Source organism: Pseudomonas sp. MRSN 12121 (genome assembly GCF_000931465.1).
Classification (GTDB): Bacteria; Pseudomonadota; Gammaproteobacteria; order Pseudomonadales; family Pseudomonadaceae; genus Aquipseudomonas.
In genome coordinates, this window is record NZ_CP010892.1 from 226,877 (window position 1) to 341,009 (window position 114,133).

99 protein-coding genes and 2 pseudogenes (2 of these 101 cut by a window edge) are annotated in these 114,133 nt (G+C 63.2%); 42 read left to right on the forward strand and 59 right to left on the reverse strand.

The genetic code is table 11. The annotated features are described in order from the left end of the window. Together TO66_RS01030 and desA are read right to left on the reverse strand one after the other, a co-directional pair. Positions 1–767 carry the 5' portion of a sensor domain-containing diguanylate cyclase gene (locus TO66_RS01030; RefSeq protein ID WP_044460567.1) on the reverse strand. Its footprint begins 226 nt before the window's first position, so only the first 767 of its 993 coding nucleotides appear in the window; it begins with the start codon at positions 765–767; the stop codon falls past the left edge of the window. Positions 768–947: 180 nt separating this feature from the next. Beyond that, the gene (gene desA / locus TO66_RS01035; RefSeq protein ID WP_044460568.1) at positions 948–2,132 is read right to left on the reverse strand and encodes a delta-9 fatty acid desaturase DesA; all 1,185 of its coding nucleotides are present in this window, start codon (positions 2,130–2,132) and stop codon (positions 948–950) included. A 145-nt stretch (positions 2,133–2,277) separates the two neighbouring features. On the opposite strand from desA, the gene dibA reads away from it, so the two are divergent. From dibA to TO66_RS01065, 6 genes are all read left to right on the forward strand, one after another. After that, positions 2,278–4,197: a phosphodiesterase DibA gene (dibA, locus tag TO66_RS01040; protein WP_044460569.1), complete on the forward strand. Its 1,920-nt coding sequence runs from the start codon at positions 2,278–2,280 to the stop codon at positions 4,195–4,197. A gap of 285 nt (positions 4,198–4,482) precedes the next feature. Beyond that, positions 4,483–4,665, forward strand: coding sequence for a sulfur starvation response protein OscA (oscA, locus tag TO66_RS01045; RefSeq protein ID WP_009041629.1), 183 nt, complete (start codon positions 4,483–4,485; stop codon positions 4,663–4,665). Positions 4,666–4,830: 165 nt separating this feature from the next. After that, positions 4,831–5,841 (forward strand): sulfate ABC transporter substrate-binding protein, encoded by a 1,011-nt coding sequence (locus tag TO66_RS01050; RefSeq protein WP_044460570.1) that lies wholly within the window; start codon positions 4,831–4,833, stop codon positions 5,839–5,841. A 95-nt stretch (positions 5,842–5,936) separates the two neighbouring features. Further along, positions 5,937–6,755 carry a sulfate ABC transporter permease subunit CysT gene (gene cysT / locus TO66_RS01055; protein ID WP_007921521.1) on the forward strand — a complete coding sequence of 273 codons (819 nt, stop codon included), beginning with the start codon at positions 5,937–5,939 and terminating at the stop codon, positions 6,753–6,755. Positions 6,756–6,768: 13 nt separating this feature from the next. Beyond that, positions 6,769–7,641, forward strand: coding sequence for a sulfate ABC transporter permease subunit CysW (gene cysW, locus TO66_RS01060; protein WP_044460571.1), 873 nt, complete (start codon positions 6,769–6,771; stop codon positions 7,639–7,641). A gap of 3 nt (positions 7,642–7,644) precedes the next feature. Next, complete coding sequence (locus TO66_RS01065) at positions 7,645–8,634, forward strand: sulfate/molybdate ABC transporter ATP-binding protein (RefSeq protein ID WP_044460572.1); 990 nt, start codon at positions 7,645–7,647, stop codon at positions 8,632–8,634. Positions 8,635–8,712: 78 nt separating this feature from the next. Here the strand turns inward: TO66_RS01065 and TO66_RS01070 are convergent, their stop codons facing one another. After that, positions 8,713–9,237 carry a DUF962 domain-containing protein gene (locus TO66_RS01070; protein WP_044460573.1) on the reverse strand — a complete coding sequence of 175 codons (525 nt, stop codon included), beginning with the start codon at positions 9,235–9,237 and terminating at the stop codon, positions 8,713–8,715. Positions 9,238–9,339: 102 nt separating this feature from the next. Between TO66_RS01070 and TO66_RS01075 the strand changes: the two genes are divergently transcribed. Beyond that, positions 9,340–10,026, forward strand: coding sequence for a Crp/Fnr family transcriptional regulator (locus TO66_RS01075; RefSeq protein WP_044460574.1), 687 nt, complete (start codon positions 9,340–9,342; stop codon positions 10,024–10,026). 129 nt (positions 10,027–10,155) lie between these two features. Here TO66_RS01075 and TO66_RS01080 read toward each other — a convergent pair whose 3' ends face one another. Continuing rightward, positions 10,156–11,160: an AraC family transcriptional regulator gene (locus TO66_RS01080; protein WP_044460575.1), complete on the reverse strand. Its 1,005-nt coding sequence runs from the start codon at positions 11,158–11,160 to the stop codon at positions 10,156–10,158. Positions 11,161–11,260: 100 nt separating this feature from the next. On the opposite strand from TO66_RS01080, the gene TO66_RS01085 reads away from it, so the two are divergent. Further along, positions 11,261–12,334 carry a fatty acid desaturase gene (locus tag TO66_RS01085; protein ID WP_044460576.1) on the forward strand — a complete coding sequence of 358 codons (1,074 nt, stop codon included), beginning with the start codon at positions 11,261–11,263 and terminating at the stop codon, positions 12,332–12,334. Between the two features lie 204 nt (positions 12,335–12,538). Here TO66_RS01085 and TO66_RS01090 read toward each other — a convergent pair whose 3' ends face one another. From TO66_RS01090 to TO66_RS01100, 3 genes are read right to left on the reverse strand one after another with little or no spacing between them, the layout of a single operon-like run. Next, on the reverse strand, positions 12,539–14,149 hold the full coding sequence (locus tag TO66_RS01090) for an arylsulfatase (protein WP_044460577.1): 1,611 nt from the start codon (positions 14,147–14,149) through the stop codon (positions 12,539–12,541). Positions 14,150–14,163: 14 nt separating this feature from the next. Beyond that, complete coding sequence (locus TO66_RS01095) at positions 14,164–14,991, reverse strand: ABC transporter ATP-binding protein (RefSeq protein ID WP_044460578.1); 828 nt, start codon at positions 14,989–14,991, stop codon at positions 14,164–14,166. Continuing rightward, complete coding sequence (locus TO66_RS01100) at positions 14,988–16,583, reverse strand: ABC transporter permease (protein WP_044460579.1); 1,596 nt, start codon at positions 16,581–16,583, stop codon at positions 14,988–14,990. Before TO66_RS01100 ends, TO66_RS01095 begins: the two co-directional genes overlap by 4 nt. A 435-nt stretch (positions 16,584–17,018) precedes the next feature. Between TO66_RS01100 and TO66_RS01105 the strand changes: the two genes are divergently transcribed. Next, a complete protein-coding gene (locus TO66_RS01105) occupies positions 17,019–18,041 on the forward strand; it encodes an ABC transporter substrate-binding protein (protein WP_044460580.1) in 1,023 nt (340 codons plus the stop codon). Positions 18,042–19,031: 990 nt separating this feature from the next. Here the strand turns inward: TO66_RS01105 and TO66_RS01110 are convergent. Then, positions 19,032–19,952, reverse strand: coding sequence for a LysR family transcriptional regulator (locus TO66_RS01110; protein ID WP_044460581.1), 921 nt, complete (start codon positions 19,950–19,952; stop codon positions 19,032–19,034). A gap of 183 nt (positions 19,953–20,135) precedes the next feature. On the opposite strand from TO66_RS01110, the gene TO66_RS01115 reads away from it, so the two are divergent. Then, positions 20,136–21,041 (forward strand): TauD/TfdA family dioxygenase, encoded by a 906-nt coding sequence (locus TO66_RS01115; RefSeq protein WP_044460582.1) that lies wholly within the window; start codon positions 20,136–20,138, stop codon positions 21,039–21,041. 155 nt (positions 21,042–21,196) lie between these two features. Here the strand turns inward: TO66_RS01115 and TO66_RS01120 are convergent, their stop codons facing one another. Together TO66_RS01120 and TO66_RS01125 are read right to left on the reverse strand one after the other, a co-directional pair. Then, positions 21,197–22,813, reverse strand: a complete 1,617-nt coding sequence (locus tag TO66_RS01120; protein WP_044460583.1) for an alkaline phosphatase family protein — start codon at positions 22,811–22,813, stop codon at positions 21,197–21,199. Between the two features lie 169 nt (positions 22,814–22,982). Next, on the reverse strand, positions 22,983–23,927 hold the full coding sequence (locus TO66_RS01125) for a LysR family transcriptional regulator (RefSeq protein ID WP_044460584.1): 945 nt from the start codon (positions 23,925–23,927) through the stop codon (positions 22,983–22,985). A 155-nt stretch (positions 23,928–24,082) separates the two neighbouring features. Here TO66_RS01125 and TO66_RS01130 point away from each other — a divergent pair, with 155 nt between their 5' ends. Next, complete coding sequence (locus TO66_RS01130) at positions 24,083–26,452, forward strand: TonB-dependent receptor (protein ID WP_044460585.1); 2,370 nt, start codon at positions 24,083–24,085, stop codon at positions 26,450–26,452. Between the two features lie 310 nt (positions 26,453–26,762). On the opposite strand, the gene TO66_RS01135 is transcribed toward TO66_RS01130, so the two are convergent. The 20 genes and pseudogenes from TO66_RS01135 to TO66_RS01200 form a co-directional block, all read right to left on the reverse strand. Beyond that, positions 26,763–27,113: a hypothetical protein gene (locus TO66_RS01135; RefSeq protein WP_044460586.1), complete on the reverse strand. Its 351-nt coding sequence runs from the start codon at positions 27,111–27,113 to the stop codon at positions 26,763–26,765. Then, positions 27,094–31,833: an RHS repeat-associated core domain-containing protein gene (locus tag TO66_RS01140; RefSeq protein ID WP_148558694.1), complete on the reverse strand. Its 4,740-nt coding sequence runs from the start codon at positions 31,831–31,833 to the stop codon at positions 27,094–27,096. The genes TO66_RS01135 and TO66_RS01140 overlap by 20 nt, the downstream gene beginning before the upstream one ends. Before the next feature lie 711 nt (positions 31,834–32,544). Continuing rightward, on the reverse strand, positions 32,545–33,213 hold the full coding sequence (locus tag TO66_RS01145; protein ID WP_044460587.1) for a hypothetical protein: 669 nt from the start codon (positions 33,211–33,213) through the stop codon (positions 32,545–32,547). A gap of 323 nt (positions 33,214–33,536) precedes the next feature. Then, complete coding sequence (locus tag TO66_RS32150) at positions 33,537–33,866, reverse strand: hypothetical protein (protein WP_080926022.1); 330 nt, start codon at positions 33,864–33,866, stop codon at positions 33,537–33,539. Positions 33,867–33,939: 73 nt separating this feature from the next. Beyond that, the gene (locus tag TO66_RS32155; protein ID WP_080926021.1) at positions 33,940–34,308 is read right to left on the reverse strand and encodes a hypothetical protein; all 369 of its coding nucleotides are present in this window, start codon (positions 34,306–34,308) and stop codon (positions 33,940–33,942) included. A 55-nt stretch (positions 34,309–34,363) separates the two neighbouring features. Next, complete coding sequence (locus tag TO66_RS32160) at positions 34,364–34,894, reverse strand: CPCC family cysteine-rich protein (protein ID WP_080926020.1); 531 nt, start codon at positions 34,892–34,894, stop codon at positions 34,364–34,366. Between the two features lie 151 nt (positions 34,895–35,045). Continuing rightward, positions 35,046–35,438: a hypothetical protein gene (locus TO66_RS32165; protein ID WP_080926019.1), complete on the reverse strand. Its 393-nt coding sequence runs from the start codon at positions 35,436–35,438 to the stop codon at positions 35,046–35,048. A 203-nt stretch (positions 35,439–35,641) separates the two neighbouring features. Further along, a pseudogene (locus TO66_RS34185) lies at positions 35,642–35,962 on the reverse strand (RHS repeat domain-containing protein); the annotation flags it as partial. Positions 35,963–36,025: 63 nt separating this feature from the next. After that, positions 36,026–36,301: a hypothetical protein gene (locus tag TO66_RS01150; protein ID WP_044460588.1), complete on the reverse strand. Its 276-nt coding sequence runs from the start codon at positions 36,299–36,301 to the stop codon at positions 36,026–36,028. 341 nt (positions 36,302–36,642) lie between these two features. Then, the gene (locus tag TO66_RS01155; RefSeq protein ID WP_044460589.1) at positions 36,643–36,993 is read right to left on the reverse strand and encodes a hypothetical protein; all 351 of its coding nucleotides are present in this window, start codon (positions 36,991–36,993) and stop codon (positions 36,643–36,645) included. 3 nt (positions 36,994–36,996) lie between these two features. Further along, positions 36,997–39,285 (reverse strand): annotated as a pseudogene (locus TO66_RS01160) (RHS repeat-associated core domain-containing protein); the annotation flags it as partial. A gap of 72 nt (positions 39,286–39,357) precedes the next feature. Next, positions 39,358–39,633, reverse strand: coding sequence for a hypothetical protein (locus TO66_RS01165; protein WP_044460590.1), 276 nt, complete (start codon positions 39,631–39,633; stop codon positions 39,358–39,360). 386 nt (positions 39,634–40,019) lie between these two features. After that, positions 40,020–40,406, reverse strand: a complete 387-nt coding sequence (locus TO66_RS32185) for a hypothetical protein (RefSeq protein ID WP_082061029.1) — start codon at positions 40,404–40,406, stop codon at positions 40,020–40,022. A 3-nt stretch (positions 40,407–40,409) separates the two neighbouring features. After that, a complete protein-coding gene (locus TO66_RS01170) occupies positions 40,410–45,299 on the reverse strand; it encodes an RHS repeat-associated core domain-containing protein (RefSeq protein ID WP_082061030.1) in 4,890 nt (1,629 codons plus the stop codon). Next, entirely contained in the window at positions 45,296–46,036 is a 741-nt protein-coding gene (locus TO66_RS01175) for a DUF4123 domain-containing protein (protein ID WP_044460591.1), read from the reverse strand. Before TO66_RS01175 ends, TO66_RS01170 begins: the two co-directional genes overlap by 4 nt. Beyond that, on the reverse strand, positions 46,026–48,068 hold the full coding sequence (gene tssI, locus TO66_RS01180; protein ID WP_044460592.1) for a type VI secretion system tip protein TssI/VgrG: 2,043 nt from the start codon (positions 48,066–48,068) through the stop codon (positions 46,026–46,028). The genes TO66_RS01175 and tssI overlap by 11 nt, the downstream gene beginning before the upstream one ends. A gap of 128 nt (positions 48,069–48,196) precedes the next feature. Then, a complete protein-coding gene (locus tag TO66_RS01185; protein ID WP_044460593.1) occupies positions 48,197–48,715 on the reverse strand; it encodes an Hcp family type VI secretion system effector in 519 nt (172 codons plus the stop codon). 309 nt (positions 48,716–49,024) lie between these two features. Continuing rightward, positions 49,025–50,248: a CynX/NimT family MFS transporter gene (locus tag TO66_RS01190; RefSeq protein ID WP_044460594.1), complete on the reverse strand. Its 1,224-nt coding sequence runs from the start codon at positions 50,246–50,248 to the stop codon at positions 49,025–49,027. Next, positions 50,235–50,696, reverse strand: a complete 462-nt coding sequence (locus TO66_RS01195) for a nucleoside deaminase (RefSeq protein WP_044460595.1) — start codon at positions 50,694–50,696, stop codon at positions 50,235–50,237. The genes TO66_RS01190 and TO66_RS01195 overlap by 14 nt, the downstream gene beginning before the upstream one ends. A gap of 20 nt (positions 50,697–50,716) precedes the next feature. Then, positions 50,717–51,376 (reverse strand): ankyrin repeat domain-containing protein, encoded by a 660-nt coding sequence (locus tag TO66_RS01200; protein WP_044460596.1) that lies wholly within the window; start codon positions 51,374–51,376, stop codon positions 50,717–50,719. A 109-nt stretch (positions 51,377–51,485) separates the two neighbouring features. Here TO66_RS01200 and TO66_RS01205 point away from each other — a divergent pair, with 109 nt between their 5' ends. The 11 genes from TO66_RS01205 (at position 51,486) to TO66_RS01255 (ending at position 61,097) form a co-directional block, all read left to right on the forward strand. Beyond that, positions 51,486–52,343, forward strand: a complete 858-nt coding sequence (locus TO66_RS01205; RefSeq protein WP_044460597.1) for a LysR family transcriptional regulator — start codon at positions 51,486–51,488, stop codon at positions 52,341–52,343. A gap of 286 nt (positions 52,344–52,629) precedes the next feature. Further along, complete coding sequence (locus TO66_RS01210) at positions 52,630–53,445, forward strand: energy transducer TonB (RefSeq protein ID WP_044460598.1); 816 nt, start codon at positions 52,630–52,632, stop codon at positions 53,443–53,445. A gap of 63 nt (positions 53,446–53,508) precedes the next feature. Then, positions 53,509–54,234 (forward strand): MotA/TolQ/ExbB proton channel family protein, encoded by a 726-nt coding sequence (locus TO66_RS01215; protein ID WP_044460599.1) that lies wholly within the window; start codon positions 53,509–53,511, stop codon positions 54,232–54,234. Position 54,235: 1 nt separating this feature from the next. Further along, positions 54,236–54,637 carry a biopolymer transporter ExbD gene (locus TO66_RS01220; protein WP_044460600.1) on the forward strand — a complete coding sequence of 134 codons (402 nt, stop codon included), beginning with the start codon at positions 54,236–54,238 and terminating at the stop codon, positions 54,635–54,637. A 327-nt stretch (positions 54,638–54,964) separates the two neighbouring features. Next, positions 54,965–55,546, forward strand: a complete 582-nt coding sequence (locus tag TO66_RS01225; protein ID WP_044460601.1) for an alpha/beta hydrolase — start codon at positions 54,965–54,967, stop codon at positions 55,544–55,546. Positions 55,547–55,603: 57 nt separating this feature from the next. Next, positions 55,604–56,536 carry a sigma 54-interacting transcriptional regulator gene (locus TO66_RS01230; protein WP_044460602.1) on the forward strand — a complete coding sequence of 311 codons (933 nt, stop codon included), beginning with the start codon at positions 55,604–55,606 and terminating at the stop codon, positions 56,534–56,536. A 202-nt stretch (positions 56,537–56,738) separates the two neighbouring features. Next, positions 56,739–57,521, forward strand: coding sequence for a MetQ/NlpA family ABC transporter substrate-binding protein (locus tag TO66_RS01235; RefSeq protein ID WP_044460603.1), 783 nt, complete (start codon positions 56,739–56,741; stop codon positions 57,519–57,521). Between the two features lie 604 nt (positions 57,522–58,125). Next, on the forward strand, positions 58,126–58,791 hold the full coding sequence (locus TO66_RS01240; protein ID WP_044460604.1) for an amino acid ABC transporter permease: 666 nt from the start codon (positions 58,126–58,128) through the stop codon (positions 58,789–58,791). After that, positions 58,772–59,431, forward strand: a complete 660-nt coding sequence (locus TO66_RS01245) for an amino acid ABC transporter permease (RefSeq protein WP_044460605.1) — start codon at positions 58,772–58,774, stop codon at positions 59,429–59,431. The genes TO66_RS01240 and TO66_RS01245 overlap by 20 nt, the downstream gene beginning before the upstream one ends. Next, positions 59,428–60,210, forward strand: a complete 783-nt coding sequence (locus TO66_RS01250) for an amino acid ABC transporter ATP-binding protein (protein ID WP_044460606.1) — start codon at positions 59,428–59,430, stop codon at positions 60,208–60,210. Before TO66_RS01245 ends, TO66_RS01250 begins: the two co-directional genes overlap by 4 nt. After that, the gene (locus TO66_RS01255) at positions 60,207–61,097 is read left to right on the forward strand and encodes a transporter substrate-binding domain-containing protein (protein ID WP_044460607.1); all 891 of its coding nucleotides are present in this window, start codon (positions 60,207–60,209) and stop codon (positions 61,095–61,097) included. Before TO66_RS01250 ends, TO66_RS01255 begins: the two co-directional genes overlap by 4 nt. Positions 61,098–61,206: 109 nt before the next feature. Here the strand turns inward: TO66_RS01255 and TO66_RS01260 are convergent, their stop codons facing one another. Continuing rightward, positions 61,207–62,376, reverse strand: a complete 1,170-nt coding sequence (locus TO66_RS01260) for an AAA family ATPase (RefSeq protein WP_044460608.1) — start codon at positions 62,374–62,376, stop codon at positions 61,207–61,209. Between the two features lie 215 nt (positions 62,377–62,591). Here TO66_RS01260 and TO66_RS01265 point away from each other — a divergent pair, with 215 nt between their 5' ends. Genes TO66_RS01265 through TO66_RS01275 form a run of 3 tightly spaced genes read left to right on the forward strand, consistent with a single transcriptional unit; the run spans position 62,592 to position 67,821 of the window. After that, positions 62,592–63,686, forward strand: a complete 1,095-nt coding sequence (locus tag TO66_RS01265) for an efflux RND transporter periplasmic adaptor subunit (RefSeq protein ID WP_044460609.1) — start codon at positions 62,592–62,594, stop codon at positions 63,684–63,686. After that, the gene (locus TO66_RS01270; RefSeq protein WP_044460610.1) at positions 63,683–64,753 is read left to right on the forward strand and encodes an efflux RND transporter periplasmic adaptor subunit; all 1,071 of its coding nucleotides are present in this window, start codon (positions 63,683–63,685) and stop codon (positions 64,751–64,753) included. The genes TO66_RS01265 and TO66_RS01270 overlap by 4 nt, the downstream gene beginning before the upstream one ends. Then, a complete protein-coding gene (locus tag TO66_RS01275; RefSeq protein ID WP_044460611.1) occupies positions 64,750–67,821 on the forward strand; it encodes an efflux RND transporter permease subunit in 3,072 nt (1,023 codons plus the stop codon). Before TO66_RS01270 ends, TO66_RS01275 begins: the two co-directional genes overlap by 4 nt. A 140-nt stretch (positions 67,822–67,961) precedes the next feature. Here the strand turns inward: TO66_RS01275 and TO66_RS01280 are convergent, their stop codons facing one another. From TO66_RS01280 to TO66_RS01330, 11 genes are all read right to left on the reverse strand, one after another. Further along, on the reverse strand, positions 67,962–68,588 hold the full coding sequence (locus TO66_RS01280) for a bifunctional 2-polyprenyl-6-hydroxyphenol methylase/3-demethylubiquinol 3-O-methyltransferase UbiG (protein WP_044460612.1): 627 nt from the start codon (positions 68,586–68,588) through the stop codon (positions 67,962–67,964). 316 nt (positions 68,589–68,904) lie between these two features. Continuing rightward, positions 68,905–69,549 carry a methionine ABC transporter permease gene (locus TO66_RS01285; protein ID WP_044460613.1) on the reverse strand — a complete coding sequence of 215 codons (645 nt, stop codon included), beginning with the start codon at positions 69,547–69,549 and terminating at the stop codon, positions 68,905–68,907. Further along, entirely contained in the window at positions 69,539–70,693 is a 1,155-nt protein-coding gene (locus tag TO66_RS01290; protein ID WP_044460614.1) for a methionine ABC transporter ATP-binding protein, read from the reverse strand. Before TO66_RS01290 ends, TO66_RS01285 begins: the two co-directional genes overlap by 11 nt. A 1-nt stretch (position 70,694) precedes the next feature. Then, positions 70,695–71,504 (reverse strand): MetQ/NlpA family ABC transporter substrate-binding protein, encoded by an 810-nt coding sequence (locus TO66_RS01295; RefSeq protein ID WP_044460615.1) that lies wholly within the window; start codon positions 71,502–71,504, stop codon positions 70,695–70,697. Positions 71,505–71,638: 134 nt separating this feature from the next. Continuing rightward, complete coding sequence (locus TO66_RS01300; protein ID WP_044460616.1) at positions 71,639–73,006, reverse strand: LLM class flavin-dependent oxidoreductase; 1,368 nt, start codon at positions 73,004–73,006, stop codon at positions 71,639–71,641. Next, entirely contained in the window at positions 73,006–74,211 is a 1,206-nt protein-coding gene (locus tag TO66_RS01305; RefSeq protein WP_044460617.1) for an SfnB family sulfur acquisition oxidoreductase, read from the reverse strand. Before TO66_RS01305 ends, TO66_RS01300 begins: the two co-directional genes overlap by 1 nt. A gap of 24 nt (positions 74,212–74,235) precedes the next feature. Next, a complete protein-coding gene (locus tag TO66_RS01310) occupies positions 74,236–75,477 on the reverse strand; it encodes an SfnB family sulfur acquisition oxidoreductase (protein WP_044460618.1) in 1,242 nt (413 codons plus the stop codon). A gap of 431 nt (positions 75,478–75,908) precedes the next feature. After that, entirely contained in the window at positions 75,909–76,667 is a 759-nt protein-coding gene (gene tcyN / locus TO66_RS01315; RefSeq protein ID WP_044460619.1) for an L-cystine ABC transporter ATP-binding protein TcyN, read from the reverse strand. Positions 76,668–76,671: 4 nt separating this feature from the next. After that, entirely contained in the window at positions 76,672–77,337 is a 666-nt protein-coding gene (gene tcyL, locus TO66_RS01320) for a cystine ABC transporter permease (RefSeq protein ID WP_044460620.1), read from the reverse strand. Further along, complete coding sequence (gene tcyJ / locus TO66_RS01325; protein ID WP_044460621.1) at positions 77,337–78,134, reverse strand: cystine ABC transporter substrate-binding protein; 798 nt, start codon at positions 78,132–78,134, stop codon at positions 77,337–77,339. Before tcyJ ends, tcyL begins: the two co-directional genes overlap by 1 nt. A gap of 247 nt (positions 78,135–78,381) precedes the next feature. Continuing rightward, positions 78,382–79,377, reverse strand: coding sequence for a D-cysteine desulfhydrase (locus TO66_RS01330; protein WP_044460622.1), 996 nt, complete (start codon positions 79,375–79,377; stop codon positions 78,382–78,384). Between the two features lie 191 nt (positions 79,378–79,568). Here TO66_RS01330 and epsC point away from each other — a divergent pair, with 191 nt between their 5' ends. Together epsC and betT are read left to right on the forward strand one after the other, a co-directional pair. Continuing rightward, positions 79,569–80,495, forward strand: a complete 927-nt coding sequence (epsC, locus tag TO66_RS01335) for a serine O-acetyltransferase EpsC (protein WP_044460623.1) — start codon at positions 79,569–79,571, stop codon at positions 80,493–80,495. Positions 80,496–80,889: 394 nt separating this feature from the next. Next, positions 80,890–82,854 (forward strand): choline transporter BetT, encoded by a 1,965-nt coding sequence (betT, locus tag TO66_RS01340; RefSeq protein ID WP_171820145.1) that lies wholly within the window; start codon positions 80,890–80,892, stop codon positions 82,852–82,854. A gap of 105 nt (positions 82,855–82,959) precedes the next feature. Here betT and TO66_RS01345 read toward each other — a convergent pair whose 3' ends face one another. Further along, complete coding sequence (locus TO66_RS01345; protein ID WP_044460625.1) at positions 82,960–83,217, reverse strand: hypothetical protein; 258 nt, start codon at positions 83,215–83,217, stop codon at positions 82,960–82,962. A gap of 159 nt (positions 83,218–83,376) precedes the next feature. Then, positions 83,377–84,117, reverse strand: a complete 741-nt coding sequence (locus TO66_RS01350) for an SDR family oxidoreductase (protein ID WP_044460626.1) — start codon at positions 84,115–84,117, stop codon at positions 83,377–83,379. A 139-nt stretch (positions 84,118–84,256) separates the two neighbouring features. Here TO66_RS01350 and TO66_RS01355 point away from each other — a divergent pair, with 139 nt between their 5' ends. From TO66_RS01355 to TO66_RS01365, 3 genes are all read left to right on the forward strand, one after another. Beyond that, positions 84,257–85,147, forward strand: a complete 891-nt coding sequence (locus TO66_RS01355; protein WP_044460627.1) for a LysR family transcriptional regulator — start codon at positions 84,257–84,259, stop codon at positions 85,145–85,147. Between the two features lie 127 nt (positions 85,148–85,274). Next, the gene (locus TO66_RS01360; RefSeq protein ID WP_044460628.1) at positions 85,275–85,457 is read left to right on the forward strand and encodes a type II toxin-antitoxin system HicA family toxin; all 183 of its coding nucleotides are present in this window, start codon (positions 85,275–85,277) and stop codon (positions 85,455–85,457) included. A 29-nt stretch (positions 85,458–85,486) separates the two neighbouring features. Further along, entirely contained in the window at positions 85,487–85,888 is a 402-nt protein-coding gene (locus tag TO66_RS01365) for a type II toxin-antitoxin system HicB family antitoxin (protein WP_044465918.1), read from the forward strand. Between the two features lie 9 nt (positions 85,889–85,897). Here the strand turns inward: TO66_RS01365 and TO66_RS01370 are convergent, their stop codons facing one another. Then, positions 85,898–86,944, reverse strand: coding sequence for a LacI family DNA-binding transcriptional regulator (locus TO66_RS01370; protein WP_044460629.1), 1,047 nt, complete (start codon positions 86,942–86,944; stop codon positions 85,898–85,900). Between the two features lie 208 nt (positions 86,945–87,152). Here TO66_RS01370 and TO66_RS01375 point away from each other — a divergent pair, with 208 nt between their 5' ends. The 3 genes from TO66_RS01375 (at position 87,153) to mgrA (ending at position 91,919) form a co-directional block, all read left to right on the forward strand. After that, positions 87,153–89,411, forward strand: a complete 2,259-nt coding sequence (locus tag TO66_RS01375) for a TonB-dependent receptor (RefSeq protein ID WP_044460630.1) — start codon at positions 87,153–87,155, stop codon at positions 89,409–89,411. 46 nt (positions 89,412–89,457) lie between these two features. Beyond that, a complete protein-coding gene (locus TO66_RS01380) occupies positions 89,458–90,810 on the forward strand; it encodes an LLM class flavin-dependent oxidoreductase (RefSeq protein WP_044460631.1) in 1,353 nt (450 codons plus the stop codon). A 71-nt stretch (positions 90,811–90,881) separates the two neighbouring features. Then, complete coding sequence (mgrA, locus tag TO66_RS01385) at positions 90,882–91,919, forward strand: L-glyceraldehyde 3-phosphate reductase (protein WP_044460632.1); 1,038 nt, start codon at positions 90,882–90,884, stop codon at positions 91,917–91,919. A 132-nt stretch (positions 91,920–92,051) separates the two neighbouring features. Here the strand turns inward: mgrA and TO66_RS01390 are convergent, their stop codons facing one another. The 9 genes from TO66_RS01390 to TO66_RS01430 form a co-directional block, all read right to left on the reverse strand. Then, positions 92,052–92,480, reverse strand: coding sequence for a type II toxin-antitoxin system VapC family toxin (locus tag TO66_RS01390; RefSeq protein ID WP_044460633.1), 429 nt, complete (start codon positions 92,478–92,480; stop codon positions 92,052–92,054). Further along, positions 92,477–92,722 (reverse strand): FitA-like ribbon-helix-helix domain-containing protein, encoded by a 246-nt coding sequence (locus tag TO66_RS01395; protein ID WP_044460634.1) that lies wholly within the window; start codon positions 92,720–92,722, stop codon positions 92,477–92,479. Before TO66_RS01395 ends, TO66_RS01390 begins: the two co-directional genes overlap by 4 nt. Positions 92,723–92,843: 121 nt before the next feature. Further along, positions 92,844–93,683: a taurine dioxygenase gene (tauD, locus tag TO66_RS01400; RefSeq protein WP_044460635.1), complete on the reverse strand. Its 840-nt coding sequence runs from the start codon at positions 93,681–93,683 to the stop codon at positions 92,844–92,846. A gap of 259 nt (positions 93,684–93,942) precedes the next feature. Next, positions 93,943–94,782 (reverse strand): taurine ABC transporter permease TauC, encoded by an 840-nt coding sequence (gene tauC / locus TO66_RS01405; protein WP_044460636.1) that lies wholly within the window; start codon positions 94,780–94,782, stop codon positions 93,943–93,945. Then, on the reverse strand, positions 94,779–95,573 hold the full coding sequence (gene tauB / locus TO66_RS01410; protein ID WP_044460637.1) for a taurine ABC transporter ATP-binding subunit: 795 nt from the start codon (positions 95,571–95,573) through the stop codon (positions 94,779–94,781). The genes tauC and tauB overlap by 4 nt, the downstream gene beginning before the upstream one ends. 105 nt (positions 95,574–95,678) lie before the next feature. Continuing rightward, positions 95,679–96,656 carry a taurine ABC transporter substrate-binding protein gene (tauA, locus tag TO66_RS01415; protein ID WP_044460638.1) on the reverse strand — a complete coding sequence of 326 codons (978 nt, stop codon included), beginning with the start codon at positions 96,654–96,656 and terminating at the stop codon, positions 95,679–95,681. 211 nt (positions 96,657–96,867) lie between these two features. Further along, the gene (gene gshA, locus TO66_RS01420; RefSeq protein ID WP_044460639.1) at positions 96,868–98,451 is read right to left on the reverse strand and encodes a glutamate--cysteine ligase; all 1,584 of its coding nucleotides are present in this window, start codon (positions 98,449–98,451) and stop codon (positions 96,868–96,870) included. A gap of 292 nt (positions 98,452–98,743) precedes the next feature. After that, positions 98,744–99,127, reverse strand: coding sequence for a PaaI family thioesterase (locus tag TO66_RS01425; protein WP_052506091.1), 384 nt, complete (start codon positions 99,125–99,127; stop codon positions 98,744–98,746). Continuing rightward, entirely contained in the window at positions 99,127–101,451 is a 2,325-nt protein-coding gene (locus TO66_RS01430) for a Tex family protein (RefSeq protein ID WP_044460640.1), read from the reverse strand. Before TO66_RS01430 ends, TO66_RS01425 begins: the two co-directional genes overlap by 1 nt. Before the next feature lie 360 nt (positions 101,452–101,811). On the opposite strand from TO66_RS01430, the gene ompR reads away from it, so the two are divergent. Together ompR and TO66_RS01440 are read left to right on the forward strand one after the other, a co-directional pair. Continuing rightward, positions 101,812–102,552, forward strand: coding sequence for a two-component system response regulator OmpR (gene ompR / locus TO66_RS01435; RefSeq protein ID WP_044460641.1), 741 nt, complete (start codon positions 101,812–101,814; stop codon positions 102,550–102,552). 107 nt (positions 102,553–102,659) lie between these two features. After that, a complete protein-coding gene (locus TO66_RS01440; protein WP_044460642.1) occupies positions 102,660–103,973 on the forward strand; it encodes an ATP-binding protein in 1,314 nt (437 codons plus the stop codon). An 80-nt stretch (positions 103,974–104,053) separates the two neighbouring features. On the opposite strand, the gene rimK is transcribed toward TO66_RS01440, so the two are convergent. Together rimK and TO66_RS01450 are read right to left on the reverse strand one after the other, a co-directional pair. After that, entirely contained in the window at positions 104,054–104,959 is a 906-nt protein-coding gene (gene rimK, locus TO66_RS01445) for a 30S ribosomal protein S6--L-glutamate ligase (protein WP_044460643.1), read from the reverse strand. After that, positions 104,956–105,438, reverse strand: coding sequence for an ATP-dependent zinc protease (locus TO66_RS01450; RefSeq protein WP_044460644.1), 483 nt, complete (start codon positions 105,436–105,438; stop codon positions 104,956–104,958). Before TO66_RS01450 ends, rimK begins: the two co-directional genes overlap by 4 nt. Positions 105,439–105,657: 219 nt before the next feature. Between TO66_RS01450 and TO66_RS01455 the strand changes: the two genes are divergently transcribed. Next, positions 105,658–106,056, forward strand: a complete 399-nt coding sequence (locus TO66_RS01455) for an RNA-binding S4 domain-containing protein (protein WP_044460645.1) — start codon at positions 105,658–105,660, stop codon at positions 106,054–106,056. A gap of 122 nt (positions 106,057–106,178) precedes the next feature. Here TO66_RS01455 and TO66_RS01460 read toward each other — a convergent pair whose 3' ends face one another. Further along, positions 106,179–106,982: a phosphatase PAP2 family protein gene (locus TO66_RS01460; protein WP_044460646.1), complete on the reverse strand. Its 804-nt coding sequence runs from the start codon at positions 106,980–106,982 to the stop codon at positions 106,179–106,181. Between the two features lie 100 nt (positions 106,983–107,082). On the opposite strand from TO66_RS01460, the gene hslO reads away from it, so the two are divergent. Further along, the gene (hslO, locus tag TO66_RS01465) at positions 107,083–107,985 is read left to right on the forward strand and encodes an Hsp33 family molecular chaperone HslO (protein WP_044460647.1); all 903 of its coding nucleotides are present in this window, start codon (positions 107,083–107,085) and stop codon (positions 107,983–107,985) included. A 179-nt stretch (positions 107,986–108,164) separates the two neighbouring features. Further along, entirely contained in the window at positions 108,165–109,706 is a 1,542-nt protein-coding gene (locus TO66_RS01470) for a phosphoenolpyruvate carboxykinase (protein ID WP_044460648.1), read from the forward strand. Between the two features lie 117 nt (positions 109,707–109,823). Here TO66_RS01470 and TO66_RS01475 read toward each other — a convergent pair whose 3' ends face one another. Beyond that, entirely contained in the window at positions 109,824–110,678 is an 855-nt protein-coding gene (locus TO66_RS01475; RefSeq protein WP_044465920.1) for a DMT family transporter, read from the reverse strand. Between the two features lie 40 nt (positions 110,679–110,718). Next, the gene (locus TO66_RS01480; RefSeq protein WP_044460649.1) at positions 110,719–111,072 is read right to left on the reverse strand and encodes a DUF1493 family protein; all 354 of its coding nucleotides are present in this window, start codon (positions 111,070–111,072) and stop codon (positions 110,719–110,721) included. Positions 111,073–111,264: 192 nt separating this feature from the next. Between TO66_RS01480 and TO66_RS01485 the strand changes: the two genes are divergently transcribed. The 4 genes from TO66_RS01485 to TO66_RS01495 form a co-directional block, all read left to right on the forward strand. Further along, entirely contained in the window at positions 111,265–112,470 is a 1,206-nt protein-coding gene (locus tag TO66_RS01485) for a colicin E3/pyocin S6 family cytotoxin (protein WP_044460650.1), read from the forward strand. Next, the gene (locus tag TO66_RS01490; RefSeq protein WP_044460651.1) at positions 112,467–112,697 is read left to right on the forward strand and encodes a hypothetical protein; all 231 of its coding nucleotides are present in this window, start codon (positions 112,467–112,469) and stop codon (positions 112,695–112,697) included. Before TO66_RS01485 ends, TO66_RS01490 begins: the two co-directional genes overlap by 4 nt. Positions 112,698–112,720: 23 nt before the next feature. Next, the gene (locus tag TO66_RS32190; protein WP_080926018.1) at positions 112,721–113,260 is read left to right on the forward strand and encodes a CbrC family protein; all 540 of its coding nucleotides are present in this window, start codon (positions 112,721–112,723) and stop codon (positions 113,258–113,260) included. Positions 113,261–113,511: 251 nt separating this feature from the next. Next, positions 113,512–114,133: the 5' portion of a tetratricopeptide repeat protein gene (locus tag TO66_RS01495; protein ID WP_044460652.1), read on the forward strand. The gene runs 554 nt beyond the window's last position; the window shows 622 of its 1,176 coding nt (coding positions 1–622); its start codon is at positions 113,512–113,514; the stop codon falls past the right edge of the window.

Genomic DNA, 114,133 nt, shown 5'->3' on the forward strand with positions numbered 1-114,133 from the left:
AAGAGGGCGGCGAACTCCTCGCCACCGATCCGCCCGAACAGGTCGCCGCGGCGCAGGGTGGCGCGGCCGGTTTCGGCGATGCGTTGCAGGACGTTGTCGCCCTCGGGATGGCCATAGGTGTCGTTGACCACCTTGAAGTCATCGATATCCAGCAGCAGGAAGGCCAGCGGCGAGCCTTGCTGGCGGGCCTGCTCGAACTCGCGGGTGGCGCACTCGAAGAAATGCCGGCGGTTGCTGCTCTGGGTCAGCACGTCAGTGGTGGCCAGGCGCTGCAGCTCGGTCTCCATCTGCTTTTTCTCGGTGATGTCTTCGGCCAGGCCGACGATGATCACCCGGTCCCCCGGTTCGGCGTTGCGGTTGATGAAGCATTTGTCGCTGAGCCAGCGCACCTCGCCCTGGGCGTCGATGATGCGGTATTCGCGGTCTTCCACCGCGCCGGTCTCCAGCACCTGGGCCAGGCTGCGCTCGGCGTATTCGAGGTCGTCGGGGTAGACGCTGTCGCGCCATTCGTTGGCATCGGCCAGCAGCAGGCCCGCCGGGCGGCCGAAGATGCGTTCGTAGGCGGGGCTGACATAGAGCACTTGGTGGCTGCTCCAGTCGAAGGCCCAGAGCACGGCGTTGACGCTCACCAGCAACGAGCTGAACAGCTGTTCGCGCTCGGTCAGCCGGGCAACTTCGCCCTGGGCATGCATCAGCGCCATCAGGGTTTGCGCGGCCTCGGGCCACTGCGGGAAAGCGGATGGGAATTGGGGGTTCTTGTTGGCCATCAGCACAAATCTCAAAGCGCACACCGTTCGGGACACCAAGCGGTCGCGGAAAACCCGCCTGGATGGCGAAGTGTTGCTTGAGATAGGGGATCGGCGGCGAAGTTCCCGTGTGCCGTGACCGGGAAGCGGGCACCCGCTGGGCGGTCATGGCCCGGCGGGTGAGCGCTGGAAAGCCTGGCGTCAGGCGTTGGCGGGGCGCAGCGAGTAGGTTTTCAGCTGGTTGGCGAAATCGCGCAGCGACTGGATCCCGCTGGCTTCGGCTTCGTGCACCCAGTCCTTGATCGCCGCGAGCATGTCGTGGCCGTTGGAACTGGTCTTGACCCAGATCTGTTGCAGCGCCAGGCGTTTTTCGTAGATCACCTTCAGGGCCTGGCTGTGTTCCAGCATGTTCTGGATGCGGGCATGGTGGCGGTCTTCCAGCAGGCTGGTTTCCCGCGACAGCAGGCGCTTGGCGCGATGGAACTGGTGGCGTACCGAATGATCGACCTTGGCCAGTTCCTGCTTGACCAGCGGCGCGATCACCAGCTTGCGGTACTGCGCCATGATCTGGAAACGGTTGTTGAGGATCGCCATCGCCGTGTCCATGTCCAGGTGGCCCTTGCCTTCGACCCGGTGGGCGATCGGGGCGACCCGCTGCACCTTGGCCAGGCCCAGGAAACTGAACACCTTGATCCAGGCCCAGCCCAGGTCGAACTCCCACTTCTTCACCGAGAGCTTGGCCGAGTTGGGGTAGGTGTGGTGGTTGTTGTGCAGTTCTTCGCCGCCGATCAGGATGCCCCAGGGCACCAGGTTGGTCGCCGCGTCGCGGCATTCGAAGTTGCGATAGCCGACCGCATGGCCCAGGCCATTGATCACGCCGGCGGCCCACAGAGGGATCCACATCATCTGGATCGCCCAGATGGTGATGCCGATGGTGCCGAACAGCAGCAGGTCGATCGCCGCCATCAGCGCCACGCCACCCAACTTGTAGCGCGAGTAGAGGTTGCGTTCGATCCAGTCGTCCGGGCAGTTCTTGCCGTAGATGCGCAGGGTCTCCGGGTTCTTCGCTTCCTCGCGGTACAGCTCGGCTCCCTTGCGCAATACCGTGGACAGGCCCTTGATCACCGGGCTGTGCGGGTCATCCTCGGTTTCGCACTTGGCGTGGTGCTTGCGGTGGATGGCGGTCCACTCGCGGGTGTTCTGCGCCGTGGTCAGCCACAGCCAGAAGCGGAAGAAATGTTTCAGGCCAGCATTGAGCTCCAGGGAGCGATGGGCGGAATAACGGTGCAGGTAGACGGTGACGCCAACGATGGTGATGTGGGTCATCACCAGGGTGACCGCCACCAGTTGCCAGGCCGACAAGCCAAGAAAACCTTCGTACCACATAGGCTGTAGGGCCCTCGATAAAGAAAAAACAGCAGTCGCATTATCACCAAGCCCGCCCAGAAAACCAGTCGCCCTTTCAGATAAGAGTGGCGAGATGTTTCTTCCTCTATAATCCCAAGCTTTTCGTAAGGACATTGACGACCTTATGTCGGTTTCTTCTCGGGACGCCCTGCGCGCAGCCCTGTTCTACCTCCTGCTGTCTGTGTTGTGGTTGCAGCTCAGTGGTTACTTATTGAGCAGTTTCTTCGATGAGTCGAGCGACATGGCGCACTGGCAGCGGATCAACGGCTATGTCTGGGCCCTGGTCAGCGCCGTACTGATTTTCATCGCGCGAGGCCGGCTGTTGCGTTTGCTCGGCGCCGACACCTGGCTGCACCACCAGCGAGAGGACCGCGAGCGCCTGCGCCAGGCCGCGGCGGTGTTCGATTGCACCCGCGAAGGGGTGCTGGTCAGCGATCGCCGGGGCAAGATCGTCCATGTGAACCGCGCCTTCATGGAAATCACCGGCTACCAGCGCGAGGAAGTGCTGGGCCGCCAGCCGAGCATGTTCAAGTCCGGGCACCACAGCGCGGATTTCTACCAGGCCATGTTCGATTCGCTGAAGGCTACGGGCGAATGGAGCGGCGAGATCTGGAACCGGCGCAAATGCGGCGAGATCTACCCGCAGTGGCAGACCATCCGTGCCATCCAGGACGACGACGGCGAGCTCAGCCACTATGTCGCGGTGTTTTCCGACATCAGTGCGATCAAGGATTCCGAGCACGAACTGGCCCACCTGGCCCACCACGACCCGCTGACTGACCTGCCCAACCGCCTGCTGTTCACCGACCGCGCCGAGCAGGCCCTGGCCTCGGCGCAGATCCACAAGCGTGGCTGCGCGCTGCTGATGGTCGACCTGGACCACTTCAAGATGATCAACGACAGCCTCGGGCACAACGTCGGCGATCGCTTGCTCAAGGCGGTCGCTGTGCGCCTGCAGGGCATGTTCGGGCCGGGCATCACCCTGGCGCGCCTGGGCGGCGACGAGTTCGCGGTGCTGGTGGAAAGCTGCGCGCAGCCGGGGCAGGCCGCGGTGCTCGCGCAACGCATCATCGATGGCCTGAAGCAGCCGTTCCTGATGGACGAGAACCAGTTGTTCATCAATGCCAGCATCGGCATCAGCCTGTTTCCCAGCGACGCCCTGAGCGCCGAGCAGCTGTTGCGCAATGCCGACACGGCGCTGTTCAAGGCCAAGAGCGCGGGCCGCGACAGCTATGCGCTGTACACCGAGGAACTGACGGCCCATGCCCAGCAGCGGGTCGAGATCGCCTTCGAGCTGCGCCGGGCCCTGGAGCAGCAGGAACTGCGGGTGTTCTACCAGCCGGTGCACGACCTCATCGGTGGCCGCCTGGTGGGGGTCGAGGCGCTGGTGCGCTGGCAACATCCGCAACGCGGCCTGGTGCCGCCGGGCGAGTTCATTCCGATTGCCGAGCGTACCGGGCTGATCGCCGATATCGATGCCTGGGTGATGCAGCAGGCCTGCCGCCAGATGTGCCAGTGGCTGGCGGCGGGCTTCGAACTGTCGTTCGTCGCGGTGAACGTTTCCAGCCGCCTGTTCGCCCGGCGCGAGCTGTACCAGCAGGTGGCCCAGGTGCTGCACGACACCGGCCTGGACCCTGGCCACCTGGAGCTGGAAGTCACCGAAAGCGCGGTGATGGAAGACCCGGAAGTGGCCCTGGAACAGATGCATCGCCTGCGCGAGCTGGGGCTGCGCCTGGCCATCGACGACTTCGGCACCGGCTATTCTTCGTTGCTGCGGCTCAAGCGCCTGCCGGTGCAGAAGCTGAAGATCGACCAGGGATTTGTCGCCGGCCTGCCGTGGGACGAAGACGATGCGGCGATTTCCCGGGTGATCATCGCCCTGGCCCAGAGCATGGGCATGCAGGTGCACGCCGAAGGCATCGAGCAGGTGGAGCAGGCGCGTTTCCTCCTCGATCAGGGCTGCGACCTGGGCCAGGGCTACTGGTTCGGCCGCCCGGTGCCGGCCGAGCAGCTGGATTGGCGGCAGGTGCCGCAGATTCGCTGAGCCAGGCAGGCTCGATTCTGTAGGAGCGAAGCTTGCTCGCGATCGAGGCGCCGCGGTGTATCAGGCGGGACGCCATCGCGGGCAAGCCTCGCTCCTACAGAGGCAGGTTGGGGGTGCAACCAGGGCCAATTCCCACGCAACCTCGCGTCCCTGCAAATAATTTCTTATGGTTATATAAACATTCTTAAATAGTCTTTTTAAGAATATCTGCGCCTGTCTACTATTGCTCTCACGCCGCAAGCAGTGCCGCCACTGCCAGGCACCTCTCAATCCAGGAGCAGCACCATGAGCGCATCTCTTCGTAGCGTCGACGGCCAGGACGAACAAACCATCTTGCGTGAGATTCAAAGCGCCCTGCGCGATCTGCGTTTCGGTGCGGTGGAAATCACCGTGCACAACGCCCAGGTCGTGCAGATCGAGCGCAAGGAAAAATTCCGCCTGCAGAATCCAGGCAACAAGCCGAGCTGAATCCGCGTCATCCTCCCGGGCTTCCCAAGAAGCCTCAGAGACCCGACTGGACCACCGGAGGGCGTCTTCATGACCCCCAATGACCATCCCAGCGTTCACTCACGAATGCGGGCCTGAATCGCCATAAGAAAATGCCAGCACACTAAAAACTTCAGGAGCTTGACCATGTCGTCGATTCGCCGTTATGCCCTGGCCGCTCTCGCCAGCGCCGTTTTTGCCGGTTCCGCCGTTGCCAAGGATTATGAGTTGCTCAACGTGTCGTACGATCCGACCCGCGAGCTGTACCAGGACTACAACACCGAGTTCACCAACTTCTGGAAGAAGGAACATCCGGGCGACAACGTCAAGATCCAGCAATCCCATGGCGGTTCGGGCAAGCAGGCCCGTGCGGTGATCGACGGCCTGCGCGCCGACGTGGTGACCCTGGCCCTGGCCGGCGACATCGACGAAGTCGCCAAGCTCGGCAAGACCCTGCCGGCCGACTGGCAGAAACGCCTGCCGGAGGCGAGCACGCCCTACACCTCGACCATCGTGTTCCTGGTACGCAAGGGCAACCCCAAGGGCATCAAGGACTGGGGCGACCTGATCAAGAAAGACGTGTCGGTCATCACCCCGAACCCGAAAACCTCCGGCGGCGCACGCTGGAACTTCCTCGCCGCCTGGGCCTACGGCCTGAAGGCCGGTGGCAGCGAAGCCAAGGCCCAGGAATACGTGAAGGAGCTGTTCAAGCACGTACCGGTGCTGGATACCGGTGCTCGCGGCTCGACCATCACCTTCGTCAACAACGGTCAGGGTGATGTGTTGCTGGCCTGGGAAAACGAAGCGTTCCTGGCTCTCAAGGAAGACGGTGGCGCCGACAAGTTCGATATCGTCGTGCCTTCGCTGTCGATCCTCGCCGAGCCGCCGGTGGCGGTGGTGGACAAGAACGCCGAGAAGAAAGGCAACACCGAGATCGCCGAGGCTTACCTCAAGCACCTGTACAGCCCGGCCGGCCAGGAAATCGCGGCGAAGAACTTCTATCGTCCACGGGACAAGGACGTGGCGGCCAAATATGCGCAGCAGTTCCCGAAACTGGACCTGGTGACCATCGACAAGGACTTCGGCGGCTGGAAAACTGCCCAACCGAAATTCTTCAATGATGGCGGGGTGTTCGACCAGATCTACCAGGCGCAGTAATCTTCAGGGGCGAGCCAGGGTTACCGGCTCGCCGAACCGCCAGAACAATAGGCCCGGATTCGCTTCCGGGCTTTGCGTGTCAACCAAGGACTTTTATGTCGCGTCGTATCTCCCCCGTCATACCCGGCTTCGGGCTGACGCTGGGCTACACCTTGGTGTACCTCAGCCTGATTGTGCTCATACCGCTGGCGGCGATGTTCGTGCATGCCGCCCAACTCACCTGGGATCAGTTCTGGGCCATCGTCTCGGCGCCGCGAGTGCTTGCCGCGCTCAAGCTGAGCTTCGGCACGGCGTTGTACGCGGCGATCATCAACGGTGTGATCGGTACGCTGCTGGCCTGGGTGCTGGTGCGCTACAGCTTCCCCGGACGCAAGATCATCGACGCGATGATCGACCTGCCATTCGCCCTGCCCACCGCCGTCGCCGGCATCGCGCTGACCGCGCTGTACGCGCCGACCGGCCTGGTCGGCCAGTTCGCCACCGACCTGGGGTTCAAGATCGCCTACACCCCGCTGGGCATCACCCTGGCACTGACCTTCGTCACCCTGCCGTTCGTGGTGCGCACGGTGCAGCCGGTGCTGGCCGATATCCCCCGGGAAGTCGAGGAAGCCGCCGCCTGCCTCGGCGCCAAGCCCTGGCAGGTGTTCCGCCACATCCTGGTGCCGGCGCTGCTGCCGGCCTGGCTGACCGGTTTCGCCCTGGCCTTCGCCCGGGGCGTCGGCGAGTACGGCTCGGTGATTTTCATCGCCGGCAACATGCCGATGAAAACCGAAATCCTGCCGCTGCTGATCATGGTCAAGCTCGACCAGTACGATTACACCGGCGCGACTTCCATCGGCGTGTTGATGCTGGTGGTTTCCTTTGTCCTGTTGCTGCTGATCAACCTGCTGCAGCGGCGCATCGAACGACCTTAAGGAGGCGCGAAGCATGTCCCAATCGTCTATTTCCGCAGCCTCTGGCGCCAACGCCGACCGTCGTGGCAGCGCCACCTCGCGGCGGGTCTTGATCGGCCTTGGCTGGCTGATCTTCGCCCTGTTCCTGTTGCTGCCGCTGTTCATCGTGGTGTCCCAGGGCCTCAAGCTCGGTCTCGGTGCGTTCTTCGCCGCGATCTTCGAGCCGGACGCGCTGTCGGCCCTGAAGCTGACAGTGATCGCGGTACTGGTCTCGGTGCCGTTGAACCTGGTGTTCGGCGTCAGCGCGGCCTGGTGCGTGAGCAAGTACAACTTCCGCGGCAAGAGCATCCTGGTGACCCTGATCGACCTGCCGTTCTCGGTGTCGCCGGTGATCGCCGGCCTGGTCTACGTGCTGATGTTCGGCGCCCAGGGTCTTTTCGGACCGTGGCTGCAGGATCACGACATCCAGATCGTGTTCGCCCTGCCGGGCATCGTCCTGGCGACCATCTTCGTCACCGTGCCCTTCGTTGCCCGCGAGCTGATTCCGCTGATGCAGGAGCAGGGCACCCAGGAAGAGGAAGCCGCCAGGCTGCTGGGGGCCAACGGCTGGCAGATGTTCTGGCATGTGACCGTGCCGAACATCAAGTGGGGCCTGATCTATGGCGTGGTGCTCTGCACCGCCCGGGCGATGGGCGAGTTCGGCGCGGTGTCGGTGGTTTCCGGGCACATTCGCGGGGTGACCAACACCCTGCCGCTGCACGTCGAGATCCTCTACAACGAGTACAACCACGTCGCCGCGTTCGCCGTCGCGAGCCTGTTGCTGATCCTGGCGCTCTTCATCCTGCTGCTCAAGCAGTGGAGCGAAAACCGAATCAACCGCCTGCGCGCCAGCGCCGCGGAGGAATGAATCATGTCGATCGAAGTCCGTAACGTCAGCAAGAACTTCAATGCCTTCAAGGCCCTGAACAGCATCAACCTGGACATCCAGAGCGGCGAGCTGGTGGCGCTGCTGGGCCCGTCCGGCTGCGGCAAGACCACCCTGCTGCGGATCATCGCCGGCCTGGAAACCCCGGACGCGGGCAATATCGTGTTCCACGGCGAGGACGTCTCCGGCCACGACGTGCGCGATCGCAACGTCGGTTTCGTGTTCCAGCACTACGCGCTGTTCCGCCACATGAGCGTGTTCGACAACGTCGCCTTCGGCCTGCGCATGAAGCCGAAGAACCAGCGCCCGAGCGAAAGCAAGATCGCCGAGAAGGTCCATGAGCTGTTGAACATGGTGCAGCTGGACTGGCTCGCCGACCGCTACCCGGAACAACTGTCCGGTGGCCAGCGCCAACGGATCGCCCTGGCCCGTGCCCTGGCGGTGGAACCGAAGGTGCTGTTGCTGGACGAACCCTTCGGCGCCCTCGACGCCAAGGTGCGCAAGGAGCTGCGCCGCTGGCTGGCGCGGCTGCACGAAGACATCAACCTGACCTCGGTGTTCGTGACCCACGACCAGGAAGAAGCCATGGAAGTGGCCGACCGCATCGTGGTGATGAACAAGGGCGTGATCGAGCAGATCGGCTCGCCGGGCGAGGTGTACGAGAACCCGGCCAGCGACTTCGTCTACCACTTCCTCGGCGACTCCAACCGCCTGCACCTGGGCGAGGACCGGCATGTGCTGTTCCGTCCGCATGAAGTGTCGCTGTCGCGTTCCGAGCTGGCCGACCATCACGCCGCCGAAGTGCGCGATATCCGTCCGCTGGGCGCCACCACCCGGGTGACCCTGAAGGTCGAGGGGCAGAACGAGCTGATCGAGGCCGAAGTGGTGAAGGACCATGACAGCCTGGTCGGCCTGGCCAAGGGCGAGACGCTGTTCTTCAAGCCCAAGGTCTGGCAGCAGGTCGCCAACATCTAAAGCATCGCGGGCAAGCCTCGCTCCTACAGAAGAAAATCGTGTGCTTCTGTAGGAGCGAGGCTTGCCCGCGATTGCGATCTAAATCGCGGCGCGCTTCGGATTGACCCGCACCGCCCCCGCCCGCGCCTCGATCTGCTGCTTGAGCCCCTGGCGCAAGCCCAGCATGAACGCCAGTTCCGCGACCACGAATAACGGCCCGACGATCAACCCGGAAACGTCATCGACGAAGGCCGGCTTGCGCCCTTCGTAGTAATGGCCGACGAACTGGATCACCCAGCCCACCACGAACAGGCCCACGCCGCTGGCCAGCCAGACCGCGGTGCTCTGTTGCGCCAGTACCTGGCCGGCCCACACCGACAGGCCCATCAGCACGCTCATCAGCAGGCCCAGGCGCAGTTCCAGGCGCAGGTAGAACCCGCATGACGCCAGCGCCAGCAACACCGCCGGCGACAGCCACAGCCCGGCCACCGGCCAGGCCGGGCGCGACAGCAGCACCGCGACCGCCACCACGATCAGCGGAATGCCGATAAAGTGGCTGGCGATATTGCGCGGGTCACGGTGGTAGGCGGCGTATTGACTGAGATGGTCGACGAGGCTTTTCATTGTTGTTCCTCCTGTAGGGTGATCGAATCATGCCCTGCGCCGGTTGCCGGCTCTGTCGGCTAGGCGACAATCGGCGCTGCCCGTTTTTGGATGAAGCCATCGATGAAGATGCAGGTCTGGCGCGAGCGCCTGATGAATGGCCAGTGGTTCAGCCACTTGCCCGCACCCTTGCAGGATAGTTTGCTGGCCAGCGCCCGTTTGCGCCTGCTGGGCCCGGGCCAGCGCCTGTTCCAGCGGGGCGACCCGCCTTGTGGCCTGTATGCGGTGCTGGAGGGCACGGTGCGCATCGGCGCGGTCAGCGAAGAGGGCAAGGAGGCGCTGCTGAGCCTGGTGGAAGCGCCGCACTGGTTCGGCGAGATCTGCCTGTTCGACGGCCAGCCGCGCACCCACGACGCTTTTGCGGTGGGCCAGTGCGCCCTGCTCAACGTGCCGCAGGCGCTGCTGCTCGAGGTGCTGGACGCCCATCCGCACTACTGGCGGTACCTGGCGCTGTTGATGAGCCACAAGTTGCGCCTGGCCTTTATCAACCTCGAACAGTTGAGCCTGATGCCGGCCCCGGCGCGGGTGGCCAACCGCCTGTGGATGATCGCCTGCGGCTATGGCGAAACCGACACGCCGCGCCGCGTGCTGCACCTGCCCCAGGAACAGCTGGCGCTGATGCTGTCGCTGTCGCGCCAGACCACCAACCAGATCCTCAAGGACTTGCAGGGCCAGGGCATTCTCAAACTGGGCTACGGTGAGATCGAGATCCTCGACGAGGCGCGGTTGCGGACGCTGGCCGGGGTTTGACCTTCAGATTGCTATCGCGGGCAAGTCGGATCGCCGCCCGCTCGCTCCTACAGAAGAAGATTGCGCACGATCCTGTATGTAGGAGCGAGGCTTGCCCGCGATAGGGCCCGCAAAGCCACCACAAAACCCTCAGCGCAACCCATCGCGAAACTGCCCCGGGGTCATCCCGGTCCAGCGCTTGAATGCGCGGCTGAAGCTGCTGGCATCGGCGAAGCCCAGCAGGTAGCTGATTTCGCTCAGGGAGCACTGCGGGTCGCGCAGGTGCAGCAACGCGAGGTTTTCCCGGCATTCGGCGAGCAGGGTGTCGAAGCGGCAACCCTCGTCCGCCAGATGACGTTGCAGGCTGCGCAGGCTCAGGTGCAGGGCCTGGGCCACGCGCTCGGCCGAGGGTTCGCCTTCCGGCAACTGGGATTCGATGACCCCGCGCACCTTGCGCTCCCACGTCAGCGGTTGCAGTTGCGCCAGGGTGCGCTTGAGCACCGCCTCGTTGTGTTCGGCCAGCTCCGGGTTGGCGTCGTCCAGGTGGCTGTCGAAATCGTGCAGGCCGAATTCCAGGCGGTCCTCGTCGGCGGCGAACACCACCGGCGCGCGAAACACCGTGTGCCAGGGCCCCGGGTCGACCGGCTCGGGGCGCCGCAGGTACACCGCCAGCGGCGCGTAGTCGCGGCCCAGGCGGTTGCGGCAGGTGCGCACATAGATCGCGACGAAGGCGTCGATGGCCTCCAGCGCCGGCTCGGGGTTGCCGTCGGGCACTTTCAGGCGAAAGCGATAGCGGTCCTCGGTACGGGTCAGTTCCAGCTCCAGGGCGTCGCTGACCACTTGGTGGTAACGCACGATGCGCTCGAACACTTCCCGCAGGCTGCCGCTGGCCACCAGCGCATAGCCCAGGGCATGGAAAGTGGTCGGGCTGACGAAGCGCGAAACCCGCAGGCCGATAGCCGGGTCGCCGCTGGCCTGTACCGCCAGGTGCCACAGGCGGGTGGTGCCCGACAACGGGTAGCGGGCGTTGGGGTCGTCCATCAGCTGCGGGTCGAGCCCGGCCTGGTGGCACAGGGCGCTGCTGTCCAGGCCCAGGGCATCGAGCTGCTTGCGCAAGGCGCGGGTCCAGCTGGCGAGGGAAGTGGGTTCGGTCATGGCGGTTGGCGCGTCCGGTCAACAGGTTGGCGTCCGCGGCTAGCGCCCGGCGCGCGGGCGCAGGGCAGGATGCGAACATCAATAACCAGAGGATGGAAGCATGCACGGTACTTCTGCAAGTCCCGACCGGCTGAATGCACAGCAACGATCGGCGCATATTCGTGAGGTGGTGCTGGCCCGGGGCGTCGAGTTGCGCGAGCGCTACCCCGTGCTCAAGCACCAGGACGCGCTGGGCGCCGGCATCCTGGCCTTCGCCCTGGCCGGGATGCTGGGCTCGGCGGCGCTCTATCTGGGCGGTTACCTGGCCTGGTGGGCGTGCCTTTTGCTCAACGCGTTTTTCGCCTCCCTGACCCACGAGCTGGAGCACGACCTGATCCACAGCATGTACTTCCGCAAGCAGCGCATTCCCCACAACCTGATGCTGGCGCTGGTCTGGCTGGCGCGGCCGAGCACCATCAACCCGTGGATCCGCCGCCACCTGCACCTCAACCACCACAAGGTCTCGGGCAGCGAGGCCGACATGGAGGAACGCGCGATCACCAACGGCGAACCCTGGGGCCTCGCGCGGCTGCTGATGGTCGGCGATAACGTCATGTCGTCATTGATCCGCACCCTGCGGGCCAGGACCTGGGCGCACAAGCGCAGCATCCTCAAGCGCACCCTGAAGGTCTACGCGCCGCTGGCGTTGCTGCACTGGGGCGCCTGGTATGTGTTTCTCGGCTTCCACGCGGCCAATGGCATCGCCGCGTTGCTGGGCGCGCCCATCGCCTGGTCGGCCGGCACCCTGGCGACGATGCAGGTGATCGACATCGCGGTGGTGGTGATCGTCGGCCCCAACGTGTTGCGCACCTTCTGCCTGCACTTCGTCAGCTCGAACATGCACTACTACGGCGATATCGAGCCGGGCAACGTGATCCAGCAGACCCAGGTGCTCAACCCCTGGTGGCTGTGGCCGCTGCAGGCGTTCTGCTTCAACTTCGGCAGCACCCACGGCATCCATCATTTCGTGGTCAAGGAACCCTTCTACATCCGCCAGCTGACTGCGCCGGTGGCGCACAAGGTGATGGCCGAGATGGGCGTGCGCTTCAACGACTTCGGCACCTTCGGCCGGGCCAATCGGTTTACCCGCCAGGAGCAGGTGGCGACGCAGGTGGTGCGGGGTGTCAGGGCGTAAGTGCCCATCGCTGGCCCTGCCCTGTAGCCGCTGTCGAGCGCCAGCGAGGCTGCGATCGGCTGCGCAGCGGCCGCAAACCAGGCGACGTGGTGCGTCCGACCTGCACAACCGCCTGGCCGGCGCCCGCTTCGCGGTCGATCGCAGCCTCGCCGAGGCTCGGCAGCGGCTACAGGGATTGAGGTGTGGCAGCGGTAAAGGCCGCCATCAATCCGGCTGGAACGGCGAGGCGCTGAGGATCACTCCGGTTTCTTCCACGTACCGTTGCCAATGGCCGATCAGGGCGGCGAGCTTGTCCGGCTGGCTCTGCGCCAGGTCGTGGATTTCCCCGGGGTCCTGGCTCAGGTCGTACAGCTGCCAGGTCGCCGGGCCCACGGGGCCGGGGATGTACACGGCCTTCCACTGGCCCTGGCGGATGGCCCGGCGGCCGAACAGCTCCCAGCCGGTGACCGTGTGTTCGTCATGCACCTGCGCCGTCTCGCCGGACAGGAACCCCAGCCACGATTTACCGCGCAACGGCGCCACGTCCTTGCCGCGCCAGCGCTTGCCCGGATGGCGCACGCCGGCCAGGTCGAGGATGGTCGGGGTGATGTCCATCACCGTGCCGAAGCCGTGGCTGATCCGGCCCTTGAGCGACAGCTGCGGGTAATGCACCAGCGCCGGCACACGGATCCCGCCTTCGGTGGTGAACGCCTTGAACAGCCGTGACGGCGCGGTGGCGGCCTGGGCCCAGGCGGGGCCGTACCAGACATAGGAGTTGGCGCGGCCGATGTTGTCCAGGCTGTTGTCGTAGTGCTGGTTGAGGTAGGTCAAGAGTTCCGGGCCGAACTTGGGAAAGGCCTCCAGCAGCGCGCCTTCGGCACCGTTGTCGGACATGAACAGGATAAAGGTGTTGTCCAGCTGGCCCTGCTGGCGCAGGTAATCCACCACCCGGCCGATGTTCCAGTCCATGCGTTCGACCATCGCCGCGTAGACCTCCATGGCCCGCGCCGACACCTGCCGCTGCTCGTCGCTCAGGGCCTCCCATTCGGCGTTCAGGCGCACCAGCGGATGGGGTTCCACATCGGCGTCGATCAGCCCCAGCTGCTTGAGTTTCGCCAGGCGCTCCAGGCGCAGCGCCTCGGGGCCGGCGTCGTAGCGGCCACGGTACTTGGCGACCACTTCCGCGGGTGCCTGCAGCGGCCAGTGCGGTGCCGAGAAGGGCAGGTAGGCGAAGAACGGCCGGCTCTGGTCGCGCTCCTTGAGGTACTGCAACAGCTTGTCGCCGAAGGCGTCGGAGGAATAGAAATCCTGGGGCAGCTCGTCGATGAAACGGTCGTCCTCGATGTACAGCGCCGGGGTGGACTTGAGCAGGCCCGGAGTGGTCTCGTCGTAGGTCGGCTCGAACCCGTAGTGGTTGGCCGCGCCGGGCAGCAGCGAGAACGAACGCTCGAACCCGCGGGCGTGCGGCGCCAGCTCGGCGGTCAGGCCCAGGTGCCATTTGCCGCTCATCAGGGTCTGGTAGCCGGCCTCGCGCAGCAGTTCGGGCAGGGCCGCCACGCGGTCGTTGAGGTAGCCCTCGTAGCCCGGCTTGCCGATCAGGTCCGGGGTCAGGGCCTCGGCCATGGTGCCGATGCCGGCGATATGGTGGTCGGTGCCGGTGAGCAGCATGGAGCGGGTCGGCGAGCAGGTCGGTGCGGTGTGGAAGTCGGTCAGGCGCAGGCCGTTGAATGCCAGGGCATCGAGGTTCGGCGTGGCGATCTCGCCGCCGAACGCACCGAGGTCGGAGAAGCCCAGGTCGTCGGCGAGGATCACCAGGAAGTTGGGGCGTTGCGGCATCGATTCACTCCTTATCAGCAGGCAATAAAGGCCAGGGGCAGGTCATGGATCCGGGCGGGCTGGGGCAGTTGGTAGTGCTCGTCGCTGGTCAGTTCGTGGAGCAGTTCTTCGCGCAGTTGGTGGAAGTCGAAGCCGCTGCGCTGGCGCGGATGGGGCAGGGCGATGTCCACCACCCGCTTGATCCGGCCGGGGCGCGGTTCCATCACCACCACGCGGTCGGCGAGGAAGATCGCCTCCTCGACATCGTGGGTGACCAGCACCGTGGTGATCCGCGCGCGTTCGCGGATCGCCAGCAGCTCGTCCTGCATCTGCTGGCGAGTCAGCGCGTCGAGGGCGCCGAAGGGTTCGTCCAGCAGCAGGATGCGCGGGCTGGCCACCAGGCCACGGGCGATGGCCACCCGTTGCGCCATGCCGCCGGAGAGCTGGTGCGGGTAGGCGCGGGTGAAGTCGCGCAAGCCCACCAGTTCGATGAAGTCGGCGATCCGGGTTTGCCGCTCGGCAGCGCTCAAGGGTTCGTTGACCAGGCCCAGGCCGATGTTTTCCTCGACCGTCAGCCAGGGGAACAGGCGGTGTTCCTGGAACACGATGCCGCGTTCGCCGCCGATGCCGGTGACGGCCTTGCCGTCGACGCGGATTTCGCCGCGGAACTGGGTATCCAGGCCAATCAGCAGGCGCAGCAGGGTGGATTTGCCGCAGCCGCTGGAGCCGACGATGGCGACGAATTCACCCTCGGCGATCTCCAGGTTGAATTCGCGGATGGCCTCCAGCTCGCCGCCGGCGACGGCGAAGGACTTGCCCACCTGGTTGAAGCTGACAATGGGAGAAGGGGCGGGTGCGTTCATGCGTGTCTCCAGCGTGTGGCGCGAATTTCGATCTGTTGGCCAATGAGGTTGAGCAGCGCGCCGGTCAGGCCCACCAGGAGCATGCCGGCCATGATCAGGTCCATGCGCAGCAGCTGCTGGGCGCCGATCATCTGGCTGCCGATGCCGCCGTTGGACGGCATGAAGTATTCCGCGCCGATGGTCCCCAGCCAGGCGTAGATCAGGCTCAGGCGCAGCCCGGCGAAGATCCCCGGCGCGGCGCCCGGCAGCACCAGGCGGCGCAGGCGTTGCCAGAGGTCCAGGCGCAATACCTGGGCGGCTTCGTTCAATTGCGGCGACAGGTTGGCGACGCTGCGCTGGGTGGCGATGAACAGCGGGAAGAACGCGGCCAGTGCGACGAACACCGACTTCGCCAGTTCCCCGAGGCCGAACCAGGCGGTGAGCAATGGCACCCAGGCGAAAATGGCGATCTGGCGCAGCGCCGCCAGGGTCGGTCCGAAAATACGCTCGCTCAGGGACGACAGGCCCAGCAACAGGCCCAGGGCAAAACCCAGGCCGCCGCCCAGCAGCAGGCCGCCGAGGGTGCGTCGCAGGCTCAGGCCCAGGCCACCCGACAGGCTGCCGTCGAGCAGGCCGTTCCAGGTGGTGTCGAGCACTGCCAGCGGGCTCACCAGGATGTTGGCGTCGACCCATTCCAGCTGGTTCGCCAGTTGCCACAGCGCCAGCAGCGACAGCGGCAGCAGCCACGGCTGCAGCCGTTGCCAGCCCTGGTAGCGCGGGCCGCGGCGGATCTGCGCGATGGCCGGATGCGGCCAGTGCACCAGCGCCTTGTCCAGCAGGCCGACGCCGCGATCCAGGATCACTCCCAGTACGCCGATCACCACGATGCAGACGAAGACGATGTCCAGCATGAACAGCTGGCGCGCCCAGACCATCAGGTAGCCGATGCCTTCGCTGGAAGCCAGCAGTTCCACCGCCAGCAGCGAGGTCCAGCCGGTGGCCAGGGCCAGGCGCACGCCGGCCATGAAGGCGGGCAGGGCGGCGGGTAGCACCAGGCGCCGGATCAGCAGGTGCGGCGGCAGGCGCAGCACGGCGGCGGCCTCACGCAATCCGGGCTGGGCGTCGCGTACGCCGACCAGGGTGTGCAGGGTCACTGGCACGATGACGGCCTTGACCAGCACCACCAGCTTGAGCAGCTCGCCGATGCCGAAAAACACCATGAACAGGGGGATCCAGGCCAGGGTCGGGATTTGCGACAGGGCGGCGAACGTCGGGAACACCAGGCGCTCCAGGCGCCGGCTGGCTCCCAGGGCTGCGCCTAGCACGGCACCGGCGCCGATGCCCGCCAGCAGGCCCCAGAGCAGGCGTTGCAGGCTGATCGCCAGGTGGCTCCACAATTCGCCGCCGGCCAGTTCCAGCGCGCTGTGCCAGACCAGCGCGGGAGCCGGCAGGATCTGTTCGCTCATCCAGCCCTGCCGGCTGGCCAGCCACCAGAGGCCGAACAGCCCCAGCGGCAATAGCCAGGGCAACAGCCGCCGGTGGATGCGCGGCCAGGACAGTGGCTTATCGGCGGGCGCGGCCAACGGCAAGCTGAGCAGGGAAACACGGGCCATGGATGACCTCCGTTGTCGGATTGGGCTGCATCTTTCTGTTTTTTTGTTTGTTTGTAGGAGCGAGCGGGCGGCGATCCGACTTGCCCGCGATGACGGCCTCAAGGTCACCTCAGGGTCACAACCGGCCTGCGGCCTATCGCGGGCAAGTCGGATCGCCGCCCGCTCGCTCCTACAAGGTTGCGTTTGGTTATATAAAAAGTTGTATCGATGCTATTGGGAGATAAGAGAAGCCATTTAAGGCCTGCGGACGCTGCTGCATCCAATGCATTTGGCGAATATTTTCGATGCTGTTCATGCATGGCCCGCGCAGAGCCGCGTCCTGGCTGATTTATTCGAACGGGTTATTAAAATGTGAATTTTTAGTATTTAAATACCGCGTCGCCTTGGGCCTACCTTCTGCTCCTCAATGCCCGTCGCAGCCAGGAGCTCCACTTTATGAACCTTCCTTTCAAACGCGTCTTCAGCCTGTTCGCCGCGCCGGTCCTGGCGGGGCTCCTGGGATGCCTGCCGGTGCTGGCCCAGGCGGACGAGCTCAAGCAGATCCGCATCGCCGTACCGGACCTCAGCGCCGGGACCCAGCACAGCGGCGGCGGGATCACCGATGTACTGCGCCAGCAGCAGATCTTCGAGAAGGCCTTCGCCGACCAGGGCATCAGCATCCAGTGGAACTACTTCAAGGGGGCTGGTCCGGTGATCAACGAGGCCTTCGCCAATGACCAGGTGGACCTGGCCTACCTGGGCGACCTGGCGGCGATCATCGGCAAGTCCAACGGCCTGGACACCCGCCTGCTGAGCGCCTCCGCACGTGGGGTCAAGCAGTACCTGGGGGTGGTCCCGGGTTCGGGGATCAAGACCCTGCAGGACCTCAAGGGCAAGCGGGTCGCGGTGTTCCGTGGCACGGCCACGCAGCTGTCGCTGGACGCCGCGCTGGCCAGCCAGGGCCTGAGCGAGAAGGACCTGAAGATCATCAACCTCGATTTCAGCGCCGCGGTGGCGGCCCTGGCGGCGAAGCAGATCGACGCCACCTGGGGCGGCTCCAACCTCAACGCCTTGCAGGCCAAGGGGCTGGCCGAGGTGCCCTTGAACACCAAGGACCTGGGCGGCGTGGGTAGCGTGCAGGCGGTACTGGTGGGCAACGGCAAGTTCGTCGATGGCCATCCCGAGGTCGTGGAGAAACTGCTCAAGGCCCAGCAGCAGGCTGTGCAGTGGCTGACCCAGGACAGCAACAAGGAGGCCTACATCCAGCTGGTGTCGGGGCTGGCCAGCTACCCGCCGGTGGTCTTGCAGCAGGACCTCAAGGACCAGCGTTTCAGCGAGCTCTTCCCCTCCACCCTGGACCCGGTGTTCCTCGGCAAACTGCAGGACGCCGTGGACCTGGCCGCGCAGCAGCGGCTGATCCGCAAGCCGTTCAAGGTCAGCGAGTGGGTAGCGCCGCAGTTGGCTGCCGCCGGCCTCTAAATCCCATGGCGTTCCTGTAGCCGCTGCCGAGCCGCAGCGAGGCTGCGTCCGAGGACGCAGTCCTCGCCAAACCTGCCCACGCGGTTTTACGGGAGGAACGCGGTGCCTGGTTTTGCGGCCCCTGCGGGGCCGATCGCAGCCTCGCGCAGGCTCGGCAGCGGCTACGGGGTTTTGTGGGGGGGCCAGCAACTTCGAACGGCATGCCCCGCTTCTGTAGCCGCTGCCAAGCAGCAGCGAGGCTGCGTACGAGGACGCAGTCCTCGCCAAACCTGCCCACGCGGTTTTACGGGAGGAACGCGGTGCCTGGTTTTGCGGCCCCTGCGGGGCCGATCGCAGCCTCGCGCAGGCTCGGCAGCGGCTACGGGGTTTTGTGGGGGGGCCAGCAACTTCGAACGGCATGCCCTGCTTCTGTAGCCGCAGCCGAGCAGCAGCGAGGCTGCGCCCGAGGACGCAGTCCTCGCCAAACCTGGCCACGCGGTTTTTGCGGGAGGAACGCGGTGCCTGGTTTTGCGGCCCCTGCGGGGCCGATCGCAGCCTCGCAGGCTCGGCAGCGGCTACAGGGGTTTGTGGGGGCCCCAGCAATTTCGAACGGCATGCCCTGCTTCTGTAGCCGCTGCCGAGCAGCAGCGAGGCTGCGTCCGAGGACGCAGTCCTCGCCAAACCTGCCCACGCGGTTTTGCGGGAGGAAGGCGGTGCCTGGTTTTGCGGCCCCTGCGGGGCCGATCGCAGCCTCGCAGGCTCGGCAGCGGCTACAGGGTTTTGTGGGTGCCCCAGCAACTTCGAACGGCATGCCCTGCTTCTGTAGCCGCTGCCGAGCAGCAGCGAGGCTGCGTCCGAGGACGCAGTCCTCGCCAAACCTGCCCACGCGGTTTTGCGGGAGGAACGCGGTGCCTGGTTTTGCGGCCCCTGCGGGGCCGATCGCAGCCTCGCGCAGCTCGGCAGCGGCTACAGGGGCGGGGTGACCCGATAATCAGGTGGGTTTTTAAGGGCTTATACGGCAATGCTCACCTGCTGCCGATCCACCGCGACCAGCACTTCGATCATCTTGCGGGCCGCCGGGGAGAGGCGGAAGCCGGTGCGGCTGACGATGCCGCAACGGGCGTTCATGCTTTCGATGTTCTGCGGCAGGTTGCGCCAGTGCAGCAGCGCTAGGGAGCCTTGCTCGATGTCCTCGACGAAGGCTTCTTCGGTGCCCACGCCGATCGCGTTCGACTGCCGCACGATCTTCACCAGCGCCGGGAAGTGTTCGGTCTGGATGGTCGGGGAAAAGTCGATGCGGCCGCTGAGGTTGGCCAGCAATTTGCGGATACCCGGCGGAATCAGGGTGGTGGCCAGCGGGTAGTCGAACATGTCGTTGGTCGACAGGCTTTCCTTGGCCAGCAGCGGGTGCCCGGGGCGGCAGAAAAACACCCCGCGCTTGGGCGTCAGCGGTTGGGTCTGGAAGTTCGGGTCGGCCTCGAAATGGCGGATGTCGGCGATAAAGAATTCGATCTCTTCGCGGCTCAGGCTGCGGCTGAGTTTTTCCCAGTTATCCACCTCCAGGCAGATGCGCACCTTCGGATGGGCGCCGGTGAATTGCGCCACCGCGTCGGGCACCAGTTTCACCGCTGGCGCCGGGCCGCAGCCGAAGCGCAGTTCGCCGGCATCGAGCTTGGTCATCTGGGTCACTTCGCTGCTCAGCAAGGCCGCGCCCTGCACCAGGCTCAGGGCATGTTGCAGCACCACCTGGCCTTCGGGAGTGGGGCGCAGGTCCTTGTTGCCGCGGTCCACCAGCACGCAGCCGAACTCCTGTTCCAGCCCCTGGATACTGCGGCTGAAGGCCGGCTGGGTGATACCCATGGCGTCGGCCGCGCGGACGAAACTGCGGTGTTCGTTGAGGGCGATGAAGTAACGCAACTGGCGAAGATCCATATGCTTTCCCGGCATCCGAAAAATAGCCCGAAGGCATTTGCGACGAGTGAGGAATGAGGTTTTAAATGCAAGCTCTTATTCCGTCAACGAAGCATGTAAATATCTATTAGATCTAAATTGAATATAGATAGAGCGTTGTTTCGCTGCCGCCCAACCGTAAGCAGTCAGACGAGGGTCTACCCGATGAGCAATGCCGCACTAGCCGTTAAACCCGCTGTTCATGCGCTTGAGATTCACCCGGTGGCCGGCCGCATCGGCGCCGAGATCCGTGGCGTGCAACTTTCCGGCGCGCTGGACGCCGCCACCGTCGACGCCATCCAGCAGGCGCTGGTGGATTACAAGGTGATCTTCTTCCGCGGCCAGACCCATCTCGACGACCAGAGCCAGGAGGCCTTCGCCCACCTGCTCGGCGAGCCGGTGGCGCACCCCACCGTGCCGGTGCGCGACGGCACCCGCTACCTGCTCGAACTGGACGGCGCCGAGGGCCAGCGCGCCAACTCCTGGCACACCGACGTGACCTTCGTCGACGCCTACCCGAAAGCCTCGATCCTGCGCTCGGTGGTGGCCCCCGCCTCCGGCGGCGACACGGTCTGGGCCAACACCGCCACCGCCTACAACGAATTGCCGGTGGAGCTGCGGGAGCTGGCGGACAAGCTCTGGGCGGTGCACAGCAACGAGTACGACTACGCCGGGGCCAAGCCGGACGTGTCGGTGGAGAAGCTGGAGCGCTACCGCAAGGTTTTCACCTCCACCGTCTACGAGACCGAGCACCCGCTGGTGCGCGTGCACCCGGTGAGCGGCGAGAAGAGCCTGGTGCTCGGGCATTTCGTCAAGCGCATCAAGGGCTATACCCAGGCCGACTCGGCGCATCTGTTCAACCTGCTGCAAAGCCATGTCACGCGCCTGGAAAACACCGTGCGCTGGCGCTGGAGCGTCGGTGACGTGGCGATCTGGGACAACCGTTCGACCCAGCATTACGCGGTCGACGACTACGGCACCCAGGACCGCATCGTGCGCCGCGTGACCCTCAAGGGCGACGTGCCGGTGGGCGTGCACGGGCAGCGCAGCCAGACCATCAAGGGGCTGTGACAGGGGCTTGTCGCGGGGTTGCAAGGAGGCAACCCCGTGGCACTGGCGAGATCGTTATCGCGGGCAAGCCTCGCTCCTACAGTTATCACTGAACTGTAGGAGCGAGCGGGCGGCGATCCGACTTGCCCGCGATGAGGTCCTCGAAACCACCGCCTTCACCACACCCCGATCTGCACCACCTTTTCCGCCTCCGGCTCGCCATAACGAAAGCGCTGCCCGCGCAGGTCGATTTCCGCATGGCTGATGGTGGTCCGCCGCTTCAACCCGCGCAGCCAATCGAACAGATACCCCAGATGCTCTTCGCGCACCGCGGCATAGGCCGGGTCGGCGCCGAGGTCGTGCAATTCCTCGGGATCGTTGTGCAGGTCGAACAGCTGCGGGCGGAAGCCGTCGTAGGCCAGGTATTTCCAGCGCTCGCTGCGCACCATGGTCATGCGGCAGCGGTCGATGGGCTGCGCCAGGCGCTCGCGGGCCGGGGCCTGGAAGGCATAGTCGTATTCGCTGATGGCGTAGCGGCGCCAGTCGTCGGCCGTACCGTGCAGCAGCGGGATCAGCGAGCGGCCTTCCAGCCGGTGCTCGGCGCCGGGCAGCCCCAGGGCTTCGAGAAAAGTCGGCAGCGCATCGATGGTTTCCACCAGGCGCTCGTCCACCCTGCCACGGCTGATGTCCGCCGCCGGCCGCGGGTCGCGCACGATCAGCGGCACACCCACCGCCGGCTCTAGTAAAAACTCCTTTTCCCCCAGCCAGTGGTCGCCGAGAAAGTCGCCATGGTCGCTGGTGAACACGATCAGCGTGTCGTCCCAGCGACCGCTGCTTTGCAGGAAATCGAACAGCCGACCGAGCTGATCGTCCACCTGCTTGATCAGGCCCATGTAGGTCGGCACCACGTTCAGGCGCACTTCGTCGCGGGAGAAATTCAGGCTCTCCTGATGCTGGCGAAAGGCGGCGTACACCGGGTGGTCGCTGGCCTTGTCGGCGGCGGCACGCACCGGGGCGATGACCTGCTCGGCCGTGTACAGCGCGTGGTAGGGCGCCGGCGCGATATAGGGCCAGTGCGGCTTGATGTAGGACAGGTGCAGGCACCAGGGCTGGTCGCCCTGCTCCTGGATGAAGTCCAGGGCGCGGTCGGTGGTGTAGACGGTTTCCGAGTGCTGCTCGGGGACGCGGGCCGGCAGGTGGGCGTGGCGCATTTTCCAGCCGCTGAGGATTTCGCCCTGTGCGCCTTCGGCGGCGTTGGCCCAGTCGTGCCATGGATTGCGCCCCGGGTAGCCCTGCTCGCGCAGGTACTGGGTGTAGGGCGCCGACTCGCGCTTGTCGTCGAACAGCGGGCTGTCGGGGAAGATCCCGTCGTGGCGCAGGTAGGGCTCGAAACCCACCTCGTTGAGGGCTTCGGCCTGCTGGCTCTCGGGGTCGATGGCCAGGCGTTGCAAGGCATCGAGGTTGGGCGTGGCGTGGGTCTTGCCCACCAGCGCGGTGCGGATGCCGTGGGGGCGCAGGTAGTCGCCGAGGGTCAGCTCTTCCAGGGGCAGTGGTACGGCGTTCCACGCCACCTGATGGCTGCTGACGTAACGCCCGGTGTAGGCCGACATCCGCGACGGCCCGCAAATGGTGCCCTGGGTGTAGGCGCGGGTGAAACGCACGCCGGCGGCGGCCAGGCGGTCGATGTTCGGCGTGTGCAGGTGGGGGTGGCCGTAGCACGACAGGTAATCGCGACGCAGCTGGTCGCACATGATGTACAGCACGTTGCGCACGGGTGGGGCGGGGTTGGACATGGGGTTCACCGATCGAAAGACAGGTGAGGGTTTTCGCTTTCGCCGGGCATGATCACAAGCGCATTTGGCGCATGCTTTTCATGCGTGGTGTGCATCGCTCTTGAGGACGTCATCGCGGGCAAGCTCCGCTCCTACAGTAGGAGCGGAGCTTGCCCGCGATTGGGCCGGATCAGACCGCAAAGTTCTCCAGCGAACACAGGTCCTCATCCACCGCATCGGTACGCTTGATCTCCTCGATCATCGCCTCGGCCAGCGGCGACAGCCGGTAGCCGGCGCGGCTGACGATGCCGTAGCGGGTGTACAGCTCTTCCAGGTCGTCGGCCAGCCCCTCGATCTTCAGGCACACCAGCTCGTCCCGGGCGTTGTGCAGCGCGTCGCTGTAGGAACCGATGATGCCGATCGCGTCCGAACGCAGCACCACGCCGAGCAGGCTGTAGCTGTTCTCGCATTCCACATTGGGGGTGAAGTCCGGCCGGCCGCTGAGGTCGACTATGACCTTGCGCAGGTTCGGCGGGCGGATGGTCACGGCCAGGGGGTAACTCATCAACTCGGCGGCGCTGACGCTTTCCAGGGCCGCCAGGGGGTGCCCGGCGCGGCAGCAGAAATGCCATTTGCGCGGGCGCAGGCGCTGGGTCAGGTAATCCGGGTCGGCCTCGAACTGCCGGGTGTCGGCGACGAAGAACTCGAACTCTTCGCTGAGCAGGCGCTTGCTCAAGGTTTGCCAGTCATCCACCTGGAACTGCACCCGCGCCTTGGGGTAACGCCCGATAAAGCTGCCGATGGCCCGGGGGATCAAGCCCGCCGCCGGTGCCGGGCCGCAGCCGAAGCGCAGTTCGCCGGCCTCCAGGCCGTTGAACTGGCTGATCTCGTTGGCCAGTTGCTGCGCGCCGCTGACCAGCCGCCGCGCATGTTCGAGCAGCACCAGCCCCTGCTTGGTCGGCGCCAGGTCCTTGCGCCCGCGGTCCACCAACTGGCAGCCGACGCTGTGCTCCAGCGCCTGGATGCTACGGCTGAAGGCCGATTGCGACAGGTTCACCGCCGCCGCGGCCGCGACAAAGCTGCGCTGTTCGGCGAGGGCGATGAAGTGACGGAGCTGGCGCAGATCGATATGCATTTTTCACATTGAAAATATCGGGGAAATGCATTGGCTATGCATTAGGTCGACTCTTTATAAAGGCAATCTCTTATTCCGTAAATCTTCGTAAAAACATAAATAAATATCCAAAAAGAATATACGAGTCTGCCAGTTTCATCCTCCAGGAGCCGCCCATGAGCCCGTTGCATCGTCTGTCCCCCCCTTCGCCCCGACGGCTCAAGCGCCTGCCGCTGGCCTTGCTGCTGGCCGGTAGCGCCAGCTGGTCCCAGGGCTATGCCGCCGAACCGGCAACCGCCGCCGACACCCCGGCGGGCGCCAAGGCGTCGAAGCCCGCCGCCAGCGGCCAGCTGGAAACCGTGACCGTGACCGCGCGCCGTCGCGAGGAGAGCGCCCAGGATGTGCCGACGCCGATGAGCGTGATCGGTGGCCAGGCCCTGGAGAGCCAGCGGGTCTATCGCATCCAGGACCTGCAGCAACTGGTGCCCAGCGTCAATGTCGCCTACATGCATGCGCGCCAGTCCAGCGTGTCGATCCGCGGCCTGGGCAACAACCCGGCCAGCGACGGCCTGGAAGGCAGCGTCGGGCTGTATATCGACAACGTCTATCTGGGACGGCCGGGCATGGCGGTGTTCGACCTGATGGACATCGAGCAACTGGAGGTATTGCGCGGACCCCAGGGCACCCTGTTCGGCAAGAACACCACCGCCGGGGTGATCAATATCAGCACCCGCGCGCCGAGCTTCACCCCCGAGCGCAGCATCGAGACGTCGGTGGGCGAGGACGGTTACTTCCAGACCAAGGGCACGATTTCCGGGCCGTTGAACGACGAGCTGGCCGGGCGCTTCTCGGCGTATCGCACCCGCAGCGACGGCGACATCAAGAACGAATACGACGGCCATGACCTCAACGGCGGCTCGCGCCAGGGCTTCCGTGGCCAACTGCTGTACAAGCCCAACGAGAGCTTCAACCTGCGCTGGATCGGCGACTACAACGAAGAAGATTCCAGCGCCGGCACCCGGGTGCTGTACAGCACCGGGCCGACCATCAACGGCACCAACGTCTACCAGTCGCGGGCCAACGCGGCCGGCGCCACCCTGGTGGACGGCACGCACCGCAAGGTCAACCTGGACAACGATCAGCACGTCACGGTGTTCCAGGGCGGCACCTCGCTGGAGGCCAACTGGACCCTGCCCAGCGACTTCACCCTGACCTCGGTCAGTTCCTACCGCTGGTGGAACTTCACCCCGCGCAACGACGACGGCTTGAACGTGCCGGCGACCTACAACGCCGGGGTCTCGGTGGAGGACAAACAGTGGTCCCAGGAATTCCGCCTGGCTTCGCCCACCGGCGGTTTCTTCGACTACGTGCTCGGTGCCTATTACTTCGGCTCCGACCTGGACAACAAATCCTTCGCCTATTACGGACCCCAGGCCGACATCTGGAACGGCACGCCGAGCGGCGCGCTGAACAACGTCACCAGTATCGGCAAGGGGCATATCCGCACCGACAGCTTCGCCCTGTTCGGCCAGGGCACCTGGCACCTCACCGAGCGCCTGGACTTCACCGCCGGCCTGCGCGGCACCTATGAAGAGAAAAACGCCTGGGTCAACCGCAATGCGCCAGTGGGGGGCGCCGCGGTAACCGGCGCGGCAGCCACCGCGCGGCGCGGGCGCGCCGGCGCCTACGACTCCGGCGACCTCAACCAGTACAGCACCAGCCCTTCGGGCCTGCTCAACCTCAGCTACCGCTTCACCGACGATTTGCTGGGCTATGCCACCTTGTCCCATGGCGAGAAGTCCGGTGGGGTCAACCTGGTGGTGGGCTCGGCGCCCACCGCCGGCGCCGACTCGCTGCTGGTCGGCACCGAACGCGCCAACAACGCCGAGCTGGGCTTCAAGAGCACCCTGTGGGACAAGCGCCTGCAACTCAACGCCAACCTGTTCTGGACCCAGGTCAACGGCTACCAGACCAACGCCTACGACGCCGCCAACCGCGTGCAGTATCTGACCAACGCCGGCTCGGTGCGCTCACGCGGCGTGGAGTTCGAAAGCACGCTGATCCCTGTCCGTGGCCTGACCCTGAACTTCAACGGCTCCTACAACGACGTCAGCTACCTGTCCTACAAGGATGCGCCATGCCCACCCGAGGTCAGCCTGCGCCCGGGCGCCCCGGCCTCCTGCGACCTCAGCGGCCACCAGGTGGTCGGCGCCTCGAAGTGGATCGGCAACGCCAACGGCGAATACAAGTGGAACCTGGACAACGGCCTGGAACCCTACGTCACCGGCAGCTACGCCTTCCGCTCCAAGGCGGTGGGCACGGTGGAAGATTCCGACTACGGCCAGATCCCCAGCTACGCGGTGGTCAACCTCTCCACCGGCCTGCGCGGCAACTACGAGCAAGGGCAGTGGGACGTGTCGCTCTGGCTGAAAAACGCCTTCGACAAGACCTACTACACCACCCTGTGGACTGGCGGGAACGGCGGCTATGAAGGCCTGCTGGGGACGCCGCGGACCCTGGGCGTGACCGGGCGTTACGATTTCTGACCGCTGCTCTGTAGGAGCGAGGCTTGCCCGCGATAGCGCCCGTCCTGACACACCACGGTGTCAGTATCGCGGGCCATCGAGTATCGAGCGGCTGCTCCTGCAGAAGTCGGTTTATTTGTTTTCAAGCAGGATGACTCTGTAATTGCGCTGCACTCGGTCGTGGAAGTCCGGGTGCGGCGGCCCCTATTCCACTGGCAAGGTTGCCACGTTGCTGTTCTGGCAACCCTCGAATTGAGAGAATATCGGCAGTAGAAATAACATCTGTTTTATGAAGGGATTCTGGCGCTGATGTGGCTGATTACGTATTTGCTCAACTAATCTTCCAGCATTGAATATTTCCGTTTTTCATCAGTTGGCTGATTAGCTGCTCTGATATATCAATTTCTGGATAATCTGAATCATCGTCTACAGGGGTGACCAATAAGTTGAATTCATCAACGGGGTCGTCGCGTAAATCATCCTCAGGGAGTGGCGTTCCTAAAAGTGCATAGTTAAGGTTTGGTGTCCTGGCTAGAAAAGCGGGGAATTCCTCATACATGCCTTCTTTGTCTTGCTCAAAGGTGAGGCCGAGAATGTCCCCGATAACAGTGGCTGTATGTTCCAATGAGCCGATTGGAGTTAAGCCAATATCGGCAAACTCTCTATAGGTTACGGTTTTCATATTGCTTTCCTTGTTCAATGAAGAATAGTTGAAAGTCGCCTTTTTCCTGGAGTCTTTCAATTTCCTTGTGAGTGAATATACGAAAGGTGAAACGGTCACTTCTGAGCCCAGAGAACTCTATACGCTGCCTTAGGGATTTATCAATTTCTTTTTGGATTCTTGAAACCTTGACAATACGGTTTCCACTTCTGAATAGGTAACTTTTATTGAAATTTGCAGCAAGTCTGTCACTCACTATGAAGGCATCAACATCAAAGTCTGATGGGTCAAATGGGGCATTGCCTTTGTGTGGCCCCTTTTGTCCTCGAGCCAGGCTGCCACGGAATCCAATTCGTGCGTTTCCGTCAAGCTGGGTTATTTCTTTTATATGAGGTTGAACAACTTCCTCTAAAGCCGAAGTTATTTCCGCACGTTTGCCGGTCAGCATAGAAGTTAGCGAGGGGACTTTACCTTTAAATCCGGGGACGAACTTACTGGTGATGGACCTTGTAACACTCATCAATCCCAGTGGATCCACCCATCCCGTAGGGCTGGGCACATATTGATAACTATTAAGCCCCCCCGCCAGCTTGATCGGATCCGGTGTTAGAAAGCGGCCGATACCCGGGTTGTAGTAACGATGCCGGTTGTAGTGCAGCCCGGTTTCGGCATCGAAATACTGCCCCTGGAACCGTAACGGATTATCGATTTCCTCAATATCCAGCGCAGCCAGGTTGCCATAGGCCCGATACCTGGCCGACCACATGATGTCGCCGCTGTAGTCCGTCAGTTCCTGTGGCGTGCCGAGGTGGTCGAGTTGGTAGTAAAAGGGTTCGGCCTTGAGCGGGCCTTCGCCGTCGAGCATGGCCAAGGGGCGGAAGGTGTCGGGTTCATAGAGGTAGCTGCGGTAGCGATTTTCAGCGCTTTCGGCGATCAGCCGATCGCCTTGCCACAAGAATTCAGTGGTGCGGCCGTCGACGGTCTTGGCGATACGCCGGCCGAAGGCGTCGTATTGGTAGGTCGCGGTACTGCCCCCGGGGAGGCTGACACCGATCAGCCGATGCTGGCAGTCGTAGCGGTACTCGGTGACCAGCTTCTGCCCGGTGCCGCGGCGTTCGCGGCTGAGGTTGCCGAAGGCGTCGTAGTCGAAGTGGCGGTCGCCCTGCATCAGCAGGCGGTTGCCTTTGACATTGGCCTGATCGGTGACGGGCTGGTCGCCACCGCCCAGCAGGTTGCCGGCGGGGTCGTGGGCGAAGCTTTCCGGGGTGCTGCCGCGCACGTGAATCAGACGGTCGAGCGGGTCGTACTGGTAGCGGCGATTGCCTTTGCGGCTGTCTTCGATGCCCGCGAGATTACCGTTGGCGTCGTAGGCGTAGCGGCGTTTCAGCAGATTGTGGTTTTGCTGGCTGATGTCATGGGCGCGTAGGCGTCCCTGGTCGTCGTACTGGTACTGGCTCAGCAGCAACCCTTGCTGGCGCTGGCTTTCGAGGCCGGCGCCGTACTGGTGACGGGTCAGGCGCGCGCCGTTGAGGTCGATGCCGCTCAGTTGGCCGCCGGGTTGGTAGTGGTAATCGAGCTTGCTGCCATCCGGCAGGCGGCAGTGGCTGAGTTGGCCGAGTGCGTCGTACTGGTAGCGCAGGGTGCCCCAGCCCTGGTGTTCGGTGATCAGGCGGTCTTGCAGGTCGTATTCATAGGCCAGCGGCCAATGACCGTCGTCGACCCCGACCAGGCGGCCCAGGGTGTCATAGCTGTAGTGGATCTTTTCGCCATCGGCCAGGGTCTTCACCAGCACGCGGCCGCTGGCATCGCGCTGGTAGGCGGTGACCCGCTCGCTGCCGTCGTCGCCGAATTCGGTTTTCTTCAGCAGGTTGCCGTTGAGATCGTAGGTGTAGGCGGTACGGCGTCCGTCGAAGCCGGTCTCCTGCTGCAGCAGGCCGTTGGGGTAGTAGTCCAGGCGATACTGCTCGCCGCGTTCATTTTCGATCCCGGTCAGCCACAGGCGGGTGCTGTCGTACCGGTAATCGAGCTGGCTGCCATCGGGGTTGATGCGTCGACTGACCAGGTGCAGCCCGTCGGCGTATTCGTAGCGCGTGATGCGCCCCAGCTCGTCGCGCTCGCCGGTGACCTTGCCGTAGGCGTTGTAGCTGAAGGCACGGCTGGCGCCACCGGGCAGGGTGATCAGGCTGAGGCGGTTGGCGGCGTCCCATTGGTAGTGGGTGATGGCGCCGTTTTCGTCCTGGCGGGTGATCTGCCGGCCCAGGGCGTCGTAGCGGTATTTGCGCTGGCTACCGTCGGGCAGGTGTTCTTCCAGCAGTTGGCCAAGGTTGTTCCAGCCCAGCCGGTGGTGGCTCTCGTCGGGATAACGGATCTCCAGCAGGCGGCCCTGGCGATCGTAGCTGTAGCGGGTGGCATGGCCGTCAGGGTCGGTCTGGCGGGTGATATCGCCTTGAGCGTTGTACTCATAGGCCCAGCTCGCCTGGCCACAATGCATTTCACTGACCAGCCCGTTTTCGTACTCGTAGGTGATGGGCTCGTCTTCGGGCGTAATCACCGCGACTTGCTGGCCGGCCTCGTCGTACTGGTATTCGGTGATGGCGCCCAGCGGGTCCTGCTCGGCAATCAACCGGCCCTTGTCGTCATAGGCCTTGCGGTACTCGGCACCGCTGGGATCGACTTTGCCGATCAGCCGGGCCTGACCGTCATGGGTATAGATCTCTTCGCTGCCATCGGCATAGATGACCGTGACGCTGCCCTGGTCATCCCAGACGTAACGCTGGCTGACCTGGGCAAAGCTGGCCCAGTGCCGAACGCAGCGGGAGTGCTTGCCCTGGCGTTCCCATTCCCAATAGAAGCTCGCCCCGCCCGCCAGCTGTCGTTCGAGAATGACGTGCTGCTCGTTATAGCGGTAGTGCTCGGCTTCGCCTGCCGCGTTCTTGGCCTCTATCAAGTGGTGTTGCGCGTCATAGCGGTAGCTGACCAGGGTCTTGAGCGTGCTCCAGCTGTCTTCCTGGGTGTCCGCGGGGACGAACTGCTGGTAGTCGACGGCGACGATGTGGCTGCGGTCATAACGCAGTAGCAGGGCGCGGCCGGCGCCATTGTCGAGGCGTTTGATCCGCCCCTGGATATCGCGGGTGATGTGCAGGCGGTTGTCATAGGCATCGCTGATGGCGACCAGCGTTGCGCCCCGGTCGTTGTAGCGAAAGTGAAAGAGCTGCGCGGTCTCGCCGGCCTGGCTGAGGATCAGCTCGGCAGGGTCGTCGCCGCGAAAGATCGCCGCCCGTGACAGCGTGTTGGTGATGGTCGGGCGTTGCTCGTCGGGCAAGGGGAAGGTCATCGAGCGGTTTTCGTGGTCGGTCCAGACGACGCTGTCACCCTGGATTTCCAAGCGTTGGGCGAGGGCATGGCTCCAGCCATGGCCCAGGCCGCAGTCGATTTCGGCGGCACTGGTGCGATACAGGCGGGTCCACTGGAAGGGCAGCAAGCCATCCAGTTCGCCGTCGGTCAGCGTCAGCAGTTCCTCGCCGGTCACCATGGACACCGGGCAACCATTGGTGCAGGTATTGCTGGCGGCGTCGTTGATTTGCTGATCGGGGGTGGTGGCCCCACTGGAGGCGTCGGGCAGCATTGGCGGGCTGTTCAGCCGGCTGTTGCGCTTGCCATCGAAGTAGAGTTTTACCAGGCCGTTCTTGACCAGCGTCGTTACACCGCGTGCGGCCACGGTTGTGTATTGCTCGAGGTATTGGATACGGGCATCGGTGATCGTACTGACGGCGGCAAGAAAGTCATTCACCGCCTCGAAGTCGTTCCTGGCGTTCAGCCGGCGGTTCAGGTAGTTATCCCCAAGCCCGCCAGAGGCAATGTTCAGCACCACGGCCAGCACCATGTCGATCAAGGCCGAGATGATGTTGGAAGAAATGGTGAGGGCCGTCGTATCGGAGTACTGGGTGGGTGGCAGTGCGCTGAGCCAGATCGAGGCGCTGCGTACCAGCAGGAACAGAGCGGCTTCATCGCTGGCCAGTAGCATCGCCCGCTTCATGGCCTCGGGCTGAGTTTGCGCCAGCTCTACCAGTGATTGCGCCTCGTCTTCCAGTCGTCTGGAATGCCTCTTGGGATCCTTCAGGATATTGAGAATCCACCGGATTCGGCGCCAGACGCCGTTGATGGTGCTCCTGTCTGCGGCAAAGATTCCCACTTGTTTTGGGTACAGCCATGTATAGCCCGACTGTTTTGGCCACTGCGGCTTGAAGCGGGCCCACTCTGCACGGAGCCAGTGTTCCAGTGCGCCGCCAAGCTTGTCATAGAGGTCAAACAGGATATCGATATCTGCCGGCGTCACCTTGTTGTGCACGCGAATCTTGTAGTACTCGCCGGGGGTTCCCTGGAAACTTCCCTTGCCCTTTGAATCAAGCCTCAGCGTGGCCTGTGTAGCCCCCAGCAGAGAAACCACTTCGACCTGGATGCCGCCAAGAGGAATGTCATGGGCCGATTTCAGTTTGCTCTCGATCAGCAGTGGTTCCCCGAGTGGGCATCGAGCAAGGCAAGAGAGCGGAATTTCAAAGTCTGAGAGGTGGATACCGCTGTATCCGATCACATCCTCCATGGCCAGCAGGGAAGGCCTTCTACTTTTGAAGAGAAGGTCTTGCGGGGCTTGGGCATACCAGTTTTTGAGCTGCTCGTGATAACGCACCAGGCTGTTTTTGAAGGTATCCAGTTGCTGCTCGATTGCGCTTATGGGGCCCATCACGTCGCTCCGGAATCAGGTGGTCAGGTAGCACCTCATTTGGCTGTCCGATGGTTCTTTCGATGGCGTTCCAGGGCGCGTCTGGCAAGGCGCCTGCTGCGTTCATGGTCAAGCGGGGAGGCTGCAGCCGACGCAGCGCCTTGAGATGCCGGGCACTGAAGGAAGGTTTTTGCAGGGGGGGAAATAAGCCAGGTCGCCCATTTGCGCCCGTCGCAGTGGGCCAGCGGGCACAAGGGCAAAGGGCGTCCGTGCCGGGCGCGAGGGTGCGCCATGGCGTCTGCAAGGCAGGCAACGCAAGCTCGGTGGGATGCCTTGAACATTCCTTGTTCCTCGCGCGATGCCGCGCAAATTCCTGCACCGTGATGCATCGATCGTAGGTGGCGATCGGTGGTATCGCCTTGATTCGAGATCGCAGCCCGATCAAGCCCGGTCAGCGCCAGGAACCTGCGGCAGTCGGGTGACGGCGCACCTCGGGGATTGGCCATTTTCCGGCCGCACAAATGCCCGGCACCGAACATCGCGATAGCCTGGCGAAAGGGAGTGTAGTTGTGTTTTTACGAGCTAGTGGCAGAGCGGCATCAGGGCCCGATCGGAGGTGATCCAGGCCCCTGTCGGTTGTCTGGATCCGCAGCAACCAGGCCATCGAATGGGGGCACAGGTCGAGCCGCGCGGCCAATCGAACGTCGGCCGGCCGCTCCTACAGAAGACGGGTTATTTGCAGCTGTAACTATCCGGCATGGTCACCGTGTAAGTCCGCTGCACGCGGTCGCGGAAATCCAGGTTCTGCAAACCCTGCTCGACCACAAAGGCCTCGACCTTGGCGTCCTGGCAATCGTCGTTCTGCGACGACACCCGCAGCAGATACACCGCGCGCTTGCTGGCCTCGTCCCGGGCGGTCACGGTGAAGGTGGTCAGCCTGGCATACCCGGTGCGCTCCGAAGTCCCCACCGGGCCATAAGAGGTATTGGGCGTACTGGTGCAGACCAGCTTGTCCTTCTTCTTGCCATCCTTGCACACGGTGGACGTACTGTTCTGCACCTGCCCGTATTCGGTGGCGGTGTAGCGATACGTTACCTGCTTGCTGCCGATATCCAGGGTCACCGTCATCTTGATCGGCGCATGCTGCTTGGGCAGCGTCGCCTCGGTGAACACCTCGCGGAACCCCTGGTCCTTCATGGCACTGACCATGTCGCGCACGTAATAACGGGCATTCAGCGAGTTCTCATCATCCCTCGTTGTAACCGTCACCAATACCGGCGCCTGCCGATCAAATTGATAGTCCGGATCCGGCGTGCCATTGAGCGCCACGCCCAGCTGCGTCGCGCAGCCAGTCAGCAAGGTGGACAGCAAGAGGAGGGGGTAGAGCAGGTATCGAGTCATGAGGGTCTTCGTTGTGTTGCGGGGGGTGGATAGGGATTAAACGGATGAATGGGGAAATAAACAAATGGACGGTGGGGGGTGAGGGTACGGGGTGCTGGGTTTACGGCAGATTAATGTGCTCGCCGGGGGTGATCGCAGGGAGAGGGAGCATGACGGGTTTGGTGGGGGAGGTGGTTGTGGTTTTTTGTCGCTGGGGGGATGGGAGGCAGTGGAGCCCGGTGTAGCTAATTCTTCAGTGCTGGTCCATAAACTCGAGCCATTCCTTTTTAGAAGTATTCGGGGGGGATTCTTAATATTCTTATCGGTTTTGTGGGACGAGTGCTCTATCGGAATCTATGTATGCCAACTTCGTTCTCCAATTGATAACCTATGACGTAATCAGAAAGTCTTGAGTTTATAATGTCGTCCCAGTTGGCTGGAACTAACTCAGTTCCTTGAGGGAAGTCTATCCAGTTTGCTTCGTCGAGCTTTATATCATTTGGATCGAATTCGCTGGTTTTGCGAACTGCCACCTTATCGAAGTCCTGTGTGTAAACTTCAAACTCACAGGAAAGTCCATATATTTTTCCTGAGGACGATTTTATAATTATTAGGTAGGCACCTTGAGCATATGTTTTTATGTAAGAGTCTATGACGTAAAATATTTTTTCCATATGGTTGCTCCTTGAAGCTATCAATAGTTGCAGGGGGTAAATAACAGGGGTTGGCTTTAAGTGTTAAGTGTTACTATTCATCCCAATTTTCTTTTGTTTTGAGTGCTTCGCTGAGCCAAACGCTAAAGTCTGTGAGAGTGCTCTGATGCTCCCAACCTTCTGAGGCATAAGCATGAATGATTAATACGTTGGGATTTCCAGATAGATCTTTACCGTCGAAGCAGGCTATATCATCATTGGCACTAAATTTTGCAAAAGGTATTAGTGATCTTTTTGGATATAGTTGTTTCAGGGTTTTATGCCAGCTATTTATTTTTCCCTCCTTGTAGACTAAGAGCCACCAAGGCTCAAGGTCGGCTTTTGGTTCTTTGTTTATGAAATCTACAAAACTTTTCGGGAATGGATAATTTTGTATGTCTTCAACTTCAAGAAAGGGTTTCATTTTTTGTCCAATTTAGGGGGCATGAGATTTTGGCAGTAGGTATCCAATAGCCTTGTTAAGGCATTATCCACTTGTTCAATGGTAATTGATCCATTTGCACCCTGAATTTCTCTTTGCCCTCTCTGAGGGTCATATGGTTGGGGCCACTATAGGTATCTTGCTCTATTGTGCCATCGTCTTCCCAGTTACATAGTCCGCAAATTTCATAGTGTGCCCTTGATGAGAGAGTTCGATAGTCACAGCAAGGACAAGCTTCCAATGTCTCAATATCCCCATAAACTTCATACTTTCCTAGGCCAATTTTTGACATGAGCTCTGATAAGTATGTATTTGTCACGCCTTTGTATTCTGAAGCTAGAGCAATCATGATCAGTTCGTCGCACATTTGATCCTGAGTATCGCTCGGAGGATCACCGTTCAACGATACTAGATTTTGAATTTCTTTCGATAGTAGAGAAAACTCAAAATCGCTTTCATCTAGTCCCCACCAATTAAATATGTATGATTCGCGAGCATTATTATCGAGAGAATTTAAGGTTTTTTTGCATAATTTATGTATGGCGTCAGCTCTTGGAAGAATACTCATCTTGAAATTTCTTGGCTAAAATAATGACCTATTGGAATGCATCTACGTCGATCCATATGGATAGATTGTTTCTGAGTGTGTTTAATATAATGGCTTTAATAAGGATAAGCGCTCAGAGTGGTTGGCTAAGATTTATATTGTTCTGGTTTTTTTAACTCAATGGATAATCACATCCCCAAGGAGGAGTAAATAGTTCAGGGCTGATGTGATTTTCTCGAATGAAATGGTTTATATTGTCTTCAGTTTCTAATGTTTTTAGCTTTGTTATGGTTATGTCTGAGCTATCGATACTGTCTTGTGTTTCAAGTGCTCTTTTCGGAATGGTGAACTCTATGGCAACATAGTTTGAACCCTTGGAGTCTTCTATGAATCTGTAAAAGCGACGGCCTGGGCGTCGGTTTTCAAAGTCAAGCTGATATATGGCATATATGGCTATCCATTTACGTAGGTCGTCGCTGGTTGGTAGCTCTTGAGCAATTTCTAAATAAGACTTGCTTTCGAGGCCATGCCAAACTTTTCTTGGGATTTCTTTTGGGTTTTCCATTTCTGTTTAAGTCTCTGCGTTATAGCGTGTTAAACAGTTATAAAGTACTTGCATAAATTGGCGCCGGTCTTCGATGTTGTCATCGAAGTGGGTGGTTATCTTTTCAAATAGAGCTTCGAAGCTTTCGTTAGTGCTTAAGGAGTGTTCCAATGTTTTTATACAGCGCTTGCGTGCTTCTGGAGTGTATGCAAGGAACTCTGATTTTAGCATCGTGTCGAAAGCTCTTTAAGTTCTTGGGTGTTGTTTGTATTTTTTGAAACTAATATGTCTTGCCTGGTTTTGGAGTCGTTGTCCGGATTATCTATGTCGAAAACAAAAAGTAGACTGCGAAATATATTGAGGTCAGGTTTTTTATGCATTTTATTAATCCGGGTGAGACAGCAGTTGGCTGCCATCGGGTTGATGCAGCGGCTGACCAGGTACAGGTTGTCGGCGTATTCGTAGCGGGTGACGCGGCCCATCTCATCGCGTTCGGCAGTGACTTTGCCATAGGCGTTGTAGCTGAAGGCGCGGGTGGCGCCCCCGGAAGATCAGCGCAGTTCGTCACGCTGCGCTGATAAGACATTGCTGATTTTTAAAGAACGGGTTTAATCGTTCAGAGCTTGATCCTGCAATTTGCGGCCGATGACATCCATCAGGTCGCAGCCGTCGCGAAGTGGGATGACGATTACTCGCGATAAGTCTTGTAGCAGTAGCGAGTCGCTGTTGAAGTTTTCGGTTAGGGAAATTGTTTCAAGTAGTTGGGTGACGCATCGAATGCGGTATGCAGCGGTGTCATGCAGCACATCGATGGGGGCTTGTGTGTCAATCAGCAGCGAAGGAAAGTTATTGTCGATTCCTGTGATGGGCATGTAGCGAGACATAGATGATCTCCCTGGGTCAGTTTCAGAAACTGCCTGCATCACTTCCACATGAGGGGTGGCAGCTGTACACGGGTGTGGAAGACCGAGGATCCAGGAACCCGGCGCACTCGAAAGTGCCCCGCATACAACCGCCATAATTCAATAGTATGTAACAACATACTTAATGGAGGTTCTTTCACTTGGATCTTGAAGGGCTTCCACACCCTTGTCGCTGATTTTGCAGCGACTTAGAGATCCTATCTATTGGCTTAGGTTCATACAAGCTGGAAAAGTCGATTTATCTTGTAGGGGAAATCCGTCTTAAAAGATGGTGTTATCATAATTAAGAGAGCTTTATAATGTTACTCATAAAGCCCTTTGGATGAGTCAAGGGTGTTAATCATCTCGTCTTCTGATATTGAAAACTCACTAAGATTCTCAGGGTCTAGATCCCCCCAGTCTTGGTCGTCGTCAATTTCAAGAAAGAGAAGTGGGCTTTTTTTATTCCTGAAAAAACTAACGATGTCACGAATGTCCTTTTCTCGTTCCACGTGATCGTTTCCAAATAGATCACATGTATAAAAAAAGCCTTTCTCTCCCATGCTTAGTTTTTTTTGAGAGCCCATCAATGACATTTTAAAACGTTGATGTAAAAACTTTGCGATATCGAGATCGTTAGTAGGGACTGCAGAGGCGATGCTTATTTTTGACATTTTTCAAAAATCCTCAGGGATGAGTGGGTTAAGTGGTTTTCCTTTAGTTTCATTTTGGAACTTTCCACCATGCCATCTATACAAGTGCTCGTCTCTAGTCGCTGGATAGATATTAAACGCTTTGTCGGCGAGCTGAGGATAGTCAAGAGCGTTGTATTTATGATGTCCTTCCATCGTTTTTCCGTCAAACTTAGGCCGTTTCTTTCTCATGATGTCATTTGCCTGTTCAGGGGACCAATCCCTTGTGCCAGACTCACCAGCCTTCAGCCTTTTCCTCTCATCAGACCAGAATCGATCTACACCCTTCTGCCGTCTATTGTTAAACCGTCTGTTCCAGTCTAAATGAGCCACTTCATCTCGAGTGGCGGTCCTATTCGCTACTTTGCCTTGCAGCACTTTCTTCTGAGGGTTGCTCAACGGTTTGTACGGCGTTTTGTAGCTCGGTACAGGAGGGGCTCCTTCATCGACAGCAGCTTTGGCCGTGGTGTCTTTAGCCCCGACTTCTGGCTTATTTCCATCTGTCCCTAAACATTCCAACCCCAACGGATCCACCCACCCCGTAGGGTTAGGCACGTACTGGTAGTTGTTCAACCCCCCCGCCAGCTTGATCGGGTCAGGCGTCAAGAACCGTCCAGAGCTCGGATTGTAGTAGCGATGGCGGTTGTAGTGCAGCCCGGTTTCCGTATCGAAATACTGCCCCTGGAAACGCAGCGGGTTGTCGATTTCAGAGACGTCCAGCGCGGCTAGGTTGCCATAGGCACGGTACTTCGCCGACCACATGATCTCGCCGCTGTAGGCGGTCAGTTCCTGCGGTGTGCCGAGGTGGTCGAGCTGGTAGTAGAACGGCGTAGCCCGAGCCGGGCCTTCGCCATCGAGCATGGCCAGAGGGCGAAAGGTGCCGGGTTCATAGATATAAGTGCGATAGCGATTTTCAGCGCTCTCGGCGATCAGCCGTTCGCCTTGCCACAGGAATTCGGTAGTACGGCCATCGACGGTTTTGCTGATACGGCGGCCGAAGGCGTCGTACTTATAGGTTGCAGTGCTGCCACCGGGCAGGCTGACGCCGATCAGCCGGTGCTGGCAGTCGTACTGGTATTCGGTGACCAACTTCTGACTGGCGCCGCGGCGTTCGCGGCTGAGGTTGCCGAAGACGTCATAGTCGTAATGGCGGTCGCCCTGCATCAGCAGGCGGTTGCCTTTGACGTTGGCCAGGTTGGCGGCGGGTTGGTCGCCTTGGCCCAGCAGGTTGCCGGCCGGGTCGTGGGCGAAGCTTTCCGGGGTGGCACCACGGACGTTGATCAGGCGATCCAGCGGGTCGTAGTGATAACGCAGGTTGCCCTTGCGGCTGTCGTCGATGCCGGCCAGGTTGCCGTTGGCGTCGTAGGCATAGGCGCGGCGGTAGAGGTTGTGCTGCTGGCCGTGCTGTTGCTGGCTGACGCTGTGGGCCTGCAGGCGGCCCTGGTCGTCGTACTGGTACTGGCTGAGCAGCAGGCCCTGCTGGCGTTGTTGTTCGCGGCCGGCGTTGAACTGGTGGCTGGTCAGGCGCGAGCCGTTGAGGTCGATGCTGCTGAGCTGGCCGCCGGGTGCATGGCGGTAATCGAGCTTGCTGCCGTCGGGCAGGCGGCAGTGGCTCAGTTGGCCGAGCTTGTCGTACTCGTAGCGCAGGGTGCCCCAGCCCTGGTGTTCGGTGATCAGGCGGTCTTGCAGGTCGTATTCATAAGCCAGCGGCCAGTGGCCGTCGTCGACATTCACCAGGCGCCCGAGGGCGTCGTAGCTGTAGTGGATCTCTTCGCCATCGGCCAGGGTTTTCACCAGCAGCCGGCCAGCGGCATCGCGCTGGTACTCGGTGACCAACTCGCTGCCGTCGTCGCCGAATTCGGTTTTCTTCAGCAGGTTGCCGTTGAGGTCGTAGGCGTAGGCGGTGCTGCGCCCGTCGAAGCCGGTTTCCTGCTGGATCAGGCCGTTGGGGTAGTAATCCAGGTGGTACTGCTCGCCACGCTCGTTCTCGATATTGGTCAGCAGCAGGCGCGCGTTGTCATAGCGATAACGCAGCTGGCTGCCATCCGGGTTGATGCGGCGGCTGACCAGGTGCAGGTTGTCGGCGTATTCGTAGCGGGTGACGCGGCCCAGCTCATCGCGTTCGGCGGTGACTTTGCCGTAGGCGTTGTAGCTGAAAGCGCGAGTCGCGCCGCCGGGCAGGGTGATCTGCGCCAGACGGTTGGCGGCATCCCACTGGTACTGGGTGATGGCGCCGCTTTCGTCCTGGCGGGTGATTTGCTGGCCGAGGGCGTCGGCTACCGTCGGAAGTCAGCGCAGGTCGTCACGCTGCGCTGACAGGACATTGCTGATTTTTAAAGAACGGGCTTAAGCGTTCAGAGCTTGATCCTGCAATCTGCGGCCGATGACATCCATCAGGTCACAGCCGTCGCGGAGTGGGATAACGATCACTCGCGACAAATCTTGTAGCAGTAGTGGGTCGCTGTTGAAGTTTTCGGTTAGAGAAATTGTTTCAAGTAGCCGGGTTACGCATCGGATGCGGTATGCGGCGGTGTCATGCAGCACATCCACAGGTGCCTGAGTATCAATCAGTAGCGAGGGAAAATTGTTGTCGATGCCGGTGATAGGCATGTATCGATTCATGGTGAAGCTCCTTGATCAAATGGAGCTGCCATTACTCGCTGTCAAACAAGTCGGGTGGCAGCTGTACGCGGGTTGACAGACCGAGGATCAAGGAGCCCGGCGCACGCAAAGGTGCCCCACGCACAGCCGCCATATAAAGGAACGGCAGGCACAAAAAATGCCAGCTGTTCACATAGCGGCATTTGCATGCCTCGATCATATTCGGTCTGTCAAAACCGGTCACTGATTTTGCAGCGACGGTAAAATCTTAGCCATGTGAAAGAAGCTATACAAGTTGGCGGAAGTCGATACGTTCTGTAGGAGATTTCTCTAGCAAACACAAGTTAAAAATTTTCTGAAGATGTTTTTCAAGTATTCTTCATTGGGGTAAATATGTTTCGATAGTTTTATTTTAATGATGCCATCCAAGACTTGAAAAAATCCAACTGTACACTAGGGTCGTTGGTGAGATTCTGATCCTCATAATCAAAAATGTTTACAATGTTTTCTCTTAGAGCTTGCTTTCCTAGCTGTAGCTCATAAGCCATCAATCCTGATGACATTTGCGAAGAAGCCCTGGAAGGATAAACATTTTTTTTGGCACCTTTACAAAAAAAATTTATCTCAGGGAAGTTCTGCCTTAGTTTAATAAAGCAAGAAAATAAATTGTCTCCGTAGAATACATGTTCTGAGTTCTTTAAATTTATTTGTATAGATGGGCTTTCCATGTCGTATGCAATTTCTACTGAACGCAGCAACCCATCTTCTTCTAAAGTTATTTCTCTATGGTCCACGTATTATCGCCTCGCTGGATTAGGGATGGAGTAACCGACATAGCTTCCGTCAGCGTTTAGTGGAGTCACACCTAAAATGTCTTCTGTATTAATTTGATTCGGAATAGCAATTTCTTTTTCTTCAGGGAATGGGACTTTTGATCCGAGCTCTTTATTTACGTCTCTGCCGGGGACTTTTCTTAGAACATATAGGTTTCCTTTCTTTGTTCTATATGCAGTTCCGAAGTCGATGGCAACATCTTCAGATGTTGAAGTACTGATAAAGTTGCTAGGCGGTGTATTGTTGTCGAATGCATGAAGCTCTAGGTCCATGCTGTCGCCTTTGCTCTTAAATCCTTCATTGAAAATGACATTGTGGGGCCGCATATCGCCTCTATACAAATATTCATTATCAGTCTTAGGAGCTTCAGGGGTCCCTTCATTAACCTTTGCCTTCCCTTCTGGACTGTCTACTTTACCAATACTTGATGTATCACTAGGGTTTCCTGGGCAACCATTCAACCCAAGAGGGTCCACCCACGCCGTGGGGTTAGCCACATACTGGTAGTTGTTCAACCCCCCTGCCAGCTTGATCGGATCCGGCGTCAAGAACCGTCCAGAGTTCGGATTGTAGTAGCGATGGCGGTTGTAGTGCAGCCCGGTTTCCGTATCGAAATACTGGCCCTGGAAGCGCAGTGGGTTATCGATTTCGGAGACGTCCAGCGCGGCCAGATTGCCGTAAGCGCGGTACTTCGCCGACCACATGATCTCGCCGCTATAGGCGGTCAACTCCTGCGGCGTACCAAGGTGGTCGAGTTGGTAATAGAACGGCGTGGCCCGAGCCGGGCCTTCGCCATCGAGCATGGCTAAGGGGCGGAAAGTGCCGGGTTCGTAGATGTAGCTGCGATAGCGGTTTTCACCACTTTCGGCGATCAGCCGTTCGCTTTGCCAGAGGAATTCGGTAGTACGGCCATCGACGGTCTTGGCGATGCGTCGACCAAAGGCGTCGTATTTGTAGGTGGCGGTGCTGCCGCCCGGCAGGCTGACGCCAATCAGCCGGTGCTGGCAGTCGTATTGGTATTCGGTGACCAGCTTCTGGCCGGCGCCGCGGCGTTCGCGGCTGAGGTTGCCGAAGGCGTCGTAGTCGTAGTGGCGGTCGCCCTGCATCAGCAGGCGGTTGCCTTTGACGTTGGCTAGGTTGGCCGCGGGCTGGTCGCCCTGGCCCAGCAGGTTGCCGGCGGGGTCGTGGGCGAAGCTCTCCGGCGTCGCGCCACGCACATTGATCAGGCGATCCAGCGGGTCGTAGTGATAACGCAGGTTGCCCTTGCGGCTGTCATCGATGCCGGCGAGGTTGCCGTTGGCGTCGTAGGCATAGGCGCGGCGGTACAGGTTGTGCTGCTGGCCGTGCTGTTGCTGGCTGACGCTATGGGCCTGCAGGCGGCCCTGGTCGTCGTAATGGTACTGGCTGAGCAGCAGGCCCTGCTGGCGTTGTTGTTCGCGGCCGGCAGTGAACTGGTGGCTGGTCAGGCGCGAGCCGTTGAGGTCGATGCTGCTGAGTTGGCCGCCAGGGGCATGGCGATAATCGAGCTTGCTGCCATCCGGCAGGCGGCAGTGGCTCAGTTGGCCGAGCTTGTCGTACTCGTAGCGCAGGGTGCCCCAGCCCTGGTGCTCGGTGATCAGGCGGTCTTGCAGGTCGTATTCGTAGGCCAGCGGCCAGTGGCCGTCATCGACGTTCACCAGGCGCCCGAGGGCGTCGTAGCTGTAGTGAATTTTCTCGCCATCGGCCAGGGTTTTCACCAGCAGCCGGCCAGCGGCATCGCGCTGGAACTCGGTGACCAGTTCGCTGCCGTCGTCGCCGAATTCGGTTTTCTTCAGCAGGTTGCCGTTGAGGTCGTAGGCATAGGCGGTGCTGCGCCCGTCGAAGCCGGTTTCCTGCTGGATCAGGCCGTTGGGGTAGTAGTCCAGGTGGTACTGCTCGCCACGCTCGTTCTCGATATCGGTCAGCAGCAGGCGCGCGTTGTCGTAGCGATAACGCAGCTGGCTGCCATCCGGGTTGATGCGACGGCTGACCAAGTGCAGGTTGTCGGCGTATTCGTAGCGGGTGACGCGGCCCAGCTCATCGCGTTCGGCGGTGACTTTGCCGTAGGCGTTGTAGCTGAAAGCGCGAGTCGCGCCGCCGGGCAGGGTGATCTGCGCCAGGCGGTTGGCGGCATCCCACTGGTAGTGGGTGATGGCGCCGCTTTCGTCCTGACGGGTGATCTGCCGGCCGAGGGCGTCGTAGCGGTACTTGCGCTGGCCGCCGTCGGGCAGGCGTTCTTCCAGCAGTTGGCCGAGGCCGTTCCAGCCCAGTTGATGGCGGCTGCCGTCGGGGTGGGTGATTTCCAGCAGGCGGCCCTGGCGGTCGTAGCGGTAGTGGGTTTCGTTGCCGTCGGGGTCGGTTTGTTGGGTGATGTCGCCCTGGAGATTGCGCTGATATTTCCAAGTGGCCTTGCCGCGCCGTACCGCCCGTACGAAACCGTTGTGGTGCTGGTAGGTGGTCGGTTCGTCTTCGGGGGGGATGAGGGCGACCAGGCGCCCGGCTTCGTCGTACTGATACTCGGTGACGGCGCCGAGCGGGTCTTTCTCGGCGATCAGGCGGCCTTTTTCATCGTAGGCCTTTTGTGTTTCTGCGCCGTCAGGATCGGTCTGGCTGACCAGGCGGGCATTCTCGTCGTGTACGTAAACCTGTTCGCTGCCATCGACGTTGACGACAGTGACTGTGCCTTGGTCGTCCCACACGTACCGGGAATCGATTTGCGCAAGGTTGGACCACTGGCGGATACAGCGGGCCGCCTTGCCTTCGCGCTCCCACTCCCAGTGAAAGCTCGCGCCGCCGGCCAGTTGGCGTTGCTGGATGACATGCTGTTCGTCATAGCGATAGCGCTCGGTTTCACCCGCCGCATTGGTGGCGCTGATCAGCTGGTTGCGCTCGTTGTACTGGTAGCTGACCAGGGTCTGTACCGTCAGCCAGGGCTCCTGACGTTCGCCTCGCTCGTCGTACTCGGGGCGGCGTTGCTGGTAGTCCACGGCAACGATATGGCGTTCATCGTAACGGAGGTACAGGCAACGGCCGGCACCGTTATCGATACGCTGTACACGATCGACCAGGTCATAGCTGATGTGCAGTTGATTATCGTAGGCGTCGCTGATGGTGGTCAGGCGACCGGCACGGAAGTGGTAAAAGCGCGAGCCTTGACCGGCTTGCGTCAGGATCAACTCGCCGGGCGCATCGCCCAGGAAGATCGCCGCCTCGGCCAGGCTGTTGATGATGTTTGGACGTTGTTCGGTTGGCAGCGGAAACTGGGTCTGGCGGTTTTCGTTATCGGTCCACAGCACGCCTTCATCGCTGATTTGCAGGCGATGAGACAGCGAGTGGCTCCAGCCGAAGCCCAAGCGGTTGTCGATTTCCACTGCGCTGGTGCGATACAGCCGCGTCCATTCCAGGGGCAACAGGCCGTCGAGTTCACCGTCAGAGAGGGTCAGCAGTTCCTCACCGGTGACCATCGAGATCGGGTCACCTTCGCAGCGGGTGTTCTTTGTGCACTGCGTCGGTTGATTCGCCGGGTTCTTGGATTGTTTGGGTACGTCATTAACCGGTTCTTGTTTGACCAGCAGGGTTTGCGGCTCTGTTTTCTTCCGGGCAAACACCGAAGCGTTCGGTTCCTTCAGCGAGGGGGTATCGGCGGTCTTGGGCAGAGGCACCGGGCCACCGCCAGCATCGCTGGGCTTGATGGAAAGAGGGGCTTTCTTGCCCGCATCCAGTGGAGCGTTCTTGGCCTGGAGCATTACCGGTTTGGACAGCTCGGTATGGCCCGGCAGGCTATGTTTGCTGCTGGCCATCATCAGTTGCTCGGCCAGCCCCTCAAGGTATTTGAGCGCTCCCCCAGGCTTCATTTTGCTCAGGGCCTTGGTCCCCAGGCGCACGGCCAGGCCGGCCCCGCCAGTCAGGCAGATGCCGATGAGCACGTTGATCAGGAATTCGACGCCGATGCTCGAAATCACACTGACGATCACTTGCGGCGGCAACATGCCGACCCAGGCCACGATCGCCGAGATGTAGATGAACATCAGCGGTTCGTCGTTGAGTATCAACAAGGCAGAAGCAATGGCGTCCTTGGAGGTGGCGTAGAGTTTGTCGATTTCTATGCTCGACAGGTAATCGCCAAGCTGTTTGGCCTTGCCTATCGGGTCGGCCAAGAGCTCCATCAGGTCTTTCAAGTCATCCCACAAATTGAGCAGCGCCTGCTCGAAGCTATCGAGCGCCTCTTGCAGCAGAATTCGCGCGCGACCTGAATGATCTGCCGCGGAGTAGGTGCTCCATTGCGGTTGGAACTTGCTCGCCCACTCGCTTTTCAACCAGCCGTCGAGATCGCTGATCACGCCTTTGTAAGAGCCGTAGAGGGCTTTGACATCGTTTTCCGAGACGTCTGGAAAAAAGGTGATGCGATAGAGTTTTCCCGGGATGCACTTGTCGATAGTCTCGATGCCGCTAGGACCGATCTTTTTATTGATTGGGGCCCCCACCACGGAGTAGCCGATCATGGCTTTCTCGACCTGTTCGACGCGCACCGGGGTATTGCCGATGGGCACATAGCGTGCGGTCTCGAACGTATGGATCAGGGTGAACTTGCCGTCCTTTGGACACACGGCAAAGGTCTCGACAGCCCCTTTCTTGGTCTTGCGCTGGGTGACGCTGACCTCGTTGCCGACCTTGAATTTCTGGTCGACGTCCATGGCCCAGCCCGTCCAGAAACCGTCCGCCCAGTTCTGGTAGTCACTCAGGCAATTATTGAAGTCCTTGAGGATCAGTTTCACGTCGGGGGCTTTGGCGTCCAGTACCCGAAGGACCAAGGTTCCCAGTGGGCTGCTAATCATGCGTTGACTTCCTTTGTCAGCTGGGCGGCGAGGCGCTCTGCCAAATCTTCTGTAGGCGGTTGGTTGCGGACGAAGCGTTCGACTTTGTGGCGCAGGTTGTTTTCAGGAAAGGCGAAATACAGCTCGGGACAGTCTTCGCTCAGCCACTGCATCAGGTTGTCGATAACGGTGCTCGGGTCGTCCTTGGCAAGTTTCTTGACCAGTGCTTCGGGCACCTCCCACCAGGGAAACGGCTTGGGCGGCTTGACCACTCCCGGGCCGGTTTTCAGAGCCCGGCCATTGATGAAATAGCGGTCGAATATGGGGAGGATCTGGGGGGCGTCTTCGCCCAACCCTTCCAGAATCGGATAAATATGCCGCCCATCCCAAAACCGGAAAAACACCCCGGCCCCATCCGGCATCTTCACCTGGGTCAGGCTGCGCAGGTGTTCGAACACCACGTTCGGTTCGCTGCTGGAGACGGCCAGCCAGCCCCAGTCGTCGGCGTCGGTGCTGGCGATCCAGTCGAGGAAGCCGGCGTTGGGCTTGAGTTCAGCCAGGTAGGGCATGACCGGCTGCCAGTCGGCGTAGGGCGTGCCGCTCCAGATCGGGGTCAGGCCGCTGGCGCCCTGGGCCTGGTAGAAGTCCTTGAGCGGGTCGGCGTCGCTGGCGTTGCTGATGACCAGGTACAGGCGCTCGTTGGTTTGCAGGGGCTGGCTGGCGAGCCAGGCCTGGGGTGTCAGGCGATCAGATGGCACAGGCACCGTCCTTGCACTTTTCGCACTCTTCACAGAAAGGCGCGTTGCGCTTGAGGGTGTTGATTTGCGCCGGGGTCAGCAGGGCGCCAGCCTTGTCGGCGTCGGCCTGTTTCAGCACGCCGGGCATCAGCGGCGCGGCGCCGGAGCCGCTGCCCGGGCCGCCGCCGGAGTTGACCTTGACCTGCGGGCCGCTGATGGTCACGCCGCCCGCGTCGAGCTTGACGAAGCTGCCGCCGCCCTTGAGGGTCAGTTCGCTGCCGGCTTCGAGCACCACTTTCACCCCGGCGTTGAGGTGGATCTCCTGGCCGGCCTCGATGAACTGCCCGGTGCCGATCTTGATGTGCTGGTTGGCGCCCACGGTGAGGTGGTCGCTGGCGCGCGCCTCGACCTTGCGGTCGGCGTGCACGGTGTGGTGTTCCTCGGCCTTGAACTCGCTGTAGCTGTTGGCCTCGACGGTGTCGTGGCGTTCGTTGCCGACGCGGATCTTCTGGTCGTGCTCGACGTTCTCGTCCCAGTCGCGCTGGGCGTGGAGGAAGATCTGCTCCTGGCCCTTCTTGTCCTCGATGCGCAGCTCGTTGTAGCCACCGCCACCGGGGCTGCTCAGGGTCTTGAAGGTGCTGCGGGTCTTGTTCGCCGGCAGCTCGTAAGGGACGACGTTTTCCTTGTGGTACAGGCAGCCGCTGATCAATGGCTGGTCGGGGTCGCCTTCGAGGAAGGTCACCAGCACTTCCATGCCGATCCGCGGGATGGCGATGCCGCCGTACTGGGCGCCGGCCCAGGCCGAGGACACCCGCAGCCAGCAGCTGGTCTTGTCGTCGGCCTGGCCCTCGCGGTCCCAGTGGAACTGCACTTTCACCCGGCCGTACTGGTCGCAGTGGATCTCTTCGCCCTTGGGCCCGGTGACCACGGCGCTCTGGCTGCCGAGGATGCGCGGCTTGGGGTGGGCCAGCGGCGGGCGGTTGGGCACGTCCCAGGGGGTGGCCTGGAACTGGTTGCGGTAGCCCTGGTGGAAATCGTCCTTCAAGGCGGTGGTGTCGCTGGTCACCGACTCTTCCAGCACCTGGGGCTGCTTGCCCTCATGGATGACCTCGGTGAGCAGCCACAGGTCGTTCCACTTGGCTTTCGGGTGCTGGGTCAGGGCCAGGAAGTGGCCGCTGACCAGCAGCGGCTGGTCGCTCTTGCCTTCGGCCAGCTGGTAATCGCTGCGATGGCGTTCCAGGGCGCGCTTGGCCAGGTGCTTGCCGCGTTCGCGGTCGACGAAGCGGCCGGGGTAGTCGTAGTCCTCGAGGTCCGGCTTGATCTCGCTCTTGGCGTCGCTTTCGAGGGTCAGGCGCGGTTTCTCGAAGTCGTAGTCGCGGCGCGTGGTGCGGCTGGTGCGGGCTTCCAGGCGCAGGTCGAAGCGCTTGATCACCGGGTCGTTGGCGACCATGCCGGAATCTTGCTGGTAAGCCACCGGCGCCAGTTTCGGGAACACCGTCTGGTCGTCGCCGAACACCAGCTTGTGGCTGTCGGCGCTGTGCTGGAAGTGGTAGTGGATCCCTTCTTCCTCGCACAGGCGCTGGATGAAATGCAGGTCCGACTCGTCGTACTGCACGCAGTAGACGCGCTCGGGGTAGACCGAACCGGTCTTGAATTCGTAGGCGTTGCTCTGGATGCCATGCTCTTCGAGGACCTGGCCGATGATTTTCGGCACGCTGAGGTTCTGGAAGATGCGCTGGTTGATGCGGTGCGCGAGGTAGGCCAGGTGCGGGCGCACGGTGACCGAGTAGCGGGTCAGGCGCTTGCCGGAGTCGCCCTGGGCGACGCGGTAGATCTGCCCATGGATGCCGGTGCCGTTCTGCGCCAACTGCAGGAAGGCCGGTTTGTGCAGCAGGCTTTCCAGGTCTAGCGCGGCCTGGGCGCTGACCAGCTCGACCTCGAAGGCGAAGGGCTGGCTGATGGCTTCCCGTCCGGTGAAGGACAGGACCTGGAGGTCGCTGGAAAGACCTTCGACGGTCAGGCTGAAGTGAGTCTGGTTGGCCGGCGCGAACATCCCTTGTTCCTCGTGCAGTACTGCAGCGTGGGTCGGGCCCGGGGGCCGACGAACGCAAGAAATCCCTTATGGCGTAAACAACATCGACCAGCAGAGCTGGCCGATGTTGGTGTAGCGGTCGGCCGGACTTAGCCCGCGACCGGGGAACGCCAGTCGTCGGAACCGGAAGTACCGGAGACTTCGTGGGTCCAGGTGATTTTGCGGTAGGTGAAGTGCACGTCTTCCAGGTGGGTGAAGTGCGAGTTCGCCGGATCCTGGCAGTTGTGCATGTAGTCCTTGATGTCGACGATGATCGCGTCTTCCAGGGTGGTGGTGTAGTAGTGCTCCTGGGTGCCGGCAGCGGAGGTGCGGTACCACTGGATTTCGATCTTGGTCAGGCGCTCACCGGAGGTCAGGGCCGCCAGCAGCAGTGGCGAAGCCTTGTCGAAAACCTTGGTGATGACCACGGGTTTGTGTACGCGCTGGCCGGTTGGCTGGCCGGACTGCGGGTCACGCGGGATGATCACTTCGTGCTGGAAGCCCTGAACCATGACCTGGTCTTCGTGGCCTTCCTGGTAGGTGTTGCCAACGGAGTCAGCGGTGAAGGCGCCGGCGGTGATCAGGCCTTGTTTGGTACCGGTGACGGACATATACGCTGGTGTAGCCATGGATGCTCTCCTTGCTGGAAAAATAAAGGTGCCCGGTGGGACGGATCGCCCGATTGGGTGTCGGATTGATATCAAGGAGCGTGCCAGGCACTGGCCGAGCCTTGTGAATCAAGGCGTGCAGGGCTTCCTTGGTTTGCCGGGGGGAGTTTTTCGAGGAAAAGCCGGAGAAAGTGCGCAACTTCTTGCGCAGTGCTGTGCAAGAAGTTGCGCACTTGGCTGTAGATAACGGTTTACAAGGCTCTGGTCGATTTGCTCACAGAGTTATCCACAGGCAGGTGCGCAAGAAGTTGCGCATAGTGGCCATGGGCCTTATCCGTTGGCGCTCGAGGTTGCCGACACGGCGAGCGATGGCGCGGCCTGGGTCGGTTCGCGGTAGCTGGAGGGGCTGAAGATCCGGGTCAGCGCCAGCATCGCCAGCACGGTCGCAACCAGCACCCACCAGGCCCCGAGGAAGTCGCCGGTGAGTTGCCGCAGCCAACCGGTCAGCCACGGCGACACGGCATTGATCAGGAACCCCACCCCTTGCACGAAGGCCGCCAGTTGCCCGGCTTCCCGCGGGTCGCGGCGGTGGTCCAGGGTGAGGATCAGGCTCAGGGCGAAGCAGGCACCGAGGCCGGAGCCGATCAGCGCCACCCACAGCTGTGGCGCCAGCAGAGGTGTCAGCACCAGGCCGGTGAAACCCAGGGCTTGGGCACTCAGGCTGATCGCGAGCAGGGGCCGGCGATCGCTCTGGCGCTGCGCCAGGGCTGGCATCAGCAGCGCGGCGAGCACCTGGAAGATGGTCATGAAGGCCAGCAGCGAACCGCTCTGATTGGCGCTCCAGCCCAGTTGCAGGTAATAGGCCGGGAGCCAGGCGACCATGCTCATGTAGCCGCAGTTGACCAGGCCGAAGTACAGCGCCAGCAGCCAGGCCCGTCGTTGGCGCCACAGGCTGGCGGACGGCGCGCCGGAGTGCCGGAGCGGTGCGGCGAAGGGCAGCAGCCACCACAGCAGCAGGGCCGCCAGCGCCGGCAGCAGCCACACGCCCAGGCCGGCCTGCCAGTGGGCAAAGTGCGTGGCCACCCGCGGGCTGAGCAGGGCCGCAAGGCCACCGCCGCCCATCAGCGACGCCGAGTAGATGCCCATGGCCAGCGCCACGCGCTGCTGGAACTGGCGCTTGATCAGCGCCGGCACCAGGGCCTGGATCAACGCCACGCCGGCGCCGCCCAGCAGCGCGGTGGCGAGCAGGGCGTCGGCGCGATCGCAGAGCAGTCGCGCCAGGCAGGCGCCGAGGATCATCAGCAGGCCCAGGGCCACGCCGCGGCGTTCCCCCAGCCGGGCTTCCAGGCGCACCCCGAGCAAGGCCACCAGGCCCATGCACACCACCGGCAGGCTGGTGAGCCAGGCGCTGCTCTGGAAGCTCAGGCCGGTGGCGGCGCGGATGTCCATCAGCAACGGGCTGATGGAGCTGAGGATCGGCCGCAGGTTGAGCCCCAGGGCGACCAGCAGGGTCCAGCCGCCAAGGCGTCGCAGGCGTGACTCAACCAGCGGCATGGCGGGCCTGCCAGTCGTGGTAGATGCGGGTCATCGCCGCTTGCGGCAGGTGTTGTACCGGCAGGCGCCGGGCCGCCTCGGGCTGGGCCAGCTGTGCGTAGATCGCCGCCGTGGACAGGCCGAAGGGCTCGGCGCTGGCGTTGTCCGCGGCGAACACCGCGCGCTCCACGCCGCACAGGTACATGGCCGCCAGGCACATCGGGCAGGGCTGGCCGCTGGCGTAGATCACGCTGCCGTCCAGGCGCGGGCCCAGGTGCTGGCTGGCGACCCGGATCGCCAGCAATTCGGCGTGGGCGGTGGGGTCCTGGGTCAGGTGGATCTGGTTGACCGTTTCGGCCAATACCCGGCCGTCATGCACCAGCACCGCGCCAAACGGCCGGCCGCCAGCGGCGACGTTCTGCCGGGCCAGTTCGACCGCGCGTTGCAGGTACTCCTGATCGTCTTGCATAAGGCTTCCTCCAAGGGCATTCAGGACGCACCGGCGTCCCGCAGCAGTTTGGCGATGGCGCTCTGGCCGCGTTTTTCCGCCTGTTGCAGAGGGCTCAGGCCCTCGTTGTCCGGCAGGTTCAGGTCGGCGCCGGCGGCGATCAGCTGGGCCACGATCTGCTGGTGCGCCGGGCCGCCATCGGCCAGCACTATGGCTTCCATCAGGCAGGTCCAGCCCAGGCGGTTGACGTGATCGAGATCGACGCCTGCGGCGATCAGCAGGCGCACGGTCTCCACATGCCCACGCTCGCAGGCCGGGATCAGCGCGGTGCCGCCGTAGCGGTTGGTGCTTTTCAGGTCGGCGCCGTGGGCCAGGGTCAATTGCAGGATTGCGTTGCGTCCGCTGGCGCCGGCCAGCAGATAGGGGCTGTCGTGGATCAGGTTCTTCTGGTTGACGTCGGCGCCGGCCTCGATCAGCGCCCGGGCTATTTCCACCTGGTTGGCGGCGGTGGCCAGCAGCAAGGGGCTGCTGCCGTCGAGACCGCGGACATTGACCTGCGCGCCCTGCTCGATCAGCGCCCGGACCTTGGGCAGCTGGCCGTCGCGGACCGCATCGAGCAACTCGTTATCCCTGGCCATCACCACCCCCACCACGAACAGCCCGATCGCCACGAGGGCGTATTTGCAAGACAGGTAACGCATGGTTCCAGGTTCCCTGTGCGCTGAATGAACGCCGAGTATGGTCAGGTGCTGAGGTATTCTGAAATTAAATATAACCATGCCAATCAGTGGCATTCAGAATGGTGTCGCCATGTTCGATCCGGTTTTGCTGCGCAGTTTTGTCGCCGTCGTCGATTGCGCCAACTTCACCCGCGCCGCCGAGCGCCTGCACCTCACCCAGTCCACGGTCAGCCAGCAGGTGCGGCGGCTGGAGGAGAGCCTGGACTGCCAGTTGCTCGACCGCGACCAGCGCCGGGTGGTGGCCACCGCCGAGGGCGAGCGCTTGCTGGGGTATGCCCGGCGCATCCTGGCCCTGAACGAGGAGGCCAGCGATGTCTTGCTGCACCAGCAGAGCGAAGGCGTGCTGCGCCTCGGCGTACCGGAGGATTTCGCCGCCGAGCGGCTGATGCCGCTGTTGTCGCGCTTCGGCCAGGACCACCCCGGCGTGCGCCTGGAAGTCACCAGCGGGCTGGGCCCGGAACTGACCCGTTTGTACCGGCGCGGCGAGTTCGACCTGTTGCTGGTCAAGCAGATGGGCACCAGCGACGACTGCCTGGCGTCCTGGCCGGAGCCGTTGTGCTGGGTCGACAGCCGCGCCACCCCGGCCTTCGGGCGCGATCCGCTGCCGTTGGTGGCCTTTCCGGTGGGCGGGCTGTATCGCCATGAAATGCTCCATCACCTCGAAGTCGGCGGCTGGCGCTGGCGCATCGGCTACTCCAGCGCCAGCCTGGCCAGCGTCTGCTCGGCGGTAGCGGCGGGCCTGGGCATCAGCCTGCTGCCGGTACGGGTGGTGGCCGCCGGACATCGCATGCTCGATGCCGCCAGCGGCCTGCCGGATATCCAGGGTGTGCGCCTGGCGTTGTATGGCCGCAGCGGGCTGAGCCGGGCCGGCAAGGCCCTGGAAAGCCAGCTGCTGGCGCTGTGCGAGAGCCAGGCTGTGAAAGTCTGAGCCTCCACTCGTTTCGCCGCGATATTGCCGGAGAGATCCGATGCCTTTGGCGAATATTTTCGATGCGTGAAAAGCATGGCTTTTCGCCGCCTCCCCTGGAGCCCTTGATTGGCGCGGCCTGGCGCGACAGCACGGATTCCTATATGTGTTTTTGATCTATCAATAACTTTAAAGATTACTTTCAGGGATAAGTGTCTGGCGCCAATCATTCAGCCCTCGACGCCGCCCAAGGGGAAGTACACACAGGGGCGTCGGTTATTCGCAAAAGACTGTAGGGAGTTAATCAATGGGCAATGTCCAGACCGCCGCCAGCACGCATGAGGTGCAGTGGCGTCCGGCACCGAGCGGCGATCTGGTCGATCTCGGCCGGCCGCATCGCTTGCCATTGGGCCAGTTGCGCCTGCAGAAGGTGCCCAAGGCCGGGCTGCGGCGCCGCGAGGCGATTGCCCTCGGGGTGATCGCCCTGCTGCTGCACGGCGCGGCGATCTATTGGATCAACCAGCAGCCGACGCCGGTGTTGCCGATCGTGCCGCCGGAAATTCCGCCGATGACCATCGAGTTTTCCCAACCCGCGCCGCCAGTGGTCGAGCCACCGCCGCCGCAGCCGGTACAGCCAGTGGTTGAGCCTCCACCACCGGTGGAAGACGAGCTGGCGGTGAAGCCGCCACCGCCCAAGCCGGTTCCCAAACCCAAGCCCAAGCCGGTGCCCAAGCCTGAACCCAAGCCGGCCCCGAAACCGGTGCAGCAGCAACCCGCGCCGCCTCAACCGGCCGCACCGGTCGCCGCTCCGGCGCCGCCCGCGCCACCGGCGCCGGCCCCCGTGACCCCGGCGTCGGCGAATGCCGCGTACCTGAAGAACCCGGCGCCGGAATATCCGTCGCTGGCCCAGCGTCGCGGCTGGGAGGGCACGGTGTTGCTGCGGGTGCATGTGCTGGCCAGCGGCAAGCCCGGCGAGATCCAGGTGCAGAAAAGCAGCGGTCGCCAGCAACTCGACGACGCCGCGCTGGCCGCCGTGAAGCGCTGGAGCTTCGTGCCGGCCAAGCAGGGTGATGTCGCCCAGGACGGCTGGGTCAGCGTACCCATCGATTTCAAGATTCATTGAGCCTGCGCCAGGCGCTATCGCGAGCACGCTCGCTCTTACAAGGGTCATACAGAGGGACACATCATGAGTTTATTGGCATCTCCACTCCAATCCATCGAAAGCGCGGTGATCTGGCTGCTGGTGGTCTTTTCCGTGGCCACCTGGGGCCTGGCGCTGCTCAAGGGCGCGCAGTTCGCCCGTCTCAAGGCGCAGGATCGCAAGTTCCACAAACAGTTCTGGGCCGCCTCCAGCCTCGATTCGGCAGCCGAGCTCAGCGAAACCCAGCCCGGCGCAGCGGCGCGGGTGGCCCAGGCCGGTTACGCGGCGATCCAGGTCGGTGACACCAGCCACGCCGCGGACCTGAGCCAGGCCATCAATCATCAGGACCGCCTGGAGCGCGCCCTGCGCCAGCAGATCGTCCGCGAGCGGCGTTCGCTGGAAACCGGCCTGGCGGTGGTCGCCAGTATCGGCAGCACCTCGCCCTTCATCGGCTTGTTCGGTACGGTCTGGGGCATCATGGAGGCCCTCAAGGGCATCAGCGCGGCGGGTTCGGCGAGCCTGGAAACCGTGGCCGGGCCAATTGGCGCGGCACTGGTGGCGACAGGCGTGGGGATCGCCGTCGCGGTGCCGGCGGTGCTGGTCTACAACTACTTCCTGCGTCGCCTGAAGCTGACCGCTGCCGACCTGGACGATTTCGCCCACGACTTCTACAGCCTGGCGCAGAAGAGTTCGTTCCGCGTGCTGGTTCACCCGGCCGTGCACAAGGGCGCTGCCTCGGGCGGTGCGCAGAAAGTGAAGGAGGCGTCCTGACATGGCCTTCTCGACCCAGGACAGCGACGAGGTACTGAGCGAAATCAACGTCACGCCGCTGGTGGACGTGATGCTGGTACTGCTGGTGGTGTTCATCGTCACCGCGCCGCTGCTGACCAATTCGATCCCGATCAACCTGCCCAAGACCGAGGCCGTGGCGCCGGTGGAGCAGAAGGACCCGCTGGTGGTGAGCATCGACGGCACCGGCAAACTCTTTATCAACAAGGACGAGATCCAGCCGGACCTGCTGGAAACCAATCTGCAGGCGGCCAAGACCAAGGACCCGGAGGTGCGCGTGCAATTGCAGGCGGACGACGGCGTCAACTACGGCGAAGTGGCACGCGCCATGGCCTCTATCGAGCGCGCCGGTATCACCAAGCTGTCGGTGATCACCGCCCGCTGAAACAGTGTTGTAAGCCACGACTTTTCGGGCCGTCTCCTTGGCAGGGTGCGGCCTTTTTTTTTGCCTGCGATCTGGCCCCGGGCGCAGGCCTGGACGGACGCCATCGCGCGCAAGCTGTGCTCCTACAGGAGCTCCATGGTAGGGGCGAGGCTTGCCCGCGATACAGGCGCCGCGGTCTGCCGGCCTGACTCCCGGCGCTGGTACAGCCAGGGTACAGGCGAGATTTGATATTCTTTGTGGATCTTAATAAATAGCTTCTTATTCCTTAACGAATATAAATCTCATCCCTATACTCGATCGGGAACAGACACGCAGGAGAGCTCCCCCATGCGCAACGAATCAATTCGCTACCTGATTGTGCCGGGCTGGCAAGGATCGCCAGAAGATCATTGGCAAAGCCACTGGCAGAACAGCCTGCCGAACAGTGCGCGGGTGGAGCAGGCCGACTGGCTGACTCCCCGGCGTGAAGACTGGGTCGCGGCGCTGGCCGAGGCGATCGCCGCCGACAGCACCCCGGTGATCCTGATCGCCCACAGCCTGGGCTGCATCACCGTCGCGCATTGGGCCGCCCATGCGCCGACCAGCGCGTTGCGCCAGGTGCGCGGTGCCTTGCTGGTGGCGCCGGCGGACGTCGAGCGTCCGGCCTGCGCGCCGGCCCTGCGCAATTTCGCGCCGATCCCCGACAGCCTGCTGCCGTTTCCCAGCCAGGTCGTCAGCTCCGACAACGACAGCGCCATCAGTGCGCCGCGTGCCCTGGAGCTGGCCCGCAACTGGGGCGCCGAGGCCGGGATTCTCTCGGGTGCCGGGCATATCAACGTCAAATCCGGTCACCAGCGCTGGGAGCAGGGCTTCGCCTATCTCTATCGCCTGCAAACCCGCATGGAACAGCATTCCCTGCGTCGCGCCTGATTTCTTCTTTTTGTTAAAACGCCCCCGCCTCCAGGCGGATCCGGGCGGGAGTCTGCCATGAGTCTGCATGAGTCTTTCGGTCAGCCGTTGCTGACTTTTCCCGATGCTGAAAAAAGCCCACTGAGCATACGCGCCAAGGCGCTGGTGTTCGTCGATCCCCGTTCGCGGCAACTGCGCCATGAGCTGGAACAGCTGGCGCCGCGTTCGATCCCGGTGTTGATCCGCGGTGAAACCGGCAGCGGCAAGGAACTGCTGGCGCGGCATATCCACCGTGCCAGCGACCGCGGCGGGTTGTTCGTGTCGGTCAACTGCGGGGCCATCAGCAAGGCGTATGCCGACGCCGAGCTGTTCGGCTACGCCGCTGGCACGTTCAGCGGTTCGGCCAGCAGCCGCGCCGGCTGGTTCGGTTCGGCCAATGGCGGCACTTTGTACCTGGACGAGATCGGCGACCTGCCGCTGCCGATCCAGGCCAAGCTGCTCGCGGCCCTGGAAAACCATGAAGTGACCCGGGTCGGCGCGCACCAGCCAAGCCCGGTGGATGTGCGCCTGGTGGCGGCCACCAGCATCGACCTGGCCCAGGCGGTGGCGGCGGGCAAATTCCACGAGCGGCTGTATCACTACCTGGGCGAAGGTCACCTGGAGTTGCCGGCGCTGCGCGAACGGGTGGGCGACATCCTGTCGCTGGCCGAGTACTTCCTCGGCATCTACAGCCAACGCCTGGACCTGCCGGTGCCGCTGATCAGCGAGGCGGCCCAGCAGGTGCTGGAGCAGCACAGCTGGCCCGGCAATACCCGCGAGCTGGAGAACGTCATTCATTTCGCGCTGCTGGTCAGCAGCGGTGCGGAGATCCTCCCGGAGCACCTGAACCTGCCGCCGCAGCTGTCGCGGCTGGAGCAGGTGGATCAGCAATTGAAGGGGCTGGTCGCCGCCGGTTCCGCCGCCGAGTTGCAGGCGCTCAAGCATTTGCTCAAGCAGCACGGCGTGATCTGAAGCTTTTGTAGGGGCCGCCTGGAGCGCTCCGGGCGCGGGCTAGAGCGGTCCGTTGCTGTATGAACAAAATGGAATATCAACGTGAATAAAAGATATTTTTAAGGCATAAAAAATCCCGGTATTGTCCGCTCCACGCCAGCGATAGCACTTCGCTGGCACCTCTCTCGAAGCCGTCGTCAGCGACGACTCATAAGGACACTGCATGAAAAAAGTTCTGTTGTTCACCGCATTGGCGGCTGCCCTGACTGCGAGCCTGGCCCAGGCCGGCGAGAAACTGGTGGTGGCGGCCACGCCGGTGCCGCACGCCGAGATCCTCGAGCTGATCAAGCCAACCCTGGCCAAGGAAGGCGTGGACCTGGAAGTCAAAGTCTTCACCGACTACGTGCAACCGAACGTACAGGTCGACCAGAAGCGCCTGGACGCCAACTACTTCCAGACCCTGCCGTACCTGAAGAGCTTCAACGAAGGCAAGGGCACCAACCTGGTGACGGTGATCGGCGTGCACGTCGAACCGTTCGGCGGTTACTCGAAGAAAGTCAAAAGCCTGGCCGAGCTGAAAGACGGCGCGACCATCGCCATTCCGAACGAAGGCAGCAACAGCGGCCGCGCCCTGATCCTGCTGCAGAAGGCCGGCCTGATCGAGCTCAAGGATCCGAAGAACGCCGTGTCGACGCCCAAGGACATCGCCAAGAACCCGCACAACTTCAAGTTCAAGGAACTGGAGTCGGCCCTGCTGCCGCGCGTGCTGGACCAGGTCGACCTGGACATGATCAACACCAACTACGCTCTGGAAGCGGGCCTGAACCCGGCCAAGGATGCGCTGGTGATCGAGGGTTCCGATTCGCCGTATGTGAACTTCCTGGTGGCCCGTCCGGACAACAAGGACAACCCTGCCATCCAGAAGCTGGCCAAGGCCCTGACCAGCCCGGAAGTCAAAGCGTTCATCGAGAAGAAATACAGCGGCGCGGTACTGCCGGCGTTCTGATGGACTACGCTTAAGTCGTACAAACCCCTTCAAGGTTTAAACGCCGATGGCTGATACAGCGTCGGCGTTTTTTATTGCCTGCGTTTTGGGCGCTGCGCTGTGCCCGCACGGCCGCCATCGCGAGCAAGCTCGCTCCTACAGGTTTTGTGGCGTGCGGGGGCTTGGCGCTTCTGTAGGAGCGCAGCTTGCGCGCGATGCAGGCGCCGCAATATCGGCAAGTGCGCCCGTTCAGGAAGGCGCCATGGCCCGGCGCAACGCCTTCAGCCATTTGACGATGTCCTGCGGATCGAGAGGTTGCGGGGTGTCTAGGTCGGTCATTGTTCTTGTCGTCCTTGTGCCTGTCTGGCCCGTTGAGGTCTGCGGCCGGCTGTCCGTTCCCGGGAGAAGGGGCGCTGCGCAAGCTCCCCGCCGGCGTCAGGAAAAGTAGTCGGGCCGGGCGCGCCTGGCAAACCCGGGAGGTTAGTTTTTTGGGTGATATCAATATGCTTTAACGGTATTTAAATTATTGTTTTTATAGCTATAAAGTCGACGCCTGCCGGGTGGTTACCCACCGCCCAATGGACCGCACCACCGCCGCTGTACCCCAGCGGCGTCCAGGATTGCCATGACCCTCGACTACGCCTTTATCCTCACCACGCTGCCAGCCTTTCTCAAGGCCGTGGGCGTGACCTTGCAGGTCGGCCTGATCGCCATCGCCACTTCCCTGCTGGTGGCCCTGATCAACGCCGCCATCCTGGTGTTCCGTACCCCGTATCTGCGCCGCCTGGTCGGGCTGTACGTGGAGCTGGCGCGCAACACCCCGCTGCTGATCCAGCTGTTCTTCGTGTATTTCGCGCTGCCGGCGCTGGGCCTGAAGATTTCCGGGTTCGCCGCGGCGATCATCACCATGACCTTCCTCGGCGGCGCCTACCTCACCGAGGTATTGCGCGCCGGCGTCGAGGCGGTGCCGGTGGCGCAGCTGGAGTCGGGTCGCTCCATCGGGCTCTCGCACTGGCAACTGCTGCGCCATGTGATCCTGCCGCAGGCCGGGATTCTCAGCCTGCCGTCGCTGTTCGCCAATTTCATCTTCCTGCTCAAGGAAACCACCGTGGTCTCGGCGGTGGCGGTGCCGGAAATTCTCTACACCACCAAGAGCTACATCGCCCTCTACTACAAGACCTACGAAATGCTCGCCGTGCTGACGCTGATCTGCGTGCTGCTGTTCTTGCCGTTGTCGCTGTTGCTCAGCCGCCTGGAAAGGAGGCTGCAACATGGCCAGTTCGGGTCTTGAGTTGCTCTGGGTGTCGTTGCCGCAACTGGGCAAGGGCGCCGCGCAGACATTGTCGATTTCCCTGCTGAGCATTGTTTTCAGCACGGTCGGCGGCGTGCTCTACGGCGTGCTGCGGACCCTCGACAACAAGTGGTTGAACGCGGTGCTGCGCGCCTACCTGGAGCTGTTCCGGGCGATCCCGGTGCTGGTCTGGCTGTACCTGCTGTTCTTCGGTTTCCCGATCTTCTTCGGCCTGAGCATTCCGAGCTTCACCTGCGCGGTGCTGGTGCTGTCGCTGTGGGGCGCCAGCGAAGTCGGCGAGGTGGTGCGCGGCGCCTTGCATTCGCTGCCGCGGGGCCAGCGCGAGGCGGGGCTGTCGATCGGCCTTTCCAGTGCGCAGCTCTACGGCCACGTGCTGCTGCCCCAGGCGCTGAAACGCATGACGCCGCCGACCATCAACGTCTACACGCGGATCATCAAGACCAGCTCGCTGGCGGTGCTGATCGGCGTGGTGGATGTGATCAAGGTCGGCCAGCAGATCATCGAGCGCACCTACGAGTCGGTGCTGATCTACGGCGCCCTGTTCCTGTTTTTCTTCTTTATCTGCTACCCGCTGTCGGCCGCCTCGCGCGTGCTGGAGCGGCGCTGGACGCAAGCATGAGCGCACTGATCGAGTTCCAGGGTTTCAACAAGTTTTTCGGCGAGCAGCAGGTGCTCAAGGACGTCGACCTGCAGGTCGCCCAGGGCGAAGTGGTGGTGATTCTCGGCCCCAGCGGCTGCGGCAAATCCACCTTGCTGCGCTGCCTCAACGGCCTGGAGAAGGCCCACGGCGGACACCTGCGCTTCGCCGGGCGCGAACTGCTGGACCCGGCCACCGACTGGCGCCAGGTACGCCAGGAAATCGGCATGGTGTTCCAGAGCTACCACCTGTTTCCGCACATGAGCGTGCTCGACAACATCCTGCTCGGCCCGCTCAAGGTGCAGAAGCGCGAGCGCCGCGAAGCCCGTGCCCAGGCCGAGGCCCTGCTCGAACGGGTGGGCCTTGCGGACAAGCGCGATGCCTTCCCGCGCCAGCTCTCCGGCGGCCAGCAGCAACGCATCGCCATCGTCCGTTCGCTGTGCATGAACCCCCAGGTGATGCTGTTCGACGAGGTCACCGCGGCGCTGGACCCGGAAATGGTCAAGGAAGTGCTGCAAGTGATCCAGGGCCTGGCCCGGGACGGCATGACCCTGTTGATCGTCACCCACGAAATGGCCTTCGCCCGCGCGGTGGCCGACCGCATCGTGTTCATGGATGCCGGGCGCATCCTTGAACAGAACACTCCCGAGAGTTTCTTCACGAACCCGCGCAGCGCACGCGCGCAGCAGTTCCTGGAGAAATTCTCCTTCGTTGAAGCACTGCCCAAAAAAGCACCTGAAAAGGAATTGGAGCTCTTATGAAAACTGCCAAGTCTTCGCTACTGCTACTCCCGCTGTTTGGCCTCGCCCTGCTGGCCGGCTGCGACAAGTCCGCCGAGGCTCCCAAGCCGGCGGCCAGCAGCGCCAGTGCCAGCGCCGCGCCGGCCGCCGGCTACCTGGACAAGATCAAGGCCCGCGACAAGCTGATCGTCGGGGTGTTCACCGACAAGCCGCCGTTCGGTTTCGTCGATGAGACCGGCCGCTATGTGGGCTTCGATACCGACATCGGCCGGCAATTCGCCAAGGACCTGCTGGGCGACGAGAACAAGGTGGAGTTTGTCGCCGTGGAACCGGCCAGCCGCATTCCGTTCCTGCAGAGCGACAAGGTCGACCTGATCCTGGCCAACATGACCGTGACCCCCGAGCGCAAGGAAGCGGTGGAGTTCACCAACCCCAACCTCAAGGTCGCGGTGCAGGCCCTGGTGCCCAACGGCAGCGAAGTGAAGAACCTGGATGACCTGGCGAGCCGCACCACCATCGTCACCACAGGCACCACCGCCGATATCTGGCTGACCAAGAACCACCCGGACTGGAAGCTGCTGAAGTTCGAGAAGAACAGCGAGTCCCTGCAGGCCCTGGCCAACGGCCGCGGCGACGCCTATGCCCAGGACAACCTGATCCTGTTCAGCTGGTCCAAGCAGAACCCGGGCTACCGCGTGCTGCCGCAGACCCTGGGCGAACAGGCGCCGATCGCGCCGGCGGTGAAGAAAGGCAATATCGAGCTGCGCGACTGGGTCAACGCCGAACTGGCCAAGCTGGGCGAAGACAAGTACCTGCTCAAGCTCTACGACCAGTACGTGCGCAAGGAACTGAGCGACGACACCAAGCCGGAAAGCGTGATCGTCGAAGGCGGCAAGTGGCAGGGGTGACAGCCCTCGCCTGACGTCATCGCGGGCAAGCCTCGCTCCTACAGAAGAAGACTGTGCATGCTTCTGTAGGAGCGGAGATTGCCCGCGATGCTTTTCAGGCGGCGACGAATCAATCCGGCCAATGCCACGCCGGTTCGTCGAGCATGCCCTGGCCGACGATCCCGGTCTGGCCGAGATTCTTCTCCAGCACGATGGCGTTGCACTGCGGGTCCTGTTGCAGGGCGGCGATCAGCCGGCTGGCATGGGACACCACCCACACCTGGCACTGGTGCGAGGCCCGGATGATCAGGCGCGCCAGCGCCGGCAGCAGATCCGGGTGCAGGCTGGTTTCCGGTTCGTTGAGCACCATCAGCGTCGGTGGCCGTGGCGTCAGCAGGGCGGCGACCAGCAGCAGGTAGCGCAGGGTGCCGTCCGACAACTCCGCCGCCGACAGCGGCCGCAGCAGGCCTTCCTGATAGAACTCGATGGCGAAGCGCCCACCCTGCAACGGCGCGATGTTCAGCCGCGCGCCGGGGAACGCATCGCTGACGGCGCTGTGCAGGGCCTCGGGATTGCCGATTTCACGGATGGTCTGCAAGGCGGCCGCCAGGTCGCGGCCATCGTGATGCAGCACCGGGGTACGGGTGCCCAGTTGCGGTTGCCGGGCCGGCGCCTCGGCATCGCTGCGAAAGTGATCGTAGAAGCGCCAGCCGCGGATGTTCTCGCGCAGCAGCAGGACCTCCGGCGACGAGCGCAGGTTGCCCACCTGGTCGAACAGGCTGTCGAAGGTCGGCGTGTGCTGGGCCAGTACGTCCCAGCCGCGCCCCTCGCGGGCGCGGATCATCGGCCCGGCGCGGTTGACCAGCAGGCTGGCCGGGCGATAGAGCGGCCCGGCCCAGATGCACTCGCGCTTGATTTCCGGGTCCAGGGAAAAGTACGACACATGCTCGGGCAGCGGCATGGGCAGGCCCAGGGCGATGGCGTAGCTGAAGTCCTCGCCGGCAAAGCCCAGGCGCAGGCGTTTGCTGTCCTGGCGCACGCTGGCCTGGATGGGCACCTCGCCGTTGCGCATGCGCCGGCTGAGGTTCTCGGGGCCGGCCCAGAAGGTCGAGTCCAGGCCGCCCTCGCGGGCCAGCGCGTTGACCACCCCACCCTGGGCGGTTTCCGCCAGCAGGCGCAGGGCGCGGTACAGGTTGGACTTGCCGCTGCCGTTGGGGCCGGTGATCAGGTTCAACCGCGCCAGCGGAATCACCAGTTTGTTGATCGAGCGGTAATTGGCCACTGCCAGGGTCTTGAGCATCCCGGGGGCTCCTTGTGCATGGACGCGCAGTGTGCCCGATTTTCTTCCCGGCCATCGAACCCCGGCCGACGGAGCGAGCGCGCAATCGCCTTCACAGCGCCTTTCCCCGCTATGGATCACGCATTTGTCCGTCAGCCCCGTGCAGCGTTGGAACCCTGTTCTAAGCTCTCAGTCGTATCGTCATCTGCCCGGACGTATTACTCAAAGGAGCCTGCATGGCTGGTCTCGGATCGAAGTGGATAGTGGGTTTGACACTGGTGGCGTTGCTCAGCGGTTGCGGTGCGGAAAAGCCGACCGAAAAGGATCGGCCACGGGTGCGCGTACAGGAAGTGCAGACCCGGGATTTCGCCGCGCAGGTGACCCTCACCGGGGATGTCCAGGCGCGGGTGCAGACCGAGCTGTCGTTCCGTGTCGGCGGCAAGATCATCCAGCGCCTGGTCGATGTCGGCGATCGGGTCACGGCCAAGCAGGTACTGGCCCGGCTCGACCCGAAGGATTTGCAGACCAATGTCGATTCCGCCGCCGCCGCGGTGTTCGCCGAGCAGGCGCGGGTCAAACAGACCAGCGCGGCCTTCTTCCGCCAGCAGAAACTCCTGCCCAAGGGCTACACCAGCCAGAGCGAATACGATGCCGCCCAGGCGGCGCTGCGCAGCAGCCAGAGCGCCCTGGCCGCGGCGCAGGCGCAACTGGCCAACGCCCGTGAGCAACTGAGCTACACCGCGCTGGTCGCCGAGGCGCCGGGAGTGATCACCGCGCGCCAGGCCGAAGTCGGCCAGGTGGTACAGGCCACGGTGCCGATCTACAGCCTGGCCCGCGATGGCGAACGCGACGCGGTGTTCAACGTCTACGAGTCGCTGCTGGTGGCGCCGCCCAAGGACGATGTGATCCACGTCAGCCTGCTGGACAACCCGAATATCCAGACCACCGGCAAGGTGCGCGAAGTCACCCCGGTGGTCTCGGCGCAGAGCGGCACGGTGCAGGTCAAGGTGGCCCTCGACGGGCTGCCGGCGGGCATGGACCTGGGCTCGGTGGTCAGCGCCAGTGCCAACGCGGCCGGCCAGAACAGCGTCGAACTGCCTTGGGCGGCGCTGACCAAGAACCTCAGCGAACCGGCCGTGTGGCTGGTCGGGGAAGACGGCAAGACGGTGCTGCACAGCGTCACGGTGGGGCGTTACCAGACCGGCCGGGTAATCATCAGCGACGGCCTCAAGGGCGGTGAAAAAGTGGTGATCGCCGGCGGCCAGTTGCTGCATCCGGGCATGCTCGTCGAGATCGATTCCACGCCCGCCAGCCAAGGAGCCACGCCATGAAGCGCCTGCCGCTGTTGTTGTGCGCCGGCCTGGCGCTGGCTGCCTGCTCGAAGGAAGAGCCGGCGCCCACGCCGGTGCGCCCGGTGCTGTCGTTCGAGGTGCGGGCCGAGTCCGAGGAAAGCCTGGGGCGCTTCGCCGGAAGCATCCAGGCCCGCTATGAAACCAACCTCGGCTTTCGCGTGCCGGGACGTATCGCCAATCGCAACGTCGACGTCGGCGCCGAGGTGGGCAAGGGCACGTTGCTCGCGACCCTCGATCCCACCGACCAGCAGAACCAGTTGCGCTCCGCCCAGGGCGACCTGGCGCGGGTCCAGGCGCAATGGATCAATGCCCAGGCCGACGCCCGCCGCCAGCAGCAACTGTTCGACCGCGGCGTTGGCGCCCAGGCGCAGCTGGATATCGCCCAGACCAACCTGAAAACCACCAGCGCCTCGCTGGAGCAGGCCCGGGCCGCTGTCAGCCAGGCTCGCGACCAGCTGGCCTACAGCGAACTGCGCACCGACCACGGCGGCGTGGTCACCGCCTGGAATGCCGAGGCCGGGCAAGTGGTCAGTGCCGGCCAGCAGGTGGTGACCCTGGCCCGTCCGGACATCAAGGAAGCGGTGATCGACCTGCCGGCCGGGCTGGTGGACCAGTTGCCGGCCGACGTGGTGTTCAAGGTCGCCCTGCAGCTGGACCCGAGCGTCAGCACCACGGCGATCGTGCGGGAAATCGAACCCCAGGCGCAGAGCGCCACCCGCACCCGGCGCGCGCGCCTGAGCCTGACCGAAACCCCGCCGGCGTTCCGCCTGGGCACCGCCATCAGCGTGACGCTCAGCTCGGCCATCGTGCCGCGGATCGAGGTGCCGCTGTCGGCCTTGCAGGAGGCGGACGGCAAGACCCGGGTCTGGGTCGTCGACGCGCAGGCGCAAACCGTGGCGCCGCGCGAGGTCGCGGTACTCAGCCGGGGGCCTGACACGGTGCTGGTCAGCAGCGGCATCAAGATCGGCGAGCGAGTGGTGAGCGCCGGCGTGAACAGCCTCGAACCGGGGCAGAAAGTAAAAATCGACGAGGACAGTCCACGATGACGCCCACCACCAAAGGGACCTTCAACTTATCCGAGTGGGCCATCAAGCATCAGTCGTTCGTCTGGTACCTGATGTTCGTCGCGCTGCTGATGGGCGTGTTTTCCTACATGAACCTGGGGCGTGAGGAGGATCCGTCCTTCACCATCAAGACCATGGTCATCCAGACCCGCTGGCCGGGCGCGACCCAGGAGGAGACCCTCAAGCAGGTCACTGACCGCATCGAGAAAAAACTCGAGGAGCTGGACTCCCTCGACTACGTGAAAAGCTATACCCGCCCCGGCGAGTCGACGGTGTTCGTCTACTTGCGCGACACCACCAACGGCAAGGACATCCCCGAGATCTGGTACCAGGTGCGCAAGAAGATCAACGACATTCGCGGCGACTTTCCCCAGGGGTTGCAGGGGCCGGGGTTCAACGACGAATTCGGCGACGTGTTCGGTTCGGTCTACGCCTTCACTGCCGACGGCCTGAGCATGCGCCAGCTGCGCGACTACGTGGAGCAGGTGCGCGCCGAGATCCGCGAAGTGCCGAACCTGGGCAAGGTGGAGATGGTCGGCGAGCAGGACGAAGTCATCTACCTGAACTTTTCCACGCGCAAGCTGGCGGCCCTGGGCATCGACCAGCGCCAGGTCCTGCAAAGCCTGCAAGCGCAGAACGCGGTGACCCCGGCCGGGGTGATCGAGGCCGGGCCGGAGCGGATCTCCGTGCGTACCTCGGGGCAGTTCGCCTCCGAGAAAGACCTGGCCACGGTCAACCTGCGGCTCAACGACCGCTTCTATCGCCTGGCGGATATCGCCGAGATCAGCCGCGGTTACGTGGACCCCTCGACCCCGCAGTTTCGCTTCAACGGCCAGCCGGCCATCGGCCTGGCGATTGCCATGAAGAAGGGCGGCAACATCCAGGACTTCGGCAAGGCCCTGCACGCCAAGATGGCGCAGCTCACCGCCGACCTGCCGGTGGGCGTCGGCGTGCACACGGTGTCGGACCAGGCCGAAGTGGTGGAAAAAGCCGTCGGTGGCTTTACCAGCGCCCTGTTCGAGGCGGTGGTGATCGTGCTGGTGGTGAGCTTCATCAGCCTCGGTGTGCGCGCCGGGCTGGTGGTGGCATGCTCGATTCCGCTGGTGCTGGCGATGGTCTTCGTGTTCATGGAGTACAGCGGCATCACCATGCAGCGGATTTCCCTCGGCGCGCTGATCATCGCCCTGGGCCTGTTGGTGGATGACGCGATGATCACCGTGGAAATGATGGTCACGCGCCTGGAAATGGGCGAGACCAAGGAGCAGGCGGCCACCTTCGCCTACACCTCCACGGCCTTTCCCATGCTCACCGGGACCCTGGTGACGGTCGCCGGCTTCGTGCCCATCGGGCTCAACGCCAGCTCCGCCGGCGAGTACACCTTCACCCTGTTCGCGGTGATCGCGGTGGCCATGCTGGTGTCCTGGATCGTCGCCGTGCTGTTCGCCCCGGTCATCGGCCTGCATATCCTCAGTACCGACGTGAAACCCCACTCCGAGGAGCCGGGGCGCATCGGTCGCGCCTTCAATGGCGGCCTGCTGTGGGCCATGCGCAACCGCTGGTGGGCCATCGGCATCACCCTCCTGATGTTCGTGCTGGCGGTGGTCGGCATGCGTTTCGTGCAGAACCAGTTCTTCCCGTCCTCGGACCGCCCGGAGCTGCTGGTCGACCTCAACCTGCCGCAGAACGCCTCGATCGCCGAGACCCGCAAGGCCGTGGACCGCCTGGAGGCGACCCTCAAGGACGATCCGGATGTCCTGCGCTGGAGCACCTACATCGGCGAGGGCGCGATCCGTTTCTACCTGCCGCTGGACCAGCAGTTGCAGAACCCCTATTACGCGCAGCTGGTGGTCGTCAGCAAAGGCCTGGAGTCGCGCGCGGCCTTGACCGAGCGCCTGAAAAAACGCCTGCGCGACGACTTCGTCGGCATCGGCAGCTACGTGCAGGCCCTGGAAATGGGCCCGCCGGTGGGGCGGCCGATCCAGTACCGGGTCAGCGGCAAGGACATCGACCAGGTGCGCAAGCATGCCATCGAGCTGGCCACCGAGCTGGACAAGAACTCGCACATCGGCGAGATCATCTACGACTGGAACGAGCCGGGCAAAGTCCTGCGCGTCGACATCGCCCAGGACAAGGCGCGGCAGTTGGGGCTGTCTTCGGAAGACGTGGCGCAATTGATGAACAGCATCGTCAGCGGCGCCACCGTGACCCAGGTGCATGACGACATCTACCTGATCAACGTGGTCGGTCGCGCCGACGACAAGGAGCGCGGTTCGCCGGAAACCCTGCAGAACCTGCAGATCGTCAGCCCCAACGGCACCTCGATCCCGTTGCTGGCCTTCGCCACCGTGCGCTACGAGCTGGAGCAGCCGCTGGTCTGGCGTCGCGACCGCAAGCCGACCATCACCATCAAGGCCTCGGTGCGCGACGAGATCCAGCCCACCGACCTGGTCAGGTTGCTCAAGCCGGATATCGACAAATTCGCCGCCAGCCTGCCGGTCGGTTATTCGGTGGCCACCGGCGGTACGGTGGAGGAAAGCGGCAAGGCCCAGGGGCCGATCGCCAAAGTGGTGCCGTTGATGCTGTTCCTCATGGCGACCTTCCTGATGATCCAGCTGCACAGTGTGCAGAAGCTGTTCCTGGTGGCCAGCGTCGCGCCCCTGGGGCTGATCGGCGTGGTCCTGGCGCTGGTGCCGACGGGCACGCCCATGGGCTTCGTGGCGATCCTCGGGATTCTCGCGCTGATCGGCATCATCATCCGCAACTCGGTGATCCTGGTCACCCAGATCGACGAGTTCGAGCGCGCCGGGCATTCGCCCTGGGACGCGGTGGTGCAGGCCACCGAGCACCGGCGCCGGCCGATCCTGCTGACCGCGGCGGCGGCCAGCCTGGGCATGATCCCGATCGCCCGGGAAGTGTTCTGGGGACCGATGGCCTACGCCATGATCGGCGGCATCATCGTCGCCACCCTGCTGACGCTGCTGTTCCTGCCGGCGCTGTATGTGGCCTGGTACAAGATCAAGGAGCCGAAGCCGGACCGCACCACCCACTGACCCGTAGGAGCGAAGCTTGCTCACGATGGCGGTGTATCAGGCGGATCGCTATCGCGGGCAAGCCTCGCTCCTACGGATCGGTGGCGTGCCACGAATTTCGCTGCAACCCGGGTCCTATAGGAGCGGGGTTGTGGTGGGTGTCAGGCCTTGCGCCAGACGCTGGCCAGCCAGGGTTGTTGTTCCCGTGGCAAGCCGGCGGGGCGGTAGTAGTGCTCCAGCTCGACGAAGCCCGCCGCCGTCAGCAATCGCTGCCACGCCGCCAGGTCGTGGTAGGCGCCGTAACGCGGGCCGTTCCAGCCTTCGCGGTTGTCGCCCCGGGGGTTGGAGCTGAACAGCACGCCGCCGGGTTTCAACGTGGCATGCAACTGGCGCAGCACCCGCGGCAGCTCCTGCCCGGGGATATGGAACAGCACGGCGTTGGCGAAGATGCCGTCGAAGCGCTCGGCCGGCAGGTCGAGCTTCAGAAAGTCCTGCTGCCAGACCTCGCAGCCGCTGTCGTCGCGGGCCATCTGCGCGAACCGCTCGGAGCCGTCGAGGCCGACCGCGACATGGCCGAGGCGGGTAAAAGCCTGGAGGTCACGCCCGGGGCCGCAGCCGAAATCCAGCACGGTGAAGGGCGCGCTGCCCCGGATATGCCGCAGCAGCGCGTCGATGTTCTGGCTGACATCGTGGTCGCGGGTGCCTTCGCGGAAGTCTTCGGCGACCTGGTTGTAGTGGCCCAGGGTGGTGGCGGTGATCTGGTCGAGGTCGGTGGGAGCGAGTTTCATGGCGGGCTGCGCTGGTTGGGGGTGGTGCGCCGAATATTACCCCCAATGCCGGCAACTCCGCTCTGGGTAGCTCTGTAGCCGCTGCCGAGCTTCAGCGAGGCTGCGATCGACCGCGAAGCGGGCGCCAAGCCAGGCGACACCAATCCATCAGACACACCGCATTGTCAGGTTTTACGGGGCTTTGCCCCGATCGCAGCCTCGCTGGCGCTCGGCAGCGGCTACAGGGCTACAGGGCCACAGAGCTACAGGTCGATCACGTTGCCTTTTGTAGGAGCGAAGCTTGCTCGCGATGACGTTCGAACGGACAGCGCCGACCTCAGCGCTTGTCGAGCGCGCGCGCCAGGCGATCGCCGCTGAGCTGGATGGCCGCCACCAGGACCACCAGCAGCACGATTACCGTGAGCATGATCTGGCTGTCGAAACGCTGGTAGCCGTAGCGATAGGCAATGTCCCCCAGGCCCCCGGCCCCGATCGCCCCGGCCATGGCCGAGGAATTGATCATGGTCACCAGGGTGATGGTGAAACCGCCGACGATGCCCGGCAGCGCCTCCGGCAGCAGCACATGCCGGACGATATGCCAGCGTCGGCAACCCATGGCCTGGGCGGCTTCGATCAGGCCATGGTCGACCTCGCGCAGGCTGACTTCGGCGATCCGGGCGAAGAACGGCGTGGCGGCAATGGTCAGCGGCACCACCGCCGCCCACACGCCGTAGGTGGTGCCGACGATCAGCCGGGTGAAGGGGATCAGCGCCACCATCAGGATCAGGAACGGAATCGAGCGGAACAGGTTGACGAAGGCCCCCAGCACCGCGTTCAGCCTCGGTGCCTCATAGATCCCGCCCTTGCCGCTGGTGACCAGGAACACCGCCAGCGGCACCCCCGCCAGCAAGGCGATCAAGGACGACACGCCGACCATCAGCAGGGTATCGAGGATGCCCTGCAGCAAGCGATCAAACCACATAACCGAGTACCTCTACCTGTTGGGTCCACTGCTTGTGCAAAAAGTGCTGCGCCCGCAGGCGCTGCTCCTCGGCGCCCAGGGACGAGCCGTTGACCGCCAGCAGCAACTGCCCCAGGGCATGGCCCTGGATCCGTTCCACGCCGCCGTGCAGCAGGCGCACACGCCCGCCAAGGGTGGCGAACAGCGCCGCCAGGTCCGGCTCGTCGCTGATCCTGCCGGTGAAGCGCAGCCGCAGTACCACCGCCGCGTCCGAAGACGCCGGCTGGGCTTGCAGGTGCCCCTGCAACTCTTGCGGCAGGTCGTGCTGCAAGGGCGCCAGCAGGCTCTTGCTGACTTCGTGCTGCGGGTTGCCGAACACTTCCCAGACCGGCCCCTGCTCGACGATATGCCCATGTTCCAGCACCACCACCCGGTCGCAGATATCGCGGATCACCGCCATCTCATGGGTGATCAGCACGATGGTCAGGCCCAGGCGCTGGTTGATCTCCTTGAGCAGGCCGAGGATCGACTGGGTGGTCTCCGGGTCGAGTGCCGAGGTGGCCTCGTCGCACAGCAGGATCGCCGGGTCGTGCACCAGCGCCCGGGCGATGCCGACCCGCTGTTTCTGGCCCCCCGACAGTTGCGCGGGGTAGGCCTTGTGCTTGTCCTTCAGGCCCACCAGTTCCAGCAGTTCGCGCACCTTGCGCTCGCGCTGTTCCCTGGGCACGCCGGCGACCTTCAGCGGCAGCTCGACGTTCTGCCACACGGTCTTGGCCGACATCAGGTTGAAGTGCTGGAAGATCATGCCGATGCGCCGGCGCAGCTCCACCAGGCGGTCTTCGTCGAAGTCGCCGATGTCCACCTGATCGATCAGCACCCGGCCGCTCGAGGGTTGTTCCAGGCGATTGATGGTGCGGATCAGCGACGACTTGCCCGCGCCGCTGCGGCCGATGATGCCGAACACTTCGCCGCGCTGGATCGCCAGGTCGATGCCGTGCAGGGCCTGCACCGGGCCTTGCTGGCCCTGGTAGGTCTTGGCCACGCCGATGAAGCGCACATGGGCCCGGCTCAGTTCCGGATGCAGTTGCGCCGGCAGCTCGGTGTGCCCCGCGCCTTGCGGCTGCCCGGCGGGCGGCGTGGATGACGGGAGGTAGGCGACGCTCATCTCAACCTTCCCAGCCGGCTTGGTAGAGCTTGCCATGGGCTTTGTCCAGGGCGGCGCGTACCACCGGCGAATGCTGGTAGATGTCGACGAACTTGATCAGCCGCGGATCGGTCTTGCTCTTGGGCTGGATCACGAACTGGATCACGTATTCCTTGTGGTCGAGGCCGTCGAACAGCAACGCCGAGCCGGCATCGAAGGTCTTGGCCAGGCGGATATAGGCCGGGTAGCCCTGCACCAGGTCGGCGTCGTCATAGGCGCGCACCAGTTGCACCGCTTCGACCTGGAGGATCTTCAGCTTCTTCGGGTTGGCGACAATGTCGTCCTCGGTGGCCTTGTAGCCGACCCCCGGCTTGAGCGTGATCAGCCCGGCCTTGGCCAGCAGCTGCAAGCCGCGGCCGCTGTTGATCGGGTCGTTGGCGATGGCCACGCTGGCGCCCTCGGGCAGCTCGTCGAAGCTTTTGTATTTCTTCGAGTACAGGCCGACGTTGTTGATGATCCCCGGGGCGAACGGCACCAGGTCGAAACCGGCGGCGGCCTTGGCGTTTTCCAGGAACGGGATGTGCTGGAAGTAGTTCACGTCGATATCGCCGGTGGCCAGGCTGACGTTCGGCGCGATCCAGTCGGTGAACTCCACCAGTTCGACTTTCAGGCCCTGCTTGTCGGCCTCCGCGACGGCGGCCTCCAGGGGAATGGCGAAGGCGGCGGTGGTGCCGACCTTCAGCGGCGCATCGGCGGCGAATGCCGCGCCGGTGAACAGTCCGAGGGCGAGGGCCAGTGCTTTGACTGGGTGGCTCAGGAGTTTGCTTTTCATGGGTTTGGTTCCAGTCAGTGCAGTGGTTTTGGGGTGTTCGTTGTGGCCTCATCGCGGGCAAGCCTCGCTCCTACAGAGCACGCGTCGCTTTTGTAGGAGCGAGCGGGCGGCGATCCGACTTGCCCGCGATGCTTTTAGCGGCGGTAGTCCGCGCCAGTGTGTTGCTCCGGCAGTCGCGCCTCGCGCTGGAACAGCTTTTCGCGCAAGGTGCCGCTGTCGTAGGCGGTCTTGTACGAGCCGCGGCGTTGCAGCTCGGGGATCACCAGGTCGATGAAGTCGACATAACTTTCCGGGGTGACGATGCGGGTCAGGTTGAAGCCGTCGAGGCCGGTTTCGGCGATCCAGGATTCCAGGTCGTCGGCCACCTGCTGCGGCGAGCCGACCACGGTGAAGTAGCGCCCGCCCAGGGCGTGCTGGTCGAGCAGCTTGCGCCGGGTCCAGTCGTTGTTCTGCAGGTTCCGGGTGGCCGACTGGATGGCGTTGCTCTTCACGTACTGGATCGGCTCGTCGATTTCGTACTGGGAAAAGTCGATGGCGGTGGACGCCGAGAAATGCGCCACCCCGGCCTCGGCGCTGGCGTGGCTGCGGTACTCGGCGTGCTTCTTCCAGGCCAGTTCCTCGGTCTCGGCGACTATCACGTTGAGCCCCATGAACACCTTGATGTCTGCGGGGTCGCGTCCGGCCGCCACGGCGCTGGCGCGCACCTTGTCCACCTGGGCCCGGGTCGAGGCCTTGTTCTGCCCGCTGATGAACACGCATTCGGCGTGGCGCCCGGCGAACGCCAGGCCGCGGTCCGAACTGCCGGCCTGGAACAGCACCGGCGTGCGCTGCGGCGAGGGCTCGCACAGGTGATAGCCCTCGACCCGGTAGAACTCGCCCTGGTGCTCGACCTTGTGCACCTTGTCCGGCCGGGCATAGATCCGCTGTTCGCGGTCGTCGATCACCGCGTCGTCTTCCCAGCTGCCTTCCCAGAGTTTGTAGAGCACCTCCAGGTATTCGTCGGCCTGGTCGTAGCGCCGGTCGTGCTCGGCCTGCTGGTCCAGGCCCATGGCCTTGGCGGCGCTGTCCAGGTAACCGGTGACGATATTCCAGCCGACCCGGCCACGGCTCAAGTGGTCCAGCGTCGACATGCGCCGGGCGAACAGGTACGGCGGCTCGTAGGTGAGGTTGGCGGTGAGGCCGAAGCCGAGGTTGCGGGTCACCGCGGCCATGGCCGACACCAGCAGCAGCGGGTCGTTGACCGGCAGCTGGATGGACTCCTTGAGCGTCACGTCCAGCGAGTTCTGGTAGACGTCGTAGACCCCGACGATGTCGGCGATGAACAGCCCGTCGAACAGCCCGCGTTCCAGCAGCTGTGCCAGCTCGGTCCAGTATTCGAGGGTCTTGTACTGGGTCGAGTTGTCCCGCGGGTGGGTCCACAGGCCATGGTTGATATGCCCGATGCAGTTCATGTTGAAGGCATTGAGCAGGATTTTCTTCTTGGCGGTTTGCGGCGCGGCCATCAGATGGTCCCCCGCAGTGGCGGGTTCGTCTCGTTGAGGTAGTAGTTGCCCACCGCGTGGTACTTCCAGCGCACCGGGTCGTGCAGGGTGTGCACCCGGGCGTTGCGCCAGTGGCGGTCCAGGCCGTGCTCGGCCAGGGTCGCCTGGCTGCCGGCCAGCTCGAACAGGGTGCTGCCGGCGGCCAGGGAAATCTCGGTGCTGATGGCGCGGGCCTCGGCGATCGCGATGGAGGCGGCGGCCACGGTTGCGGCGTTGGTCTCGGCCTGGGCGGCGTCGAGGAACTCCCCGGCACGCTCCAGCAACGCCTCGGTGGCGTGCAGGCGGATGCTCAGCTGGCCGAAGCTCTTGAGGGTCAGTGGGTCTTCGGTGGCCTTGTCGCTGCCCGCGTCGATCCACGGCCGGGTGCGGGTGCGCACGAAGTGCAGGGCATCCTCATACGCCGCGCGGGCAATGCCGGTATCGATGGCCGCATGGAGGATCTGCGCCAGCGGGCCGACGGGGGTCGGCCGCTCGAAGGCGCTCTGGAAGGGGATCACGTCTTCGGCGGCGACGAATACGTCCTCGAACACCACCGAACCGCTGCCGGTGGTGCGCTGGCCGAAGCCGCTCCAGTCGTCGATCACGTTCAGGCCGCGGCTGCCGGCCGGCACGAAGGCCAGCTGCTGCACGCCGTTTTCGTCCACCACCGAGGTGGGGATGCGCTGGGCGTAGAGGGCGCCGGTGGAGTAGAACTTGCGACCGTTGATGCGATAGCCGCTTTGCCCTTCGTGGGTATCCGGGGTCAGGCGGGTGGTGCGGTCATGGGCGGTGCGGGTGCCCAGTTCGGCCAGGGCGTTGCCGAAGCGCTGGCCGGCCAGGACCTCGGCGTACAGGCGTTTTTTCTGCGCCTCGCTGCCATTCACCCGCAGCACTTCGAGGGCGTAGAAATGGTTCTGCGGAATCTGCCCGAGGGAACCGTCGGCCTGGGCGATCAGGGCGATGACCCGGGCCAGGGTGACGTTGGAGACGCCGGCGCCGCCGTATTCCTTGGGCACGCTGATGCCCCACAGGCCAGAGCGGGAGAAGGCTTCGAGTTCGGGGTGGGGCAGGCGGCGTTCGCGGTCGCGCAGGGCGCTGTCGCGCTTGAAATCCTCGGCCAGGTCGCTGGCGACGATCAGGGCTTGCTCATCGCTGGTTATGACCGCGACGTGTGGGGAAAGAGTCATGTGCTTCTCCAGAGATCTGGTCGCTTAAATCCAGGAATGGCGAGCCGGCAGAGTGCCGTTCAGGTGGTAGGTGCCGACGGCGTGGTATTTCCAGCGCACCGGATCGTGCAGGGTGTGGACCCGGGCGTTGCGCCAGTGCCGGTCTAGGTTGAATTCGGCGAGGGTGGCGCGGCTGCCGGCCAGCTCGAAGAGTTTTTCGCTGGCCAGCAAGGAGATCTCGGTGGTCAGCACCTTGGCTTCGGCCACGGCGATCGAGGCGCGGGCGGCGGACTCGGCGCTGATCGGCGCCGCGCTGACCTGGTCCAGGACCTGGCCGGCCTTGCGCAGCAGGGCTTCGGCGGCGTGCAGTTCGATTTTCAGCTTGCCGATGTCGGCGATCACGTAGAGGTCGTCGCTGGCCCGCTCGACCTGGGCGTCGACCCAGGGGCGCGAGCGTTCGCGGACAAAGCGGATGGCGTCGTCGATGGCTTCGCGGGCGATGCCGGCGTCGATGGCTGCCTGGATCAACTGCGAGACCGCGCCCTGGATATTCGGCGACTGGTTGATGCGCCAGTTGTCCACCACCAGCTCGGCGTCGACCCGCACATCGTTGAGCAGGATGGTGCCGCTGGCGGTGGTGCGCTGGCCGAAGCCGGACCAGTCATCGACGATGCGCAGCCCCGGCGTGCCGCGGCGGACGAAGGCCAGCACCTGCTTGCCGTCGTCGTTCAGCGCCTTGACCGCGACCCAGTGGGCGAACAGGGCGCCGGTGGAATAGAACTTCTGGCCATTGAGCCGGTAACCGTCGCCGTCGGCGGTGATCCGCGCCTTGAGTTCCAGGGTGTTCTTGGCGCCGCGTTCCGGGCCGGCATTACCGATGCGCCAGCCTTCCAGCACGCTCTGGAACAGCTGCTTCTTCTGCCGTTCGGTAGCGCTGCCGAGGACCAGGTTGAGAATGCCGAAGTGGTTCTGCGGGATTTGCCCCAGGGCCGGGTCGGCCGCGGAGATGATCGCGAAGACTTCGGCCAGGGTCACGAAGGACACCTGCGGGCCGCCGTATTCCCGCGGGATGGCGATACTGCCCAGGCCACTGCGGGTGAAGTGTTCGATTTCCGCCCATGGCAGCTTGCGCTGCTGGTCGCGCCGGGCCGCCTGGTGGCGGGCGAGGGCGGCGAGTTCATGGGCGGCTTGCAGGGCTTGCGCGTCGTCGCGCAGCACCCGTGCGGGCAACAACAGGGGGGCGACGTCCAGATCGCTCTGGACAGTTGCGTCGGCCAGACTGGACATCAGCGCCACTCCTTGGCTGCACGCAATGCCCTGGCGTTCTGCACTGGGGTGATTGTGTTCCGGACCATACCTACCTCACATCTTCTGGATTGCCGCGGCGGGGCGGCGAAATCGGGTTCAAGAATGTCCGGTGGTCCGGTGCATATACCCTATGCGCGTATAAAAATTAAATAAACTAACTTCTAGGAATATACATAGAAGAGGTTTACGTATACGTCAGGCAGGGAGGAACGCCGCACAGATGGGAGGGGGCTGCGGCAGTTTTGCGGCTGCTGCGCAGCCGATCGCAGCCTCGCGGTGCTCGGCAGCGGCTACAGGGGTACATGCGGTCCTGTAGCCGCTGGCGCAGCCCGCGAGCGGCGGCGTAGCCGTCGTAAAACCGCTGCCTGGGGTTTGTCAGACGGAACGCGGCAGTGGGGTGGCGGGCGAGGTCAGGCCGAATGGCCGGAGGTGAGGAACTTGCTGAGGAACTGCCGGGTGCGTTCTTCCCTGGGGTTGGCGAACAGGGCCTTGGCTTCGCCTTGCTCGACGATCACGCCCTTGTCGAAGAAGATCACCCGGTTGGCCACGTCGCGGGCGAAGCCCATTTCGTGGGTGACGATGACCATGGTGCGTTTTTCCTCGGCCAGGCCGCGGATGGTCGCCAGCACCTCGCCCACCAGCTCGGGGTCGAGGGCCGAGGTCGGCTCGTCGAACAGGATCACTTCCGGCTCCATCGCCAGCGCCCGGGCAATCGCCACGCGCTGTTGCTGGCCGCCGGAGAGGCGCCGCGGGTAGGCGTCTTCCTTGCCCGCCAGGCCGACCTTGGCCAGCAGCCCACGGCCCAGGGCCAGCGCCTGCTCGCGGGGCGTCTTCTTCACCACCAGCGGGCCTTCGATGACGTTTTCCAGGGCGGTGCGATGGGGGAACAGGTTGAAGTTCTGGAACACGAAACCCACCTGCTGGCGCAGTTGCCGCACCAAGCCCTGCTGCTGGCTCAGGGGGCGGCTGCCATCGATTTCGATAGCGCCGACCTTGATCCGGCCGCTGGTAGGTTCTTCGAGAAAATTCAGGCAGCGCAGGAAGGTGGTCTTGCCCGAGCCACTGGGGCCGATGATGGCGACCACTTCGCCTTCCGCCACCGTCAGGTCGATGCCATTGAGGACGGTCTGACCCTTGAACTGCTTCGTCAGTTTTTCAACCACAATCATGGGTTCAGGACTCCTGGTCGTGCCGATTGACCCGCGCTTCCAGGCGGTTCTGCAAGTGCGCCAGCACGCTGGCCAGAACCCAGTAGATCAGCGCGGCGGCAAGATACATGGTGAAGATTTCGAAGGTCCGGGCGGTGATCAGCTGCGCCTGGCGGAACAGCTCCGGCACCTGGATGGTGGCGGCCAGGGCGGTGTCCTTGACCAGCGAGATAAAGCTGTTGCCCAAAGGCGGCAGGGCGGTGCGCATGGCCTGCGGCAGGATCGCCCGGCGCAGGGTCTGCGCCCGGGTCATGCCGATGCTGGCCGCCGCTTCCCACTGCCCGCGCTCGATGGAGCCGATGGCCGCGCGCAGGATCTCGCAGGCATAGGCCGCCATGTTCAAGGAAAAGCCGATCAGCGCCGCCGGCAGCGGGTCCAGCTCGAGCCCCAGCTGCGGCAGGCCGTAATAGATCACGAACAGCTGCACCAGCAACGGTGTGCCGCGAAAGAACGACACGTAGATGCGGGCGATCCAGCTCAGCAGCTTGAAGCGCGACAGGCGCATCAGCGCCAGGCCGAAGCCCAGCAGCAGTCCGAAGAACATGCCGCCGAGGCTGAGGATGACCGTGTAGTACGCGCCCTTCAGGAGAAAGGGCGCGGAGTCCAGAGCAAGCTGAAAACCTGCTTCCATTATTGAGTGACGTCAGCGTTGAAGTACTTTTCCGAGAGTTTCTTCAGCGTGCCGTCGGCGCGCAGTTCCTCGATCGCCTTGTTCACTGCGGCCAGCAGTTCGGGTTCGCCTTTGCGCAGGGCCACGCCGGCTTCCTGGCGGGAGAAGGGTTCGCCGGAAACGGCCAGGGTGTCGTTGGTTTTCTTGATCAGCTCGAAGGCGGCCAGGCGGTCCACCAGGATCGCGTCGATCCGGCCTACGCGCAGGTCCTGGTACTTGGTCGGATCGTCGTCGTAGGTCTTGATGATGGCCTTGGGCACATTGTCCTTGAGCCATTGTTCGTAGTTGGTGCCCAGGCCCACGCCAACCTTGTGCCCGGCCAGGTCGGCGGCGACCTTGAACTTGTCTGCGTCTTTCTTCTGGGTCAGGGCCTGGATGCCGGAAACGGTGTAGGGCGTGGAGAAGTCGTACTTCTTCTTGCGCTCCTCCGAGATGGTCACCTGGTTGATCACCGCGTCCAGGCGCTTGGATTCCAGGGCGGCGAGGATGCCGTCCCATTTGGTCGGCTGCAGTTTGACCTTCACGCCCAGCTTCTGCGCCAGGGCTTCGGAAAACTCCACTTCGAAGCCGGCCAGCTTGCCGCTCTCGTCGATGTAGCTGAAGGGAGGATAGGTGCCTTCCAGGCCCACGTTGATGGTGCCGGCGTCCTTGATCTTTTGCAGTTGCTCACCGGCAACCGCTTGCCCGAGCAGCCCGGCACCCAGCGCCAGGCCCAGCGAGCCAATAAGGATATTTCGACGAAGTGCGGAAAAAATCATGACAAGCCCCTGTGTTTTCTTATGAAGATGCCGTTGGGAAATGCAGGTCAATCCGTGAGCTGGAACGAGCGCTTCATCCTGCACTAATGCAGCTTATGCGTCTCGTGGCAAATACGCCTGCGGCGCGACTATAAGCGGCTGCTTATAGATGTAAAAATACTATAAATTTACATTGATATTCTTTTATGGACTATGCAATTCCTGTGGCCGCCGTCGAGCCTGCGAGCTCGCAGGCGGCGCAGGTCATTCAGGCGAACGATCCGGCATAGGCAAACAGCGCCGGCGCCCCGCCGGTATGCAGGAAGAGGATCGGGCCGTCGTCGAAACGCTGGCGACCGATGCCGTCGAGCAGCCCGGCCATGGCCTTGCCGGTGTAGACCGGGTCCAGCAACAGGCCTTCCTGGCTCGCCAGCAGCTTCACCGCGGCCAGGGTGCCGGCGTTCGGCTCGCCGTAACGGGGCGCGAAATACTCATCCCACAGCTCCACCTTGAAGCTTTGCGGCAGCGCCACGCCGAGCAATTCGGCGGTGCGCTCGGCGAGGCCCTGGACCTTGGGGCGCTGGGCTTCGTCGGTGCGCGAGACGGTCACGCCGATCACCGGCAATCGCGGCAATACCTCGCTCAAGGCCAGGGCCAGGCCGCTGTGGGTGCCGGCGCTGCCCGAGGCCAGGACCACGGCGGCGAATTCGAGCCCGGTGTTGCCGATCTGCTCCGCCAGTTCCAGGCCGGCGCGCACATAACCCAGCGCGCCCAGGGCATTGGAGCCGCCGATCGGCACGACATAGGGCTGCTTGCCATTGCTGCGCAGGCGCTCGGCCAGGGCCTGGAGTTGTTCGTCGGCGTTGTCCAGGTTGTCCACGAGCTCGACCTTGGCGTCGAACAGGTCGAGCAGCAGGCGGTTGCCGTTGCCCAGGTAATTGCTGTCGTCGGTGCCGATGGGGTTTTCCAGCAGGGCCACGCAGCCCAGGCCCAGCTTGGCGGCGATGGCCGCGGTCTGGCGCACATGGTTGGACTGGATGGCGCCGGCGGTAATCAGGGTATCCGCGCCCTGGGCCAGGGCATCGGCGGCGAGGTATTCGAGCTTGCGCAGTTTGTTGCCGCCCATGGCCAGCGGCGTGGTGTCGTCGCGCTTGACGTAGACATCGCGGCCCAGCCAGGCGGACAGGCGTTCGAGTTTTTCCAGGGCGGTGGCGCCGCCTAGCAGGTCGAGACGGTCAAAGCGGTCGAGCTGTTGTTTGATCATGAGGCCGCACGGGTGGTGAAAGGTGTCAGGGACTATAGGCAGCGATATTTACCGGGGCAACCGCCAATCGCTTATGCGAAAAAGTTCTTGCGCCAGCACAAATAGTTCTTAATTTCGCCTGGGACGCATACCGTAAAGTGGCGTCGTTCAGGCGGGCAGGCAGTCTGCCCGCGAGTGCAAGGAGTCCTATCGTGAGCGAGCGTTCCAGCCATTGGCAATTGCAGACCATCGTCAGTCAACTGCGCGATGCCCGTGACCAGTGGCGTACCCGCAACGGCCGGGTCAGTGGCGAGCAGGGTGGCCGGGAATTGCCGTCGCGCGCGGCCATGGCCGAGATTCTCGAAGCGCTGTGCGGTGCGCTGTTCCCGATGCGCCTGGGGCCGGTGGACCTGCGCGAGGAAAGCGAGGATTTCTACGTCGGCCACACCCTGGACGCAGCCCTCAATGCGCTGCTGGCTCAGACCCGCCTGGAGCTGCGCTACGCCGCGCGCCACGGTGGCGAGACCGATGCCGACGTCAATGCCCGGGCCATTCGCATCATCCAGGATTTCGCCCTGGCCCTGCCGGGCCTGCGGGTGCTGCTCGACACCGACGTGCTGGCCGCCTACCACGGCGACCCGGCGGCGCGCAGCGTCGATGAAGTGCTGCTGTGCTACCCGGGCATCCTGGCGGTGATCCACCATCGCCTGGCCCACCACCTGTACCGCGCCGGCTTGCCGCTGCTGGCGCGGATCAGCGCGGAAATCGCCCACTCGGCGACCGGCATCGACATTCATCCGGGCGCGCAGATCGGCCGCAGTTTCTTCATCGACCATGGCACCGGCGTGGTGATCGGCGAAACCGCGATCATCGGCGAGCGCGTGCGCATCTACCAGGCCGTGACCCTGGGCGCCAAGCGCTTCCCGGCGGACGAGGACGGCCAGTTGCAGAAGGGCCATCCGCGCCACCCGATCGTCGAGGACGATGTGGTGATCTATGCCGGCGCGACCATCCTGGGGCGCATCACCATCGGCCAGGGCTCGACCATCGGCGGCAACGTCTGGCTGACCCGCAGCGTGCCGGCGGGAAGCAACCTGACCCAGGCCAACCTGCAGCACGACGATGGATCGCAGAAGTAGGCATCTTCTGCGCCTGTTGGATTTTTCGCGGGCAAGAGGGATCGCCGCCCGCTCGCTCCTACAGGTTCGATGAACTATTTGTAGGAGCGAGGCTTGCCCGCGATGCTTTTTATTTGATGGCACTGTGCTTTTTCCCGCTGAACGATTCTCTCCGCGACACATCAGACCTTTCTCAAAAATCGCGAAACCAGGCGACCGCCGGGCCCCGCGATTGGTCCTTGAGTATTCATTCATGTTTAACTTGAACGCTCGTTCAAGTTAAACCGGCAGTCCGCTGCCCGCTCACAACAGGAGGCTTACCTTTGCTGAGTCCGATCTTTTCAGCCGCGTTCCACCCGCTCGAGGTGCCCGTTTCATGAGTGCACCGTCTCTTCCCGGCAGCGGCCTGATCCGCATGAACCCGCCGGTGTTCTATTTCGCCGCAAGCTTCATCCTGGCCTTCGGCCTGGTCGTGATCGCCCTGCCGGAACAGGCTGGCGCCTGGCTGCTGGCCGCGCAGAACTGGGCGGCCAATACGGTCGGCTGGTACTACATGCTGGCCATGACCCTGTACCTGGTCTTCGTGGTGGTCACGGCCCTGTCCGGCTACGGCAAGATCAAGCTCGGCGCCGACCACGACGAGCCCGAATTCAGTTACCTGTCCTGGGCCGGCATGCTGTTCGCCGCCGGGATCAGCATCACGCTGTTCTTCTTCTGCGTCTCGGAACCCCTGACCCACATGCTGCAACCGCCCCAGGGCGAGGCGGGCACCGCGGACGCCGCGCGTCAGGGCATGCAGATCCTCTTCCTGCACTGGGGCCTGCACGGCTGGGGCGTGTTCGCCTTCGTCGGCATGGCCCTGGCGTACTTCGCCTATCGGCACAACCTGCCGCTGGCCCTGCGTTCGGCGCTGTACCCGTTGATCGGCAAGCGCATCAACGGTCCCATCGGCTATGCGGTGGACGGCTTCGGCATCATCGCCACGGTCTTCGGCCTCGGTGCCGACATGGGCTTTGGCGTATTGCACCTCAACTCCGGGCTGGATTACCTGTTCGGCATCGCTCACACCCAATGGGTCCAGGTGGGCCTGATCAGCCTGATGATGGGCGCGGCGATCGTCGTCGCGGTCTCCGGCGTCGACAAGGGCGTGCGGGTGATGTCCGACATCAACATGCTGCTGGCCTGTGCGCTGCTGCTGTTCGTGCTGTTCGCCGGCCCCACCCAGCATCTGCTCAATACCCTGATCCAGAACCTTGGCGACTACCTCGGCGCCTTGCCGACCAAGAGCTTCGACCTCTACGCCTATGACGAACCCAGCGACTGGCTGGGTGGCTGGACCGTGTTCTACTGGGCCTGGTGGATTGCCTGGTCGCCGTTCGTGGGCCTGTTCATCGCGCGGATTTCCCGTGGCCGCACCATCCGCGAGTTCGTCTTCGGCGTGCTGCTGATTCCCCTGGGTTTCACCCTGGCCTGGATGTCGATCTTCGGCAACAGCGCCATCGACCAGGTGCTCAACCACGGCATGAGCGCGCTGGGCATGTCGGCCATCGACAACCCGTCGATGACCCTCTACCTGCTGCTGGAAACCTACCCGTGGAGCAAAACCGTCATCGCCGTGACGGTGTTCATCAGCTTCGTGTTCTTCGTCACTTCGGCCGACTCCGGCACCGTGGTGCTCTCGACCCTGTCGGCCCGTGGCGGCAACGCCGACGAAGACGGGCCGAAATGGCTGCGGGTGTTCTGGGGTGCGATGACCGCGCTGGTCACCAGCGCGCTGCTGTTCGCCGGCAGCATCGACTCGCTGAAGTCGGCGGTGGTGCTGACCTCGCTGCCGTTCTCGATGATCCTGTTGCTGATGATGTGGGGGCTGCACAAGGCCTTCTACCTCGAGTCGCAGAAGCAGATCGCCCAGTTGCACTCGCTGGCGCCGGTGGCTTCGTCTTCGCGGCGCGGCAAGGGTGGTTGGCGCCAGCGCCTGAGCCAGGCGGTGCATTTCCCGTCGCGCGACGAGGTGTACCGCTTCCTCGACCAGACGGTGCGTCCGGCCATCGAAGAAGTGACGGCGGTGTTCGTCGAGAAAGGCCTGAACGTGATCGCCCAGCCGGACCCGGCCAACGACAGCGTCAGCCTGGAGATCGGCCATGGCGACCAGCACCCGTTCGTCTATCAGGTGCAGATGCGCGGCTACTTCACGCCGTCCTTCGCCCGCGGTGGCATGGGGCCCAAGGAAATGCGCAACCGGCGTTACTACCGTGCCGAGGTGCACCTGGCCGAAGGTAGCCAGGATTACGACCTGATGGGCTACACCAAGGACCAGATCATCAACGACATCCTCGACCAGTACGAACGGCACATGCAGTTCCTGCACCTGGTGCGTTGATCGACGCAAAGGGCGGTGGCGTCAGTGCCGCCGCCATCGCGGGCAAGCCTCGCTCCTACGGAACACACTAACCTGTAGGAGCGAGGCTTGCCTGCGATGGGGCCCTCAGCCCTGGCTCAACACCATGAACAGCACCAACGCCGCCACCGGCACTCCGAACACCAGGCTACCCACCGCCAGCTCCGTGCCCAGGGACTGGCCGGCGTGGACCATCCCCACCGCTCCGTTGATCACCGTCAGTGCCAGCCACAGCAGCACGAAGCTGTAGGCCAGGGTCTGGCGGCCGAGGCCGAGCTTGTCGCCGATGAACAACATCAGCGCCAGGAGAACCAGGCCGAAGGTGGTGATGATCGTGGTGTGCATGATGGTGTCCTCGCGGGCCGGCCTTGGGGTTGGCATCGATGGGGCAAGCGTGGGCTGGCCCGCGCTGTTCTTTCCGGCCTGCTAAGCAGAAGTGTGGTCGAACTGGCCACGTCCCGCCGGTAAATCGGTGCCTGGCGTTCGGTTTCCGCCGTCGGCCACTCAGGCCAGGCCGCCGTTGGCGCGCAGGATCTGCCCGTTGACCCAGCCTGCCGCCGGGCTGACCAGGAAGGCCACGACAGCGGCGATGTCTGCCGGCTGGCCGAGGCGCTCCAGGGGCGGCATTTTGGCGAAGTTCTGGACCTGCTCCTCGCTTTTGCCATGCAGGAACAATTCGGTGGCGACCGGGCCGGGAGCCACGGCGTTGACGGTGATGTCGCGTCCGCGCAGTTCCTTGGCAAACACCTGGGTCAGGGATTCCACCGCCGCCTTGCTGGCGATGTAGACCGCGTAGCCCGGCAGGTTCAGGGCCACCGTGGTGCTGGAGAAGTTGACGATGCGGCCGCCGGCGTTCAGGCGGGTGGCGGCTTCGCGCAGGGTGTTGAAGGTGCCGCGGGTATTGATGGCGAAGGTGCGCTCGAACAGTTCGTCGCTGTGTTGCGCCAGCGGCAGGACCTCAAGGATCCCGGCGTTGTTGATCAGCGCGTCGACCTTGCCCAGTTGCGCTTCAGTTTCGTCGAACAGCCGGCGCACGTCTGCGGCATCGGCGACGTTGGCCTTGACCGCTATGGCGCGGTGGCCGGCCTGGCGCAGTTCCACCACCAGCGCCGAGGCTTCGGTGGCGCTGCTGGCGTAGTTGATGGCGACGGCGAAACCGTCCTTGGCCAGTTGCCGAGCGATGACGGCACCGATGCCGCGAGAGGCGCCGGTCACGATTGCTACTTTCGATGTCTGTTCAGTCATGGTGAATGATCTTCCGAGAAGTGGGAGGCTGGCGATGAAGTGCAAGCAGCTTCACAGGTTTATCCAGGCCGATAAATGCGCCAGAGTTGGCTTGACTGTTCAATAATCGCCAACAATAAAGCCCCTTCGGAGCCTCGCCGTGGATCAAGTCAAAGCGATGAAGGCGTTCGTGCGGATCTATGAGCGCGGCAGCTTCACCCTGGCCGCCGCCGACCTGAACCTGCCACGCGCCACCCTGACCCATACCCTCAACCGCTTCGAAGCCTGGCTCGGCACCCGCCTGCTGGAGCGCAACACCCGCCGCGTGCGCCCGACCCTCGACGGCGAGGCCTATTACCAGCGCTGCGTGCAGTTGCTGGCGGAGCTGGAGGAAGCCGAGCTGGCATTTCGCACGGTGGCGCCGAAAGGGCGCCTGCGGGTCGACCTGCATGGCACCCTGGCCCGGCACTTCGTGATCCCGGCCTTGCCTGACTTCATGGCGCGCTACCCGGACATCGAGCTGTCCCTGAGCGAGGCGGATCGTTTCGTCGACCTGATTGCCGAAGGGGTGGATTGCGTGCTGCGCGCGGGCACCCTTGGGGACTCGACGCTGATCGGCCGGCGTGTGGCCAGCCTGCCGCAGATCACCTGTGCCAGTCCGGCGTACCTGCGCCAATACGGTGAGCCGAAGCACCTCGACGAACTGTCGCGGCACCGGGCGGTGAACTACGTTTCGCGTAGCGCGACCGGGCCGTCCCCATTCGAGTTCATGGTCGATGGCGAGCTGCGGGAGGTCGCCCTCGAGGGCGCGCTGACGGTCTTTGGTGCCGAGATCTACACCGCTTCGGCCCTGGCCGGGCTGGGGCTTATCCAGTGCCCGCGCTATCACCTGGCGGAGCAGATTTCCCAGGGGCTGATCCGCGAAGTCCTCACCGATACGCCGCCACCGCCGATGCCGGTTTCGGTGCTGTATCCGCATAACCGCCATATGTCGCCGCGGGTTCGGGTATTCGTCGACTGGCTGGCGGAGGTGTTCGCCGGGGCGGTCTGAGAGCTGCCGGGGCGCCGGCGCCGGTCATCGCCGCTTTCTGTATTGATTATCAGGATGTGTATAGTGTGTATCGTTCGCCTGGAGCTGTGTACCTTGGTCTTTCGGGACGTATCGAAAGGACAGGGCAATGCGCAGTCGGGAACTGATCAGGATGATCGAGGAGGACGGGTGGTATCTGATCGCGGTCAAGGGCAGCCATCACCAATACAGGCATCAGTACAAGCCGGGGCGGGTTACCGTGCCTCACCCGGAGGCGGATCTGCCCCGGGGCACGATCCACTGCATCTTGAAACAGGCGGGCCTGAAATGAGGCCGGTCGTGAACGAAGAGGTCAACGAGATGAAATTCCCGGTCGTGCTGCACAAGGATGCCGACTCCGAATACGGCGTGATTGTCCCTGATGTGCCGGGCTGTTTTTCCGCGGGACGCACTGCGGCGCAAGCCTTCGAGAACGTGAAGGAAGCCCTGTCGCTGCACTATGAAGGCCTGGTTGCCGATGGCGAGCCGCTGCCCCAGGTGCACGAGATCGACGAGCATATCGACAATCCCGACTATGCCGGCGGAGTGTGGGGCGTGGTCGAGTTCGACATCACGCCGTACTTCGGCAAGGCCGTGCGGTTCAACGCGACATTGCCAGAGCAACTGCTGGAGCGCATCGACCAGACGGTCAAGCGCGACCAGCGCTATCGCTCGCGCTCGGGCTTCCTCGCCGCGGCGGCATTGCGCGAATTGTCCGCGTAGGCCATTGGCCTAGGTGCTTTCGCGCTCGATCACCCGGCACTGCAGCAGGTTCAGCCGCTGCACTTGATCCGTCACCGGCAGCACGCCGAGGCTTTCCAGGACTCGCGTCGCCGCCAGTACGCCGATCTCCAGCGCCGGCGGCTTGATGGTGCTCAGGCTGGGCAGCAGCATCTCGGCGAAGGGGTAGTCGCCAAAGCCCAGCACCGCGCATTCCTCGGGGATCTTCAGCCCTGCCCGTTGCCCGGCCAGGGACCCGCCGGCGGCCAGGTTGTCGTTGGCGAAGATGATGGCATCCGGGCGGGGGCTGCTGTGCATCAGGGCTTCCATCGCCTGTTTGCCGGCCTCGAACGGCGCCCGATCGGCGTCCGGCGCGAATACCCACGGCTCCAGTCCCAGCGCGCTCACGGTCGCGGCATAGCCGTCGCGACGCTCCAGGGCGCTGAAGTCGCCGGGGGCGCTGTTCTGCACGAAGGCGATGCGCCGATACCCCTTGTCGTACAGGTAGCGTGCCGCCGTCACCCCGACCTCGAAATGGGAAAAACCGATCTGCAGCGGTTCGCGCTGGGGCTGGTAGTCCCAGGTCTCGATCACCGGGATATCCGCCTCGGCGATCATCTTCTCGGTGCCCGCGCTGTGGAAATGGCTGGTCAGCACCAGCGCCGCCGGCGACCAGCCGAGGAAGGCGCGCACGGCGTTTTCTTCCTGCTGCGCATCGAAATAGCTCGACGCCAGCAACAGCTGGTAGCCGTGGCGGCTGAGGGTGTCGCTGAAACCCTGGAGGGTGTTGGCGAAGATCGGCCCCGAGATGTTCGGGATCACCATGGCGACGATCCTGCCCCGCGCCGAGGCCAGGCCGCCGGCCACCAGGTTCGGTACGTAACCGAGGGCCGCCACCGCCGCGGCAATGCGCTCGCGACGCTCCGGCGAGACGCTGTCCGGCTGGTTGAAATAACGCGACACGGTAATCGCCGAAACGCCGGCCTGACGAGCAACGGTGTTCAGGGTCACCCGCCCGGCGCCGCGGCGCTTGCGGCCTGGAGATTTTTCAGCGGTCAAGAACGCGATCCTTCCAGTAAACAAAAAGGCATATAAAAGTAATTTTTCAGTATTGGACGCTCTATGAGCGGCTTGCCGATACTGGCGATGTTAGCGCTAACAAAAGACCGTGTCTGCTACTCGCTCGAGCGAATGCCCATGACAGATTTTTTCGGCGCTGCCGGCGCAGATCGGCAGCGGTCCAGGGCAAATACCGTGCAGGTGCAGCATGCAGAACATTCATGGGGATCCGCAGAAACTGGCGCGTTCGATTCGCGCCGCCACTGTCTCACGCCTGCCTCTGGGCTGGGTACTGGCAGGGCTCGCCGCGCTGCCGTTGCCGGGCGCCTTCGCGGCGGATGCGGACAGCGCGGCGCAGGATCGGGAGCCGACGTTGAAATCGGTGACGGTCACCGCCACCCGCCGCGAGGAGTCGCTGCAAAAGGTGCCGGTGGCGGTGTCGGTGGTCGATGGCGAGCAGTTGGAGCGCGATAACCGCAACGGCGTCGCCAGCATCGTGCAACAGGTGCCGTCGCTGAATTTCCGCACCGGTGCGTCGAACAAGGACACTTCGCTGTTCATTCGCGGCGTGGGCACCATTTCCACCTCGCCCGGCGTCGAGCCGACCGTGGCCACGGTGATCGACGGCGTGGTCTACGGTCGTCCGGGCCAGGCTACCCTCGACCTGCTGGATCTGGAGCGCATCGAAGTGCTGCGCGGCCCGCAAGGCACCCTGTTCGGCAAGAACGCCTCGGCCGGGGTGCTGAACATCGTGACCCGGGCCCCGACCGCCGAGACCCATGGCTATATCGACCAGGGCTACTACAGCGGCAACGAAAGCCGCACCCGCTTCGGCATCGGCGGCAGCCTGATCCCCGACACGCTCAAGGGCTCGATCACCACCCTGTTCGGCAGCTACGACGGCAACGTCGACAACCGGCACAACGGCCACGAAGTCAACGGCTACAACCGCAAGGGCGTGCGCGGCAAGCTGGAATTCACCCCCAGCGACGACCTCACCTTCACCCTCGCGGCCGACTACATGCAGTCCCATGACGACGCGCCCAATGGCGTGGTCAGCAAGGCCCTGACACCAGCGTTCGCCAGTGCGCTGAGCCCGGTGCGGGCCAGCAGCGACAACCGCGATATCAACACCGACACCCGTACCCACGTCGAGGACATCAACAAGGGCTTGTCCGGGCAGCTGGACTGGAACCTCGGCGACTACACCCTGACCTCGATCAACGCCTGGCGCGGCTGGAACAACACCCAGTACCAGGACGGCGACCGCCTCGGCAGCGTGACCGCCGCCTTTCCCGGTACCGCCGACAAGGGCGACCTGGACTACAACCAGTATTCTCAGGAGCTGCGCCTGGCTTCGCCCAAGGGGCAATTCCTCGAGTACGTCGGCGGGCTGTTCTATATGCACGGCAAGGATGAAGAAACCTACCGGCGCACCCTGACGACCACCACCGCGATCAACCGTGGCATCGCCGACTACAGCACCACTAACGACAGCTACTCGGTGTTCGGCGAAACCACCCTGAATTTCACCTCGGACCTGCGTGGCATCGTGGGGCTGCGCTGGACCCACGACGACCTGGAATACGACCACCGCCGGGTGTCGACCTCGGCCACCACCGTCAGCGGCATCCAGCCCGGCACCCGCAGCTCGGGTTCGGTGGACGAGGACGGCTGGTCCGGGCGCCTGGGCCTGCAGTACGACCTGAGCGAGGCGGTGACCACCTACCTGACCTATTCGCGCGGCTACAAGGGGCCGGCCTACAACGTGTTCTTCAACATGCAGCCGCGGGACACCGAAGCGCTGAAGCCGGAAACCTCCAACACCTGGGAAGCAGGAATCAAGGCCACGGCCTGGAACAAGCGCCTCACTGCCAACCTGGCGATCTTCCACAGCGACTACGACAACTATCAGGCGAATTTTTTCGACACCGTGGCCGGGCAGGTGGTGACCCGCCTGATCAACGCCGGCAGTGTCAGCACCGAGGGTGTCGAGCTGGATTACGCGGTGCAGGCCACCCAGCAACTGAAGATTTCCGGCGCGCTGGCCTACACCCGGGCGCGAATCGACGAGTTCGCCTGCCCGGCGGGCGCGGCGGCTTCCTGCAACGTCAATAGCAAGCCGCTGCCGTTCACCCCGGACTGGAAAAGCTACGTTCGCGCCGACTACAGCATCCCGCTGGCGAACGGCCTGGATATCGAGCTGGGCACCGACTACAGCTGGCAGAGCGAAGTGCAGTACGACATCAGCCAGAACGCCGATACCAAGCAGGGTGCCTACGGCATCTGGAACGCCAGCATCGCCCTGGCCGACTACGACCAGGGCTGGCGCGTGGCCCTGCTGGGCAAGAACCTCGCCGACAAATCCTATTCGCCGTTGCTGGCCAGTGGTGGCAATTACATCTATCGCGCCGTGCCACGGGATGACGAACGTTATTTCGGCGTGCAGCTGCGCAAGGATTTCTGAGCCGTTGCGTGCAACCAACCCCTCGACGATCGCTTAAGGAATGGCCATGGCCCGCTCCCGACAACTCAAGCTTGGCGCTTTCTTGATGGCTACAGGTCATCACGTTGCCGCCTGGCGGCACCCGTACGTACCGGCGGATGCTGGACTAGACTTTTTTGCGTACCGGGAGCTGGCCCGAATCGCCGAGGAGGCGAAGTTCGATGCGCTGTTCCTGGCTGACAGCCTGGCGGCTGCAACAGCCCCGGAGGCCAGCAGGATGGCGCGTTCGGATCAATTTGAACCCTTGACTTTACTGGCTGCCCTCAGCGTCGTGACCCGCCATATTGGGCTAATTGCCACTACCTCGACGAGCTATAACGTACCGTACCATGTAGCACGTAAGTACGCTTCGCTGGATCATCTCTCAGAGGGTCGTGCCGGTTGGAATCTGGTGACTTCGGACAATGCCGCAGAAGCCTGGAATTTCGGTCGCGACCAGCATATTGGGCATGCCGAACGTTACAGTCGGGCCCGCGAGTTCCATGAAGTGGTCACCGGGCTCTGGGACAGCTGGCAGGACGATGCCTTTGTCCGCGACAAGGCCAGCGGCCAGTACTACGACCCGGACAAACTGCATGTCCTGGATCACCAGGGCGAACACTTCCGCGTCAAGGGCCCGCTGAACGTGGCACGCCCGCCCCAGGGCCATCCGGTGATCGTCCAGGCCGGGTCTTCCGAGGCCGGCCGCGAACTGGCGGCCCAGACCGCCGAAGTGGTGTTCACCGCCCAATCCTCGCTGGCCGCCGCCCAGGCGTTTTATGCCGACCTCAAGGGGCGCCTGGCCCGTTACGGGCGCGATGGCGATTCGTTGAAAATCATGCCCGGCGCGTTCGTGGTGGTGGGGCAGAGCGAAAACGAAGCCCGGGAAAAATATGAATCGTTTCAGCAATTGGTCGAGCCGGAGGTTGGCGTCGCCCTTCTTGGGCGTATGCTGGGCAACTTCGACCTGTCGTCCTACCCGCTGGACGGTCCGCTGCCCGAGCTGCCGTTGACCGAAAGTGGCCAGCAGAGCCGGCAGAAGCTGCTGACGGAACTGGCCGGCAAGGACCACCTGAGCCTGGCCGAGCTGGGGCGAAAAATCGCCGGTGGCCGCGGGCACTACAGCCTGATCGGCACGCCGACGCAGATCGCCGACGAGTTGCAAAGCTGGTTCGAGGAGGGGGCGGCGGATGGTTTCAATGTGTTGGTCCCGCATCTGCCGGGCGGGCTGCGGGATTTTGCCGATGCCGTGGTTCCAGAGTTGCAACGACGCGGGTTGTTCAGAACCGAATATGAAGGCAAGACCCTGCGCGAAAACCTGGGGCTCGCGCGCCCCAAGAACCGTTTTGCCCAGGCGGCCCGTCCCGGGCAAATCCCCTAGCTGCAAGACAGGCGCGAGCATGCTCGCGCCAGCAGTACCTGAAAAACGCAGTTCCATTGAGAGAGGATCAGATGACGTATATCGCTGCCGAAAACCGTTACGACTCCATTCCCTACCGCCGCGTCGGACGCAGCGGCCTGGTGCTGCCGGCGCTGTCCCTGGGCCTGTGGCACAACTTCGGCGACAGCACGCCGATCGACACCCAGCGCGCCTTGCTGCGTACCGCCTTCGATCTGGGCATCAACCACTTCGACCTGGCCAACAACTACGGCCCGCCCTACGGCAGCGCCGAAATCAACTTCGGTCGCCTGCTACGCGAGGATTTCAAGCGCTACCGCGATGAGTTGATCATCTCCAGCAAGGCCGGTTGGGACATGTGGCCCGGCCCCTATGGCCAGGGCGGTGGCTCGCGCAAATATGTGCTGGCCAGCCTCGACCAGAGCCTGCAGCGCCTGGGCCTGGACTATGTGGATATCTTCTATTCCCACCGTTTCGACCCCGACACCCCGCTGGAAGAAACCGCCAGCGCCCTGGCCACCGCGGTGCAGCAGGGCAAGGCGCTGTATATCGGCATCTCGTCCTATTCCGGGGTGAAGACCCGGGAGATCGCGGCCCTGCTCAAGGAATGGAAAGTACCGCTGCTGATCCACCAGCCGGCCTACAACCTGCTCAACCGCTGGGTGGAAAAAGACCTGCTGGACACCACCGAGGAACTGGGCGCCGGGGTGATCGCCTTTACACCGCTGGCCCAGGGCCTGCTGACCGACAAATACCTCAATGGCATTCCCGAGGACGCGCGGGTCAATCGTCCGGGCGGCGGTTCGCTGCAGGCGGGGCATCTGTCGCCGAGCAATATCGCCCACGTCCGGGCCTTGAACGAGATCGCCCAGCGTCGCGGTCAGAGCCTGGCGCAGCTGGCCCTGGCCTGGACCCTGCGCGATCCGCGGGTGACCTCGGCGCTGATCGGCGCCAGCCGGCCGGAGCAGATAGTCGAGAACGTCGGTGCCTTGCGCAACCTGAGCTTCAGCGCCGAAGAACTGGCGGAGATCGACCGTTTCGCCCAGGAAGGCGGGATCAATCTGTGGGAAAAACCGTCAACTGCGCAATAGCGCATGCCGTCAGGCTGCAAGGCTGTCGCGGCTTCTTTAGGAGCCAGGCTTGCCGGCGATCGAGGCGGTGTGTCGTGTCAGGCATGCCGCTATCGCGAGCCAGCTTCGCTCCTACAGGCGATTTGTGGTCGTTCAGACCTCAAGCGGCAGCCAGGGGGTGATCACGATCAGCCCGGTGTCGGTGAAGTCCCTGGTATTGCGCGTGGCGATCGCGGCGTCGTGGACCCGGCAGATCGCCGCGATCTGCGCATCCACCAGGCTGATCGGCCGGCCCGAGCTTTCGCGGTGCGCGATCAGGTGCGCGTAGTACAGCGCCGCCTGGGTGCCGAAAGGCACGATCCGGTCGATGAAGTCTTCCTCGAACATGGCCAGCGCCGAGGCGTGCAGCGTCTGTTTGCGTTTGCTGTGGGGCAGGCGGGCGATGCCATGGAGAATCTCGGCCATGGTCATGGCGCTGATATAGAGCTCTTCGACGGGCTGCGCCTCGATCCACAGCAGTACCGCGGCGTCCGGCCGGGGACGCATCAGTTCCGACAGCACGTTGGTATCGAGCACGATCATTCGTTGAGGTCCGGCGTCCGTGGGGCCTCGGTGCGTTCGGGCAGTTCCAGCTCCACGCCGCCGATATCGGCGAAGCGGGCGCGGATACGGGTGCCCAGGTCCTGGCTGTCGGCTGTCCTGCTCAGGGCGCGACGCAGGATCAGGCGGGCTTCTTCTTCCATGGAATGACCGTTGTGCGCGGCCTCGATGCGCAGGCGCTCCTTGATGTGGTCGTCCAGGTTGCGGATCGTCAGGCTGGCCATGGGCTCCTCCGAGTGAAATCAATGCAATCATTGATAGCATAACGGCGAGCCGCCGGTAGAACGTTACCGCCGGTCGTGTGGGGCGTCATCGCTCAGCCCCGCACTCACCGACCATCGCCGCTCAGCGGAAGAACGGCACATCCCCGAGGATCGTCGCGCGGTGCATCACGCGGCGTTGCGGGCGGTAATCGTCGACCGCGTAATGCTGGGTCACGCGGTTGTCCCAGAAGGCCACGTCATTGGCCTGCCAGCGCCAGCGGATGGTGAATTCCGGGCGAGTGGCATGGGCGAAGAGCAATTTGAGGATCGCTTCGCTTTCGCTTTCCGAGAGCTCGTTGATCCGGGTCGTGAAGCCATCGTTGACGAACAGCGCCTTGCGCCCGCTGACCGGATGGGTGCGGATCACCGGGTGCGACAGCGGTGGGTTTTTGCGCCGTGCCTCTTCCCAGCGCGCCAGGTCCTCGGGCGTGGTGCCGAAGCGCTCCAGCGGGAAGGACTTGATGAACTCATGGGTCGCGGTCAGGCCTTGCAGCAGGTTCTGCATCGGTTCGGAAAGCGCTTCGAAGGCTGCGATGCCGCTGGCCCACAGGGTGTCGCCGCCGTAGGCCGGCAAGAGCTTGGCGCTGAGCACCGCGCCCAGCGCCGGAGTGGGCAGGAAGGTCACGTCGGTGTGCCAGATGGCGTTGTCGCGCACGTCGGTGTGCGCGGTGTCGAGGATCAGCACTTCGGGCTGTTCCGGCACGTTGGGGTAGATCGGATGGATATGCAGGTCGCCGAAATTCGCCGCGAAGCGCGCCTGTTGCTGTGGGTCGATCGGCTGGTCGCGAAAGAACAGCACCTGGTGCTGCAACAGCGCCTGCTCGATGGCGTCGCGCTGTTCGACGTCCAGCGGCTGGCTGAGGTCGACGCCGCTGATCTGGGCGCCGAGGGCGGAACTCAAGGGGGTGATGGTCAGGCTCATGCTCGTTCTCGAATGGGGCGCCGAATGGCCGGCGTGGTCATTGCTGTCGGATAAAAATCTTGCCGGTTGTCCCGGTTGTCTCTGCTGCCCCTGTAGCCGCTGCCGAGCTTCAGCGAGGCTGCGACCGCCTGCGCAGCAGGCGCAGACCACCCGGCGTGGCGCATCTGAAAGACCGCGGCGCCAGGTTTTGCGAGCGCTTTGCGCTCGATCGCAGCCTCGCCGAGGCTCGGCAGCGGCTACAAGGGCAGGGCTACAGGGTTCAATGGGCCTGGCCGTGCCAGGGCACCAGCTTGCGTTGCAGGGCGCGCAGGCCCATCTCCATGGCGAAGGCGATCAGGGCGATGATCAGGATGCCCAGCACCACCACATCGGTGACCAGGAACTGCGCGGCGGACTGCACCATGAAGCCGAGGCCGCTGGTGGCCGCGATCAGTTCCGCGGCGACCAGGGTCGACCAGCCCACCCCGAGGCCGATGCGCACGCCGGTGAGAATGTCGGGCAGGGCGCTGGGCAGGATCACATGGCGAATCAGCTGGGCCCGGGTCGCGCCCAGGGATTGCGCGGCGCGCAGCCTGGTCGGGTCCACGGTGCGCACGCCGGTGGCGGTGGCGATGGCGATCGGGGCGAAGATCGCCAGGTAGATCAGCAGCACCTTGGACAGCTCGCCGATGCCGCACCAGATAACGATCAGCGGCAGGTAGGCCAGGGGCGGGATCGGCCGGTAGAACTCGATCAGCGGGTCCAGCACGCCTCGGGCGATGCGGTTGTGGCCGATGGCGATGCCCACCGGGATCGCCGTCAGCACGGCAAAGCCCAGGGCCAGGCCGATGCGCCCGAGGCTCGCGCCCAGGTGCTGCCACAGGGTCGAATCCATATAGCCGCTGGTCGCCAGCAGCCAGCCCTTTTGCAGCACGGCGGCGGGCGAGGGCAGGAACAAGGGTTCGATCAGGCCGCTGGCCGTCACCGCCCACCACAGGGCCAGCAGGACGACCAGGGTCAGTACGCTGATCCCGCGGGTGCTCAGGCCGCGGCGTAGCGGCGCTGGCGTGGCGGCAGTGGTGGTTTTGGCCGCGGTGGCCGGAAGGTCATAACTGCTCATGCGCGCTCCTGCCGCCAGGCGGCACTGCGTTGGGAGAACACCCGGGCCAATACGTGTTCGCGGGTTTCGATGAAGCGCGGGTCGGACTTGATCGCCCGCGCCGATTCGCCGGCCGCGTAGCGCTGACCGAAGTCCAGGCTCAGGCGCTCGACGATCTGTCCCGGATTGGGCGCCAGCAGGATCAGCTCGGTGGCGAGGAACACCGCTTCCTCGATGTCATGGGTGATCAGGAACACCGGCTTGGCGGTGCGTTGCCAGACTTGCAGCAGCAGCTCCTGCATCTGCTCGCGGGTGAAGGCATCGAGGGCGCCGAAGGGCTCGTCCATCAGCAGCAAGCGCGGGTCGGCGGCCAGGGCGCGGGCCAGGCCCACACGCTGGCGTTGCCCGCCGGAGAGCTGCCAGATACGCCGTTGGTCGAAACCGGCCAGGTCGACCAGGGCCAGCATTTCCCGGGCCCGCGCTTCACGCTGGGGGCGGGCGACGCCGGCCAGTTCGAGGCCGAAACCGACATTGGCGAGCACGTCCTGCCAGGGCAGCAGGGCATCGTCCTGGAACACCACGCCACGCTCGGCGCTCGGCCCGGCAACCGGCACGCCGTCGAGCGTGATGCGCCCTGCGCTGGGCTCGACGAAACCGGCGATCAGGTTCAGCAGCGAGGTCTTGCCGCTGCCGGAAGGGCCCAGGGCGACCAGCAATTGCCGGGATCCGAGCGTCAGGGAAATATCCGCCAGCACCGGTTCGGCGGCACCGGGGTACTGTGCGCTGATGCGCTCCAGTTGTAGCAAGGCCATGACGGCGCTCTCCTTGTGGGTCCAGGCTTTTCAGGCGTAGCCCCGGGATGCAGGGCGGGCTACGAACAGCGCCGGGCGCGGGCCCGGCGCATCGATGGGCGACCTTCAGTTGGTGATGTACTTGGCACTGACGTAGGGCGCGTAATCCGGCAGCACCGCCTCGACCTTGCCCTGTTCCTTGAGGAACACCGCGGTGTCGGTAATGGCCTTGGTGGTCGGCGCGCCGAGGCTACTGACCTGGTCGGCGGCCAGTGGGTAGACGTTGCCCTGCAACAGCAGCGGGATGTCACTGGCCTTGGCGCCGGAGAGCTTCACCAGCTTGTCGACGTTGCTCGAATTGGCCAGCCAGGCCTGCGGGTCCTTGCGGTAGTCGGCGTAGGCGTCGAGGGTCACCTTGGCGAAGGCGCTGACGATTTGCGGATGCTTCTCGGCGAAGTCCTTGCGCACGATCCAGGCATCGAAGGTTGGTGCGCCGAACTGGGCCAGTTCGCCGGAGGTGATCAGCACCTTGCCGTTTTCCTTGGCGACGCCCAGCGCCGGATCCCAGACGTAGGTGGCGTCGATATCGCCGCGTTTCCAGGCGGCGATGATCGCCGGTGGCGCAAGGTTGAGAATCTGCACTTTCGCCGGGTCGATGTTCCAGTGCTTGAGCGCGGCCAGCAGGCTGTAATGGCCGGTGGATACGAACGGCACGGCGACTTTCTTGCCGACCAGGTCCTGGGGTGTCTTGATCCCGGAACCGTCGCGGGCCACCAGGGCCTCGGCGGCGCCGATCTGGGTGGCGATGAGGAAGGTTTCCACCGGCACCTTGCGGGTGATCGCGGCGGTCAGCGGGCTGGAGCCCAGGTAGCCGATCTGCACATCACCCGAGGCGATGGCGGCGATGATGTCGGCGCCATTGTCGAATTTGCGCCAGTCGATCTTGGCCTGGGTGGCTTTTTCATAGCTGCCGTCGGCCTGGGCGACCTTGGCCGGATCGACGGTGGTCTGGTAGGCGACTGTCAGGTCGGCCGCCTGGACGAACAGGCTCGCGGTGGCCAGGGACACGGCCGCCAGCAGGCGAAGGGGGAAGGGCAGTTTCATCGGTGAAGCTCCTCGACAGGCGGCCAGGATTGGGCGTGGGGAGGAGACTAAATGATCTAAGAATTCTAAAATAAATAACTTTTTAGAATTAGCTTATAGAGGAAGTCTGCCGCGAGGTGTCAGGCAGGGCGCTATCGCGGGCAAGTCGGATCGCCGCCCGCTCGCTCCTACAGGACGGTGCCGTGTAGGAGCGAAGCTTGCTCGCGATGGCTCAGTTACTGATCGCCAGGATGCTGGCCTGATACGAACCGACGAACACATCGAAATCGCCGACTTCGTGTTGTTCCAGTTCGGCTTGTTGCGCCAGGGAGGTGCGCGCCGCCTCTTCGAAGCGGGCCTGGTCTTCCTTGGACAGGGGCTCGCTGCGGAAGAACTCGGCGTGGGCCAGGCTCTGGCGCAGGGCGAACTGGCTGAAGCTTTCCTTGCGTTCCTGCAGCGCGGCCAGGACCTGGGCCGAAGGCGTCAGCGACGGGTCCTTGACCTTGGCGAGCTGCGCGTCCAGCGCCTTGCTGTGGGCATCGCCGCCATGGCTGCGGTCCAGCAGGGCGGCCAGCGGCGCGATCTTCTCCAGCAGTTCAGCGGCCCATTCCTTGAGGTCCACCGGCTGTCCCTCGCGCTGCAGTTGCAGGCCTGGACGACGGCCTTCCTTGACCACGCTGAGGAAGTTCGACGTGGCGTTGCCGCACGCGTTGTTCTCCAGCAGCGGGCTTTCGTTGAGCGCGCAATACAGCAGGAAAGCGTCGAGGAAGCGGGCCTGCGGCACGTCGATGCCCATCGGCAGGAACGGGTTGATGTCCAGGCAGCGCACTTCGACGTACTGGATGCCCCGCGCCATCAGCGCCTGGATCGGCCGCTCGCCGGTGTAGGTCACGCGTTTGGGGCGGATGTTGGAGTAGTACTCGTTTTCGATCTGCAGGATGTTGGTGTTGAGCTGGACCCACTCGCCGTCCTGGTGGGTGCCGATTTCCACATAAGGCGCATACGGCGTGGCGACGGCCTTGCGCAGGCTGTCGGTGTAGCTGTTCAGGTCGTTGTAGCAAGGGGTCAGGCCGGCCTGGGCGTTGCTCTGGTAGCCCAGGTCGCTCATGCGCAGGCTGGTGGCGTACGGCAGGTACAGGGTCTCGGCGTCCAGCTGTTCCAGCTGGTGCGAGCGCCCGCGCAGGAAGCCCGCGTCCAGCGCCGGCGAGGCGCCGAACAGGTACATCAGCAGCCAGCTGTAGCGCCGGAAGTTGCGGATCAGCGCGATATAGGCCGACGACTGATAGTCGCGGTCGCTGCCGACGAAGCCCTCGGCCTGCTTGAGCAGCGGCCAGAGCTGTTCCGGCAGGGAAAAGTTGTAGTGGATCCCGGCGATGCACTGCATGGTCTTGCCGTAACGCAGGGCCAGGCCCTTGCGGTACACATACTTGAGCTGCCCGATGTTGGAGGTGCCGTAATAGGCGATCGGGATGTCTTCCTCGGCCGGCAGCGGGCACGGCATCGATGGACTCCAGAGGTACTCGTTGCCGAGCTTGCTGTAGGCGAAGCGGTGAATCTTGTCGAGGCTGGCCAGGGTGTCCGCCGGATCGGGCAGGGCCGGCGTGATGAACTCCAGCAGCGACTCGGAATAATCGGTGGTGATCTGTTCGTTGGTCAGCGCGGAACCCAGTTCTTCCGGGTGCGGTGTCTGTGCCAGGCGCGCTTCGCCTGTCACACGCAGGCATTCGCGCTCGATACCGTGCAGGCACTGCTCGAGCAGGGAGAGGTTGGCGCGCTCGCCGAGCAGAGCCAGGCGGCGGTTGAGAAGTTCGCTCAAGTTGGATTCCTTCACGCGTCAGTCGCCCCAATATGGGGGTGGGCAGGACGGTCTACAAGGGTGAAGTTGAAACTGGCGTTTTCGCCTGGTCGTTGAGCCGCCTTGGCCCGTTTTGCAAGCAATACGCTTCATCCCTGAATCTGGTCGTGGCGCAGGCGGAAAACTCCGGCGCCGCTTTCGCAGCGCCGAAATTAACTCAAATCGGTGATGGGGAGCTAGGTTTGTCGGTGTCCGAAGGCCAGCCGCGTCGCTGCTGGACGAGTTGGCGTCGCGGCTGTTGCGCGCAAGCGCCTCAGAGAACCGCGAACGTGCCTTGTGCCTTGGCGATCAGTTTGTCGCCTTGCATCACGTCGGCCTCGACCACCAGGGTGCGGCGGCCCGGGTGGATCACCCGGGCGTGGCAGACCACGTCGCCTTCGGCGACGGCGCGGATGTAGTTGATCTTGCACTCGATGGTCGCGCTCTGCTGGTCGAAGCCGTGGGAACTGGAACAGGCCAGCCCCATGGCGATATCGACCAGGCTGAAGATCGCCCCGCCGTGCAGCTTCTGGCCGCGGTTGCGCAACTGCGGCGTCAGCGTCAGGGCGACGTCGGCTTCACCGACCTCCAGGCGCTGCAAGCGACAGCCGAGCAGTTGGCTGAACGCGCTTTCGGTCAATCCGGCCGGGATCTGCATCAGCGTTTCTTCAACTGCTTGGCGTTGGCGAACAGCGAAGCCATGGCGTTGTTGGCCGGGGCTGCGGTGGCTGTCTCCTTGCGGGGGGCGCCGCCCTGGGACTGGCGCGGGGCCGAGCCCGGACGGGAGCCACGGGCGCCGTCGATCTTCTCGCCCGGGGTGTCGCTCATGCGCATCGACAGGCCCACGCGTTTGCGCGGGATGTCGACTTCCATGACCTTGACCTTGACCACGTCGCCGGCCTTCACCGCTTCACGCGGGTCCTTGATGAACTTCTCCGACAGCGCCGAGATGTGCACCAGGCCGTCCTGGTGCACGCCGATGTCGACGAAGGCACCGAAGTTGGTGACGTTGGTCACCACGCCTTCGAGGATCATCCCCAGTTGCAGGTCCTTGAGGTCCTCGACGCCTTCCTGGAACTCGGCGGTCTTGAACTCCGGGCGCGGGTCGCGGCCGGGCTTGTCCAGTTCCTGGAGAATGTCGGTGACGGTCGGCAGGCCGAAGGTTTCGTCGGTGAACTTCTTCGGGTCCAGGCGCTTGAGGAAGCCGCTGTCGCCGATCAGCGAACGGATATCGCGGCCAGTGTCGGCGGCGATGCGCTGCACCAGCGGGTAGGCTTCCGGGTGCACCGCCGAGGCGTCCAGCGGGTTGTCGCCGTTCATCACACGGAGGAAGCCGGCGGCCTGCTCGAAGGTCTTTTCGCCCAGGCGGGCGACCTTCTTCAGCGCGGCGCGGGTCTTGAACGCGCCGTGCTCGTCGCGGTGGCTGACGATGTTCTGCGCCAGGGTCGCGTTGAGGCCGGAGATCCGCGCCAGCAGGGCTACCGAGGCGGTGTTCACATCCACGCCGACGGCGTTCACGCAGTCCTCGACCACCGCATCCAGGCCACGGGCCAGCTTCAGTTGCGAGACGTCGTGCTGGTACTGGCCGACGCCGATGGATTTCGGATCGATCTTCACCAGCTCGGCCAGCGGATCCTGCAGGCGGCGGGCGATGGACACCGCGCCACGGATCGACACGTCCAGGTCCGGGAATTCCTTGGCCGCCAGTTCCGATGCCGAGTACACCGAAGCGCCCGCCTCGGAGACCATGACCTTGGTCAGGCGCATGGCCGGGTATTTCTTGATCAGCTCGGCGGCCAGCTTGTCGGTTTCGCGGCTGGCGGTGCCGTTGCCGATGGCGATCAGGTCCACCGAGTGCTTGGCGCACAAGGCGGCCAGCACGGCGAGGGTCTGGTCCCACTTGTTGTGCGGTACGTGCGGGTAGACGGTGGCGTGGTCCAGCAGCTTGCCGGTGGCATCCACCACCGCCACCTTGCAGCCGGTACGCAGGCCCGGGTCGAGGCCCAGGGTGGCGCGCGGGCCGGCCGGCGCGGCCAGCAGCAGGTCGTGCAGGTTGTGGGCGAAAACGTTGATCGCCTCGGTTTCCGCGCTGTCACGCAGCTCGCCCAGCAGGTCGGTCTCCAGGTGGGTGTAGAGCTTGACCTTCCAGGTCCAGCGCACCACTTCGCCGAGCCATTTGTCCGCCGCGCGGTTCTGGTTCTGGATGCCGACGTGCTGGCCGATCATGCCTTCGCACGGGTGCAGGGTGCCCGGCAGTTCCTCGCCGACTTTCAGCGCGGAACTGAGGATGCCTTCGTTACGCCCGCGGAAAATCGCCAGGGCGCGGTGCGACGGCATGCTCTTGAGTGGTTCGTCGTGTTCGAAGTAGTCGCGGAACTTGGCGCCTTCTTCTTCCTTGCCGGCCACCACGCGGGCGCTGAGGATGGCTTCCTGCTTGAGGAAGTTGCGCAGCTTGTCCAGCAGGCTGGCGTCTTCGGCGAAGCGCTCCATGAGGATGTACTTGGCGCCTTCGAGGGCCGCCTTCACATCGGCCACGCCCTTGTCTGCGTCGACGAAACGTGCGGCTTCGCTTTCCGGGGTGAGGCTCGGGTCGTTGAACAGGCCGTCCGCCAGTTCGCCGAGGCCGGCTTCCAGGGCGATCTGGCCCTTGGTGCGGCGTTTCTGCTTGTACGGCAGGTACAGGTCTTCGAGGCGGGTCTTGGTATCGGCGAGCTTGATCTCGCGGGCCAGTTCCGGGGTCAGCTTGCCTTGCTCCTCGATGCTGGCGAGGATGCTGGCGCGCCGTTCGTCGAGTTCGCGCAGGTAGCGCAGGCGCTCTTCCAGATGACGCAGCTGGGTGTCATCGAGGCTGCCTGTCACTTCCTTCCGGTAGCGAGCGATGAAGGGCACGGTGGAGCCTTCATCCAATAGAGCGACGGCCGCTTCGACCTGTTGTGGGCGTACGCCGAGCTCCTCGGCAATGCGGCTGTTGATGCTGTCCATAAAACCACCTGACAAATTGTGAAAGCAGGCCCGCCGGCGCGAAGAACTGACTCGGCGAGACTGGTTGAGCGGCTTGCATGCGCCGCTGCCTGGATCAAGAGGCTGCCTGTTGACCCGTGAAATCGAACAATTACTGCCTGGCCGGGAAAAATAAAAAAGTGGCCACAGGCGATAACGATCAGAGCTTGCCTGACACAAAAGGCGGCGCATTATAACCAGCGTTCCCGTCTTCGGGGGTAACGGCCCAGCGGCGGCCGACGGCGGGTTTTCTGGCGGTCGAGGAAAAATCTGCTAACAATGCACACGGTGCGTATAACGGCAGCTACGCCATAATGCGCACCGAGATAAAAGGAGCATCTGATGAGCAGCACTGCACACACTGCCGAAGGCGAAAAAATTCTGATTGTTGACGACGACCCGGGGCTGAGCAGCCTGCTGGAGCGCTTCTTCGTCAGCAAGGGCTACCGTGCCCGCGCGGTTCCCAACACCGAGCAGATGGACCGTCTGCTGGGTCGCGAAGTATTCAACCTGGTCGTCCTCGACCTGATGCTGCCTGGCGAAGACGGCCTGACCGCGTGCCGCCGCCTGCGCAGTGCCAACAACCAGATCCCGATCATCATGCTGACCGCCAAGGGCGACGAACTGAGCCGCATCAAGGGCCTGGAACTGGGCGCCGACGACTACCTGGCCAAGCCGTTCAACCCCGACGAGCTGATGGCCCGGGTCAAGGCCGTGTTGCGGCGCCAGTCGCCTTCGGTGCCGGGCGCGCCGGGCAGCGAAGACGAGAACGTCACCTTCGGCGACTACGAGCTGTCCCTGGCCACCCGCGAACTCAAGCGCGGCGCCGAAGTGCACATGCTCACCACCGGCGAGTTCGCGGTGCTCAAGGCGCTGGTGATGAACGCCCGCCAGCCGCTGACCCGCGACAAGCTGATGAACCTGGCCCGTGGCCGCGAGTGGGATGCCCTGGAGCGTTCCATCGACGTGCAGATCTCCCGCCTGCGCCGGATGATCGAACCCGATCCGTCCAAGCCGCGTTACATCCAGACGGTCTGGGGCGTGGGTTATGTGTTCGTGCCGGATGGCACGCCCACCAAGTGATCGATGATTTGTAGGAGCGAGCGCCCGGGCCGGCCGACGACCCGGGCGCTCGCATTCCGCAACTCTGCGAGCGCCGCTCGCTCCTGCAAAGCGTGTATTGGCTGTTTATGAAAACCCCGCTGTGGTTCCCGCAAAGCTTCTTCTCCCGCACCCTGTGGCTGGTGCTGATCGTGGTGCTGTTCTCCAAGGCGCTGACCCTGGTTTATCTGCTGATGAACGAGGACGTGCTGGTGGACCGCCAGTACAGCCATGGCGTGGCCCTTACCCTGCGCGCCTACTGGGCCGCCGACGAATCCAATCGCGACCAGATCGCCGAGGCCGCCGGGCTGATCAAGGTGGTCGGCAGCGGGGTGCCGGCGGGCGAGCAGCATTGGCCCTATAGCGAGATCTACCAGCGGCAGATGCAGGCCGAACTGGGCGCCGACACCGAAGTGCGCCTGCGCATGCACGCCCCGCCGGCGCTCTGGGTGCGCGCGCCGAGCCTGGGCGATGGCTGGCTGAAAGTGCCGCTGTATCCGCATCCGCTGCGGGGGCAGAAGATCTGGAGCGTGCTCGGCTGGTTCCTGGCGATCGGCCTGTTGTCCACGGCGTCGGCGTGGATCTTCGTCAGCCAGCTCAACCAGCCGCTCAAGCGCCTGGTCTATGCCGCCCGGCAACTGGGCCAGGGGCGCAGCGTGCGCCTGCCGATCAGCGACACGCCGAGCGAGATGACCGAGGTATACCGCGCCTTCAACCAGATGGCCGAGGATGTGGAACAGGCCGGGCGCGAACGCGAGCTGATGCTGGCCGGGGTGTCCCACGACCTGCGCACGCCGCTGACGCGCCTGCGCCTGTCGCTGGAACTGATGGGCGACCACACCGACCTGACCGACGACATGGTCCGCGACATCGAAGACATGGACGCGATCCTCGACCAGTTCCTGGCCTTTATCCGCGATGGCCGCGACGAGTCGGTGGAGGAAGTCGACCTCAGCGACCTGGTGCGCGAAGTGGCGGCGCCCTACAACCAGAACGATGAAAAGGTGCGCCTGCGCCTGGAGCCGATCCCGCCGTTCCCGTTGCGTCGGGTGTCGATGAAGCGCCTGCTGAACAACCTGATCGGCAACGCCCTGAACCACGCCGGTACCGAGGTCGAAGTGGCGGCCTATGTGTCGGGCGACACCAGCGCGCCTTATGTGGTGCTGAGCGTGCTGGACCGCGGCGCGGGTATCGATCCTTCGGAGCTGGAGGCGATCTTCAATCCCTTCACCCGCGGCGACCGTGCCCGGGGCGGCAAGGGCACCGGCCTGGGGCTGGCCATCGTCAAGCGGATCGCCTCGATGCATGGTGGCAACGTCGAGTTGCGCAACCGCGCCGATGGCGGGCTGGAAGCGCGGGTGCGCTTGCCGTTGGGGCTGTTGCTACCCAGGGACGCCGTGTAGGAGCGAGGCTTGCCCGCGATGGGGCGCGTAGCGCCCCTGGCCCTGCATAGGCGTTCTGCCTGATCCGGCGTCGGCTGTTTTTAACCCTTGCCCTTGGTCCGGGTCATGTTCGGCCCGCCGTTCTTCTCGATGTGCTCGATGATGATCCCCGCCACGTTCTTGCCGGTGGTGGTCTCGATGCCTTCCAGGCCCGGCGAGGAATTCACCTCCATCACCAGCGGCCCGTGGTTCGAGCGCAGGATGTCCACGCCCGCCACGCTCAGGCCCATGACCTTGGCTGCGCGCAGCGCGGTCATGCGTTCTTCCGGGGTGATCTTGATCAGGCTGGCGCTGCCGCCGCGGTGCAGGTTGGAGCGGAACTCGCCGGGCCTGGCCTGGCGTTTCATCGCGGCAATCACCTTGTCGCCGACCACGAAGCAGCGAATGTCGGCGCCGCCGGCTTCCTTGATGTATTCCTGGACCATGATGTTCTGCTTCAGGCCCATGAAGGCCTCGATCACCGACTCGGCCGCCGTGGCGGTTTCACACAGCACCACGCCGATGCCCTGGGTGCCTTCCAGGACCTTAATCACCAGCGGCGCGCCGTTGACCATCTCGATCAGGTCGGGAATATCGTCCGGCGAGTGGGCGAAGCCGGTCACCGGCAGGCCGATGCCACGCCGGGACAGCAGCTGCAGCGAGCGCAATTTGTCCCGCGAGCGGGCGATGGCCACCGACTCGTTGAGCGGGAACACGCCCATCATTTCGAACTGGCGCAGCACCGCGCAGCCATAGAAGGTCACCGAGGCGCCGATCCGTGGAATCACCGCGTCGAAACCTTCCAGCGGCTTGCCGCGGTAGTGGATCTGCGGCTTGTGGCTGGCGATGTTCATATAGGCGCGCAAGGTGTCGACCACCACCATTTCGTGGCCACGCTCGGTGCCGGCTTCGACCAGGCGACGAGTGGAATACAGACGCGGGTTACGCGACAGCACAGCGATCTTCATGCAACACCTGTGGCAGAGGTAGTGGACACCGGGAACACCGGTTTGTCTTGAACGTATTTGATCCCCGGATTGACCACCAGTTGGCCATCGACCAGGGCTTTGGAACCGAGCAGCAGGCGATAGCGCATGGCCTTGCGGCAGGCGAGGGTGAACTCCACCCGCCACACCCGGTCGCCGAGCGCCAGGGTGGTGCTGATCACGTAGCGCACCTGGGCCTGGCCGTTGGAACTCTTGATGGTTTTCATCGCCACCAGTGGCGCTTCGCAACGCCGGTGACGCAACTGCACCACACTGCCCAGGTGCGCATTGAAACGCACCCACTGTTCACCGTCGCGCTCGAACGGCTCGATCTCGGTGGCATGCAGGCTGGAGGTGCTGGCGCCGGTATCGATCTTGGCGCGCAGGCCGGCGACTCCCAAATCCGGAAGCGCCACCCACTCGCGCAGACCCACGACGGTCAAATGGTCAAATGTCTTCAAATGTGCTCAACCGCTGAGGAACCCGCTCGTACCGTCCGGCGGCCGAATTCGCGGTATTCACGCAGAATAATGGGTAAAAGGCGACAGATATCTGGGCCCGGCTCCACGACGCCCGGACAGGCTGCCGCGAAGCCTCGCATTCTAAACCGAGCCACCGCCATTCATGGCACGAGAGAAACGGTAGTACAGTTCGAAAATATTTCAGAATGAGGAAAAGCCATGGCACAGAAAGCCGAGGATGACGACAAGGTCCGTCTGGACAAATGGCTATGGGCAGCGCGCTTCTACAAGACCCGGGCCCTGGCCAAGGCGGCCATCGAAAGCGGCAAGGTGCATCACCGTGGCGAGCGCTGCAAGCCGGGCAAGGAGCCGAGGATCGGCGACGAATATGAGATACGCACCGGTTTCGACGAGCGCACCGTGGTGGTCCAGGCCCTGTCGATCGTGCGCCGCGGAGCGCCCGAGGCCCAGACCCTGTATGCCGAGACCGAAGCCAGCATCGCCAAGCGGGAGAATGCCGCGGCCTTGCGCAAGGCCGGCGCCCTGGGCGTGAGCACCGATGGCAAGCCGACCAAGAAGCAGCGGCGCGACCTGTTCAAGTTCCACAGCCACGAATAGCTCTCCGTAGGAGCGAGGCTTGCCCGCGATCCGCTGCGACGCAGCGGTTGCAGCCCTCTCACGATTCTTCGGAGGGGCGCATCTGAACTCTGCCGTTCAATCGCCGGCAAACCGGTTCCCGCTCAGGCCGTAGCCCGCACCACGCTCAGGCGCGACAGCAATGGCAGCTTGCCCAGCAGGTTGAACAGCGGGTCGGTTACTCGTAGCAACAGGTTCGAGGCCTTGGCCGCATAAGGGGTGTAGTAACCCCAGCCCAGGGCCCAGACCGCCAGCAGCACACCGCCGATATAGTCGTCCTGGCCCCAATGCGCGCCGGCCACCAGGCGCGGCATCATGAACAGCAGGGTCAGGCCCCAGACCACCACGAACTGGCCGATGGTGCGGCTGAAGACCCCCATGAACAGGCCCCAGATCAGCAGCACCGAGGCATGGTCGCCGGGGAAGCTCTGGCTGGAGCGGTCCTTGAGTTCCCAGGTTTTTTCCAGGTGTGGGAAGTAGTCGCTCATGTGCACGGCGCCCTCGAGGACCATCGACGGGCTGTCGTGCTGCCAGCCCATCGCGTCGGCGAGCTTGGAAAACAGCAGGCGGATGATCAGCATCAGGACCAGGATCGACAGGAAGCCGAAGAAGGCCCGGCGCACGTCCACGGCTTTGAATACCCAGTTACCGCGAATCAGCAGGGCCAGCAGAATCAGGCCGACTACTGCGTCGAAAGGCCTCAGGCTGCCCACGGCCCAGATATGCAGCCACGTGGAGTTGGTGGCGAGGGGAGCGTTCAGCAGGCGGAACAACCATTCGTCGAACATCGTGCACAGCAGCTGTCCGTTGGGCCATAACCAGAAACCCAGTAGCGCCAGCGGGATCAGATTGCACAGCGCCAGCTTGCCGAGGTTCCACCTGGCTTGGAACAAAGCCGGATTGTTCATAAAATGCCTCCAATGGCTGAAAATCGCGCACCCTTATAGTGCGAAAACGCAATTTTCATGTCTTGTAACTATTTTGTCATCATTTCAGATACCCAGACCTATGACTCATTTGCCGGATACCGACTTCACCCAACGCTTCATCTTCGATGAGAGCGACACCCGCGGCGAGCTCGTGGCGCTGGAGCGCAGCTATGCCGAAGTCCTCGCCAAACACCCCTATCCGGAGCCGGTGGCGCAACTGCTCGGCGAGCTGATGGCGGCGGCCGCGTTGCTGGTCGGCACCCTGAAGTTCGATGGCTTGCTGATTCTCCAGGCTCGTTCCGAAGGCCCGGTGCCGCTGCTGATGATCGAGTGCTCCAGCGAGCGCGAGATCCGCGGCCTGGCCCGCTACGACGCGGAGCGGATCGCGCCGGACGCGACCCTGGCCGACCTGATGCCCAACGGCGTGCTCGCCCTGACTGTCGACCCTACCCAGGGCCAGCGCTACCAGGGCATCGTCGACCTGGACGGCGCTACGCTTTCGGACTGCTTCACCAACTATTTTGTCATGTCCCAGCAGACCGGCACCCGTTTCTGGCTGCACGCCGACGGACGCCGCGCCCGTGGCCTGTTGCTGCAGCAACTGCCGGCCGATCGCATCAAGGACGAGGAAGAACGCGCCGCCAGCTGGCAACACATCACCGCGCTGGCCAGCACCCTGACCGCCGACGAATTGCTGAGCCTGGACAACGAAACCCTGCTCCACCGCCTCTACCATCAAGAAGCCGTGCGCCTGTTCGATGTGCAGTCGCTGCGCTTCCGTTGCAGTTGCTCGCGGGAGCGTTCGGGCAACGCGCTGGTCAGCCTCGGCCTGGAAGACGCACAGAAGCTGGTGGTCGAACACGGCGGCAGCATCGAGATCGATTGCCAGTTCTGCAACCAGCGCTACCTGTTCGATGCGGCCGATATCAGCCAGCTGTTCGCCGGAGCGGGCGTAGAGTCACCGTCAGATACTCGTCACTAAAACGGTTCAGCGCAGGTAAATCACCTGGCAAGTGCCGGATTAACGCCGTTCTGACGGGAGGGCTCTACTCTTTTTGGGCTTTTCTGGCATAATCCGGCGCACTTTTTTCGCGGTAGTAGTGCGCGAGTTTCTACTACAAAACGTTTGGAGCACTCGGCCACTGGCCGACGGGGAACCTCATGACGCAAGCCAATAACGCCGTGTACACCGATCTGAGTGTTGATGATCTGGTTAAAGAAGCCCTCAACCGCGGTGAAGGCGAGCTTGCCGATACCGGCGCGCTGGTTGTTCGTACCGGTCACCGTACCGGCCGTTCGCCAGTCGATCGTTTCATCGTTGAAGAGCCTTCCACCCAGGACGCCATTGCCTGGGGCCCGATCAACCGCAAGTTCCCGGCCGACAAGTTCGATGCCCTGTGGGCTCGCGTCGAGGCGTTCAACAACGCGCAAGAGCATTTCGTTTCCCACGTTCATGTAGGCGCTGCCGAAGAGCACTACCTGGCTGTGAAGATGACCACCCAGACTGCCTGGCAGAACCTGTTCGGTCGTTGCCTGTTCATCAATCCGGCCCAGTACAACCCGGCTGGCCGTGACGAGTGGCAGGTGCTCAACGTTGCCAACTTCGAATGCGTTCCAGAGCGCGACGGCACCAACTCCGATGGTTGCGTGATCCTCAACTTCGCGCAGAAGAAAGTGCTGATCGCCGGCATGCGCTATGCCGGTGAAATGAAGAAAGCCATGTTCTCGGTGCAGAACTTCCTGCTGCCGGCCGCCGACGTGCTGCCGATGCACTGCGCTGCCAACATCGGCGAAGAAGGCGATGTGACCCTGTTCTTCGGCCTGTCCGGCACCGGCAAGACCACCCTGTCCGCCGACGAAAGCCGTTACCTGATCGGTGACGACGAGCACGGTTGGGGCGAGGGCGTGGTGTTCAACATCGAAGGCGGTTGCTATGCCAAGTGCATCGACCTGTCCGAGAAGAACGAGCCGGTCATCTGGAAAGCCATCAAGCACGGCGCCGTGCTGGAAAACGTGGTGCTGGACGATGCCAAGAAGGCCGACTACGCCGACGGCAGCCTGACCCAGAACAGCCGCGCCGCCTACCCGCTGGAGCACGTTGAAAAACGTTCCGCGAAAAACCTCGGTGGCGAGCCGAACGCCGTGATCTTCCTGACCTGCGACCTGACCGGCGTACTGCCGCCAGTGTCGATCCTCAGCGAAGAACAAGCCGCCTACCACTTCCTGTCCGGCTACACCGCTCTGGTGGGCTCGACCGAAATGGGCTCGGGCAGTGGCATCAAGTCGACCTTCTCCACCTGCTTCGGCGCACCGTTCTTCCCGCGTCCGGCAGGCGAATACGCAGAGCTGCTGATCAAGCGTATCCGCGGCTTCGGCTCCAAGGTCTACCTGGTCAACACCGGCTGGACCGGCGGTGGCTACGGCGTCGGCAAGCGCTTCAACATCCCGACCACCCGTGGCGTGATCGCAGCCATCCAGAGCGGCGCTCTGGTCGGTGCCAAGACCGAGCACCTGGACACCATCAACCTGGACGTGCCACTGGCCGTTCCGGGCGTCGAAACCGGCCTGCTCAACCCACGCAACACCTGGGCCGACAAAGCCGCCTACGACGAAGCCGCCAAGGCCCTGGCCGGCCTGTTCATCGAGAACTTCAAGAAGTTCGACGTGAGCGACGCCATCAAGGCTGCGGGTCCGAAGCTGTAAGCATCGGCCAGAAGTAAAAAAGCCGCCCTTCGGGGCGGCTTTTTTGTGGGGGCGATTCAGAGGCTCTCATGCGACTCAGTACAGTCTGCAATTGGCGGGGTCAGTGGGAATCGCCGATCACGTCTTCAGGTGCAACACAATTGCCCCTGCCAGCACCAATATCACGCCGATCACCTGCACCGCGGAAAGGCGCTCCTTGAAGAACACATACCCCAGAATCGCGGCGATGCCGCCGGACAGGGTGCTGATCACCGTCACTACGGACACTGAGCCTGCCATTGCGCCCCAGGAGAATGCGGAAAAACCACCGAGGTTCATCAGGCTGGCGCCCGTCAGGGTGGCGCAGTTTTTCGGCGGCGGTACGCTCAACCCGTCCTTGATCTTCAGGACCATCAGTAGCAACACGCCAACGCCTACCAGATAGCCGAGCCAGAGCATGACGACAGGGCCTAGCAGGGGCAGGGTGAACCGGCCCTGCAGCCAGAAACTGGTGCCATAGAACAGGGCGGCCAGCAGGGCGTAGACGATGGAGCGGGTAGCGTCGGTGCTGTGGGGCAGGCCGGTGTCCTTATGATGGCTGGATAGGATGACGCCGAGCATGCAGAGTCCGATGCACAGAGACTGGAGCAGGTTGATCCGTTCGCCTCCGGCCCAGGATAGCAAGGTAGTGACCACGCCATAGGAGGTCACCAGTGGTGCGACGATGGCTGCCTTCCCCAGCGCAAAGGCCTTGGGCAGTGCGAGGGCGCCGGAAACGGTGAGAGCGGCAGCGAGAACCCCCATCAGCCAGGTGTCGAGCGGTGCGGCCAGGGAGGTGAAAATGAAACTGGGGAATAGCACTAGTAGCAGGCTCATGATGGCAAACCCCAGGGCCTGACCGAAGAACACCGCACGTTTGACCCCGACAGCGCGGGCGTTAAGCCCCACCAGGAAGTCTGTTCCGCCCCACAACAGGGCGGCAAGCAAGCCCATCATTACGTCCACAGAATGTCCTTATCGCTGGCCGCAATTCCTAGAAACTTTCCAGCTCCTGAGTATCCCAGCGTTTCGCCTTGATCGCCCGGTACAGCATGTCGATGGTCAGCGGAATCTTGTCGCCACGTCCCTTGGCCCGGCGCTTGAGGAAGACGTCGTAGCCTTCGGGCTGGAAATAGCGGTAGGCGTCGTAGTCGATAAAGTCGATGACGAACTGTTCTTCCAGCGCCTGGATCAGCTGTTCGGCATCCGCGCCGTCGCAGCCCAGGTCGAAGTTGATGGCGGTCTTCAGGCTGATGCCCTTGCGTTCGGGCAGGCCGATTTCTTCATGCAGCAACTGCATGAGCTGGCGCATGGTCGGGTCGTCGGGGAAGTTGGGGGCGAGGTGCATGGTGGGGTGTCCGCGGGCGCTGTCGGTGGTGCAGATCGGCCTCCAGTGTAGGGCTAACCGCCGGGGCATGAACGAAAAAGAAAAGTCGTTCGAGCAGTTCGGACTTGCCTGACAGCCAGTTCTTCTAGCGCTGGGTAACGTGAGAGCCCCGGTGGAAGGCCGGGGATTTCCCTGGCGACCGAGCAAAGGACTATGGCCCGTAACAAGGATGTGCCCCAGGTATGGCAGCACTACGACGCTGACGGTGGCGGTTATCGCCGCCTGCGAGATATGACGGCAAGCGAACTGGCCGAGCGTGACGAGGCGCAAAGGCGTTATGAGCAGATGCTTGCCCGGCAGCAGGCTCATGAAGACCGGTTAACGAGTACAGGGACGGAATCGCAACCCGAGACTGCCGGTTGTGTGTTCGCCAAGTCTTGCAAACTGCCGGATTCAATCATCGACTACGTCACCCCGACCGGGTTTATCCCGACGGATGCGGTGGCGAATTACGGCGCGCTGACGCTGCTGGGCGGTCGCGAGGTTGAGGTCGGTGGCGGCCTGCCCCTCAAGCGCATCAGTGGCACGTTGCCGGCCAATCTGGGGGCCTTGAGCCTGGGCGGCCTATCGACGGCGGGAGTGAGCGCGACGAGCCGTGGGGCGGGGATTATCTCCTCGGGTGTGGCGGCCGGTGCGTTGCTGGGTTTGGTGGCCTTGCTCGCCCCATCGAGCCTGGGGGATGGCGCGCTGTATAGCGAAGAGCAACTGCGTCAGCTCAAACAGGCCCGGACCCGTTTGCGCCTGCGGGTCGAACAGCAGGCCGACGGCAGCCTCAAGGGCTACGGTTTCAACACCCAGGGGCGCCGCGAGTGGGAAATGATTCCGGTGGCTCAATTCGAGGCCCGTGGCGAGCAGCAAGTAGCCGACCTGGGGAATGGCATCACTCTCACCTGGACCCCTGCTGTGGATCCTGCGAGTGCTACAGGGATACCGCCGCTGGAGGCAGCGCCACAGACTCCGCCGATCTGGATTTTCCCGCCGACTGAAACGGCGGAGCGGATCATCGTGAGCCCGATTTATCCGCCGGAGTATCGGGATTTTATTCTGGTGTTTCCGGTGGGGTCGGGTGTTCAGCCGCTCTACATTGTGCTGAATGCACCAGCGTCAGGATATGTTCCCGCACCGAGCGCTTTGCCTGGTTTTCCTGATGCGATCAGGGCAAAGCGGAAAACCTATGTCCAAGGAGGGGGTGGACAGCGTAAGCGTTGGAAAACGGCAAAAGGACTGATTCTAGAATGGGACTCTCAGCATGGTGCAGTTGAAATGTATGACAAGCGCGGCCGCCATCTTGGGGAGTTTGACCCGCTTACTGGCGAGCAAACTAAAGTCGCTGACAGAACAAGGAGCATAGAACCATGAAGTATCTCGTTGAGGCCTTTGATAAGAAAACCGAGCTGTTGGTTTTTGACGTAGAGCTACCGGTCGGTTGCGACGAGCGTGTGAAAGAGATCATGGGGTGGGCAGTGGATCCGCAAGGTTGGGAGGGCTATGACCTGAGTGCAGTGCAGTTGACTGAGTTTGAAAAGATTACTGAGAAAAAATTTGATCGCTCGGTATATGACTTCCAACTGACAGCGAATGGCTGACGGTCAATAATCAGGAGCACATGATGAGCAGTACCCTTCCTTTTTTTCGTTATCACCCAGACCCGCTGGCAACCCGAAGCATTGAGGCTTCGACCACTTCTTGTGTGTGTTGTGGTCAGGTACGTGGTTACATTTACACCGCATCGACTTATACCCGTCAGGATCTTCCGGATGACCGTCTGTGTCCTTGGTGTATTGCCGATGGTAGTGCGGCTAAGCGATATGAGTTGAGTTTTTCCGACGACTATCCACTGCTTGATCAGGGTATCGATGAGGCGATTGTTGCCGAAGTCTGTGACCGTACCCCCGGTTACGCTTCTTGGCAGCAGGAGCGTTGGTTATCTTGCTGCGATGACGCATGTGCCTTTCATGGTGATGCCAGTCGCGATGAGATCGAGAAGGTCGGTGCTGATGGGTTGGCTGAGCGCTTTGCCGATTTTGGCTGGTCAAGGGGAAACTGGCAGAACCTGATCGATAGCTATGAGCCAGGAGGCAATCCTGCGATTTATCGGTTTGATTGCCTGCATTGCAAGCGGATCCATTACGATCTGGATTTCACCTGATGCCAATTCTTCTATCTCGTTACGGTTGGCCACTCTGCCGGAACAGGAGCTCAGTGATGCTGGGGTAGGGCTTTCTCCTCTCTAAACAAGCCGCCCTCCAGTTCCACCCCTAAGCAACCTTCAGGAATTCCCGCAGGCGCCCGTTTTTACGATGGATTAGCGAGCCAACCCTGAAAAAAATGTGTATCGTGCCCGCCAAATCTGCCGGGTATCCTCGGTTGCCGACTTCATACACTTAAAGGGAATTAGGTATGCGCTTGTTTCGCGTGACTTCGATTTTTTCGTTGTGGGCATTGGCGTTTTCGGCGACGGCGCAGCAGTTGCCGGTCGAGGTGCTGAGTGCGGTGGTCAAGGACCAGAAAATCGCCGACGCCGAAGTGCTGGTGCAGCGCAATGGCGCGCAGAGCGTGGTCGGCCGTACCGATGCGCAAGGTCAGGTGACCCTGACCACCGATTTCGCCGATGACCCCAGCAATCTGCTGATCATCAAGAAAACCGGCTATTCCAACCTGGTGGTCAAGTGCCCGTGCAGCGGCATGACCTACGCCATCAGCCCGGTGATGCAGAACCTCGACGGCCTGCGTGTGGTGCTGACCTGGGGCGCGACCCCGAGCGACCTCGATTCGCACATGATCTTCCCCGGCAACAACATCTACTTCCGCCAACAACAAGGCGATGATGCCCACCTGGATGTCGACGATATTGACAGCTACGGTCCGGAAACCATCACCCTGGAAAAGAAACACTACGGCGAAAGCTACGTCTACGCCGTGCATGACTACAGCAACCAGACCCGTCCCGCCTCGCAGCAACTGTCCAACAGCCAGGCCAAGGTCTTCGTCTACATGGGCCAGTCGCTGGTGCGTACCTACT

Excerpts from the sequence above, each read along its gene's own strand:
- TO66_RS01210 (WP_044460598.1), top strand. The coding sequence starts at position 52,630 with ATGGGCAATGTCCAGACCGCCGCCAGCACGCATGAGGTGCAGTGGCGT.
- TO66_RS01460 (WP_044460646.1), bottom strand. The coding sequence starts at position 106,982 with ATGAACAATCCGGCTTTGTTCCAAGCCAGGTGGAACCTCGGCAAGCTG.
- TO66_RS01305 (WP_044460617.1), bottom strand. The coding sequence starts at position 74,211 with ATGACTCTTTCCCCACACGTCGCGGTCATAACCAGCGATGAGCAAGCC.
- TO66_RS01230 (WP_044460602.1), top strand. The coding sequence starts at position 55,604 with ATGAGTCTGCATGAGTCTTTCGGTCAGCCGTTGCTGACTTTTCCCGAT.
- TO66_RS01075 (WP_044460574.1), top strand. The coding sequence starts at position 9,340 with ATGAAGATGCAGGTCTGGCGCGAGCGCCTGATGAATGGCCAGTGGTTC.
- TO66_RS01310 (WP_044460618.1), bottom strand. The coding sequence starts at position 75,477 with ATGTCCAGTCTGGCCGACGCAACTGTCCAGAGCGATCTGGACGTCGCC.
- TO66_RS01220 (WP_044460600.1), top strand. The coding sequence starts at position 54,236 with ATGGCCTTCTCGACCCAGGACAGCGACGAGGTACTGAGCGAAATCAAC.
- TO66_RS01260 (WP_044460608.1), bottom strand. The coding sequence starts at position 62,376 with ATGCTCAAGACCCTGGCAGTGGCCAATTACCGCTCGATCAACAAACTG.
- TO66_RS01375 (WP_044460630.1), top strand. The coding sequence starts at position 87,153 with ATGCAGAACATTCATGGGGATCCGCAGAAACTGGCGCGTTCGATTCGC.
- desA (WP_044460568.1), bottom strand. The coding sequence starts at position 2,132 with ATGTGGTACGAAGGTTTTCTTGGCTTGTCGGCCTGGCAACTGGTGGCG.
- TO66_RS01395 (WP_044460634.1), bottom strand. The coding sequence starts at position 92,722 with ATGGCCAGCCTGACGATCCGCAACCTGGACGACCACATCAAGGAGCGC.
- TO66_RS01170 (WP_082061030.1), bottom strand. The coding sequence starts at position 45,299 with ATGATTAGCAGCCCACTGGGAACCTTGGTCCTTCGGGTACTGGACGCC.
- oscA (WP_009041629.1), top strand. The coding sequence starts at position 4,483 with ATGAGCGCATCTCTTCGTAGCGTCGACGGCCAGGACGAACAAACCATC.
- TO66_RS01485 (WP_044460650.1), top strand. The coding sequence starts at position 111,265 with ATGGCCCGTAACAAGGATGTGCCCCAGGTATGGCAGCACTACGACGCT.
- TO66_RS01215 (WP_044460599.1), top strand. The coding sequence starts at position 53,509 with ATGAGTTTATTGGCATCTCCACTCCAATCCATCGAAAGCGCGGTGATC.
- hslO (WP_044460647.1), top strand. The coding sequence starts at position 107,083 with ATGACTCATTTGCCGGATACCGACTTCACCCAACGCTTCATCTTCGAT.
- cysT (WP_007921521.1), top strand. The coding sequence starts at position 5,937 with ATGTCGCGTCGTATCTCCCCCGTCATACCCGGCTTCGGGCTGACGCTG.
- TO66_RS01115 (WP_044460582.1), top strand. The coding sequence starts at position 20,136 with ATGAGCAATGCCGCACTAGCCGTTAAACCCGCTGTTCATGCGCTTGAG.
- tauA (WP_044460638.1), bottom strand. The coding sequence starts at position 96,656 with ATGAAACTGCCCTTCCCCCTTCGCCTGCTGGCGGCCGTGTCCCTGGCC.
- TO66_RS01200 (WP_044460596.1), bottom strand. The coding sequence starts at position 51,376 with ATGCGTTACCTGTCTTGCAAATACGCCCTCGTGGCGATCGGGCTGTTC.
- TO66_RS01300 (WP_044460616.1), bottom strand. The coding sequence starts at position 73,006 with ATGGCCGCGCCGCAAACCGCCAAGAAGAAAATCCTGCTCAATGCCTTC.
- TO66_RS01275 (WP_044460611.1), top strand. The coding sequence starts at position 64,750 with ATGACGCCCACCACCAAAGGGACCTTCAACTTATCCGAGTGGGCCATC.
- TO66_RS01125 (WP_044460584.1), bottom strand. The coding sequence starts at position 23,927 with ATGCATATCGATCTGCGCCAGCTCCGTCACTTCATCGCCCTCGCCGAA.
- TO66_RS01380 (WP_044460631.1), top strand. The coding sequence starts at position 89,458 with ATGGCCCGCTCCCGACAACTCAAGCTTGGCGCTTTCTTGATGGCTACA.
- TO66_RS01235 (WP_044460603.1), top strand. The coding sequence starts at position 56,739 with ATGAAAAAAGTTCTGTTGTTCACCGCATTGGCGGCTGCCCTGACTGCG.
- tcyN (WP_044460619.1), bottom strand. The coding sequence starts at position 76,667 with ATGATTGTGGTTGAAAAACTGACGAAGCAGTTCAAGGGTCAGACCGTC.
- TO66_RS01110 (WP_044460581.1), bottom strand. The coding sequence starts at position 19,952 with ATGGATCTTCGCCAGTTGCGTTACTTCATCGCCCTCAACGAACACCGC.
- TO66_RS01090 (WP_044460577.1), bottom strand. The coding sequence starts at position 14,149 with ATGCCGCAACGCCCCAACTTCCTGGTGATCCTCGCCGACGACCTGGGC.
- TO66_RS01455 (WP_044460645.1), top strand. The coding sequence starts at position 105,658 with ATGGCACAGAAAGCCGAGGATGACGACAAGGTCCGTCTGGACAAATGG.
- TO66_RS01105 (WP_044460580.1), top strand. The coding sequence starts at position 17,019 with ATGAACCTTCCTTTCAAACGCGTCTTCAGCCTGTTCGCCGCGCCGGTC.
- TO66_RS01440 (WP_044460642.1), top strand. The coding sequence starts at position 102,660 with ATGAAAACCCCGCTGTGGTTCCCGCAAAGCTTCTTCTCCCGCACCCTG.
- TO66_RS01185 (WP_044460593.1), bottom strand. The coding sequence starts at position 48,715 with ATGGCTACACCAGCGTATATGTCCGTCACCGGTACCAAACAAGGCCTG.
- TO66_RS01120 (WP_044460583.1), bottom strand. The coding sequence starts at position 22,813 with ATGTCCAACCCCGCCCCACCCGTGCGCAACGTGCTGTACATCATGTGC.
- TO66_RS01130 (WP_044460585.1), top strand. The coding sequence starts at position 24,083 with ATGAGCCCGTTGCATCGTCTGTCCCCCCCTTCGCCCCGACGGCTCAAG.
- TO66_RS01470 (WP_044460648.1), top strand. The coding sequence starts at position 108,165 with ATGACGCAAGCCAATAACGCCGTGTACACCGATCTGAGTGTTGATGAT.
- TO66_RS01205 (WP_044460597.1), top strand. The coding sequence starts at position 51,486 with ATGTTCGATCCGGTTTTGCTGCGCAGTTTTGTCGCCGTCGTCGATTGC.
- TO66_RS01295 (WP_044460615.1), bottom strand. The coding sequence starts at position 71,504 with ATGAAAAGCAAACTCCTGAGCCACCCAGTCAAAGCACTGGCCCTCGCC.
- TO66_RS01225 (WP_044460601.1), top strand. The coding sequence starts at position 54,965 with ATGCGCAACGAATCAATTCGCTACCTGATTGTGCCGGGCTGGCAAGGA.
- TO66_RS01345 (WP_044460625.1), bottom strand. The coding sequence starts at position 83,217 with ATGCACACCACGATCATCACCACCTTCGGCCTGGTTCTCCTGGCGCTG.
- TO66_RS01165 (WP_044460590.1), bottom strand. The coding sequence starts at position 39,633 with ATGAATCGATACATGCCTATCACCGGCATCGACAACAATTTTCCCTCG.
- dibA (WP_044460569.1), top strand. The coding sequence starts at position 2,278 with ATGTCGGTTTCTTCTCGGGACGCCCTGCGCGCAGCCCTGTTCTACCTC.
- TO66_RS01050 (WP_044460570.1), top strand. The coding sequence starts at position 4,831 with ATGTCGTCGATTCGCCGTTATGCCCTGGCCGCTCTCGCCAGCGCCGTT.
- tauC (WP_044460636.1), bottom strand. The coding sequence starts at position 94,782 with ATGAGCAGTTATGACCTTCCGGCCACCGCGGCCAAAACCACCACTGCC.
- TO66_RS01155 (WP_044460589.1), bottom strand. The coding sequence starts at position 36,993 with ATGTCAAAAATAAGCATCGCCTCTGCAGTCCCTACTAACGATCTCGAT.
- TO66_RS01135 (WP_044460586.1), bottom strand. The coding sequence starts at position 27,113 with ATGAAAACCGTAACCTATAGAGAGTTTGCCGATATTGGCTTAACTCCA.
- TO66_RS01240 (WP_044460604.1), top strand. The coding sequence starts at position 58,126 with ATGACCCTCGACTACGCCTTTATCCTCACCACGCTGCCAGCCTTTCTC.
- TO66_RS01095 (WP_044460578.1), bottom strand. The coding sequence starts at position 14,991 with ATGAACGCACCCGCCCCTTCTCCCATTGTCAGCTTCAACCAGGTGGGC.
- TO66_RS32150 (WP_080926022.1), bottom strand. The coding sequence starts at position 33,866 with ATGGAAAAAATATTTTACGTCATAGACTCTTACATAAAAACATATGCT.
- TO66_RS01265 (WP_044460609.1), top strand. The coding sequence starts at position 62,592 with ATGGCTGGTCTCGGATCGAAGTGGATAGTGGGTTTGACACTGGTGGCG.
- TO66_RS01350 (WP_044460626.1), bottom strand. The coding sequence starts at position 84,117 with ATGACTGAACAGACATCGAAAGTAGCAATCGTGACCGGCGCCTCTCGC.
- TO66_RS01140 (WP_148558694.1), bottom strand. The coding sequence starts at position 31,833 with ATGGGCCCCATAAGCGCAATCGAGCAGCAACTGGATACCTTCAAAAAC.
- ompR (WP_044460641.1), top strand. The coding sequence starts at position 101,812 with ATGAGCAGCACTGCACACACTGCCGAAGGCGAAAAAATTCTGATTGTT.
- TO66_RS01065 (WP_044460572.1), top strand. The coding sequence starts at position 7,645 with ATGTCGATCGAAGTCCGTAACGTCAGCAAGAACTTCAATGCCTTCAAG.
- TO66_RS01360 (WP_044460628.1), top strand. The coding sequence starts at position 85,275 with ATGCGCAGTCGGGAACTGATCAGGATGATCGAGGAGGACGGGTGGTAT.
- tauD (WP_044460635.1), bottom strand. The coding sequence starts at position 93,683 with ATGAGCCTGACCATCACCCCCTTGAGTTCCGCCCTCGGCGCCCAGATC.
- TO66_RS01490 (WP_044460651.1), top strand. The coding sequence starts at position 112,467 with ATGAAGTATCTCGTTGAGGCCTTTGATAAGAAAACCGAGCTGTTGGTT.
- TO66_RS32190 (WP_080926018.1), top strand. The coding sequence starts at position 112,721 with ATGAGCAGTACCCTTCCTTTTTTTCGTTATCACCCAGACCCGCTGGCA.
- TO66_RS01070 (WP_044460573.1), bottom strand. The coding sequence starts at position 9,237 with ATGAAAAGCCTCGTCGACCATCTCAGTCAATACGCCGCCTACCACCGT.
- TO66_RS01245 (WP_044460605.1), top strand. The coding sequence starts at position 58,772 with ATGGCCAGTTCGGGTCTTGAGTTGCTCTGGGTGTCGTTGCCGCAACTG.
- TO66_RS01285 (WP_044460613.1), bottom strand. The coding sequence starts at position 69,549 with ATGTGGTTTGATCGCTTGCTGCAGGGCATCCTCGATACCCTGCTGATG.
- TO66_RS01145 (WP_044460587.1), bottom strand. The coding sequence starts at position 33,213 with ATGACTCGATACCTGCTCTACCCCCTCCTCTTGCTGTCCACCTTGCTG.
- TO66_RS01390 (WP_044460633.1), bottom strand. The coding sequence starts at position 92,480 with ATGATCGTGCTCGATACCAACGTGCTGTCGGAACTGATGCGTCCCCGG.
- TO66_RS01150 (WP_044460588.1), bottom strand. The coding sequence starts at position 36,301 with ATGTCTCGCTACATGCCCATCACAGGAATCGACAATAACTTTCCTTCG.
- tcyL (WP_044460620.1), bottom strand. The coding sequence starts at position 77,337 with ATGGAAGCAGGTTTTCAGCTTGCTCTGGACTCCGCGCCCTTTCTCCTG.
- TO66_RS01430 (WP_044460640.1), bottom strand. The coding sequence starts at position 101,451 with ATGGACAGCATCAACAGCCGCATTGCCGAGGAGCTCGGCGTACGCCCA.
- rimK (WP_044460643.1), bottom strand. The coding sequence starts at position 104,959 with ATGAAGATCGCTGTGCTGTCGCGTAACCCGCGTCTGTATTCCACTCGT.
- TO66_RS01330 (WP_044460622.1), bottom strand. The coding sequence starts at position 79,377 with ATGATCAAACAACAGCTCGACCGCTTTGACCGTCTCGACCTGCTAGGC.
- betT (WP_171820145.1), top strand. The coding sequence starts at position 80,890 with ATGAACCCGCCGGTGTTCTATTTCGCCGCAAGCTTCATCCTGGCCTTC.
- TO66_RS01190 (WP_044460594.1), bottom strand. The coding sequence starts at position 50,248 with ATGCCGCTGGTTGAGTCACGCCTGCGACGCCTTGGCGGCTGGACCCTG.
- tcyJ (WP_044460621.1), bottom strand. The coding sequence starts at position 78,134 with ATGATTTTTTCCGCACTTCGTCGAAATATCCTTATTGGCTCGCTGGGC.
- TO66_RS32165 (WP_080926019.1), bottom strand. The coding sequence starts at position 35,438 with ATGGAAAACCCAAAAGAAATCCCAAGAAAAGTTTGGCATGGCCTCGAA.
- TO66_RS01475 (WP_044465920.1), bottom strand. The coding sequence starts at position 110,678 with ATGGGCTTGCTTGCCGCCCTGTTGTGGGGCGGAACAGACTTCCTGGTG.
- TO66_RS32160 (WP_080926020.1), bottom strand. The coding sequence starts at position 34,894 with ATGAGTATTCTTCCAAGAGCTGACGCCATACATAAATTATGCAAAAAA.
- cysW (WP_044460571.1), top strand. The coding sequence starts at position 6,769 with ATGTCCCAATCGTCTATTTCCGCAGCCTCTGGCGCCAACGCCGACCGT.
- TO66_RS01365 (WP_044465918.1), top strand. The coding sequence starts at position 85,487 with ATGAAATTCCCGGTCGTGCTGCACAAGGATGCCGACTCCGAATACGGC.
- mgrA (WP_044460632.1), top strand. The coding sequence starts at position 90,882 with ATGACGTATATCGCTGCCGAAAACCGTTACGACTCCATTCCCTACCGC.
- TO66_RS01195 (WP_044460595.1), bottom strand. The coding sequence starts at position 50,696 with ATGCAAGACGATCAGGAGTACCTGCAACGCGCGGTCGAACTGGCCCGG.
- TO66_RS32155 (WP_080926021.1), bottom strand. The coding sequence starts at position 34,308 with ATGAAACCCTTTCTTGAAGTTGAAGACATACAAAATTATCCATTCCCG.
- TO66_RS01080 (WP_044460575.1), bottom strand. The coding sequence starts at position 11,160 with ATGACCGAACCCACTTCCCTCGCCAGCTGGACCCGCGCCTTGCGCAAG.
- TO66_RS01255 (WP_044460607.1), top strand. The coding sequence starts at position 60,207 with ATGAAAACTGCCAAGTCTTCGCTACTGCTACTCCCGCTGTTTGGCCTC.
- tauB (WP_044460637.1), bottom strand. The coding sequence starts at position 95,573 with ATGGCCTTGCTACAACTGGAGCGCATCAGCGCACAGTACCCCGGTGCC.
- TO66_RS01280 (WP_044460612.1), bottom strand. The coding sequence starts at position 68,588 with ATGAAACTCGCTCCCACCGACCTCGACCAGATCACCGCCACCACCCTG.
- TO66_RS01085 (WP_044460576.1), top strand. The coding sequence starts at position 11,261 with ATGCACGGTACTTCTGCAAGTCCCGACCGGCTGAATGCACAGCAACGA.
- TO66_RS01425 (WP_052506091.1), bottom strand. The coding sequence starts at position 99,127 with ATGCAGATCCCGGCCGGATTGACCGAAAGCGCGTTCAGCCAACTGCTC.
- TO66_RS01480 (WP_044460649.1), bottom strand. The coding sequence starts at position 111,072 with ATGCACCTCGCCCCCAACTTCCCCGACGACCCGACCATGCGCCAGCTC.
- TO66_RS01100 (WP_044460579.1), bottom strand. The coding sequence starts at position 16,583 with ATGGCCCGTGTTTCCCTGCTCAGCTTGCCGTTGGCCGCGCCCGCCGAT.
- tssI (WP_044460592.1), bottom strand. The coding sequence starts at position 48,068 with ATGTTCGCGCCGGCCAACCAGACTCACTTCAGCCTGACCGTCGAAGGT.
- TO66_RS01250 (WP_044460606.1), top strand. The coding sequence starts at position 59,428 with ATGAGCGCACTGATCGAGTTCCAGGGTTTCAACAAGTTTTTCGGCGAG.
- TO66_RS01290 (WP_044460614.1), bottom strand. The coding sequence starts at position 70,693 with ATGAGCGTCGCCTACCTCCCGTCATCCACGCCGCCCGCCGGGCAGCCG.
- TO66_RS01270 (WP_044460610.1), top strand. The coding sequence starts at position 63,683 with ATGAAGCGCCTGCCGCTGTTGTTGTGCGCCGGCCTGGCGCTGGCTGCC.